The organism is Vibrio sp. Y51_MX_L26 (assembly GCF_024181935.1).
GTDB classification, from domain to species: domain Bacteria; phylum Pseudomonadota; class Gammaproteobacteria; order Enterobacterales; family Vibrionaceae; genus Vibrio; species Vibrio diabolicus.
Window position 1 is genome coordinate 88,615 of record NZ_JAMZAS010000003.1, and the last position, 115,343, is coordinate 203,957.

The 115,343-nt window shown below is 45.4% G+C and carries 91 protein-coding genes and 4 tRNA genes (1 of these 95 running past the window's edge); 58 read left to right on the plus strand and 37 right to left on the minus strand.

The genetic code is table 11. From position 1 onward, the window contains the following. Positions 1-20 precede the first annotated feature (20 nt). The 11 genes from NL645_RS09095 (at position 21) to luxS (ending at position 11,337) form a co-directional block, all read left to right on the plus strand. Positions 21-97, plus strand: a tRNA-Arg gene (locus NL645_RS09095). 52 nt (positions 98-149) lie between these two features. Next, positions 150-226, plus strand: a tRNA-Arg gene (locus tag NL645_RS09100). Between the two features lie 557 nt (positions 227-783). Then, positions 784-1,041, plus strand: coding sequence for an oxaloacetate decarboxylase subunit gamma (locus tag NL645_RS09105; RefSeq protein WP_114323628.1), 258 nt, complete (start codon positions 784-786; stop codon positions 1,039-1,041). Between the two features lie 31 nt (positions 1,042-1,072). Further along, complete coding sequence (oadA, locus tag NL645_RS09110; protein WP_109169452.1) at positions 1,073-2,857, plus strand: sodium-extruding oxaloacetate decarboxylase subunit alpha; 1,785 nt, start codon at positions 1,073-1,075, stop codon at positions 2,855-2,857. A 9-nt stretch (positions 2,858-2,866) separates the two neighbouring features. After that, on the plus strand, positions 2,867-3,997 hold the full coding sequence (locus tag NL645_RS09115) for a sodium ion-translocating decarboxylase subunit beta (protein WP_005396706.1): 1,131 nt from the start codon (positions 2,867-2,869) through the stop codon (positions 3,995-3,997). 123 nt (positions 3,998-4,120) lie between these two features. Then, positions 4,121-5,071, plus strand: coding sequence for an NADP-dependent oxidoreductase (locus NL645_RS09120; protein ID WP_012841414.1), 951 nt, complete (start codon positions 4,121-4,123; stop codon positions 5,069-5,071). Beyond that, complete coding sequence (locus tag NL645_RS09125; protein ID WP_005396704.1) at positions 5,065-5,526, plus strand: YqaA family protein; 462 nt, start codon at positions 5,065-5,067, stop codon at positions 5,524-5,526. The genes NL645_RS09120 and NL645_RS09125 overlap by 7 nt, the downstream gene beginning before the upstream one ends. Before the next feature lie 9 nt (positions 5,527-5,535). Beyond that, positions 5,536-8,379, plus strand: coding sequence for a pitrilysin family protein (locus NL645_RS09130; protein WP_150919419.1), 2,844 nt, complete (start codon positions 5,536-5,538; stop codon positions 8,377-8,379). A gap of 156 nt (positions 8,380-8,535) precedes the next feature. After that, a complete protein-coding gene (gshA, locus tag NL645_RS09135) occupies positions 8,536-10,104 on the plus strand; it encodes a glutamate--cysteine ligase (protein WP_253651603.1) in 1,569 nt (522 codons plus the stop codon). Positions 10,105-10,128: 24 nt separating this feature from the next. Beyond that, positions 10,129-10,734 carry a hypothetical protein gene (locus tag NL645_RS09140; protein WP_170891673.1) on the plus strand — a complete coding sequence of 202 codons (606 nt, stop codon included), beginning with the start codon at positions 10,129-10,131 and terminating at the stop codon, positions 10,732-10,734. Between the two features lie 84 nt (positions 10,735-10,818). Next, on the plus strand, positions 10,819-11,337 hold the full coding sequence (gene luxS, locus NL645_RS09145; protein ID WP_005396698.1) for an S-ribosylhomocysteine lyase: 519 nt from the start codon (positions 10,819-10,821) through the stop codon (positions 11,335-11,337). 114 nt (positions 11,338-11,451) lie between these two features. Here luxS and NL645_RS09150 read toward each other — a convergent pair whose 3' ends face one another. Continuing rightward, the gene (locus tag NL645_RS09150) at positions 11,452-12,720 is read right to left on the minus strand and encodes an HlyC/CorC family transporter (RefSeq protein WP_005396696.1); all 1,269 of its coding nucleotides are present in this window, start codon (positions 12,718-12,720) and stop codon (positions 11,452-11,454) included. A gap of 124 nt (positions 12,721-12,844) precedes the next feature. Then, complete coding sequence (locus NL645_RS09155; protein WP_005396694.1) at positions 12,845-13,639, minus strand: inner membrane protein YpjD; 795 nt, start codon at positions 13,637-13,639, stop codon at positions 12,845-12,847. Positions 13,640-13,863: 224 nt separating this feature from the next. On the opposite strand from NL645_RS09155, the gene ffh reads away from it, so the two are divergent. From ffh to rplS, 5 genes are all read left to right on the plus strand, one after another. Beyond that, complete coding sequence (ffh, locus tag NL645_RS09160; protein WP_005385423.1) at positions 13,864-15,246, plus strand: signal recognition particle protein; 1,383 nt, start codon at positions 13,864-13,866, stop codon at positions 15,244-15,246. 209 nt (positions 15,247-15,455) lie between these two features. Next, positions 15,456-15,704, plus strand: coding sequence for a 30S ribosomal protein S16 (gene rpsP / locus NL645_RS09165; RefSeq protein WP_005379962.1), 249 nt, complete (start codon positions 15,456-15,458; stop codon positions 15,702-15,704). Between the two features lie 29 nt (positions 15,705-15,733). Then, positions 15,734-16,282 carry a ribosome maturation factor RimM gene (rimM, locus tag NL645_RS09170; RefSeq protein WP_005379964.1) on the plus strand — a complete coding sequence of 183 codons (549 nt, stop codon included), beginning with the start codon at positions 15,734-15,736 and terminating at the stop codon, positions 16,280-16,282. Positions 16,283-16,309: 27 nt separating this feature from the next. Then, on the plus strand, positions 16,310-17,053 hold the full coding sequence (trmD, locus tag NL645_RS09175; protein ID WP_005425529.1) for a tRNA (guanosine(37)-N1)-methyltransferase TrmD: 744 nt from the start codon (positions 16,310-16,312) through the stop codon (positions 17,051-17,053). A 41-nt stretch (positions 17,054-17,094) separates the two neighbouring features. Then, positions 17,095-17,448 (plus strand): 50S ribosomal protein L19, encoded by a 354-nt coding sequence (rplS, locus tag NL645_RS09180; protein ID WP_005379971.1) that lies wholly within the window; start codon positions 17,095-17,097, stop codon positions 17,446-17,448. A gap of 496 nt (positions 17,449-17,944) precedes the next feature. Here rplS and yacG read toward each other — a convergent pair whose 3' ends face one another. From yacG to nadC, 8 genes are all read right to left on the minus strand, one after another. Continuing rightward, a complete protein-coding gene (gene yacG, locus NL645_RS09185; protein WP_005396692.1) occupies positions 17,945-18,139 on the minus strand; it encodes a DNA gyrase inhibitor YacG in 195 nt (64 codons plus the stop codon). A gap of 158 nt (positions 18,140-18,297) precedes the next feature. After that, on the minus strand, positions 18,298-19,038 hold the full coding sequence (gene zapD, locus NL645_RS09190) for a cell division protein ZapD (RefSeq protein ID WP_012841416.1): 741 nt from the start codon (positions 19,036-19,038) through the stop codon (positions 18,298-18,300). Between the two features lie 27 nt (positions 19,039-19,065). After that, positions 19,066-19,680 carry a dephospho-CoA kinase gene (gene coaE, locus NL645_RS09195; RefSeq protein ID WP_047008979.1) on the minus strand — a complete coding sequence of 205 codons (615 nt, stop codon included), beginning with the start codon at positions 19,678-19,680 and terminating at the stop codon, positions 19,066-19,068. After that, on the minus strand, positions 19,681-20,550 hold the full coding sequence (locus NL645_RS09200) for an A24 family peptidase (RefSeq protein WP_253651604.1): 870 nt from the start codon (positions 20,548-20,550) through the stop codon (positions 19,681-19,683). It abuts the gene before it with no gap. Between the two features lie 64 nt (positions 20,551-20,614). Further along, positions 20,615-21,838 (minus strand): type II secretion system F family protein, encoded by a 1,224-nt coding sequence (locus tag NL645_RS09205; RefSeq protein WP_253651605.1) that lies wholly within the window; start codon positions 21,836-21,838, stop codon positions 20,615-20,617. 23 nt (positions 21,839-21,861) lie between these two features. Continuing rightward, on the minus strand, positions 21,862-23,547 hold the full coding sequence (gene pilB, locus NL645_RS09210; RefSeq protein ID WP_253651606.1) for a type IV-A pilus assembly ATPase PilB: 1,686 nt from the start codon (positions 23,545-23,547) through the stop codon (positions 21,862-21,864). After that, positions 23,547-24,005, minus strand: a complete 459-nt coding sequence (locus NL645_RS09215) for a prepilin-type N-terminal cleavage/methylation domain-containing protein (RefSeq protein WP_151515108.1) — start codon at positions 24,003-24,005, stop codon at positions 23,547-23,549. Before NL645_RS09215 ends, pilB begins: the two co-directional genes overlap by 1 nt. Before the next feature lie 262 nt (positions 24,006-24,267). Then, positions 24,268-25,155 (minus strand): carboxylating nicotinate-nucleotide diphosphorylase, encoded by an 888-nt coding sequence (gene nadC / locus NL645_RS09220; RefSeq protein ID WP_253651607.1) that lies wholly within the window; start codon positions 25,153-25,155, stop codon positions 24,268-24,270. A gap of 92 nt (positions 25,156-25,247) precedes the next feature. Here nadC and ampD point away from each other — a divergent pair, with 92 nt between their 5' ends. From ampD to lpdA, 5 genes are all read left to right on the plus strand, one after another. Then, a complete protein-coding gene (gene ampD / locus NL645_RS09225; protein WP_012841421.1) occupies positions 25,248-25,799 on the plus strand; it encodes a 1,6-anhydro-N-acetylmuramyl-L-alanine amidase AmpD in 552 nt (183 codons plus the stop codon). A gap of 405 nt (positions 25,800-26,204) precedes the next feature. Continuing rightward, positions 26,205-26,972 (plus strand): pyruvate dehydrogenase complex transcriptional repressor PdhR, encoded by a 768-nt coding sequence (pdhR, locus tag NL645_RS09230; RefSeq protein ID WP_005396680.1) that lies wholly within the window; start codon positions 26,205-26,207, stop codon positions 26,970-26,972. Between the two features lie 48 nt (positions 26,973-27,020). After that, on the plus strand, positions 27,021-29,684 hold the full coding sequence (aceE, locus tag NL645_RS09235; RefSeq protein ID WP_005396679.1) for a pyruvate dehydrogenase (acetyl-transferring), homodimeric type: 2,664 nt from the start codon (positions 27,021-27,023) through the stop codon (positions 29,682-29,684). Positions 29,685-29,703: 19 nt separating this feature from the next. Continuing rightward, positions 29,704-31,596, plus strand: a complete 1,893-nt coding sequence (gene aceF, locus NL645_RS09240; protein WP_253651608.1) for a pyruvate dehydrogenase complex dihydrolipoyllysine-residue acetyltransferase — start codon at positions 29,704-29,706, stop codon at positions 31,594-31,596. A 267-nt stretch (positions 31,597-31,863) separates the two neighbouring features. Next, on the plus strand, positions 31,864-33,291 hold the full coding sequence (gene lpdA / locus NL645_RS09245; RefSeq protein ID WP_005379993.1) for a dihydrolipoyl dehydrogenase: 1,428 nt from the start codon (positions 31,864-31,866) through the stop codon (positions 33,289-33,291). A 145-nt stretch (positions 33,292-33,436) separates the two neighbouring features. On the opposite strand, the gene opaR is transcribed toward lpdA, so the two are convergent. After that, positions 33,437-34,051, minus strand: a complete 615-nt coding sequence (opaR, locus tag NL645_RS09250; protein WP_031780576.1) for a transcriptional regulator OpaR — start codon at positions 34,049-34,051, stop codon at positions 33,437-33,439. A 318-nt stretch (positions 34,052-34,369) separates the two neighbouring features. On the opposite strand from opaR, the gene hpt reads away from it, so the two are divergent. Next, on the plus strand, positions 34,370-34,900 hold the full coding sequence (gene hpt, locus NL645_RS09255; RefSeq protein WP_005379995.1) for a hypoxanthine phosphoribosyltransferase: 531 nt from the start codon (positions 34,370-34,372) through the stop codon (positions 34,898-34,900). 79 nt (positions 34,901-34,979) lie between these two features. Here hpt and can read toward each other — a convergent pair whose 3' ends face one another. Continuing rightward, positions 34,980-35,648, minus strand: coding sequence for a carbonate dehydratase (gene can, locus NL645_RS09260; RefSeq protein WP_005379996.1), 669 nt, complete (start codon positions 35,646-35,648; stop codon positions 34,980-34,982). 277 nt (positions 35,649-35,925) lie between these two features. Between can and NL645_RS09265 the strand changes: the two genes are divergently transcribed. The 4 genes from NL645_RS09265 to NL645_RS09280 all read left to right on the plus strand — a co-directional run bounded on the left by NL645_RS09265 (position 35,926) and on the right by NL645_RS09280 (position 40,593). Continuing rightward, positions 35,926-37,596 carry a SulP family inorganic anion transporter gene (locus NL645_RS09265; RefSeq protein WP_124008500.1) on the plus strand — a complete coding sequence of 557 codons (1,671 nt, stop codon included), beginning with the start codon at positions 35,926-35,928 and terminating at the stop codon, positions 37,594-37,596. A gap of 251 nt (positions 37,597-37,847) precedes the next feature. Next, complete coding sequence (locus tag NL645_RS09270; RefSeq protein WP_047008973.1) at positions 37,848-38,765, plus strand: ABC transporter ATP-binding protein; 918 nt, start codon at positions 37,848-37,850, stop codon at positions 38,763-38,765. Further along, positions 38,766-39,536 carry an ABC transporter permease gene (locus NL645_RS09275; protein WP_005396714.1) on the plus strand — a complete coding sequence of 257 codons (771 nt, stop codon included), beginning with the start codon at positions 38,766-38,768 and terminating at the stop codon, positions 39,534-39,536. A gap of 127 nt (positions 39,537-39,663) precedes the next feature. After that, complete coding sequence (locus NL645_RS09280; protein ID WP_253651609.1) at positions 39,664-40,593, plus strand: Kdo(2)-lipid IV(A) acyltransferase; 930 nt, start codon at positions 39,664-39,666, stop codon at positions 40,591-40,593. Between the two features lie 55 nt (positions 40,594-40,648). On the opposite strand, the gene panC is transcribed toward NL645_RS09280, so the two are convergent. From panC to sfsA, 7 genes are all read right to left on the minus strand, one after another. Beyond that, positions 40,649-41,554, minus strand: coding sequence for a pantoate--beta-alanine ligase (gene panC, locus NL645_RS09285; RefSeq protein ID WP_253651610.1), 906 nt, complete (start codon positions 41,552-41,554; stop codon positions 40,649-40,651). An 11-nt stretch (positions 41,555-41,565) separates the two neighbouring features. Next, the gene (gene panB / locus NL645_RS09290; RefSeq protein WP_005396718.1) at positions 41,566-42,360 is read right to left on the minus strand and encodes a 3-methyl-2-oxobutanoate hydroxymethyltransferase; all 795 of its coding nucleotides are present in this window, start codon (positions 42,358-42,360) and stop codon (positions 41,566-41,568) included. Positions 42,361-42,384: 24 nt separating this feature from the next. After that, on the minus strand, positions 42,385-42,870 hold the full coding sequence (folK, locus tag NL645_RS09295; RefSeq protein WP_048625962.1) for a 2-amino-4-hydroxy-6-hydroxymethyldihydropteridine diphosphokinase: 486 nt from the start codon (positions 42,868-42,870) through the stop codon (positions 42,385-42,387). Then, positions 42,867-44,234, minus strand: coding sequence for a polynucleotide adenylyltransferase PcnB (gene pcnB, locus NL645_RS09300; protein WP_253651611.1), 1,368 nt, complete (start codon positions 44,232-44,234; stop codon positions 42,867-42,869). Before pcnB ends, folK begins: the two co-directional genes overlap by 4 nt. Positions 44,235-44,335: 101 nt before the next feature. Further along, a complete protein-coding gene (gene gluQRS, locus NL645_RS09305; protein WP_046875072.1) occupies positions 44,336-45,199 on the minus strand; it encodes a tRNA glutamyl-Q(34) synthetase GluQRS in 864 nt (287 codons plus the stop codon). A 96-nt stretch (positions 45,200-45,295) separates the two neighbouring features. Further along, positions 45,296-45,742 (minus strand): RNA polymerase-binding protein DksA, encoded by a 447-nt coding sequence (gene dksA, locus NL645_RS09310; protein WP_005386584.1) that lies wholly within the window; start codon positions 45,740-45,742, stop codon positions 45,296-45,298. Positions 45,743-45,878: 136 nt separating this feature from the next. Continuing rightward, complete coding sequence (sfsA, locus tag NL645_RS09315) at positions 45,879-46,595, minus strand: DNA/RNA nuclease SfsA (protein WP_006743318.1); 717 nt, start codon at positions 46,593-46,595, stop codon at positions 45,879-45,881. Positions 46,596-46,661: 66 nt separating this feature from the next. On the opposite strand from sfsA, the gene hrpB reads away from it, so the two are divergent. From hrpB to NL645_RS09365, 10 genes are all read left to right on the plus strand, one after another. Continuing rightward, a complete protein-coding gene (gene hrpB, locus NL645_RS09320) occupies positions 46,662-49,130 on the plus strand; it encodes an ATP-dependent helicase HrpB (protein WP_253651612.1) in 2,469 nt (822 codons plus the stop codon). After that, complete coding sequence (gene mrcB, locus NL645_RS09325) at positions 49,123-51,495, plus strand: penicillin-binding protein 1B (protein ID WP_253651613.1); 2,373 nt, start codon at positions 49,123-49,125, stop codon at positions 51,493-51,495. The genes hrpB and mrcB overlap by 8 nt, the downstream gene beginning before the upstream one ends. Before the next feature lie 122 nt (positions 51,496-51,617). Further along, on the plus strand, positions 51,618-53,948 hold the full coding sequence (locus tag NL645_RS09330; RefSeq protein WP_152811627.1) for a patatin-like phospholipase family protein: 2,331 nt from the start codon (positions 51,618-51,620) through the stop codon (positions 53,946-53,948). 268 nt (positions 53,949-54,216) lie between these two features. Continuing rightward, positions 54,217-56,814: a bifunctional aconitate hydratase 2/2-methylisocitrate dehydratase gene (gene acnB / locus NL645_RS09335; protein WP_046875067.1), complete on the plus strand. Its 2,598-nt coding sequence runs from the start codon at positions 54,217-54,219 to the stop codon at positions 56,812-56,814. A gap of 99 nt (positions 56,815-56,913) precedes the next feature. Beyond that, a complete protein-coding gene (locus NL645_RS09340) occupies positions 56,914-57,282 on the plus strand; it encodes a YacL family protein (RefSeq protein WP_046875066.1) in 369 nt (122 codons plus the stop codon). A 188-nt stretch (positions 57,283-57,470) separates the two neighbouring features. Then, entirely contained in the window at positions 57,471-57,809 is a 339-nt protein-coding gene (locus tag NL645_RS09345; RefSeq protein WP_005396729.1) for a P-II family nitrogen regulator, read from the plus strand. A 27-nt stretch (positions 57,810-57,836) separates the two neighbouring features. After that, entirely contained in the window at positions 57,837-59,066 is a 1,230-nt protein-coding gene (locus tag NL645_RS09350) for an ammonium transporter (protein WP_046875065.1), read from the plus strand. Positions 59,067-59,218: 152 nt separating this feature from the next. After that, positions 59,219-60,232 carry a Fe(3+) ABC transporter substrate-binding protein gene (locus tag NL645_RS09355; RefSeq protein WP_005386566.1) on the plus strand — a complete coding sequence of 338 codons (1,014 nt, stop codon included), beginning with the start codon at positions 59,219-59,221 and terminating at the stop codon, positions 60,230-60,232. A 99-nt stretch (positions 60,233-60,331) separates the two neighbouring features. After that, positions 60,332-61,957 carry an iron ABC transporter permease gene (locus NL645_RS09360; RefSeq protein WP_253651614.1) on the plus strand — a complete coding sequence of 542 codons (1,626 nt, stop codon included), beginning with the start codon at positions 60,332-60,334 and terminating at the stop codon, positions 61,955-61,957. After that, complete coding sequence (locus NL645_RS09365; RefSeq protein ID WP_005396732.1) at positions 61,957-62,988, plus strand: ABC transporter ATP-binding protein; 1,032 nt, start codon at positions 61,957-61,959, stop codon at positions 62,986-62,988. Before NL645_RS09360 ends, NL645_RS09365 begins: the two co-directional genes overlap by 1 nt. 133 nt (positions 62,989-63,121) lie before the next feature. Here the strand turns inward: NL645_RS09365 and NL645_RS09370 are convergent, their stop codons facing one another. The 14 genes from NL645_RS09370 to hemL form a co-directional block, all read right to left on the minus strand. Beyond that, the gene (locus NL645_RS09370; protein ID WP_065645544.1) at positions 63,122-64,534 is read right to left on the minus strand and encodes a phosphoglucomutase/phosphomannomutase family protein; all 1,413 of its coding nucleotides are present in this window, start codon (positions 64,532-64,534) and stop codon (positions 63,122-63,124) included. A gap of 106 nt (positions 64,535-64,640) precedes the next feature. Next, positions 64,641-67,049, minus strand: a complete 2,409-nt coding sequence (locus tag NL645_RS09375) for a N,N'-diacetylchitobiose phosphorylase (protein ID WP_253651615.1) — start codon at positions 67,047-67,049, stop codon at positions 64,641-64,643. Between the two features lie 84 nt (positions 67,050-67,133). Further along, positions 67,134-69,053 carry a beta-N-acetylhexosaminidase gene (locus tag NL645_RS09380; RefSeq protein WP_253651616.1) on the minus strand — a complete coding sequence of 640 codons (1,920 nt, stop codon included), beginning with the start codon at positions 69,051-69,053 and terminating at the stop codon, positions 67,134-67,136. Positions 69,054-69,061: 8 nt separating this feature from the next. Beyond that, entirely contained in the window at positions 69,062-69,952 is an 891-nt protein-coding gene (locus NL645_RS09385) for an N-acetylglucosamine kinase (protein ID WP_140295412.1), read from the minus strand. Positions 69,953-69,954: 2 nt separating this feature from the next. Beyond that, positions 69,955-71,694 carry a glycoside hydrolase family 9 protein gene (locus NL645_RS09390; protein ID WP_253651617.1) on the minus strand — a complete coding sequence of 580 codons (1,740 nt, stop codon included), beginning with the start codon at positions 71,692-71,694 and terminating at the stop codon, positions 69,955-69,957. Positions 71,695-71,756: 62 nt separating this feature from the next. After that, positions 71,757-72,752 carry an ABC transporter ATP-binding protein gene (locus NL645_RS09395; protein ID WP_005394711.1) on the minus strand — a complete coding sequence of 332 codons (996 nt, stop codon included), beginning with the start codon at positions 72,750-72,752 and terminating at the stop codon, positions 71,757-71,759. A gap of 48 nt (positions 72,753-72,800) precedes the next feature. After that, positions 72,801-73,784, minus strand: a complete 984-nt coding sequence (locus NL645_RS09400) for an ABC transporter ATP-binding protein (RefSeq protein WP_005394709.1) — start codon at positions 73,782-73,784, stop codon at positions 72,801-72,803. Positions 73,785-73,786: 2 nt separating this feature from the next. After that, positions 73,787-74,812, minus strand: coding sequence for an ABC transporter permease (locus tag NL645_RS09405; RefSeq protein WP_005394707.1), 1,026 nt, complete (start codon positions 74,810-74,812; stop codon positions 73,787-73,789). A 2-nt stretch (positions 74,813-74,814) separates the two neighbouring features. Next, complete coding sequence (locus NL645_RS09410; RefSeq protein ID WP_005394705.1) at positions 74,815-75,801, minus strand: ABC transporter permease; 987 nt, start codon at positions 75,799-75,801, stop codon at positions 74,815-74,817. A gap of 170 nt (positions 75,802-75,971) precedes the next feature. Then, positions 75,972-77,654 (minus strand): ABC transporter substrate-binding protein, encoded by a 1,683-nt coding sequence (locus NL645_RS09415; protein WP_005394703.1) that lies wholly within the window; start codon positions 77,652-77,654, stop codon positions 75,972-75,974. A 735-nt stretch (positions 77,655-78,389) separates the two neighbouring features. After that, positions 78,390-81,776: a response regulator gene (locus NL645_RS09420; RefSeq protein WP_048625952.1), complete on the minus strand. Its 3,387-nt coding sequence runs from the start codon at positions 81,774-81,776 to the stop codon at positions 78,390-78,392. A gap of 226 nt (positions 81,777-82,002) precedes the next feature. Next, positions 82,003-83,028 carry a 16S rRNA (guanine(1207)-N(2))-methyltransferase RsmC gene (gene rsmC, locus NL645_RS09425; protein ID WP_005394693.1) on the minus strand — a complete coding sequence of 342 codons (1,026 nt, stop codon included), beginning with the start codon at positions 83,026-83,028 and terminating at the stop codon, positions 82,003-82,005. Between the two features lie 75 nt (positions 83,029-83,103). Continuing rightward, positions 83,104-84,189 carry an AI-2E family transporter gene (locus NL645_RS09430; RefSeq protein ID WP_048625951.1) on the minus strand — a complete coding sequence of 362 codons (1,086 nt, stop codon included), beginning with the start codon at positions 84,187-84,189 and terminating at the stop codon, positions 83,104-83,106. A gap of 346 nt (positions 84,190-84,535) precedes the next feature. Continuing rightward, positions 84,536-85,831: a glutamate-1-semialdehyde 2,1-aminomutase gene (hemL, locus tag NL645_RS09435; protein WP_012841437.1), complete on the minus strand. Its 1,296-nt coding sequence runs from the start codon at positions 85,829-85,831 to the stop codon at positions 84,536-84,538. A gap of 246 nt (positions 85,832-86,077) precedes the next feature. Between hemL and erpA the strand changes: the two genes are divergently transcribed. The 3 genes from erpA to vmeK all read left to right on the plus strand — a co-directional run bounded on the left by erpA (position 86,078) and on the right by vmeK (position 90,757). After that, the gene (gene erpA / locus NL645_RS09440; protein WP_005380031.1) at positions 86,078-86,419 is read left to right on the plus strand and encodes an iron-sulfur cluster insertion protein ErpA; all 342 of its coding nucleotides are present in this window, start codon (positions 86,078-86,080) and stop codon (positions 86,417-86,419) included. 105 nt (positions 86,420-86,524) lie between these two features. Next, entirely contained in the window at positions 86,525-87,643 is a 1,119-nt protein-coding gene (locus NL645_RS09445) for an efflux RND transporter periplasmic adaptor subunit (RefSeq protein WP_150919379.1), read from the plus strand. A 9-nt stretch (positions 87,644-87,652) separates the two neighbouring features. Beyond that, positions 87,653-90,757 carry a multidrug efflux RND transporter permease subunit VmeK gene (gene vmeK, locus NL645_RS09450; RefSeq protein ID WP_253651618.1) on the plus strand — a complete coding sequence of 1,035 codons (3,105 nt, stop codon included), beginning with the start codon at positions 87,653-87,655 and terminating at the stop codon, positions 90,755-90,757. A 64-nt stretch (positions 90,758-90,821) separates the two neighbouring features. Here the strand turns inward: vmeK and NL645_RS09455 are convergent, their stop codons facing one another. Continuing rightward, on the minus strand, positions 90,822-92,114 hold the full coding sequence (locus NL645_RS09455) for a peptidoglycan DD-metalloendopeptidase family protein (protein WP_065645536.1): 1,293 nt from the start codon (positions 92,112-92,114) through the stop codon (positions 90,822-90,824). Between the two features lie 130 nt (positions 92,115-92,244). Here NL645_RS09455 and tyrS point away from each other — a divergent pair, with 130 nt between their 5' ends. Both tyrS and NL645_RS09465 read left to right on the plus strand, forming a co-directional pair. After that, positions 92,245-93,432, plus strand: coding sequence for a tyrosine--tRNA ligase (tyrS, locus tag NL645_RS09460; RefSeq protein ID WP_065645535.1), 1,188 nt, complete (start codon positions 92,245-92,247; stop codon positions 93,430-93,432). Between the two features lie 418 nt (positions 93,433-93,850). Beyond that, the gene (locus tag NL645_RS09465; protein ID WP_012841442.1) at positions 93,851-94,696 is read left to right on the plus strand and encodes a magnesium transporter; all 846 of its coding nucleotides are present in this window, start codon (positions 93,851-93,853) and stop codon (positions 94,694-94,696) included. Here the strand turns inward: NL645_RS09465 and dacB are convergent. After that, on the minus strand, positions 94,675-96,096 hold the full coding sequence (dacB, locus tag NL645_RS09470) for a serine-type D-Ala-D-Ala carboxypeptidase (RefSeq protein WP_253651619.1): 1,422 nt from the start codon (positions 96,094-96,096) through the stop codon (positions 94,675-94,677). The two genes, NL645_RS09465 and dacB, sit on opposite strands and share 22 nt — an antisense overlap. A 186-nt stretch (positions 96,097-96,282) precedes the next feature. Then, a complete protein-coding gene (locus tag NL645_RS09475; protein ID WP_253651620.1) occupies positions 96,283-97,302 on the minus strand; it encodes a porin in 1,020 nt (339 codons plus the stop codon). A 545-nt stretch (positions 97,303-97,847) separates the two neighbouring features. On the opposite strand from NL645_RS09475, the gene greA reads away from it, so the two are divergent. After that, positions 97,848-98,321, plus strand: coding sequence for a transcription elongation factor GreA (greA, locus tag NL645_RS09480; RefSeq protein WP_005380065.1), 474 nt, complete (start codon positions 97,848-97,850; stop codon positions 98,319-98,321). 84 nt (positions 98,322-98,405) lie between these two features. Here the strand turns inward: greA and yhbY are convergent, their stop codons facing one another. After that, a complete protein-coding gene (yhbY, locus tag NL645_RS09485) occupies positions 98,406-98,702 on the minus strand; it encodes a ribosome assembly RNA-binding protein YhbY (protein WP_005380066.1) in 297 nt (98 codons plus the stop codon). A gap of 138 nt (positions 98,703-98,840) precedes the next feature. Between yhbY and rlmE the strand changes: the two genes are divergently transcribed. The 16 genes from rlmE to NL645_RS09565 form a co-directional block, all read left to right on the plus strand. Continuing rightward, positions 98,841-99,470 (plus strand): 23S rRNA (uridine(2552)-2'-O)-methyltransferase RlmE, encoded by a 630-nt coding sequence (gene rlmE, locus NL645_RS09490; protein ID WP_005388985.1) that lies wholly within the window; start codon positions 98,841-98,843, stop codon positions 99,468-99,470. Positions 99,471-99,578: 108 nt separating this feature from the next. Continuing rightward, complete coding sequence (gene ftsH / locus NL645_RS09495) at positions 99,579-101,552, plus strand: ATP-dependent zinc metalloprotease FtsH (RefSeq protein ID WP_048625946.1); 1,974 nt, start codon at positions 99,579-99,581, stop codon at positions 101,550-101,552. 52 nt (positions 101,553-101,604) lie between these two features. Further along, the gene (gene folP / locus NL645_RS09500) at positions 101,605-102,435 is read left to right on the plus strand and encodes a dihydropteroate synthase (RefSeq protein WP_150919625.1); all 831 of its coding nucleotides are present in this window, start codon (positions 101,605-101,607) and stop codon (positions 102,433-102,435) included. A 19-nt stretch (positions 102,436-102,454) separates the two neighbouring features. Beyond that, the gene (gene glmM, locus NL645_RS09505; protein ID WP_005394663.1) at positions 102,455-103,795 is read left to right on the plus strand and encodes a phosphoglucosamine mutase; all 1,341 of its coding nucleotides are present in this window, start codon (positions 102,455-102,457) and stop codon (positions 103,793-103,795) included. A 221-nt stretch (positions 103,796-104,016) separates the two neighbouring features. After that, complete coding sequence (gene secG, locus NL645_RS09510) at positions 104,017-104,355, plus strand: preprotein translocase subunit SecG (RefSeq protein ID WP_005380080.1); 339 nt, start codon at positions 104,017-104,019, stop codon at positions 104,353-104,355. Positions 104,356-104,371: 16 nt separating this feature from the next. Beyond that, positions 104,372-104,455, plus strand: a tRNA-Leu gene (locus tag NL645_RS09515). Between the two features lie 56 nt (positions 104,456-104,511). After that, positions 104,512-104,588: transfer RNA gene (locus NL645_RS09520), tRNA-Met, on the plus strand. A gap of 225 nt (positions 104,589-104,813) precedes the next feature. Further along, complete coding sequence (rimP, locus tag NL645_RS09525) at positions 104,814-105,269, plus strand: ribosome maturation factor RimP (protein WP_114323596.1); 456 nt, start codon at positions 104,814-104,816, stop codon at positions 105,267-105,269. A gap of 36 nt (positions 105,270-105,305) precedes the next feature. Then, the gene (gene nusA / locus NL645_RS09530) at positions 105,306-106,793 is read left to right on the plus strand and encodes a transcription termination factor NusA (protein WP_005380084.1); all 1,488 of its coding nucleotides are present in this window, start codon (positions 105,306-105,308) and stop codon (positions 106,791-106,793) included. A gap of 22 nt (positions 106,794-106,815) precedes the next feature. After that, a complete protein-coding gene (gene infB / locus NL645_RS09535; protein ID WP_253651621.1) occupies positions 106,816-109,524 on the plus strand; it encodes a translation initiation factor IF-2 in 2,709 nt (902 codons plus the stop codon). A 114-nt stretch (positions 109,525-109,638) separates the two neighbouring features. Further along, positions 109,639-110,034, plus strand: coding sequence for a 30S ribosome-binding factor RbfA (gene rbfA, locus NL645_RS09540; protein ID WP_005394657.1), 396 nt, complete (start codon positions 109,639-109,641; stop codon positions 110,032-110,034). Continuing rightward, positions 110,034-110,987 (plus strand): tRNA pseudouridine(55) synthase TruB, encoded by a 954-nt coding sequence (gene truB, locus NL645_RS09545; RefSeq protein WP_005394656.1) that lies wholly within the window; start codon positions 110,034-110,036, stop codon positions 110,985-110,987. Before rbfA ends, truB begins: the two co-directional genes overlap by 1 nt. A gap of 141 nt (positions 110,988-111,128) precedes the next feature. Next, complete coding sequence (gene rpsO, locus NL645_RS09550; protein ID WP_005380094.1) at positions 111,129-111,398, plus strand: 30S ribosomal protein S15; 270 nt, start codon at positions 111,129-111,131, stop codon at positions 111,396-111,398. Between the two features lie 292 nt (positions 111,399-111,690). Continuing rightward, complete coding sequence (gene pnp, locus NL645_RS09555; RefSeq protein WP_253651622.1) at positions 111,691-113,826, plus strand: polyribonucleotide nucleotidyltransferase; 2,136 nt, start codon at positions 111,691-111,693, stop codon at positions 113,824-113,826. Between the two features lie 179 nt (positions 113,827-114,005). Beyond that, the gene (gene nlpI, locus NL645_RS09560) at positions 114,006-114,926 is read left to right on the plus strand and encodes a lipoprotein NlpI (RefSeq protein WP_005394654.1); all 921 of its coding nucleotides are present in this window, start codon (positions 114,006-114,008) and stop codon (positions 114,924-114,926) included. Positions 114,927-115,025: 99 nt separating this feature from the next. Continuing rightward, positions 115,026-115,343, plus strand: partial view of a MarR family winged helix-turn-helix transcriptional regulator gene (locus NL645_RS09565; RefSeq protein ID WP_005394653.1) — the 5' portion only. It continues 105 nt past the right edge of the window; the window shows 318 of its 423 coding nt (coding positions 1-318); its start codon is at positions 115,026-115,028; its stop codon lies beyond the right edge, outside the window.

The window sequence follows — 115,343 nt, forward strand, 5'->3', positions numbered from 1 at the left end:
AAGTTGATATCGAAAACTGCGCGTCCTTAGCTCAGCTGGATAGAGTACCTGGCTACGAACCAGGCGGTCGGAGGTTCGAATCCTCCAGGACGCGCCACTTATTAAAGGGTATTGCCCTGATGTTGACGAAAGTTGATATCGAAAACTGCGCGTCCTTAGCTCAGCTGGATAGAGTACCTGGCTACGAACCAGGCGGTCGGAGGTTCGAATCCTCCAGGACGCGCCACTTACAAAAAAAGCCTCGCAATTGCGAGGCTTTTTTTGTATCTGGACATCAGGAACTATAGCCTAGAGTTGTTAGAGGCGAGGTCCTTCTTTTCCAAAAGCGAATATGTGCTTATCTAAGCAATTTGGAATAAAGTTTCTGCTGTAGTTTGTGAATCCATCCTTACTATCTCTCCTGTATATTGATTTCCGTTTCTTTCACTTCAATTGTTTAAATGTAACTTCTTTGTTTTTTATTTGTTTATTAATTGTTATTAAATGGCATCCTTTTGTTTTTATTAGCTTTTATGTGTAAATCTCGATTTGGTTTTGAAATCCAAATCGCAGTTTTTATTTATGTCCTCCTTTACTCTGTTCGTAAGGAGATAGCAGATTCGCAGTAATTATTTTGTCATGAACTGTGATCTGGGTAGTGAATAAATAATCATTTATCAGGATTATTACAAACCTTCCTTAAACAAAATTGACAAAATTTAACCAATCGAGATAATCCATTGGTCGGGATTTGACGCTATTAAAGTCCTGCACGTTGTCAGGATGACAAAGAAAGGAAGCAACATGACTAATATAGGAAGCCTGCTAGTAGATGCGGCCACCCTGATGCTAACGGGGATGGCGGTCGTATTTATTTTCCTCACTATTCTTGTTTATCTCGTTCGGCTACTGTCGAAATTGGTACCAGAAGAAGTACCAGAGCCGATCGCAGCACCAAAAACAAATACTAATATTCAATCAACCTCTTCAGCTGTTAGTCCACAAGTAGTGGCGGCGATCTCGGCTGCGATTCATAAACATCGCGCCTCATTCGCGAAGTAGCCGAACCAGGATTAAAAAGGAGTTTAAGAGCATGTCTAAACCACTAGCTATTACAGATGTGGTCCTTCGTGATGCCCATCAATCACTATTTGCTACGCGTATGCGTATTGAGGATATGCTGCCTATCGCAGCTGAGTTGGATAAGGTTGGTTACTGGTCTCTAGAGACTTGGGGTGGCGCAACGTTTGATTCTTGTATTCGATTCTTAGGGGAAGACCCTTGGGAGCGTTTACGTGAACTAAAAAAAGCGATGCCTAATACACCAATGCAAATGCTACTGCGTGGTCAAAACCTTTTAGGATACCGCCATTATGCCGACGACGTAGTAGAGAAGTTCGTTGAACGCGCGCATGCTAACGGTATGGACGTGTTCCGTATCTTTGATGCAATGAATGACGTGCGAAACTTCCAGAAGGCCGTTAAAGCAACGGTCGATGTTGGCGCACATGCTCAAGGTACGCTGTCTTACACAACAAGCCCTGTGCATAACGCAGACACTTGGGTTGACTTGGCAAAACGCCTAGAGGATTTAGGTTGTCATTCACTGTGTATTAAAGATATGTCTGGCTTACTTAAGCCTTATGAAGCGGAAGAGCTTATTACGCGTATCAAAGCGTCTTGTGATGTGCCATTAGCACTTCATTGTCACGCGACGACAGGCTTGTCTACTGCGACAGCGGTAAAAGCAGTTGAAGCTGGTATTGATATTCTCGATACAGCGATTTCTTCAATGAGTTGTACCTATGGTCATACACCGACTGAAACGGTAGTCGCGATGCTAGAAGGAACCGAGCGAGATACGAATTTGAAGCTCGAGCAACTAGAACCTATCGCCGCGTATTTCCGTGAAGTACGTAAGAAGTACGCGAAGTGGGAAGGTCAGTTGAAAGGTGTAGACTCTCGCATCCTGATTGCTCAAGTGCCTGGCGGCATGCTGACTAACATGGAAGGCCAGTTGAAAGAACAGGGCGCGGCGGATCGCATTGATGAAGTATTAGAAGAGATCCCTCGTGTTCGCGAAGATCTTGGTTTCATTCCATTGGTGACTCCAACTTCGCAGATCGTCGGAACGCAAGCGGTGATTAACGTGCTTACTGGCGAACGCTATAAGAGTATTACTAAGGAAACCGCTGGTCTATTGAAAGGCGAATACGGTCAAGCGCCAGCCGAGTTAAATGCAGAGCTGCAAGCTAAAGTACTTGATGGCAAAGAGCCTATTACTTGTCGTCCTGCCGATTTGCTTGAGCCTGAAATGGAGACGCTTACTGTTGATCTGATGGAGAAAGCGAAATCAGAAGGTATTAAGCTAGCAAGTGAGCGTGTTGATGATGTACTTACTTATGCGCTTTTCCCTCAAGTTGGTCTCAAGTTCCTTAAGAATCGTGACAACCCAGAAGCATTTGAACCTGCACCAACGCTAGAAGCCGCGAAGCCTGCCGTACCTGCGGCGCAACCAGCAACTGGCGGCGTAGAAACTTATAGCGTACGTGTTGACGGACAGGTGTATGAGGTGGAAGTTGGTCCTCAAGGCGAGCTAACCTCTGTCGCTCCTTCTGCGGCGCCTGCAAAATCGACGGCACCTAGCGCACCTTCTAGCGCTTCTGCTGAAGCGGTGCCTGCTCCTCTTGCCGGTAACATCTTTAAAGTGAATGTTCAGCCTGGCGCTGAAGTGGCTGAAGGCGATGTACTACTGATTCTTGAAGCAATGAAGATGGAAACAGAAGTGCGTGCGGCGCGTGGTGGTGTGGTTCAAGAGTTGAACGTTAAAGAAGGCGATGCTGTCACAGTAGGTGCGCCTCTGTTGAGCCTGGCGTAAGGGAGTATCATGGACGGATTGTTAACCCTTTGGGCAGAAACAGGGATCGCTAACTTCGAGTTCGGCCAAATCTGTATGATGCTGGTTGGTTGTACCTTGCTGTTTTTGGCAATCAAAAAAGGCTTTGAACCTTTACTGTTATTGCCGATTGGTTTTGGTGCTATCTTGGCGAATATTCCAAATGCTGGCTTTACTGAGCCTGGCGGCTTGCTCTACTACGTTTACTACATTGGGATTGAATCGGGTGTGTTCCCGTTGTTGATCTTCATGGGTGTGGGTGCGATGACCGACTTTGGTGCTTTGATCGCAAACCCAAAAACGTTGTGGCTAGGTGCGGCAGCTCAGTTTGGTATTTTTGCGACGCTGTTTGGCGCTATTTTGCTCAACTATGTACCTGGCATGGAGTTCTCCATGGCGGATGCATCGTCTATCGCTATCATCGGTGGTGCGGATGGCCCAACGGCGATTTTCTTAGCAAGTAAGTTATCACCAGATTTGCTTGGTGCGATTGCTGTAGCCGCGTATAGCTACATGGCTTTAGTGCCAATCATTCAGCCGCCAATCATGAAGGCGCTAACCACTAAGGAAGAACGTGAGATTCAAATGGCGCAACTGCGTCACGTGGGTAAATGGGAAAAGGTATTGTTCCCGATGGCAGTATTACTCATGACGATTCTTTTCCTACCTTCAGCAACGCCTCTTGTCGGTATGTTCTGTCTTGGTAACTTAATGCGTGAAGCGGGTGTGGTCGATCGTCTATCGAAAACCGCACAAAATGAGCTGATCAACATCGTGACGATCTTCTTGGGCTTAGGGGTTGGCTCGAAGCTGCAAGCGGATCAATTCCTGAACTTAGAAACATTAGGCATTCTAGGTCTTGGTGCGGTTGCGTTTAGTATTGGTACGGGTGCTGGTGTGCTAATGGCTAAGTTGCTTAACAAGTTCTCGAAAGAAGACATCAACCCACTTATCGGTGCGGCTGGCGTTTCTGCGGTACCAATGGCCGCGCGTGTGGTGAACAAAGTCGGCTTACAAGCTAACCCGCAAAACTTCTTGTTGATGCATGCGATGGGACCAAACGTTGCAGGTGTATTGGGATCAGCGGTTGCCGCTGGTATCTTGCTAGCACTTGTCGGCTAGTCATTACCGAAAATGGAATGATCAACCAATTTACAAAATCACGATTAACTTCGGTTAACAAAATGGTTTATAGTCAAAGGGATGCTTTCGCATCCCTTTTTGTTTTCTTGCAGGGAATGGTTTATGGAACACAAACAGATCGTTATCACTGAATTTGGTGATGCCAACGTACTCGCGATTCAACATGCTTCTACACCATCACCACAGCCTGGTGAAGTCTTAGTAAAAGTCGCTTTTTCAGGCGTAAATCCTATTGATGTTAAAACTCGAGCCGGACTCGGTTGGGCAGCTGCGCAGAACAAGGATAATTTACCTTGGGTACCAGGTTACGACATCTCAGGAAAAGTCGTGTCCTGTGGAGACGGGGCGTCGCGTTTTAATGATGGTGATGAGGTGGCTGGATTTATCGGTTTCCCAGTCCGAGGCGGTGGGTACAGTCAGTACATATGTGTTCCAGAAGCTGAGTTAAGTCATGTTCCCAGTTCAGTTACTTTGGAGGCTGCAGCAGCATTACCGTTGGCTGGCCAAACTGCGGCACAAGCACTCAGCAAAGCCAATGTGACAGAAAACGATCGCGTACTTATCCTCGCTGGAGCCGGTGGCGTTGGACACCTAGCGGTACAAATCGCGGTCGCGACTAAAGCGGAAGTCTTTACAACCTGCAGTGAACGAAATTTAGACTACCTGGCTACCCTTGGCGCTCACGCAGTGAACTATCAATTTGCACCAGTGTCAGAACGTGTTGAAGACGTTGATGTTTTGATTGATTTAGTAGGTGGAGATGCCGCGTTAGATGCGCTTAAATGCCTGAAAGACGGTGCGAGAGTCATAACCGTTCCAACCATCACGGCTGAGCTGATTTGTGAAAAAGCCAAACTCCTAGGCTTTGAGGCTAACGGCATGTTGGTTGAGCCAGATCCAGCGCAATTAGATACCTTGTTGTACATGGTTGGCGTTGGTTTACTGAAGACTGAAATTCAACAGGTTTATCCGATGAGTGATGTGATTGCTGCTCACCAGCAAGTTGAATCAGGAAGAACCAGAGGCAAGGTGTTGCTTGATATGACATGCTAGAAGCATTTAATACGAGCTTTGAAAGTTTAGCGCTTTGGTTTTCAGATTCAGCATTATGGGTGCTTTTCATGACCGGTTTTCTCAGTGCCACTTTGTTACCTGGTGGTTCTGAGGCGGGCTTAGTTGCCACTCTCTCATTAAATCAATATTCCGTTTCGTCAATTATTATGGTCGCCACTATCGGCAATACGCTTGGTGGCTTAACAAATTATTGGCTTGGCTTGTGGATTCCCAACAAAGCGCAAGAAGAAAAGCACGGTCATACCGCATTAAAGTGGCTGTCAAAGTATGGCTATTGGGGATTGTTTTTTAGCTGGTTACCTGTGATTGGAGACCCGCTGTGTTTAGCCGCAGGGTGGCTGAGAATGAAGTTTCTGCCTTGCGTGATTTTAATATTTTTAGGAAAGGCTGCTAGGTATAGCTTACTTGCGGCCATCTATCTCGGATTATTTTAAGGAAAGTACATGAAGATGTTTTGGGTTGGCGCGTGTTCACTTTTGGTGATCACGGGCTGTGCATCAAATACGCCAGTTTCATCACTGCCGAAAGGGGTAACTTTCGTCGAGTCATCGAAAGCGGAAGAAGGCAAAGTTAAGATTCCATACCAAAAGTATAAACTCGATAATGGTTTAACGGTGATCTTAGCTCCTGAAGATTCCGACCCATTGGTCCATGTGGATGTGACTTACCATGTTGGTTCGGCTCGTGAAGAGGTGGGTAAGTCTGGTTTTGCGCATTTCTTTGAGCACATGATGTTCCAAGGTTCAGAGAACGTTGGTGACCAAGAGCACTTCAGAATCATCACAGAGGCTGGAGGTACGTTAAATGGTACGACAAACCGTGATCGTACTAACTACTTTGAAACTGTCCCGGCTAACCAGCTAGAGAAAATGCTGTGGTTAGAGTCTGACCGTATGGGCTTTTTGCTGGATGCGGTTTCTCAACGCAAATTTGAAATTCAGCGTTCTACTGTAAAAAATGAGCGAGCTCAGCGTTACGATAATCGTCCTTATGGCTTAATTTGGGAGCGTATGTCTGAAGCGCTATATCCTGAAGGTCATCCGTATTCGTGGCAAACTATTGGTTATGTTGAAGATCTTGACCGTGTTGATGTGAACGATCTCAAAGCGTTTTTCTTACGTTGGTATGGCCCAAACAATGCGACTATCACGATCGGTGGGGACTTAGACGTTGAACAAACTCTTGAGTGGGTAAATAAGTACTTCGGTTCGATTCCTCGTGGGCCAGAGGTTGAAAATGCGCCGAAACAACCTGCAAAGCTGCAAGAAGACAAATACATCACGCTAGAAGATCGCATTCAACAACCGATGGTGATGATCGCGTGGCCAACAACTTACAACGGCGAAGAAAGCCAAGCGTCTCTCGATACGCTATCTGAAGTGCTAGGTGGCGGTACAAACAGCGTGCTCTACCAAGACTTAGTCAAGACTCAAAAAGCCGTCGATGCGGGCTCATTCCATGACTGTGCAGAACTGGCGTGTAACTTTTACGTTTATGCAATGGGTGACTCTGGGGACAAAGGCGACCTATCAAAACTGTACGACGAGCTTTTACAGTCACTCAATCAGTTTGCTGAAAAAGGCGTGACAGAAGATCGCCTTGAGCAGTTAAAGGGTAAGGCGGAAGCGGATGCTATTTTTGCGCTAGAAAGCGTTAAAGGTAAAGTAACGCAGTTGGCATCCAACGAGACATTCTTCGGCGATCCTGATCGTCTTGAGCAACAGCTTGAGCAGATCCGCGCAGTGACGCCAGCATCGGTAGAAAAAGCGTATACGGATTTTATCCAAGGTAAGAACAAAGTGACCCTAAGCGTGGTACCAAAAGGAAAAACTGACCTTGTCGTAAAACCAGCGACCTTTGTGACGCCAAAGCGTACGCTACCAGAATACGAGAAGATCACTGATGATCAATTGGCGTATCGTCGTGCGACCGATAACTTCGATCGCTCTGTGCAACCGCCTGTAGGGGAGCCAGTGAAAGCGACGATGCCTGAGTTGTACGAGCTTCATTTTAATAATGGCTCGGAGTTGCTTGGCGCGGTTAGCGATGAAACACCAACGGTCATGATGCAGTTTAGTTTACCTGCGGGAACACGTTTTGTTGAAAAGGGCAAAGAAGGTCTTGCCCAATTGACCGCCGCGATGTTGCAAGAAGGCACAACGAAACGTAGTGTCGAAGAGATTCAAGCTGAGCTCGATAAACTAGGTAGTGTCATCTCCGTGAATGCAACAGGCTACACAACAAACATCAGCGTTTCTGCTTTAGAAAAGAACTTAGAGCCGACGTTGAAAATTGTCGAAGAGATGTTGCTGTCTCCTGCATTCAAGCAAGCAGACTTTGAGCGTGTGAAGATGCAAGCGCTAGAAGGTCTTGTGTATGAGCACCAAAATCCAAGCTGGATGGCATCACAAGCGACTCGCCAGGTGCTTTATGGGGACTCTGTCTTTGCTCGACCAAAAGACGGCACGCAAGCAGGTGTTAGTGCACTAACGTTGGATGATGTCCGTGAATTCTACTCGAAGCATTACACGCCACAAAGTGCGCAAATCGTCGTTGTTGGTGACATTGATCAACAGGAAATTGAACAGCAACTGACGTTCTGGAAAAACTGGCAGGATGAAGCTGCGCCATTGTATGCACCGCAAAGCATCGCTGCATTAGGTGAGCAAAAGATCCATCTTGTTGATAAACCAGGTGCACCACAAAGTGTGGTCATGATGGTTCGTCAGGGTATGCCTTACGATGCAACGGGCGATTTTTACCTAAGCCAACTGGCAAACTTCAACTTAGCTGGAAACTTCAATAGCCGCATTAACCAAAACCTACGTGAAGACAAGGGTTACACATACGGCGCTTACGGCTACTTCTCTGGAAATCCAGAAACTGGCTCGGTTGTTTTCACCGCGCAAGTACGAGCGGATGCAACGGTTGCTTCTATCATTGAGATGGAAAATGAGCTAAATGAATACTCGCAGTCAGGAATTACTGATGAAGAGATGAAATTTATGCGTCAAGCGGTCGGTCAAAAAGATGCACTGAAATATGAAACGCCAACACAAAAAGCGGAACTTATCAGTGATATTCTTAAGTACAACCTCGATCAAGATTACTTGCAGCAAAGAAACGCTATCGTAGAAAAAGTCGATAAGCAGACTTTGAATGCACTGGCTCAAAAGTGGTTTGATCCAAATGACTATCAAATTATCGTCGTTGGTGATGCTAAATCACTGCGTCCTCAATTAGAAAAGTTGGGGAAAGACGTAGAAGAGCTTGAAATCATTCGATAGAGTACACATTTAATAGCGGAGAAACGTTTCTCCGCTATTCATCTAGATAAGCGACTTTTCGTGGGTTATTTATCTAGATGCATTAAATATCAATAACTTAGCTTACGCTTGTCCTTTGTGATAAGTGTCCTGCTCCCAATATAAGCGAACCTCATTTTGACTGATTTTGCTGCGCGACTAAAAAAAGTTGCATCAAACCCCGAAGTATTTAAGCAGTTTGGACGCGGTGTTGAGCGAGAAACTTTGCGCTATCGTCAGGATGGACATCTAGCAACAACACCTCATCCAGAGGGGTTAGGCTCAGCGTTCACAAACCAATGGATCACGACTGATTTTTCTGAATCATTGTTAGAGTTCATTACTCCTGTGTCACATGAAATTCCAGAACTGATGGCACAACTGAAAGATATCCATCACTTCACGCAGACAAAAATGGGTGAAGAAAAGATGTGGCCTCTTTCTATGCCATGTTATGTTGGCTCGGAAGAGGATATTCAGCTTGCTCAGTACGGCTCTTCGAATGCAGCAAAAATGAAAACCCTGTACCGAGAAGGTCTAAAACGCCGCTATGGCAGCCTGATGCAAATCATTTCAGGTGTGCATTTTAACTTCTCGTTCCCTGAGACATTTTGGGATGCGCTATTCGGCGAGCAAGATGAACAAGCCCGCCAAGATGCTAAGTCTGATGCCTACTTTGCGCTGATCCGTAACTACTACCGTTTTGGTTGGATGATTCCGTATTTCTTCGGCGCATCGCCAGCGTTATGCGGCTCTTTTATTCAAGGTCGTGAAACCGATCTGCCATTCGAGAAAATTGGCGGCACTTTGTATTTGCCGAAATCGACGTCTTTGCGTTTGAGCGATCTGGGCTACACCAATAGTGCGCAAAGTGTACTGAAAATTGGCTTTAACAGCATTGATCAGTATCTGGATGGTTTGAGCGATGCGATTCGTCACCCATCAGAAGAGTTTGCGAAAATAGGCGTCAAAGTGGACGGTGAATACCGCCAGCTTAATTCCAATATTTTACAAATTGAGAACGAGCTATACGCTCCAATTCGCCCGAAACGCGTGTCGAAAAGTGGTGAGAAACCTTCAGATGCGTTACGACGCGGTGGGGTCGAGTACATTGAAGTTCGCTCTCTAGACGTTAACCCATTCAGCGCAGTGGGGTTGGATGAAGAGCAAGTACGATTCCTTGATCTCTTCCTGACTTGGGCGGCCTTGTCAGACTCGGATCCAATGGACAACTGTGAATTAGAGTGTTGGCGCGACAACTGGAACAAAGTCATTGTTTCTGGTCGTGAAAAAGGGCTAATGCTGCAAATTGGTTGCCAAGGTGAACGTCTATCTCTGCAAGATTGGGCGCATCGAGTTTTTGTCGAGCTGCGTCAGATAGCACAGCAAATGGATATGGCTGCTGGTGGCAGTGCATACCAAGATGTGTGTAATAAACTCGAGACATGGGTTGATAACCCAGAACTAACGATTTCAGGTCAACTATTAGAGCTGACGAAAGAGCTTGGTGGGTTAGGTAAAGTCGGCTGTGCGCTTGGCATGAAGTACCGCGAGGAAAATCTAGCTCACGGTTATCAGTACTACTCGCAAGATACGATGGAAACGGAAGTGGCGTCGTCAGTAGAAAAGCAAAAGCAAGCGGAACAAAGTGACACGCTATCTTTTGATGATTTTTTGGAAGATTACTTTGCTTATCTGAAGCAGTAGTGAATAGGTAAAGGTTGGGTGGGATTGAACATTAAACCGTTAGTAGTATCGGTACTCGGAAGCATGTTACTTGCAGGTTGTGCCACGGCACCGCCAAAGCAGCAGAATAATTTATGTGAGATATTTCGAGAGAAATCCGGCTGGTATGATGATGCCAAAGATATGGAAGAAAAGTGGGGAACTCCCATTCATGTCGCTATGGCTATTATTAAACAAGAAAGCAGCTTTCGGCACGATGCGAAACCACCCAAAGACTATTTATTGGGATTTATCCCTTGGGGACGAGTCAGCAGTGCGTATGGTTACGCTCAAGCTCAAGATCCTGCTTGGGAAGATTTCCAAGATGCGACGGGTCAGGGCGGTTCTCGTACCAACTTTGATGATTCAATGATGTTTGTCGGTTGGTATACTCACGAAACGAGGCGCCAACTAGGGATTTCGTTATGGGACCCATACAGTCAATATCTGGCTTATCATGAAGGTCGAGGTGGGTACAAGCGAGGTACTTATAAGCGAAAGCCCAGTTTGCTCAAAGTCGCTCGACGTGTTGAACAAACTGCAAAAACTTATGGCTGGCAGCTGAAGCAATGTCGTCAGGAATTAGAAGACAACAGCAGCTGGTTCTTTTAACCCACAGCCTGTTTATGTGCTGAAGGGATGAATGACATTTATCCAGTACCGAGAGGTATTGGAGTTACAATCAGGAGAGATGTAATGCCTTTACTCGATAGTTTTACCGTGGACCACACTCGCATGAATGCACCAGCAGTGCGAGTGGCGAAGACCATGCAGACCCCAAAAGGGGACACGATTACTGTCTTCGATTTACGCTTTACCGCGCCAAACAAAGACATCCTTTCTGAAAAAGGTATTCATACGCTAGAGCACCTTTATGCAGGCTTTATGCGCAATCATCTTAACAGCGATTCTGTTGAGATCATCGATATTTCGCCTATGGGTTGCCGCACGGGCTTTTACATGAGTCTGATTGGCACTCCATCAGAGCAGCAAGTAGCGGATGCTTGGATTGCGGCCATGGAAGACGTACTAAAGGTAGAAAGCCAGAACAAGATCCCTGAACTCAACGAATACCAATGTGGCACGGCAGCGATGCACTCTTTAGAAGAAGCACAACAGATCGCCAAGAGCATTTTGGATGCTGGTGTATCGGTGAACAAAAATGATGAACTGGCTTTGCCTGAATCGATGCTAAAAGAGCTGCGTATCGACTAGTTGCTAAAAACTTATCAAGAAGCATATTTATCCAGAACTAAAAAGAGCCTGACATGATCAGGCTCTTTTATTTTTTATCGTTGAGTTTTTCTCATCGTGAGTTGTAAATAGAGGCTATTTTTTCTTTTTAGGATAAACACGAACGAGCTTGATGCGGTTTTCTTCAATCTCAACAAGCTCCATTGGATGACCAGCCACTCTCACGCTTAAATGGCTCTCTGGAATGTCTTCTAGGTGCTCCAAAATAAGACCGTTTAACGTTCTTGGGCCATCCGTTGGTAAGTCCCATTTCAGGCCTTTGTTGATATCTCGGATATTGGTGCTGCCTTCAATGAGGAAGCTTCCGTCACCTTGAGGACTGATTTCATCAGAAAGGCTTGGAGAAATCGAGGTCGTGAACTCGCCAATGATCTCTTCCAGAATATCTTCCAATGTCACCAAGCCAATAATGTCGCCATACTCATCAACAATCAGACCAATACGCTGTTTGTTGCGTTGGAACTTTAACATTTGCACGTTCAGTGGCGTACCTTCCGGGATGTAATAGACTTCATCCGCAGCACGTAATAGCGTCTCTTTATTGAACTCGTTTTTTTCCAGCATCAGGCGGTAAGCTTCACGCAGGCGCAGCATGCCAACCACTTCATCAATTTGGTCACGATAAAAAACAATGCGTCCATGTGGTGAGTGGGTAAGCTGACGAACGATGGATTTCCAGTCATCATTAATATCGATACCGGTAATCTCATTGCGTGGCACCATGATGTCGTTCACAGTGACGTGCTCAAGATCCAAAATAGATACCAACATGTCTTGGTGTCGGCGAGGGATCAATCCGCCAGCTTCGTTTACTACGGTACGCAGCTCATCGGAACTAAGATGGTCTTCTACTGAGTGATCGGCTTTTACGCCAAGTAAACGAATAAAGCCATTCGTAATAAAGTTAACAAGCATCACTAAAGGCGACAGTAACTTCATCAGTATGGTCAATAATATACTGCTCGCGTAGGACACACGTTCAGGATAAAGCGCTGCAATTGTTTTAGGGGTAACCTCGGCAAAAACCAATACAACCATAGTTAGTGCACCGGTTGCGATAGCGACACCTAAATCACCATACAAACGCATACCAATAATGGTCGCGATGGCGGACGCGAGAATATTAACGAGGTTGTTGCCGATAAGAATAAGACCAATCAAACGATCTGGACGGTCTAATAGCCTTTCGACTCGCTTAGCGCCTTTATGCCCATTTTTGGCTAAGTGCTTTAAGCGATAACGGTTCAGAGACATCATCCCTGTTTCTGAGCCGGAAAAGTAACCTGATATGACGATAAGACACGCGAGTAGCGCAAACAAGATACCCGTAGAGATGTCGTCCAAAACGTTGCTGTTCCTTGTAAGTATTGGGTTATATAACGGTTGAGTAAGTCCGTTAAGTCAAAGGGTTAAGGCGTACTGTATTTTATCTAGCCTAAAATATAAAGGATAGGAGCCCTAGAGCTCCTTAATTCAAGATGATTTCTTTCACAAAGCGACTGCCAAAATACGCCAGAGTTAACAGCGTTGCCCCTGCGACAGCGAACCAAGTAACTTTTCTACCACGCCAACCTTTTTGATAATGACCCCAAAGCAGTATTGAGTACACAATCCAAGCGATGAAAGAAAGAATGCCTTTATGCGCTTTACCTTGAGCAAACATATCCTGCACAAAGACAAAGCCAGTAATGAGCGTACCAGTTAACAATAAGTTACCGATCAAAATGATTTTGAATAGCTGACGCTCTACCATTAATAAAGGCGGCAGGTTTGGGTTAATCGCCAAAGATTTTTTTGTTTTCAGTTTGTGATCTAACCAAGCCAGCTGAAGTGCGTAGAGTGCACCGATAGTTAAAGTTGCGTATGAGAACAGCGCAAAAGAAATGTGAATGAGTAGCTTAGGGTCATTCTCTAGGTGCTTGATAAACGTGCTTGGCAAAAATGTGGCAGCAGATAAATTGATGGCAGCAAAGCTATAAACGACAGGCAATAAAAACCACAACCGATTTTTCAACATAGCAAGGCTCATGACCAGAGAAATAATAAAACTGATCAAAGAGGCTACGTTTAGAATACTAAGGTTTTGACCTGAACCATCAAAAATCAGATCACTCAAAATCCACGCATGAAAAACAAGCGCACAGGCAGCACTAGCAAACACTGTTTTTGCTTTGATTCCTGACTGCTGTGAGAGTCCGGGTATGATGGTCGCAATCGCCAAAACATAAAGTATGGCGGCCGCGATGGCTATTAAGCTATCCATGAATCCTAAATATTATTGTGCACAATGAGGAAATTATACCTTGCATTACACTTTGGGGCTACGTTATATCCGACATCAATCGTGAGAGATGAGATATTGAAATTAATAAGTTACCGCACCATATAGAAATAGAGACAAGAATAGAGCAGCGGTACGGGTATGACTCAGACCTTGGCTAATGTATACTCACACTAATTAATCGCCATTTTAGCGAAGAGACAAAGATGTTTGAGAATTTAACGGATCGATTATCCAAAACGCTGAAAAATATCAGTGGCAAAGGTCGTCTGACCGAAGACAACATTAAAGAGACCCTACGTGAAGTACGAATGGCCTTACTTGAAGCTGACGTTGCGCTTCCGGTTGTTCGTGAATTTGTTAACCGCGTTAAAGAAAAAGCGGTAGGTGTAGAAGTTTCTAAATCTCTGACTCCTGGTCAGGAATTTATCAAGATCGTTCAAACAGAACTTGAAGCCGTAATGGGTGAGTCGAATGAGGCGCTAAACCTTGCCGCTCAACCACCTGCTGTGCTTCTTATGGCGGGTCTACAAGGTGCGGGTAAAACCACATCGGTAGGTAAGCTATCTAAGCTTTTAAAAGAACGTGACAAGAAGAAAGTCTTGGTTGTGTCTGCCGACGTTTACCGCCCTGCGGCAATCAAGCAGCTTGAAACGCTGGCATCAGACATCGGTGTTGACTTCTTCCCATCATCACCAGACCAGAAGCCTATTGATATCGCCAATGCAGCGATTGACCATGCGAAGAAAAAATTCTACGACGTATTGATTGTCGATACCGCAGGTCGCTTGGCGATTGATGAAGAGATGATGGGGGAGATCAAAGATCTTCACGCAGCTATCAACCCAGTAGAAACGCTATTTGTTGTTGACGCTATGACGGGGCAAGACGCAGCAAATACAGCAAAAGCCTTTGGCGATGCGCTACCTCTTACCGGTGTAGTTCTAACTAAAGTTGATGGTGATGCTCGTGGTGGTGCGGCACTGTCAGTACGCCATGTAACGGGCAAACCAATCAAATTCTTGGGTGTCGGTGAAAAAACTGACGCGCTAGAACCGTTCCATCCAGATCGTGTTGCTTCACGTATTCTTGGTATGGGTGACGTTCTGTCTTTAATTGAAGACCTACAACGCAACGTTGACCAAGAAAAAGCAGAAAAGCTGGCGAAGAAGTTCAAAGAGAAGAAAGGTTTCGACCTTGAAGATTTCCGTGAACAGCTAGGCCAGATGCAAAACATGGGCGGCATGATGGGCATGATGGATAAGCTTCCTGGCATGTCTCAGCTACCAGACAATGTGAAAGACAAAGTCGATGACAAGATGTTCAAGCAGATGGAAGCGATCATCAGCTCCATGACAATGAAAGAACGTCAACGCCCAGAGATTATCAAAGGCTCACGCAAGAAACGTATTGCGGCTGGTTCTGGTGTGCAAGTTCAAGACGTAAACCGCTTACTAAAACAGTTCACCCAAATGCAGAAGATGATGAAAAAGATGCAAAAAGGTGGCATGAAAGGCATGATGCGCAACATGCAAGGCATGATGGGCGGCATGGGTGGAGGCGGTGGCTTCAACCCATTTGGTCGTTAATTAATCGATCACGCATAGATTCAGGGTGTTAGGTACGTCACAAACTTTAAATTCAATTTATGTTGGCGAAAAAGTAACTAAACTCCTTGCATTGCTCCGGGAGAAGAGTAAAATTCCGGAGCTTTATTTTGGCACGAGACCCCAAACTATTTAATTTCTTGAATGGTTTTTGGGGTTAATTTTATTTTTGAGAAAGCAAAGAGGACGACATGGTAACCATTCGTTTGGCACGTCACGGCGCTAAAAAGCGTCCATTTTATCAAATCGTAGTAGCGGACAGCCGCAACGCTGCAACTGGCCGTTTCATCGAGAAAGTTGGTTTCTTTAACCCAACTGCTAAAGGTCAAGAAGAAGGTCTACGTCTAGACCTAGACCGCGTTAACCACTGGGTTGGTCAAGGCGCGTCTGTATCTGACCGCGTTGCTAAGCTAGTTAAAGACGCTCAAAAAGCGGCTTAATTTTTTACTTGAAAAGTAGAAACTAGTTTATGTCGATGAAAGGTAAAGAAACAATGAGCAACGAAAAGATTGTTGTAGGCAAGTTTGGTGCTACTTACGGCATTCGAGGTTGGCTTAAGGTTTTTTCCTACACAGACAATGCTGAAAGCATTTTCGATTACAGCCCTTGGTACATTAACCAAAAGGGTAAGTGGGTTGAGTACAAAGTAGAAAGCTGGAAGCGCCATAACAAAGGTATGGTGGCTAAGCTGGAAGGCATGGATGTTCGTGAAGACGCGCATCTAATGACGAACTTTGAAATTGCTATTGACCCTGCGGTACTTCCTGAATTGTCAGAAGATGAGTTCTACTGGCGCGAATTGTTTGGGATGCAAGTTGTAACCACTAAAGGTTACGATCTAGGTGTCGTTACTGACATGCTAGAAACTGGCTCAAACGATGTTCTGGTTGTTAAAGCAAATCTTAAAGATGCTTTCGGGCAGAAGGAACGATTAATCCCGTTCCTTGAAGAGCAAGTGATCATTAATGTTGATCGCGAAGCTCAACGGATCGAAGTTGACTGGGATCCTGGATTCTAATCTCCAAAATTACAGAGCGAGATAAACATGTGGGTTGGCGTTATTAGCCTTTTTCCAGAAATGTTCCGTTCTGTTACTGATTTTGGAGTAACAGGTCAAGCGGTTAAAAAAGGTCTTTTGTCGATTGAGACTTGGAATCCTAGAGATTTTACTCACGACAAACATCGCACTGTCGATGACCGACCTTACGGTGGTGGCCCTGGTATGTTAATGATGGTTCAGCCTTTGCGCGATGCCATTCATACCGCGAAAGCAGCCTCACCGGGCAAGACGAAAGTCATCTACCTTTCTCCTCAAGGTCGCAAGCTAGACCAGAAAGGAGTGGAAGAACTGGCAACGAATGAGAACTTGCTTCTGATTTGTGGTCGTTATGAAGGGGTAGATGAGCGCATCATTCAATCTGAAGTCGACGAAGAATGGTCGATTGGTGATTTTGTGATGACGGGTGGTGAGATACCAGCCATGACGTTAATCGACTCTGTCTCTCGGTTTGTTCCGGGTGTACTAGGGGATTTCGCGTCAGCAGAAGAAGACTCTTTTGCAAATGGCTTGTTAGATTGCCCTCACTATACGCGTCCAGAAGTATTGGATGACAAAGAGGTACCAGCGGTACTGATGTCAGGCAATCACAAGGACATTCGTCAATGGCGACTAAAACAGTCGCTGGGCCGAACTTGGCTTAGAAGACCAGAGCTCCTGGAAAACCTAGCTCTGACTGACGAACAGGAACAATTACTTGCTGAGTTCATTAGTGAACATAACGCAAAGTAACCTAATTTATTTAGTATCAGTTTATTCTAGGAATTTAAAAAATGAGTAACATCATCAAAGCTCTTGAAGAAGAGCAAATGAAATCAGACCTACCTAAATTTGCACCAGGTGACACTGTTGTAGTTCAAGTTAAGGTAAAAGAAGGTGACCGTGAGCGTCTACAGGCTTTCGAAGGCGTTGTAATCGCAATCCGTAACCGTGGTCTACACTCTGCTTTCACTGTACGTAAAATCTCTAACGGTGAAGGTGTTGAGCGTACGTTCCAAACACACTCTCCAATCGTTGATAGCATCGAAGTTAAACGCCGTGGTGCAGTACGTCGTGCCAAGTTGTACTACCTACGTGAGCGTTCTGGTAAGTCTGCTCGTATCAAAGAGAAACTTGCTAAGAAGTAATGCTATAACTAGCGTTCTCATCTTAAACGGAGTCCTTTTAGGGCTCCGTTTTTTTATTTGTGTAATTAGCTTGCTCGTTTTCTTTTCATCCGACCTGTACTGCCGATGCTCATGCACTGGCATATACTCCGCGCCTCTGCCTTGCTCGAATAAAAATAGCTTTGCTAGATCATCAAAATAGTCAGAGTTGAAAAGAGGGGAATGAATACCGATTGCAGACCGCAATGGTTAAAATTCATCATTCTGGATAGCGAAGAAGTAGCGGGATTCAGAATCTACTAGCCGAAAGCACTAGTGTTTAAGTCGTCAACTTCAGAAGTGTCCTTGCTGTGAGTTGATTCCTGATGTCGCTATGGCTCCTCGGAATGACGGCAAATGATGGTCAAAGGTTACAGGACACCACGGTTAAAATTCGTCACTCTGGACAGCGACGAAAGAGCGTGATTTAGACTCCCCAAGAAGGAGCCTAGGATATTCCCTTACCCTAGGCCTCAATTTAATACTGGTCTTCAGACCAGCCATCACTGTCGGACATATCGGGGGCGCCTGGGATGGTGTTTTCTTCATCTGCCCATTCACCAAAATCAATCATTTGGCATTGTTTACTGCAGAAAGGGCGATGAGGACTTTGTTCTCCCCATTCTACGTCGGCGCCACATTGTGGGCATTGAACGATGGTAATTTTAGACATAGTTGAGCGTCCCATTACTAATTGGTGTTAAAGGGTAGTATACCTAAATGAATTCAAGATGGCTTATTCAACGCGCTATTGCTGCTACGAAATTTTATCCAATATAAGCGCAATAAAGCGTTGAATTTTAGATTGTGGGGGTGAGGCTTAGTGTCGCCTTAGCTGCACACAGCAAGTTCAAACTCAATATCTTGTGTGCACGCTTGACCGTTTTCAAACGACATAAACTTGATCGCAAAGCGGTTTTTATGGCCAGAAATCATAGGATAAACGCCATATTCCATTGGGATGTGAAGTCTTAGAATATTAGCTTCATCAGCGTCACTTTGGAAGAAACCCGCACGACCGATTTGAGCTTTAAAATGTCCGGTCTCTCTAGTGAGCTTTAACCATAGCGAAAGCGCATCAGATAAGGGCTTTAAGCTTACTTGCCACTGCTGTGCATCATGCTTTTTACGTTCAATGGGTAGGTGAAGCCAGTAATGTAACGCTGGCAAATCAAAACAGCATGAACCACCCGGTAGATTAAAGCGTTGTCGGATAGAGCTTAAGAAGCGATCTTCTTTTAGTGCTTGACCAAAACGCTCTGCACCCATCAGTTGGCTATGAACGACATCTATCTCTTGTAGTAGGGTATTTAATGCGTCTTGATCGACGCCATCAACATTTAGCCAATGGCGGTACGACAGTCGTTGCTTCTCTAAATCTTTGGCCAGTTCACTTTTCAGCTGGATCTGTTCGAAGATCTCAACCATATCGAATAACGCACGGAAAAACAGTTGGTACTGGTGATTTTCGCTAAACCCAGAGGCCAAGTGAGCCTGACGCAGCAGAGACTCCACTCTTAGATAAATACGAGTTTTCTCATTTAACGGATGTTCAAATTTGTGCGTGGTCATCGACATAAGCCTTTGTGAGTTTCGTTCCTATTTTCGCAGATTTTTCTTACACATGGCTAGGTACTTTTCGTGCAAATCTGTGATTTGAAGCAAAAGATCTGGGTCACTTGGATTATTCTTAACCACATCGTCTGCAAGCGCGAGTCTTTGCTCTCTTGATGCTTGAGAGGCAAGGATGGCGCGAGCTTGTTCTTCACTCACATTGTCTCGTTTCATCGTGCGAGATATCTGTGTATTCGGTTCTACATCGACGACAAGAACTCGATCACACAAACTGTCTAGCTTGTTTTCTACGAGCAACGGCACCACAAGTAACGCATACTCTGAGGTGACTTGCTGCAAATCTTCGATCATCTTTTCACGAATTATCGGGTGCAACAGTGCGTTGAGCCATGCTTTTTCATCTGAGTTTGAAAAGATTTTCTCTCTCAGCTTTGCGCGATCTAAAGTTTGGTCTTCACGAACGATATCGTGACCAAAATGTTCAATAATCGCGTTTAGGCCGGGAGTGCCTGGCTCGACAACTTCTCTTGCTACAATGTCGGCATCGACGATATCGATTTTAAATTGTTGTTTGAACAGATTCGCGACGGTTGTTTTACCGCTAGCGATACCACCTGTTAAACCAATAACCAAAGCCATTTACACTCCTAGAACTGAAGTAAAGTACCAGTTTAAAATCTGGTCGCCCCAAATTAAGCTTATCCAACCAGCAATTGCTAAGTAAGGACCGAAAGGAAAAGCTTTTTCAATTCCCTGTTTTTGCAAGCGTAGTTGAATGATGCCAAATACGATGCCAACCACAGAAGAAAGTAGAATGATCATCGGCAGTGACTGCCAGCCCAGCCAAGCCCCTAGTGCTGCTAGTAGTTTAAAATCACCATATCCCATTCCTTCTTTACCGGTAAGTAACTTAAAGCCCCAGTAAACGGACCAGAGACATAGGTAACCAGCAATAGCACCAATGACAGAATCTTGTAGAGTAACAGGACTTATTTCGACTAATGCTAAGGCAATGCCAGCCCAAGTTAATGGTAATGTTAATTGGTCAGGTAACAACATAGTATCGAGATCGATAAATGTTGTGGCGATTAAGATAAAAGTGAAAAAGAGTAGGGCAACGGTAAAGTAACTAAAACCAAAGTGGTAAGCGACAAAGCCTGAGCAGAACGCAGTGAGCAGTTCAATCAGTGGATAGCGTGCGCTAATGGCTGTCTGACAGTTGTGGCATTTGCCTTTTAAAAGCAGCCAGCTAATCACAGGGATGTTGTCTCGAATACGTATCGGCGTTGCGCACTTCTGACAGGAGGAGCGTGGGACGCTCAAGGTCAGCACTTCTTTAGGAGGTTCTATTTTGTATTCGGGAAATGACTCGGCACATTCGCGTCGCCATTCTAGTTCCATGATTTTAGGTAGTCGATAAATAACCACATTGAGGAAGCTACCCACGATCAGACCGAAGATGGTGGCAAACACAACGAATAGCCAAGGGTAGTACTGGAATACTTCCATATTTGTCTCTTGAGCGATGAGTGAAATCAGCAAGATGCTGTTTTAAAGGAGTTAACAGCTCATTCTAGCCCAATACACTCATTAAGTTAAAGATTGGCAAGTACATTGCTGTCACTAATCCGCCAACAACGATGCCTAAAAAAACGATAATTAGCGGCTCTAGGATTTTACTAAGGTTGTCGACGGTGTTGTCGACTTCAAACTCGTAGATCGTTGCAACTTTATTGAGCATGTCGTCAAGTCGACCAGATTCTTCACCGATCATAACCATTTGTAACACTAATTCAGGGAACACATTACAGTTACGCATGGCAACATACATTGGCATACCTGCGGCGGTATCACGGTAAACTTCTTCTATGGCGAGTTGATAGTGTAAGTTTCCTGAGGTTTTTGATGTGGTTTTTAAACTGGTTAGAATTGGAATACCCGCTGTAAAGCTTGTGGCGAGTGTTCGACTAAATTTGGCGATAGCGGCTTTTGATAATACAGGGCCCAGAACAGGAAATTTAAGCACAGAGCGGTTGAGCATTAAGCGAAAAGAATCTGAACGCTTAGAGAGGACTCTCGCCGAGATGAATAAACTAATGGAGCCTAGTGCGATAAACGGACTCCAGTTTTTTGTCCAGGCGGAAAGATCTAATACTTGCCTGGTAAACCAAGGTAAGTCAGCACCAAAACCAACAAACATTTTTTCAAACTCGGGAATGACTTTGGTGAGCATGATAAACGACACGCCTAACGCTACTAGCACTACCATCGCTGGGTAAATCAGTGCTTTGATCACTTTCGCACGGAGTTGTTCATTTTTTTCTCGGTAGGTGGCTAAGCGCTCGAATACTTCTGCTAAGTTACCGGATTGCTCACCTGTGGCGATAAGGTCGGTATAGAGTGGGTCAAAGTGTTCACTTGCAGTGCGCATGGCTTTTGACATGGGCGTCCCCGCTTCAACGGCGCGTGTCACACTCATCAAAATGGATTTCATCTCTGCTTTTTTGTGATTTTCTGATACCAATTTTAAAGCCTGAACTAAGGGTACACCGGTTATCAACATCGTCGAAATTTGACGGGTAAACACCGTGATGTCTCTGCCTTTCACGCGATGGCTGAGTTTAGTGAGAAACGAGATACTGCTTTTCTTTAACTTCTTGATCTTGATGTGTTGTGCGTCTAGACGCTCGCGTACTTCAATTTCTGTCATCGCGAGGGTTTGTCCAGACGTCTTTTTGCCTGAACTGTTGATGCCTTTCCAGCGGAAGTTTTTTAGTTGTGGTGTAGTGGTTTTCATAGAGGTGACTGCTGATTAAAGGATTAAAAATAAAGTACGCGCTGTAGTTCACTAAAACTTGTGATCCCTTGTTTGAGTTTTTCTATGCCCGACATTTGTAACGTGCTCATACCATTTGCGATGGCGAGTTTTTCTAGTTCATGCACTGATGCGCCTTTTATAAGCGCTTCGGAAAGAAATTCATCAAAGCGCATCACTTCATAAATCCCCGTTCGGCCGGAATAACCATGGGTACACTCATTGCATCCATCGGGATTGGCTTTAAAAATGTTGTCGCTTGTTTGAATTCCGAGATGTTGTAGCTGAACGGTAAGCTCTTGTGATTGTTTGCAGTGTGAGCACAGTTTACGGGCCAAGCGCTGGGCAATAATCAAACTAAGAGAGGAGGCCAAGTTAAAGCTTTCTACGCCCATGTTTGATAAACGAATAACCGTTTCAGCCGCAGAATTGGTATGTAAGGTTGAAAGTACTAAGTGACCGGTTTGCGATGCTTTTATGGCTATTTCCGCAGTGTCTAAGTCACGAATCTCACCGACCATTACTACATCGGGGTCTTGACGTAAGAAAGAGCGCAGGGCTTCGGCAAAACCAAAACCAATCTTAGGCTGAACTTGAACTTGGTTAATGCCCGATAAGTTAATTTCTACTGGGTCTTCTGCCGTGGAAATGTTGATTTCTGGTTTATTGAGAATACTCAGCCCAGTGTACAGAGAAACGGTTTTACCGCTCCCGGTTGGGCCTGTCATCAGAATCATGCCTTGTGGGCGACGCAGCGCATCCAAGTACAATTTTTTTTGTTGTTCGCTATAACCAAGCTTGTCGATATCCAGTGACGCAGAGCTGCTGTCGAGCAGTCGTAGTACAATTTTCTCTCCGAATAGAGTAGGTAGCGTGGATACACGCATATCAATTGCGGTGTCTTGATTCAACTTGAGCTTAATACGCCCGTCTTGTGGTAAACGTCGCTCTGCAATATCAAGCTTAGAGAGGATTTTGATACGAGCGGATAAGCGGCGACTTAAGTGGCTTGGTGGCTGCTGTGTTTCAATTAAGATGCCATCACAGCGTAGGCGCACGCGGTACATCTTTTCATAAGGCTCAAAGTGGATATCGGATGCGCCTTTGCGCACAGCGTCCAGCAGAATTTGGTTTATGTAACGGCTGACGGGTGACTCGTCTTGGCTCAAGTCTTCAATGTTGTCGATTTCATCTGCGCCCACATCAACCAGGTTGGCTAACTCTTCTTGGTTGATCTCTTTTAACCCGGACTTCTCATGACTCAATGAACGACCATATAAGCGTCGAATTGCCGCGCTGAGTTGACGAAAATCCGCCAACACCATTTCAATCTGTAAACCAGTGGCAAAGCGAAAATCGTCTTCTGCTTGTTGGTTCGTGGGGTCGGCAACGGCGAGTAATAACGTTGAAGTCGTACGGTGGAGTGGGAGTGCGTTATGCCGTGTGATTAATTCCCTAAGGCCAAGTTGCTGACAAAGCGAAGCGTACTCGTACTGAGATAACTCGGGCTGATTTAATCCAAAAATAGAATTTAAATGTTCAGTGAGTTCGCGTGATGTAAATAACCCTGAACTGAGCAAAGCCTCCGGCATCGAAATGCCAGAAGCTTTGACTTGCTCTATTAACGATTCTTCTTGGGAAAATGTTAGTAACCCGGCCTGGCGAAGAACCGTGGAGAGATTGGTTAGCATTAGTTACCAGAACAATCAATGCTGCGCCCAGGGGTTGTACAACCAGTACCAGCAAGTGTCCACTGAACAACGCCGCTACCAATATTCGGTGTTAACGTTAGTGTTAGCTCGGTACCTGCGCCATCAACACCTGTAGTGGTCATGGCAATAACGCCATCGTTCACAGTTAATTGGTCCACATAAGCAATGGTCGCACCAGCGTCATTTGCTGCAATTGCTGCTGGGATGTCATTGGCGGCGTTGTTGCAACCGTTAAGCTGGCCACGCTCTTGAGCACACATGGCAATGGCTGTTTTAAAGCCACTGATCCCTGCTGCTGCGCCCGCAACACGAGTTCGTTGTGTGTAGTCTGAGTAGGCAGGCACGGCAAATGCAGCCAAAATACCGATAATCGCCACCACAATCATCAATTCAATCAGGGTGAAACCCTGTTGTTTTTTATGTTTACTGTTTTTCATTTTTAACCCTTTCTTAAAAATTAATAATGCTCTTGCATTAGCGAAAGATTATGGAGAGTTAAGGTGGGTTGAAAATGGGGAAGGGATGGGCTCTCGAGTGAGATAAAACTCTTTGGTGAAAAGTTGCATATCGCATGCAGAGTTTTGCGAGTAGTACTATTTTTTGAGTGGATAAAAAGAAAGGGCCAATTGGCCCTTTTTAATGATGAATCACTCACAACTAACTGAGTTAGTTAAAGTAATTGAGATTGTGTTTCTTTTATTATTTGAAGCGCATCGAAAGATCCATCGCTTTTAGATGCTTAGTCAACGCGCCTACCGAAATGTAATCGACACCGGTTTCTGCGTATTCTGCGATGGTCTCTAGCGTAATGTTCCCTGAGTTCTCTAAAGCGGCACGACCTGCGTTAATCGCTACGGCTTCACGCATCATTTCTTTCGTGAAGTTATCTAGCATGATGATGTTGGCACCGGCGTCTATCGCTTGTTTCAACTCTTCTAAGCTTTCCGTTTCTACTTCTACTGGCTTGCCTGGGTTAAGCTCTTTCGCTTTTTGGATGGCTTGAGTGATGCCACCACAAGCAATAATGTGGTTTTCTTTAATAAGGTAAGCATCGAACACGCCGATGCGATGGTTAAAGCCACCACCACACGTCACGGCGTATTTTAGTGCGCTACGCAGACCAGGAATGGTTTTACGTGTGTCTAGTAGACGACACTCAGTATGCGCGATTTTTTCAGCGTACTCTGCGGTAACTGTTGCGCAGCCAGACAGCGTTTGGATGAAGTTCATTGCGTTACGCTCACCAGTCAACAAGTCACGAGCAGGGCCTGTCAGCGTGCAAAGGGTTTGGTTAGGTTCGACTTTATCGCCGTCCTTTACGTGCCATTCAATACTGACCTTACCACCGAGCTGCTTAAAAACTTCATCAGCCCATGCTTGACCACAGAACACACCATGCTCACGAGTAATAATCGTTGCGGTATTAACCGCCTCGGCAGGGATCAAAGATGCAGTAATGTCGTTATCTGCGTCGACATTGCCACCTAGATCTTCTTTTAAGGTATCAGCGACAGAGCGAGTGATCTCTAAAGGGAGTTGTTGTTTAAGGTATTCTAGGCGTTCTTGAATGTTGTGTGTGTTCTTCATCGCAAATCTTGTCTTGAAAGGGAGATGGCAACGAATGATACTCTCCGGTGTCAATAATTTCAGCAGTTAATTTGCAAAGTAGAGAGGTTGATATGCGCCCAATTATCGAGAATGGCTGGCTGACACAGGCAAAGCATGTTCCGTCACCATTTTTTGATGCTCGCTCTGATATAAACGACATCTCTCTGCTGGTGGTACACAACATCAGTTTGCCTCCTGGGCAGTTTGGTGGACCATATATAGAGGACTTCTTCACTGGCAAGCTAGACCCAAACGCACATCCATTTTTTGAAGTTATTCACAAAATGGGCGTTTCTGCACATTGCTTGATTAAGAGAAACGGCGAGGTTGTTCAATTTGTTTCTTTTCTCGATAGAGCATGGCATGCCGGTCAATCCAGTTTCGCGGGCAGGGAGCGTTGTAATGACTATTCCATTGGTATCGAGCTTGAAGGGACAGAATTTACTGCCTACACAGATGCGCAATATCAATCACTTGCAGAGATCACTGAGGTGATTATGCAGTCTTATCCCCACATCACCCTGCCACGAATTACCGGTCATCAATATATTGCGCCCTTGAGAAAAAGCGATCCTGGTCTAAGCTTTGATTGGGTGAAATATAGACAGCTTATACAGCGTTGATTTGTAGCGAAAGTGTAAATTCAAAAAAGCGAAATAAATAAGGCATACGATCAGGTATGCCTTTTTTTGATACCAGAAATATTAATGATTGTTAAAAGTTAACTACATTTTTACGCTCGTATACGCCGTTTTGGTGAAGAAATAGACTGATAATTTTGTCATTTTCTGTATTTCTTTTCCAAAATTGCTAGCACGTCGACTTCCCATTTGTATGCTTTATGTAATTGGTCATACCAATTCTATTGCTGTTTTAACAGTCGATTGTTATCAGAGTGTTGGAAGTAAGCTCGTTCTATGATTTAGGTCAATTTTCGGCTGGACAGTGGCGTTTTAATTATGTTAATTTCTGCACCAACTTAAAATTGGTATTACCAATTACCTGCAAGAGTAGAAGAACAATAAATTATGGCTTATCAAAGGATTCGTCAGCCAAAACTCTCTGATGTTATAGAACAAGAGTTAGAAAGGTTGATAGTGGAAGGAACATTGTCTCCGGGGCAACAACTGCCTCCAGAGCGTGAACTGGCAAGACAGTTCGATGTGTCTCGTCCTTCAGTCCGAGAAGCCATTCAACGCTTAGAAGCGAAGCGTTTGTTGACTCGTCGCCAAGGTGGCGGAACATTCGTAAGTGAGAATATCTGGAAGAGCTTTTCAGATCCCTTGTTGAATTTGTTGTCTAGTCATTCTGAAACCCAGCTTGATGTGCTTGAGTCTCGTCATGCAATGGAAGGAATTTCAGCTTACTTTGCAGCTTTACGTGGTACCGAAGAAGATTTTGCGCGTATTCAAGGTTGCCTTGAGCGCATTAGCCAAGAGCAAGCAAACAACGATATCGAAGCTGAATCTGCGGAAGTGATGCAATTTTTGATCGCTTTGACAGAAGCCGCGCACAACGTGGTTTTGTTGCACATTGTTCGAAGCTTAGCACCTTTGCTTGAGCAAAATATTCTACAAAATTTTAAATTACTACGTCGCCGCCCAGAAGCGGTCGAGAAAGTCAGTAAACACCGAGCCAATATCGTGGATGCGATTGTTTCTGGTCAGCCTGAAAAGGCGCGAGAAATGTCCCACTCGCACTTGGCTTACATCGAAGAAACATTGTTGGATTTGACTCGAGAAGAGTCTCGACGAGAGCGTTCTCTACGTCGAATTCAGCAGGGTAATGACTCGTAAGAGCGTTACTTAAATAAGTAGATCCAACCAACAGAAGGATAGATCGCCATGTCTGATATGAAGCATGACGTAGATGCACTGGAAACTCAAGAATGGCTACAAGCGCTTGAGTCAGTTGTACGTGAAGAAGGTCTAGAGCGTGCTCAATTCCTATTAGAGCAAGTTCTAGATAAAGCACGTCTAGACGGTGTTGATATGCCAACAGGTATCACAACTAACTACATCAACACGATTCCTGCAGACCAAGAACCAGCATACCCAGGTGACACAACACTTGAGCGTCGTATTCGCTCAATTATTCGTTGGAACGCTATCATGATCGTTCTACGTGCATCTAAGAAAGACCTAGAGCTAGGCGGCCACATGGCGTCTTTCCAGTCTTCTGCTGCGTTCTACGAGACATGTTTCAACCACTTCTTCCGTGCGCCAAACGAGAAGGACGGTGGCGACCTAGTTTACTACCAAGGTCACATTTCACCAGGTATCTACTCACGTGCATTCGTTGAAGGTCGTCTAACTGAAGAGCAGCTAGACAACTTCCGTCAAGAAGTAGACGGCAAAGGTATTCCTTCATACCCGCACCCTAAACTGATGCCTGAATTCTGGCAGTTCCCGACAGTATCGATGGGCCTAGGTCCAATCGCTTCTATCTACCAAGCTCGTTTCCTTAAGTACCTAGAAGGCCGTGGTCTTAAAGATACTTCAGAGCAGCGCGTTTACGCGTTCCTAGGTGACGGTGAGATGGATGAGCCAGAATCACGTGGTGCTATCTCTTTCGCTGCGCGTGAGAAACTAGACAACCTATGTTTCCTAATCAACTGTAACCTACAGCGTCTAGATGGCCCTGTAATGGGTAACGGTAAGATCATTCAAGAACTTGAAGGTCTGTTCAAAGGTGCTGGTTGGAACGTAGTGAAGGTAATCTGGGGTAACAACTGGGATTCACTACTAGCTAAAGATACTTCTGGTAAGCTTCTACAGCTTATGAACGAAACGATCGATGGCGACTACCAAACATTCAAATCTAAAGATGGCGCGTACGTACGTGAGCACTTCTTTGGTAAATATCCAGAGACAGCGGCACTTGTTGCTGACATGACTGATGACGAAATCTTCGCACTTAAGCGTGGTGGTCACGAGTCTTCTAAGCTATACGCGGCATACAAAAACGCGGCAGAAACTAAAGGTCGTCCAACAGTAATCCTAGCTAAGACTGTTAAAGGTTACGGCATGGGTGAAGCGGCTGAAGGTAAGAACATCGCGCACCAAGTTAAGAAGATGGACATGACTCACGTACTACACCTACGTGATCGTCTAGGTCTTCAAGACATCCTAACTGACGAAGCTGTGAAAGAACTTCCGTACCTGAAACTTGAAGAAGGTTCAAAAGAGTACGAATACCTACACGCTCGTCGTAAAGCGCTACACGGCTACACACCACAGCGTCTACCAAAATTCACTCAAGAATTCATCGTTCCTGAGCTAGAAGAATTCAAGCCACTACTAGAAGAACAGAAGCGTGATATCTCTTCTACTATGGCATTCGTACGTGCACTAAACGTTCTACTTAAGAACAAGAACATTGGTAAGAACATCGTTCCTATCATTGCTGACGAAGCGCGTACATTCGGTATGGAAGGTCTGTTCCGTCAAATCGGTATCTACAACCCGCACGGTCAAACTTACACACCAGAAGACCGTGGCGTTGTCTCTTACTACAAAGAAGCGACTTCAGGTCAGGTTCTACAAGAAGGTATCAACGAGCTAGGTGCTATGTCTTCATGGGTTGCTGCTGCGACTTCATACTCGACAAACGACCTACCAATGATTCCGTTCTACATCTACTACTCAATGTTCGGCTTCCAACGTGTTGGCGACATGGCGTGGATGGCTGGTGACCAACAAGCACGTGGTTTCCTACTAGGTGCAACTGCGGGTCGTACAACGTTGAACGGTGAAGGTCTACAGCACGAAGACGGCCACTCGCACATTTTGGCGGGTACGGTTCCTAACTGTATTTCTTACGACCCAACATTCGCGTACGAAGTAGCTGTAATCATGCAAGACGGTATCCGTCGCATGTACGGTCCAGAACAAGAAAACGTGTTCTACTACCTAACGCTAATGAACGAAAACTACGCAATGCCAGCAATGCCAGAAGGCGCTGAAGAAGGCATCCGTAAAGGTATCTACAAGCTAGAAACTTACACGGGCGACAAAGCGAAAGTTCAGCTGATGAGCTCTGGTACTATCATGAATGAAGTACGTAAAGCAGCTCAAATCCTAAGCGAAGATTACGGTGTTGCTTCTGATGTTTACTCTGTAACGTCATTCAACGAACTAACTCGCGATGGCCAAGATGCAGAGCGTTTCAACATGCTTCACCCAGAAGCGGAAGCGAAAGTACCTTACATCCAAACAGTAATGGGTACTGAGCCTGCTATCGCAGCAACTGACTACATGAAGAACTACGCAGAGCAGGTTCGTGCATACATTCCTGCTGAGTCTTTCAAAGTTCTTGGTACTGATGGCTTCGGTCGTTCAGACAGCCGTGAAAACCTACGTCGTCACTTCGAAGTGAACGCAGGTTACGTAGTAGTAGCAGCGCTAACTGAACTAGCGAAACGTGGCGAAGTTGAGAAATCTGTAGTTGCAGAAGCAATTAAGAAATTCGACATCGACACAGAGAAAACAAACCCGCTATACGCTTAATTAAGAAGGTAGATAAGAAATGGCAATCGAAATTAATGTACCAGACATCGGTGCGGATGAGGTTGAAGTTACTGAGATTCTTGTAAGCGTTGGCGACAAGGTTGAAGAAGAGCAGTCTCTGATCACAGTTGAAGGCGATAAAGCTTCTATGGAAGTTCCTGCTTCTCAAGCGGGTATCGTTAAAGAAATCAAAGTTGCAGAAGGCGACAAGGTTTCTACTGGTTCTCTAATCATGATTTTCGAAGCCGAGGGTGCAGCTGACGCTGCACCTGCTCCTGCGGCAGAAGCAGCTCCAGCAGCAGCTCCAGCTCCAGCAGCAGCGGCAGAACTAAAAGAAGTTCACGTACCAGACATCGGTGGTGATGAAGTAGAAGTTACTGAAATCATGGTTGCCGTTGGCGACAGCATCGAAGAAGAGCAATCTCTTCTAACTGTTGAAGGCGACAAAGCTTCTATGGAAGTTCCAGCGCCATTCGCAGGGACTCTAAAAGAGATCAAAGTTGCAGCTGGCGATAAAGTATCGACTGGCTCACTTATCATGGTATTCGAAACAGCAGGTTCAGGCGCTCCAGCAGCACCAGCGGCAGCTGAAGCTCCTGCGGTAGCAGCTCCAGCAGCGTCTGCGGCAAAAGAAGTGAACGTTCCAGATATCGGCGGCGACGAAGTTGAAGTTACTGAGATCATGGTTGCAGTTGGCGACACAGTGGAAGAAGAGCAATCTCTAATCACTGTTGAAGGTGACAAAGCTTCTATGGAAGTTCCTGCACCATTTGCTGGTACGGTTAAAGAAATCAAGATTGCAGCTGGCGACAAGGTGTCTACTGGCTCACTAATCATGGTATTCGAAGTGGCGGGCGCAGCACCTGCTCCTGCAGCAGCTCCAGCTCAAGCGGCAGCACCTGCAGCTCCGGCTCCTAAAGCAGAAGCTCCAGCGGCAGCAGCTCCAGCAGCGACTGGCGATTTCAAAGAAAACGATGAGTACGCTCACGCGTCTCCAGTTGTTCGTCGTCTAGCGCGTGAATTTGGCGTTAACCTTTCTAAGGTTAAAGGTTCTGGTCGTAAGAGCCGTATCCTAAAAGAAGACGTTCAAGCTTACGTGAAAGATGCACTTAAGCGTCTTGAGTCTGGCGCAGGTGCAGCAGCATCTGGTAAAGGCGACGGCGCGGCTCTTGGTCTACTACCATGGCCAAAAGTGGACTTCAGCAAGTTTGGTGAGACAGAAGTTCAACCGCTATCTCGCATTAAGAAGATCTCTGGTGCAAACCTACACCGTAACTGGGTAATGATCCCGCACGTTACACAGTGGGATAACGCAGACATCACGGCTCTTGAAGCATTCCGTAAAGAGCAAAACGCGATTGAAGCGAAGAAAGACACTGGCATGAAGATCACGCCACTTGTGTTCATCATGAAAGCGGTAGCTAAAGCGCTTGAAGCGTTCCCAGCGTTCAACTCTTCTCTATCAGAAGACGGAGAGAGCCTAATTCTGAAGAAATACGTGAATGTTGGTATCGCGGTAGATACACCAAACGGTCTAGTTGTTCCTGTATTTAAAGACGTGAACAAGAAAGGCATCTACGAGCTATCTGAAGAGCTAATGGCGGTTTCTAAGAAAGCACGTGCAGGTAAGCTAACTGCTGCTGACATGCAAGGTGGCTGTTTCACTATCTCTAGCCTAGGTGGTATCGGCGGTACGGCGTTTACTCCAATCGTAAACGCGCCAGAAGTTGGTATCCTAGGTGTGTCTAAGTCAGAAATGAAACCGGTATGGAACGGTAAAGAGTTTGAACCGCGTCTACAACTTCCACTGTCTCTATCATACGACCACCGTGTGATCGATGGTGCTGAAGGTGCGCGCTTCATCACTTACCTAAACTCATGTCTATCTGACATTCGTCGTCTAGTTCTGTAATAGAAATTAGATGAATGAGAGGCGGCAACTTAGCCGCCTCTGCTAATCATAATTACCGACAATTTGGTTATCAGCCTTGCTTCGTTCAGGGTTTTCACAATCGAATTGTTGTCTAGCTCACAGGCTAAATTGATTTACTTTTCACACCATTAACATCTCTGTAAACTGTTAGCGGTCTGAAAATAACTGTTTAAAACAAATCTCTCTTAAACATAAAAAATCGATACCCACTCAGCCTGTTAGGGATAATGACTACAAGAGGTCAAAATGAGCAAAGAAATTAAAGCCCAAGTTGTTGTACTTGGTTCTGGTCCTGCTGGTTACTCCGCTGCATTCCGTTGTGCGGACTTAGGTCTTGAAACTGTACTAGTTGAACGTTACAGCACGCTTGGCGGTGTATGTCTGAACGTGGGTTGTATCCCATCTAAAGCACTGCTTCACGTTTCTAAAGTAATTGAAGAAGCGAAAGCGATGGCTGACCACGGCGTTGTATTCGGTGAGCCTCAAACAGACATCAGCAAAATCCGCATCTGGAAAGAAAAAGTTGTTAACCAACTAACTGGCGGCCTAAGCGGCATGGCTAAGATGCGTAACGTTACAGTAGTTAACGGTTACGGTAAGTTCACTGGCCCTAACTCTATCCTTGTAGAAGGCGAAGGTGAGCCAACAGTTGTTAACTTTGACAACGCAATCGTTGCGGCTGGTTCTCGTCCAATCAAACTGCCATTTATCCCGCATGAAGACCCACGTATTTGGGACTCTACTGACGCTCTTGAACTAAAAGAAGTGCCAGAAAAACTGCTTATCATGGGTGGTGGTATCATCGGTCTAGAAATGGGTACGGTTTACCACTCTCTAGGTTCTAAAGTTGAAGTTGTTGAAATGTTTGACCAGGTAATTCCTGCAGCAGACAAAGATATCGTGAAAGTATTTACTAAGCGTATCAAAGACAAGTTCAAGCTAATGCTAGAAACGAAAGTAACAGCAGTTGAAGCAAAAGAAGACGGTATCTACGTTTCAATGGAAGGCAAGAAAGCGCCAGCTGAAGCTGAGCGTTACGATGCGGTTCTAGTTGCTATCGGTCGTGTACCAAATGGTAAGCTAATCGACGGTGAAAAAGCGGGTCTAGAAATTGACGAGCGTGGCTTCATCAACGTTGATAAGCAAATGCGTACTAACGTTCCTCACATCTTCGCGATCGGTGATATCGTTGGTCAACCAATGCTTGCTCACAAAGGTGTGCATGAAGGTCACGTAGCTGCTGAAGTTATCTCTGGTAAGAAGCACTACTTCGACCCTAAAGTTATCCCTTCAATTGCGTACACTGAGCCAGAAGTAGCTTGGGTTGGTAAGACTGAAAAAGAAGCGAAAGAAGAAGGCATCAAGTACGAAGTGGCGACATTCCCATGGGCAGCATCAGGTCGTGCAATCGCATCTGACTGTGCAGACGGTATGACTAAGCTAATCTTCGACAAAGAAACTCACCGCGTAATCGGTGGTGCTATCGTTGGTACTAACGGTGGTGAACTACTTGGTGAAATTGGCCTTGCAATTGAGATGGGCTGTGATGCAGAAGATATCGCTCTGACTATCCACGCTCACCCAACTCTACACGAGTCTGTAGGTCTAGCTGCTGAAGTATTTGAAGGTTCAATCACTGACCTGCCAAACAAAAAAGCAGTTAAGAAGAAGTAAGCTTTTTCTGACTGAATGATAGAAACCGCTGCATTGCAGCGGTTTTTTTATGTTTGTTAGGTAGGAATATAAACGTGTGCTCGGATGACAGCAGACAATAAAAAGCCCACCAAACGGTGGGCTGACATATATTGCGAGTTAAGCTTTAGTGTTCACGGTTGTAAATGCAAAGCATGTCTAAGTATGAACTAACAAGGTGCTTAAGTTCCGCTTCACTTTTTGCTCGGTTCGCTTGGACAAACAGTGAGTAACAAATACCGTGGAACAAGTTTGCCAAGTGTTCTGAATCGTGCTGGTCACACACTTCGCCACGTTCAATCGCTTTAATGAACATGTTTTGTACCAGCAACTGGTTAGTACGGTTAGTTGAAACAAACAATGGCCATACTTCATCACGTGTTGAAGCGCTCCACTCGAACCAAACTTTTAGCCAGTGACAATCTTGGCTGACAAGCTCGATCATCGCATTAGTAATATTGGCGATGTTTTCACGTGCGTGTAAGTCTAAGTCAATGTTATCCGATAGGAAGTTCGAGAACTGACGTACGACGTGGTTGAGTACTTCATCCACCAAGTCTTCACGAGTCGGGAAGTAGTTAAAAACGGTCGCCACAGAAACTTGAGCAATTTCTGCGATATCTGCATGACCACCACGACCGATGCCGCGGCGCGCAAACACTTCCAATGCGATTTCCATTAACTGTTGCTTACGCTTAATCGGGGAAAGCCTAGTTCTAGGTCTCTTTGCAATTGAGTCCATATCCATTTTCCTTGCCATTTGAGTTGATATTGGGGGTAACCCCCTAATTGATTATTTTAATAGTTGCTTAAAGCAGTGATGAGTGTAATGGTGCATATCAACAAGGTCAACATCTGTAGAACGATTTATATACAGTAATGTCATTATTATTGATAAAATTAGCTATGAACTTTATAAAACTAAGACCTTCTTCCAAGATTTTTTGGCAACAGGATGTGACTTTCAACCCAATGAACGTGGTGATACACTACACGCCGTAAGATTAGGTGATCGTTTGCGTGCGACTTACCTCAACCCACAAATTAGATTGAGCACAGTATGAAACATACAATAGAAGTCATGATTTCTGAGCAAGAAGTTCAGGAACGAGTTCGTGAATTAGGCAAACAAATTACAGAGCGTTATCAAGGTAGTGAAGATCTTGTGTTGGTAGGCTTATTGCGTGGCTCATTTGTATTTATGGCAGACTTGGCACGTGCTATCGAACTGACTCACCAAGTTGATTTTATGACTGCGTCAAGCTACGGCAACACAATGGAAAGTTCACGTGACGTTCGTATCTTGAAAGATTTGGATGATGACATCAAAGGCAAAGACATTTTGCTTGTTGAAGACATCATTGATACTGGTAACACACTAAATAAAATCCGTGAGATTCTTTCGCTGCGTGAACCGAAGTCTATCGCGATTTGTACACTCCTAGATAAGCCATCTCGTCGTGAAGTGAATGTTCCTGTGGATTGGATTGGTTTCGAAATCCCAGATGAGTTTGTCGTTGGTGTGGGTATTGATTACGCGCAGAAATACCGCCACTTACCATACATCGGTAAAGTTGTACCTCAAGAATAATCATTGAGAGCAGCATTAAAAATACAAAAAAAAACGCCCATATAAGATGGGCGTTTTTTGTTCAACTTTTAGATGTAGCTTAGCGACAAAGCAGCTTATTGTCTGTATTTAGAATCGTCGAAAGGGCTTTCTGATAAGACGCTTCTACGGTTTCCTTAGAGTTAGAACGAATGCCTAAGTACTCTAAACGACCATCTTCAATTCCGTATACCACGCCATGAATTTCAACATCTTGCCCACGCTCCCAAGCGTTTTGCAGGATGGTTGAGTTACCCAAGTTGTACACTTGCTCTGCGACATTAAGCTCGCCTAGTTTATCTGCTCGATCTTGCTGCGGCATTTGATCTAGGTAAGTGCGGTGTTTGAAATAGATATCTCTGATATGTAACAGCCAATTATTAATAAGACCTAGCTTAGGGTTATCAATGGCAGCGTTTACGCCACCACAGCCATAGTGTCCACAGACAATGATGTGCTTAACCTTAAGAACGTCTACGGCGTATTGAACGACGGACAGACAGTTGAGATCAGTATGGATGACTTGGTTTGCAACATTCCGATGAACGAATAGTTCACCCGAGTATAGTCCGGTTAGTCGCTCGGCAGGGACACGGCTATCAGAACAGCCAATCCAAAGAAAATCGGGCTTTTGACCCTCTGCGAGTTTTGCGAAGTATTCAGGTCGATCAGATTTGATCTCTTGAGACCATTTTGAATTGTTTTCAAATAACTGTTTAATTTCCGGCATCTTGCAAACTACTTCCCTTAAAAGACAAAAGCGCTGCCGCTTATATGAACATGCAAGCGATCAGTGTTGTAACTATACACAATGTTACAATTTCGATCCCGTTAAATATTCGTCAGACAGGACTCATCTGACTAGTTTTCATCAATAAAAACGTAAAATTAGGCCTAATTATTTGTGGTGTGAATTTAGCCTTAATCTATTTATGGTTTAAATTTTCGCCTGGCTCGTTAAAGTAATGACATTTTACTTTTTAAAATTGAATGCAGGGAAATCAGCAGTGTTCGGTAGTCGTTTTGAAGATATTAATTTCAAAGGGGATGTATTTGGCGGGGTAACCACGGCGATTATCTCTCTTCCTTTGGCGTTAGCGTTCGGTGTTGCATCCGGTGCAGGGGCAGAAGCAGGCCTCTGGGGCGCAATAATGGTCGGTCTGTTTGCTTCATTGTTTGGTGGTTCTAATACGTTAATATCAGAACCAACAGGGCCAATGACGGTAATCATGACCGCTGTGTTAACCAGTATGATGGCGAAGTATCCAGAAACGGGCATGGCCATGACCTTCACGGTTGTTATGATGGCTGGCGCGTTCCAAATCCTATTAGGGACGTTAAAACTGGGTAAATACGTTACCTTGATGCCTTATAGCGTGATTTCGGGCTTTATGTCAGGGATTGGCGTGATTCTTATCATTTTGCAGCTATCACCTTTGATGGGGCATGCTGCTCCTTCTGGAGGAGTGCTCGGAACATTATCTGCTTTGCCGGAGACCATTTCTAACCTCAAGTTCAGTGAACTGTTTTTAGGTCTACTGACTTTGGGGATTCTCTTTTTCTTCCCTAAGCAATATCGAAAATATATACCAGCGCAACTCGTGGCGTTGGTTGCGGTGACTTTATTGTCTGTGATGTTCTTCGATACGGAAGACATTCGTCGTATCGGTGAAATCCCGGCAGGATTGCCTTCTCTCGTTGCTCCTCATATTGATCCAGATATGTTTGTTGAGATGGTTATTGATGCGTTGGTGCTCGGCACCTTAGGTTGTATCGACACTTTGTTAACGGCGGTTATCGGTGACTCCTTGACTCGTAAAGAGCACGACTCAGACAAAGAACTGCGAGGCCAAGGTCTTGCCAACATGATCTCAGGCTTGTTTGGTGCACTACCTGGCGCGGGCGCAACGATGGGCACGGTGACTAACATTCAAGTTGGGGCTCGTTCGCCATTGTCCGGTGTGATTCGTGCACTTATGCTTGCATTGGTCGTATTGGTTGCGGGTGGATTAACGGAGCCGATCCCAATGGCTGTGTTGGCTGGCATTGCAGTATATGTCGGCTTTAACATTTTGGATTGGAGTTTTATTCAACGAGCACACAAGGTTAGCTTTTCCGGAATGGCGGTAATGTATGGCGTTATGTTGCTCACAGTGTTCGTTGATCTTATCGTTGCCGTGGGCTTGGGCGTCTTTATTTCCAACATTATTATCATTGAGCGTCTGAGCCGAGAGCAGGCGAGACAAGTGAAAGCGATCAGCGACGCGGATGAAGACGATGTGCCGCTAACTGACAGCGAGCGTGGCTTGCTTGATCGCGCCAATGGCAAAGTACTGTTCTTTTATCTTTCGGGCCCAATGATCTTCAGTGTTTCTAAGGCAATTTCACGCCAGCATTCCAGTATTTCGGATTATGATGTGATGATTCTCGATCTTACCGATGTACCTATGATTGATGTTACTGTCGGTTTAGCGTTAGAAAACGCGATTAAAGATGCGCTCGATGCTAATTGTGCCGTGTATTTGTTGTGTCCAAATGAGCGTACGCGAGAACAGCTAGAAAAGTTCCACGTTATTGATCTTGTCCCGAATGACAATATGTACCAATTCCGTTATGAAGCATTAAATGCGGCGGTAGCACATGTCGAGGCGGACCAGTATCAGCGTATAACGGCGTAATCACTCTGATCGTTAAAACGCAACAGCGCTCTGTTGCGTTTTTTATTCCCTAACTTTTCCTTACTTGCAGATAACCTTTACGTTGATAGGGACTATATTTCCAATATTATCGAAAGGTTTAATTGTAATCATCGTTATTCAACGATAAACTGATGGACCTCCAGTACAATACCCAAGGCGATTTCGTAGTAAACCGCTGATAAACATCGAGTCGGTATTAGTAATCACAAACAAACGGCAATCACGACCTTATGTACGCATTAGAAATTGAACAGCTGCGCAAGACGTATGCAGGTGGCTTTGAGGCGTTAAAAGGTATTAGTCTCCAAGTGAAAAAGGGTGACTTCTACGCGCTTCTGGGTCCCAATGGTGCAGGAAAATCGACCACGATCGGCATCATCTCTTCCTTAGTGAACAAAACTTCTGGGACGACGAAAGTTTTCGGTTATGACATTGATACCGACCTTGAGTTGGCCAAACAGAATTTAGGCTTGGTGCCACAAGAGTTCAACTTCAATCAGTTTGAAACTGTTGAACAAATCGTGATGCAGCAAGCGGGCTATTACGGTGTGTCTAAAGTATTAGCCAAAGAACGAGCTGAAAAGTACCTGAAAAAACTCGATTTATGGGAAAAACGTAAAGAGCGTGCCCGTAATTTATCTGGCGGGATGAAGCGCCGTTTGATGATCGCCCGAGCTTTGATGCACGAGCCGCAGTTGCTCATTTTGGATGAACCAACGGCTGGGGTGGACATTGAACTACGCCGCTCAATGTGGGAATTTCTGAAAGAGATCAACCAAGAGCAAGGGATTACGATTATTTTGACGACGCACTACCTAGAAGAAGCGGAGATGCTGTGTCGAAATATCGGCATTATTAACCGAGGTGAGTTGATCGAAAACACCACCATGAAGGCGTTGCTAGGTAAGTTAAGCGTCGAGACATTTATCCTAGACATTGAATCTGAAGGTGAGGTGCCTGAGCTTGAAGGCGTCAATCGACAAAGTATTGTTGATGGCTCTTTAGAGATAGAGCTAGATAAAAGCCAAGGATTGAATTCAGTGTTCAGTCAGTTAACAGAGCATGGTATTAGAGTTCTTTCAATGCGTAACAAAGCCAACCGACTGGAAGAGTTGTTTGTTAGCATTGTAAGAGAAGGGAGTAAGTAAATGTACGGTTTATATTGGACGGCATTTCGTAGCTTGCTGAGCAAAGAGATCACCCGTTTTACGCGCATTTGGGTGCAAACTTTAGTTCCGCCTGCAATCACAATGACACTGTATTTCATCATTTTCGGTAATCTTATTGGCTCTCGAATCGGTGAGATGAGCGGCTTTAGTTACATGGAGTACATAGTTCCAGGTTTGATCATGATGTCGGTGATCACCAATTCATACTCGAATGTGGCGTCTTCGTTCTTTAGTGCAAAACTACAGAAGAACATTGAAGAACTGCTGGTGGCACCAGTGCCAAATTACGTGATCATTGCTGGCTACGTAATGGGCGGTGTGACTCGAGGTTTGTTAGTAGGCGCTATTGTTACCTGTGTGTCTCTATTGTTTGTGGATCTGCAAGTTGAACACTGGGGCATTATTGTTGCGACCGTCTTCATGACATCCGTTGTATTTGCTCTAGGCGGACTGATCAATGCGGTCTATGCAAAAACGTTTGATGATATTTCGATCATTCCTACATTTGTGTTGACTCCGTTAACCTACTTGGGTGGTGTTTTTTATTCCATCAGCTTACTGCCTGAATTTTGGCAAGGTGTCTCTAAGATTAACCCAATCGTCTACATGGTGAATGCGTTCCGTTATGGTTTTTTAGGCGTATCGGATGTGGGTATTGTCACCTCATTCAGTGTGCTTGCGGTGTTTGTGATAGCGCTGTATGCCGTTGCTCATTACTTAGTAACGAAAGGTATTGGGCTAAGAAGCTAAGACTCTCCCACACAACAAAGAGCAGCGAATCATGCTGCTCTTTGGCATGCATAACAATACACTCCCATACAATCTTTCGGTTTTTATCATGTTAGGTTTCAATCATTTGTAATAAATGAGTGATCCTATGAATATTGTCCCGCCGCCGCCTTTCTCCTATCAGTTACTTAAGCCCAAGTATTGGTCTGTTTGGCTAGCATTTGGCTCTCTAGCGGTCATTGTAAATCTACTCCCTTACGTGGTGTTGAAAGTTTTAGGTAGAGGCATCGGTTGTATTGCGATGCATGTAATGAAGCGCCGACACAAGATCGCTCTGCGTAATCTCCAGCTGTGTTTCCCTGATTTTACGGATTGGCAATGTAAGGACGTAGTACGAAAAAACTTTCAATATACGGGAATGGCGATCATCGAAACGGGCATAGCCTGGTTTTGGCCAGATTGGCGGATACGTCGGATAACCGCTATTGTTGGGAAAGATCGTTTACTCGCTGAGGAAAAGAATGGGCGTGGTGTGTTGGTGGTGTGCAGTCACCATTTAAACTTAGAGATAACCGCTTGTATTTTTAGCCAGTTTGCCAAAGGTTACGGTGTGTATCGCCCAAATTCGAATCCTGCTTATGAGTTTATTCAACATCGAGGCCGAACTCGTTTTGGGCATCAAATGATTGATCGAAAAGACGTGAAATCAATGCTCAAAGTTCTGAAAAATGGTCATCGACTTTGGTATTTGCCCGACCATGATTATGGCGTCAACCATTCTGTTTTTGCGCCGTTCTTTGCTGTTGAACAAGCCGCGAGTACTTTGGGCTCTAGTGTGCTTATAGACGCAACAAAGTGTGCGGTCATATCTGGCGTCACAGTGAGCAAGAATCACCATTACACGTTATATATTGGAAAAGATATCAGTGAGCGTTTCGAGAGGCGTAATGCGATTAAAGCGGCAAGTATCTTGAACCAAGAGCTTGAGAAAATGATAAAACGTGATATTCCAGCGTGGATGTGGCTGCACAAGCGGTTTAAAACACGCCCTGAAGGGTTAGATTGCGTCTATACGTAGAACATAAAAAAGGTCGACTAAGAGTCGACCTTTTTACGTCTTGATGGCTCAGTGCTTACTCTGCGCTCTCTGAGTTTGTATTACTAGACTCTGCTTCTTCCTTCGCTTCGACAACCATATCTACCGTTTGGTTATCGATAAGACGAGCTTTGCCTAAGAACGCAGACATCAGAATGACGGCTTGTGTCGTTTCTGGCGTGATCACTTGTAAAGTACGAGCATCACGAATGAAGATCTCATCAGGATGCAAACCAGCAGCTCGCAGTTGGTCGCTCGCATCTTCGATGATCGATGCGTAGTCATCACGGCCGCCACGAATGGCACTACTGATCCAACGCATTGTACGAGCAAGTACTGGCGCACGCTGGCGCTCATCCAGCGTGAGTAAGCCATTGCGAGAGCTCATAGCTAACCCGTCCATTTCACGTACGGTTGGTACACCGATGATTTCAATGTCCATTGCTAGGTCATCAACCATCTTGCGGATAACAGCAAGTTGTTGGAAGTCCTTCTCGCCGAAGCACGCGACATCCGGTTGTACGATGTTAAACAGCTTATTCACAATCGTCGTCACGCCACGGAAATGACCTGGTCGAGACGCGCCTTCGAGAATTGTTGATAGGCCAGGGACATCGACGAAGGTTTGCTTATCCAGACCTTCTGGGTAGATAACTTCTGGTGTTGGCGTAAATACCACATCGACCCCTTCAGAGGTTAACTTGCTTAAGTCTTCCTCTAGCGTGCGTGGGTAATTATTTAAATCGTCTGCACGATCAAACTGCATCGGATTAACAAAGATGCTTACGACAACGATATCAGCGTATTCGCGTGCTTTACGCACTAAAGTTAAGTGACCTTCGTGAAGGTTGCCCATGGTTGGGACAAACGCAATTTTACGACCTTCACGTTTAAAGGTTTTAAGGTGTTCACGAACTGCTGAGATTTCCGCAAAAGTATGCATGCATTTATCCTCTAGGCAATGGTATGAGCGTCGTCTGGGAATACACCGTTGGCTACATCTTCAATGTATTTAGCAACGGCTTTGCGCATATCACCTGTTTCAGCAAGAAAGTTTTTGGAGAATTTCGGCATGTAGTTGGCAGAGATACCGAACATATCATGCATCACGAGAATTTGACCATCTGTCACGTTACCAGCTCCAATACCGATAACAGGCACGTCGAGCACTTGCGTAATACGCTCAGCAAGCTCAGCAGGCACGCACTCTAGTAAGACGATTTGAGCGCCTGCTTCTTGCAGTGCTAACGCATCTTTCACCATGCGGTCCGCTTTTTCTTGATCGCGACCTTGGACTTTGTAACCACCAAAAATATTCACGGCTTGAGGAGTTAAACCAAGGTGAGCACAAACTGGAACCGAGCGTTCAGTGAGCATTTTTACAGTGTCTACTAGCCAGTCACCACCTTCAATTTTCACCATATTGGCACCCGCACGCATCAGTGTAGCCGCATTTTCGCAAGCTTGCTCTGGCGTGGTGTAGCTCATGAATGGCATGTCAGCCATCAACAAACAATTTGGGCTACCTGCGCGTACGCAACGAGTATGGTAAGCGATATCATCGACCGTTACTGGCAGAGTATCGTTGTGACCTTGCAAAACCATACCTAGAGAATCACCAACAAGAAGTACTGGCATTTCTTGGCTTTCAAACAGTTGGGCAAAGCTCGCATCATAAGCGGTTGAAGTAGCAAATTTACGACCTTCTTGCTTCCACTTGATTAGGTCGTTGATGGTCATTTTTTTCATGGTTTTATCCTTACTAGGAGTTGGCTATGACTGCCAGATACTGAGGCCGTTTCTATCTACTTGTTCCAGTAGTTCAGAGACCTCGGTCCCATCGGGGAGTTGTAAACTTGGTGCAATTTCCGCAAGAGGGTAGAGTACGAATTCACGCTCTTTCATTCCATAATGAGGAACGATCAGCCTCTCGGAATTAATCACCTCATTGCCATAAAGAACAATGTCGAGGTCCAAGGTTCTTGGTCCCCAACGTTCGTCTTTACGGACACGCCCTTGTTCTTGCTCAATGGCTTGCGTGCAATCGAGCAACTCAAGAGGCGTCAAACTGGTGTTAATCGACACAACCGCATTGATGTAATCCGGTTGGTTTTGTGGTCCCATTGGCGTGCTGCTGTATAGCGAAGAAGCCTGAACAAACTCTGATTTAGGCAGCGTTTTTAACGCTTCAATCGCTTGCTTCGCTTGGCTGACAGGATCAGCCAAGTTACTGCCTACCGCAATGTACGCTGTGATCATGACTTAGGCTTACTCTTTTTCTTGCGATAGGTTTTACGGCGGCGCTGACCACTCTTCGGTGATTGACCGTCTAGGTCGGCAGCCATTGCTTGACGCATTTCTCGGCCTGCATTTTGGAAAGTTTCCCACCACTTGGCAAGCTTCTGAGTGTCACCACCTTCAATTTCACCGCGCATTTCAAGAAAATCAAAGCCAGCTCTAAATTTATTGAGCTCCATCAGGCGGAATGCACGTTTACCGTTGCGTCGTGGAAGACGAAGCTGTAACTGCCAAATCTCGCGAATGGTTGCGGTGTGGCGTCTTGGGATGGCAATTGTACGAACTTGCTCATCAAGAATGATGTTACTCGCTTCCATAATGGCGTCGTAATGGCCTAGGTTGCGCTCTTCCATCAGCTCATCGGCTTTCGCACACAGTGGATACCACAGCATTGCAGCAAACATAAATGCTGGGTTGATGCGTTTCCCATCTTCGATGCGCATGTCAGTAGAATCCAACACGAGATCCAACATCTGCTCAGTGTGAGAGGAGTAATCTTCTGTAAAGTGCGCTGCAATCGTCGGGAATAGTTGCTGGAATAGGTTGTACTCACGCAGTAGGTGGTAGGTTTCTAAGCCATGACCGGATTGCAATAATTTGAGTGACTCTTCAAAAAGACGCGCTGACGGAATGTCACCGAGCAACGGTGCCATGTGTTCGATTGGCGCTGCGGTGTCTTCTTCAATATCAAAGTCTAGTTTTACCGCGAAACGAACCGCACGCAGCATGCGCACTGGGTCTTCACGATAGCGTGTTTCTGGATCACCAATCAGTCGAATTAGGCGATCTTCTAAATCTTCAATACCACGTGCGTAGTCGTGAATCGAGTAATCCGCGATGTTGTAGTACATCGAGTTAATCGTGAAATCACGGCGCTCAGCATCTTCATCGATGGTGCCGTAGACATTGTCCCGCAGCAGCATTCCTTCTTTCGATTGCTGAGAGATGCTCTTATTCTTTTGCTCTTGGTGGTGACCACGGAATGTCGCAACCTCAATGATGTCTCGGCCAAACATAATGTGAGCCAAGCGGAAGCGGCGACCAATCAAACGGCAGTTACGAAATAGCTGTTTGATCTGTTCCGGCGTTGCGTTGGTCGCAATGTCAAAATCTTTTGGTTTCTGTCCAAGCAGTAAGTCTCGAACCCCGCCACCCACAAGAAAAGCATCGAAACCAGCACCATTTAGGCGGTACAGTACCTTCAGTGCATTATCACTGATCTGCTTACGCGAAATGTTGTGCTCTTCACGAGTTATTACATTGAGAGCGAGCTCTGGAATAGTGGCAGGTTCGCTTGGTGTATAGTCGTTTGTATTCATGTACATCTGGCAATAACTGGGTTTAGTCCAATCTTGCTTTGGTTAGTTTTTGCGCCTCTAGGGCCTAATTTGCGGCTAATGATAGCCTACACAATGCCATTTGAGAATCACGGTGTGATCTCGATCTCTGTTGGAAGCTGTTCCAAGCGCCAGTTTTCGCAGCCCCAACGAAGAATCTCTTCTATGTTGGCCGCTTTTATGGCTTCCGGTATCTCGAAGCCCAAAAATGTCATGGCGCGTAATAGAGTAGGCTTTGGTGTCTCTATATCAATAGCCGTCGCGTGATTTTGTTTCGACAGTTTATTGCCGTTGTTGTCCATCGCCAATGGTAAATGCAAGTAGCTGACTTCAGGCTGCCCAAGTATCTGGTACAGACTGATTTGACGCCCTGTTGGCTCGATTAAGTCTGCACCACGCACGACTTCGGTGACGCCTTGGTCGATGTCGTCCAATACTACCGCAAGATTATAAGCAAATAATCCATCTCGACGTTTAATAATGAAATCTTCATTAACGAGTTGCTCTGGAATCTTAATTGTTCCACGCTTCTGATCGAAGAAATGAGCGACAGGCTTGGTCATTTTTAGGCGAATCGCGCCGTCTTTCAAGTTTTTATCGCGGCAAGTGCCAGGATAAAACCCGCCATGCTCTTTAATTTGCTTTCGAGTACATTGGCAATAATAGGCCTCACCATTTTCGAGCCATGTGTTTATTTGGGCTTGGTAAAGGTCATGACGTTCACTCTGGTATACCACCTCTCCATCCCAATGCAGCTGGTAGGCTTTGAGCGCATCTAGGATTAGTTGCGCCGCACCTGGCATTTCTCTTGGTGGGTCCAAGTCCTCAATACGTACTAACCAGGTTCCGTTGTGTGCTTTCGCTTGAAAATAGCTGCCAAGAGCGGCAATCAGTGAACCAAAATGTAAAGGACCAGAAGGAGATGGGGCGAATCGACCTACATAGCGTGTCATGCGTGTATCTCGAATTTAGTAAACAAATGGGATGCAAAGGTAGTCAAAACAAAAAGGGAGCCTGAGCTCCCTTCAATAATCATAATGCTTGGTTGATTAACCTTGCATTTGCTTCTCTTTGATTTCTGCAAGTGTTTTACAGTCAATACATAGGTCAGCGGTTGGACGTGCTTCAAGACGGCGAACGCCAATCTCTACGCCACAAGACTCACAGAAGCCAAAATCGTCTTCTTTGATTTTATCCAAAGTCTTTTCAATCTTCTTGATCAAACGGCGTTCGCGGTCGCGGTTACGCAGTTCTAGGCTGAACTCTTCCTCTTGAGAGGCGCGGTCAACTGGATCTGGGAAGTTTGCTGCTTCGTCCTGCATGTGGTGAACGGTACGATCCACTTCAGCTCTCAGCTGGTCGCGCCAAGCTGTTAAGATTTTCGTAAAGTGTTCAACCTGCTCTGGTGACATGTACTCTTCACCAGGTTTTTCCTGATATGGCTCCACGCCGGCAATGGCTAGGATGCCTATCGTTTTCTTCTTTGATTCTGGCATACAGCATCTCCTACTTACACCTAGTCAACTGCTACGCAGTCAATTTAAGGCGGGTATCTATAGCAAAAAGAGGCGGTGCAAGCAAATACTGAATCGCAAAGTTATCGTCAATGTGAAGACGACATCATTTTTTCTCTTAATTGATAAAATCAATAGCGGAAATCAGCTTCATTCCAGTATCGCTCAGTTCAGCTTTGTAGCAGAGAACTTCCACTCCAGCGTCTTGTGCTTGTTTGAGTAATAGTGAATATTTCGCGTCTATATGGTGCGCCGCGGATACTTTTTCAATACCTGAATGTAAAACAGTGAATAAAAGTATGGCTCTACTTCCATTTTGTGCCATTTCTGTGAGCTCTCTCAGGTGCTTTTGTCCCCGAGTCGTGACCGCATCTGGGAAGTATCCTTGTCCAGTAGAGTCGGTCTCATCAAGAAGAGTGACGCTTTTCACTTCTATATAGCACTTTGGCTTGTTGTCTGCGCTGAGCAAGATATCAATTCGGCTATTTTCATTACCGTATTTCACCTCAGTTTGAAGTGTGTCATAACCACAAAGCTCTGAAATGACATTATTTTCAATAGCCTCAACGGCTAATTGGTTGGCGCGCGCGGTATTGATACAAATGCGGTGGCCTTGTTCGGTTTCACTCAACTCCCAACTATTGGGATATTTTCGTTTCGGGTTGTCGGAAGTGGAAAACCAAACTTTGTTTCCGGGTGTCGCACAACCTGTCATAGCGCCAGTGTTTGCGCAGTGGATAGTACGAACTTCACCGGTATCGAGTTCGATATCGGCAAGAAAGCGTTTATAGCGTTTGAGTAGAGTGGCGGACTCTAAAGCGGGTGTGAAATGCATTTGCTTATTTAGACAAAAATTTTTTTATGTACAATGTTGCCACCATTACACCACAAGGTATTTCCTTTGTCACAATTGCCGATTGAAGCCGTGATGCCTGAGTTGCTGACGGCGGTCAAAAATCAACATCAAGTGATCTTAAAAGCGGCGCCTGGTGCCGGTAAGTCGACTTACTTCCCTTTGCAATTACTCTTAAATCATTCGGTTGCTGGCAAAATCATCATGCTCGAACCAAGACGACTCGCGGCGCGTAACATTGCCCGTTATCTTGCTGAGCAATTGGGAGAACAAGTTGGTCAACGCGTGGGTTATCGAGTTCGCGGCGAGGCAAAGGTAAGTTCTGCAACGCAGTTGGAGATCGTGACTGAAGGGATCATGACTAGGATGATTCAAACTGACCCTGAACTGGATGGTGTTGATCTGCTGATCTTTGATGAGTTTCATGAACGCAGCATTCATGCCGATACCGCTTTGGCATTCAGTTTAGAAGTTCAAGAGGCATTGCGAGACGATCTCAAGCTGGTGGTAATGTCGGCAACGCTTGATCAACAAGCCTTACTGTCGTTGTTGCCGGAAGCCAGTTACATTGAATCAGAAGGACGCAGTTTCGACGTAGAAATGCGTTACCAACCGTTAGGTGTGAATGATCATTTACCTACGAGTATGGCAAAAACAATAGAAAGTCTTATGAACAAAGAGTCCGGCTCTTTGTTGGCTTTCCTACCGGGCGTTGGGGCCATTAAACAAGTCGAAGAACGTTTATCTCATTTGGCGGATGATATTGAAGTGTGTCCGCTTTATGGGCAACTGAGCTTTACTGAGCAACAAAAAGCCATCACGCCGGCAGAACACGGCAAGCGTAAAGTCGTACTCGCGACCAACATCGCAGAAACTTCACTGACGATTGAAGGCATTCGCCTTGTGGTTGATTCTGGGTTAGAGCGTATTGCCCGGTTTGATTTGAAAAACGGTTTAACACGCTTAGAGCAAACACGCATTGCACAGTCTTCAGCGATTCAGCGTGCAGGACGAGCGGGACGAATAGAAGAGGGCATTTGCGTTCGCCTCTATTCTGAAAGCCAGTTCAAGCAACAGCCGCAGGTTTCTCAACCCGAAATTTTGCATTCCGATCTATCGAGCTTAGTCATGGAGCTGGCCTTTTGGGGAGCGAGTGATATCCACGCTCTCAAGTGGCTTGATGTTCCCGCTAATGCGTCATTGGAACAAGCGAAGCAGCTATTGGTGTCATTGGGACTACTGACGGAAAAAGGGCAATTAACGTCCGAAGGAAAACAGGCGCATGAACTAGGCGTTGAGCCTCGTGCCGCTGCGATGCTAATTAAAGCGCAATCTTACAGTGATAAGATGTTAAATGCTGCTTTGGCGGCGGTCGCACTGATTGAAGAGCCAGAGAGAAACGTTACCAATATCGCTCATAGCTTGCATCGTTGGCTTGTTGGTACTCATCCAAAAAAGTCGCTGTTGTTCAAGCGTGCTCAATCTCTAGCGTACAAATTGGATACGGTATTTGACCTGAAAGGCGTGGATGAAGAAGCATTACCGCTGGTGTTAAGTTTGGCATTTCCAGATCGCATTGCGCAGCAGCGCACAAATCAATTTGGGCGATTTACTTTGGCTAATGGTCATGGTGCAGAATGTCGTCAGGAAGACATGCTAGGTGGCTGTGAGTATTTGGTTGCCGTTGACTTAATGCGTTCTCATTCTAACTCCAGTCAAATTCATTCGGCATGTGAATTGGATGTTAATATATTGCGAGCGACCTTTGAAGCGCTATTTTCGTCTGAAGAAGTTGTAGACTGGGATGAAAAAAGAGGGCGTCTAATGGCTGAGCGACAAACAAAACTCGGTCAGCTGGTGGTTGAACGCGAGCCTTTGCCAAGCCCTGGCAAAGAAAAAATGACACAAGCTTTACTCACGTATGTCCGCCGCCAGGGCTTACAGAGTCTAAACTGGACACCGGCAGCGGAGAGCTTGTTGGCTCGGATTCGTTGTGCGGTGGAATGGTTACCCGAGCAATCATGGCCAATGTTTGATGAAGCCAGTTTGTTGGATTCATTAGAAGAGTGGTTAGAGCCGTACATGACGTCCGTCAGTTCGGTTAACAATTTGAGCAAGATAAACTTGGTCGAAGCGCTGAACGCTCGATTAGGTTGGCCACTCAATCAACAACTGGATGAATGGTTACCAGAGCATTACCAACTGCCTACAGGTTCAAAGAAGCGTATCCGTTACCAGTATGGCCATGAGCCGAAACTATCGGTGCGTATGCAAGAGGTATTTGGTGAGAGTGGCTCTCCTACGGTAGCACTTGGTCGTAAGCGTTTGGTGCTTGAACTGCTTTCGCCGGCACAACGTCCGCTGCAAGTGACGTCTGACTTGGCGGCTTTCTGGAACGGAAGCTATAAAGACGTTCAAAAAGAGATGAAAGGGCGCTACCCAAAACACGTTTGGCCAGATGACCCTGCCAATCATGTAGCAACTACGAAAACAAAAAGACAATTGAATAATGACTAACAGCAAGAAGCCTAGCGCGAAAAAAGCGCCAGCGAAGAAAAGTACAACCAATAAAGGAACGACAAAACCGACTCGACGCACACCGAGTAAAAAGCCGACTAACAAGAAACGTTCGTGGCTGAAAGTTTTGTGGTCATTTAGCTGGAAAGCCGGTGTTGCGCTTGCCGCTGTTTTGCTGTTTGTGGGTATTTATTTAGATAGTGTTGTGAAAGAGCGCTTTGAAGGCCAGCTGTTTGAACTGCCAACGGTGGTTTATGCTCGCATCTTGAACTTAAATCCGGGTGAAAATATCACTATTCAAGAACTGCGTAACGAGCTGGATGTACTGAATTACCGTAAGGTAAGTCAGCCTCGCTATCCTGGTGAGTACTCTTCTTCTTCCACTCGTATTGAGCTGATCCGTCGTCCATTTGAATTTGCCGATGGTCCTGAACCGGATCGTCACGTGATGCTCCATTTTTCAGATTCTGGCTTACAGCGTATTCAGTCTTTAGAGTCCCGAGGCGATCTTGGTTACTTACGCTTAGAGCCTAAGATGTTGGGGATGCTGGAGAAAGATCAAGATGAGCAGCGTCTATTCTTGCGTCGTGATCAGTTCCCGGAAATTTTAGTTGATGCACTGCTTGCGACCGAAGACCGGGATTTTTATCAACACGATGGGGTGTCTCCACTCGCGATTGCACGAGCAATGGTTGCAAACATTAAAGCGGGTCGTACTGTTCAAGGTGGTAGTACGCTAACTCAGCAGTTGGCGAAAAACCTTTTTTTGACCCGTGATAAAACGCTGTGGCGCAAAGTTAGAGAAGCGTATATCGCGTTAATTTTGGATTACCGTTACAGCAAAGATCGTATTTTGGAAGCCTACCTTAACGAAGTGTATCTAGGGCAAAGTGGTGGTGAAGCGATCCACGGGTTTGGCTTGGCATCGCGTTATTACTTTGGACAACCGATCCAAGAGCTGCGAATCGATCAACTGGCGATGTTAGTTGGGATGGTAAAAGGACCGTCTTACTACAACCCAATTCGTTACCCCGAGCGCACGAAAGAGCGCCGCGATCTTGTATTACGTTTGTTGATGCAGCAAAACATGCTGACTTCAGAGCAGTATGAGCAAGCCGTCAGTCGTTCGCTTGATACGCAGAGCAAACCACGTATCGCGAGCCGTCAGCCCGCTTATTTCCAGCAATTGAGCATTGAATTGAAAGAAAAAGTGGGGGAGCGATTTAAAGCGGAAACCGGACTGCGCGTGTTTACGTCTCTGGATCCGGTATCGCAAAGCAAAATGGAGCAAGCCATCGCGAAAAAGATCCCGGAGCTAGCTAAACGAGGCGGTAAAGAATTAGAAGCCGCAGCAGTTGCGGTTGATCGTCATAGTGGTGAAATCCGTGCCATGGTTGGCGGTAAACGTGTTGGTTATGAAGGTTTTAACCGCGCGCTCAATGCCAGTCGTCCAATTGGTTCTCTAGTTAAACCAGCGATTTACTTGACGGCTCTAGAACAACCGGAAAAATATAACCTAGGCACGACGCTGCACGACACGCCGCTAAGCCTGAAAAGCAGTAAAGGTAATGTATGGACACCGCGTAACTACGACCGAAAATACCGTGGTGATGTGCCACTCTACATTGCTTTAGCGAAGTCACTCAACGTGCCAACGGTGCGCTTAGGCATGGCGCTTGGTATCCCAGAAGTATCCGATACTTTAGAGCGTTTGGGCGTCAACAAAGACGAAATCCGCCCAGTGCCTTCGATGTTTTTGGGCTCGTTTTCTTTGACGCCGTTTGAAGTCGCGCAGATGTATCAGACACTGACGAACTCAGGCAAACGTGCGAAACTGACCGCTCTGCGTTCAGTGATGGATATGGAAGGTAATGTGCTGTATCAATCCTTGCCTCGTTCATCAAGAGCCGTGGATGAGCAAGCAGCATGGCTAACGACCTACGCGATGAAACAGGGGGTTGCTCAAGGTACAGGCCGCTTCTTACAAAGCCAGTTTGGTTGGGCTGCACTGGCAGGAAAAACGGGTACCAGTAACGATAACCGCGATAGCTGGTTTGTCGGTGTTGATGGCCGTGAAGTGACGACAATTTGGCTAGGCCGCGACGATAACAAACCGGTTCATCTAACGGGATCGAGCGGTGCATTACGAGTGTACGCAGAGTATTTGAAGCAACGCATTCCTGAGCGTTTAGAGCTTCCATGGCCAAGAGAGATCACCACGTTAGGATTTAAGCCGACATCAGATGGTGGTTTAGAAATGAACTGTCGTAGTGATTACAAACTGCCAGTTTGGGATAAAACGGGTCAAATAAAGCAGCAGTGTGAGAAGAAATCAAACTGGCTTAACAGCTTATTTGATTGGTAGCATCGCCAAATCAACAACATTAGCTTGTCTCTCTGGTCAATTCTTAGTACATATTAGGGCGTGTTAGTGCGGTGCTGCTAGCACGCCCTACTTGATAAGAAATTCAACAAAGGAAGAAGTGAATGTTCAAAAAGCTGTTATCAAGCCCGTCGACTCGCCATTTCGCGCTTTGGGTTAGTGCCTTTTTGATCACCACTCCTTCAGTTTCCCTCGCCAACTCTCTAGCAAAAACGGATGACGTGGAGCCTCGTCCAAAGGTGGCAGTTGTGCTCGCCGGTGGCGGAGCAAAAGGCGCTGCGCATATCGGCGTCCTCAAAGCGTTAGAAGAGATGCAGATCCCGGTCGATATCGTAACGGGCACCAGTATGGGCGCTTATGTTGGTGGCCTCTATGCAACGGGGATGAGCGCTGATGAAATTGAAAGTTTTATCTACACCGTCGATTGGAGCAGTGGTTATCGAGATCGTGTCGACCGTAGTCAACGCCGAGTTCGTGATAAAGAGTATGAAGACCGCTATCAAATTAACACTGACCTCGGCTTAAGATTTGGTGAGGTTCGTGCCCCAACGGGTGTCGTGCAAGGCCAGAACATGTTGCGCGTATTGCGTGAGACTACAGGGAACTTAGGGCGATTCGATTCTTTTGATGATCTTGCCATTCCTTATCGCTCTGTGGCGACAGATATTCTTGCGCTAGAGGAAGTGGTTCTTGGCAATGGCTACCTCGTGGACGCCATGATGGCCAGTATGTCTGTACCAGGAGCGCTCCCTCCCTATAAGCTCAATGGCCATATGCTTGTCGATGGTGGCGTGGTCAATAACATGCCTGTCGATGTGGCTCGCGCCATGGGGGCAGATGTTGTTATTGCTGTTGATATTAGCACCGACTACAAAACCGAAGATGAGTTTACCGGGCTGTTTACTGTAGCGGATCAACTTTCTAATTACCTAGTCCGTCGCAGTACGCAACAGCAAGTGGACGAGCTTGAACCACAAGATATTTATATTCGTCCCAATGTAGGCACCATGGAAACGGTCGAGTTCGACAAAATGCCTTGGGCTTTTCAAGCGGGCTACGATATTACCAAGCAGCTTGAAGATAAGCTGCAAGGTCTAAGTTTATCGAACGCAGAATACCAAAAGTACATTGATCACAAGCAAGAGGTACGTAAGACGCTGGTTTACGGTGATAAACGCATTGTTGATGACATTGTGATAGTGAATAACACCCACTACAGTGATGTATTACTTACTAACCGTATTCAATTGAAAACAGGTCGTCGTATTCCAACGGCTGAAATAGAAAAAGCCGTTGAAAATCTCTATGCGCTGGATCGTTTTGAGTTAATCACTTATCACTTTGAAGATGTTGATGGTAAGACATTGTTGGTTTTTGATGTTAACGAAAAGTCGTGGGGGCCGAATTACGTTAACTTTCGATTTTTTCTTGAAGATGACTTCGATACGGATAGCCAATACGGCATCGGTATGTCGACCAATTTTACTAATTTAAACTCGCATGGTGCAGAGTTGGCGTTCAACGTAGAAATGGGCACGGATAAGCTGATAGAAGCTGAGTTGTATTCGCCTGTTTTATCTAGTCAAACGCTTTTTGTTGCTGGCCGTGTTGGATACAGCAGTGAAGATAGAAACTTACCTTTTAGCGAATTTGAAAATCCGGACCTCAGCTCAGTTAACGACTTCTTACCCGTTTCCTATAATGACTTTGCTTCTGAACTGGCGATTGGCATTCAACCTACGTTATGGCAAGAGTTGCGCCTTGGTGCTCGTTACTCTACAGGAGATATTGAGCTGTCTACCTTGGCCTCGGCAGGGCAGCTAGACTTCGAGCGCAAAGGTATATTTGCGAGCTATCGACTCGATACGCTTGATGATTTTGCATTTCCTACTCGCGGACTGCTGGTCGATCTTGAATATTTCGTATCTCATGACAAGAGTCCGGAAGGCATCACTCTGCTCGACACGGAAAAGATGATTGAAGATACCGTGTATGAAATCTCCGCGCGATTCAAAGGTGCGGTCAGTCATCAGCGTCATACTTTAGTCGGACATGCAGAATATAGTTTTGTAGAAAGTAAAAATTCATCGGTTCCACTTGATCCGAGAGAGTTAGGCGGCTTTTTAAACCTATCTGGTATCCCAAGAAATAGCTTGATTGGACAGAACCTGTTTTTTAGTAGCTTGGTGTACCGATACAAATGGTTCGACAATGACTTTGGACTATTTGAAGCGCCAGTCTACCTAGGTGCATCAGTGGAATACGGTGGAGTGTGGTCAGATAATGATCTGAAGCTGAATGAAGCGCCGCTTTACAATGCTGGCTCTATTTTCTTTGGTGTTGACTCACCAATCGGGCCAATTATGTTGGCTTATGGTCGTACTGAGCAGGATATGGATGCTGTGTATTTGATCGTAGGAACGTCGTTTAATTAACCGGGTATAAGAAAGCAAAAACTTGGCATATTTGGTCAAAATTAGCAGAACTTTAGTCGTAAGTTGCTATGTTGGTCAAAATGATAAGATTTTAATTTAAGGTTAAATTTGCTATTATTTTGCCCACAGTTTGGCCTCTACGGCGCTGTTTCTCAATCATAATTGAATGAAAACAAGGGCAATGGAGAGCCAAGTTTCCAAGGATGTTCACTCCTTTACTTTAACAATAGTAATAATAGAGGAGGAACCGCAATGAGAGGAAAAAGTCGTGCTTGAAGCCTACCGTAAACACGTCGAAGAGCGTGCTGCTGAAGGAGTTGTTCCTAAACCGCTAGACGCAGAACAAGTTGCTGGACTTGTAGAACTTCTGAAAAATCCCCCGCAAGGTGAAGAAGAGTTCATTCTTGACCTACTTGAAAACCGCATCCCACCAGGTGTTGATGAAGCCGCTTATGTTAAAGCGGGTTTCCTAACCGCTGTAGCAACAGGTGAAGTTAAATCACCACTTGTGAGCCGTGAAAAAGCGGCTGAACTGCTAGGCACTATGCAAGGTGGTTACAACATCGCACCGCTCGTTGAGCTATTGGATGACGAAGCACTGGCAGAGATTGCTGTAGAAGCACTGTCTCATACACTTCTGATGTTTGATGCTTTCTATGATGTAGAAGAGAAAGCAAAAGCAGGCAATGCGCATGCACAGAAAGTACTTCAGTCATGGGCTGATGCTGAGTGGTTCCTTTCTAAGCCTAAGCTTGAAGAAAAAGTCACTCTAACTGTATTTAAAGTAACAGGTGAAACGAACACGGATGACCTTTCACCTGCACCTGATGCTTGGTCTCGTCCTGATATCCCAGTGCACGCACTTGCGATGCTGAAGAACGAGCGTGAAGGCATCAATCCTGATCAACCGGGCAATATTGGTCCGATCAAGCAAATTGAAGAATTGAAAGAAAAAGGTCACCAATTGGTTTACGTTGGTGATGTTGTTGGTACTGGTTCTTCACGTAAATCTGCAACCAACTCAGTACTTTGGTTCATGGGAGATGATATCCCTTACGTTCCAAACAAACGTGCTGGTGGTTACGTGCTTGGTGGTAAAATTGCACCTATCTTCTTCAACACAATGGAAGATGCGGGCGCACTACCAATTGAAGTCGACGTGACTAAGCTCAACATGGGCGATGTTATCGATGTTTACCCATATGAAGGTAAAGTTTGTAATCACGAAACAGGTGAAGTTTTAGCTGAGTTCTCGCTGAAAACGGAAGTACTGATTGATGAAGTTCGTGCTGGTGGTCGTATCCCATTGATCATCGGTCGTGGTTTGACAGACAAAGCGCGTCAATCGCTAGGTCTTGAGCCTTCGGATGTATTCCGTAAACCTGGTGAAATCGCAGATTCTGGCAAGGGTTACACGCTTGCACAGAAAATGGTTGGTAAAGCGTGTGGCGTAGAAGGCATTCGCCCTGGTACCTACTGTGAGCCGAAGATGACGACAGTAGGTTCGCAAGATACTACCGGCCCTATGACTCGTGATGAACTTAAAGACTTGGCGTGTTTGGGCTTCTCTGCTGACCTTGTCATGCAGTCTTTCTGTCACACCTCTGCGTATCCAAAACCAGTAGACGTAAACACGCACCACACACTTCCGGACTTTATCATGAACCGCGGTGGCGTATCTCTTCGCCCAGGTGACGGTATTATCCACTCATGGCTAAACCGTATGCTACTGCCGGATACAGTCGGTACGGGTGGTGACTCACATACTCGTTTCCCGCTAGGTATTTCATTCCCAGCAGGTTCGGGGTTGGTTGCCTTTGCAGCTGCGACAGGCGTTATGCCACTAGATATGCCTGAGTCAATCTTGGTTCGCTTTAAAGGTGAAATGCAACCGGGTATCACACTGCGTGACCTTGTTCATGCCATCCCTTACTACGCGATTCAGCAAGGTCTACTAACAGTAGAGAAAGCGGGCAAGATCAACGAATTCTCTGGTCGTATCCTTGAGATTGAAGGCCTAGAAACGCTAACTGTTGAGCAAGCATTTGAGCTGTCTGATGCTTCTGCTGAGCGTTCGGCGGCAGGTTGTACTGTGAAACTGTCGCAAGAGTCGATCGAAGAGTACCTAAACTCTAACATCGTGATGCTGAAGTGGATGATCTCTGAAGGTTACGGTGACCGCCGTACTATCGAGCGTCGTATTACAGCGATGGAAGAGTGGCTAGCAAATCCTGAGCTGATGCAAGCGGATAAAGACGCTGAATACGCACATATTATTGAAATCGATATGGCTGAAATCAATGAGCCAGTACTATGTGCACCGAATGATCCGGATGACGCTCGCTTGTTGTCTGAAGTACAAGGCACAGCGATTGATGAAGTGTTCATCGGTTCTTGTATGACGAATATCGGTCACTTCCGCGCTGCTGGTAAGCTGCTAGATAAGTTCAACGGACAGCTTGCAACTCGTCTATGGATCGCTCCGCCAACGAAGATGGACAAGGATCAGCTAACGGAAGAGGGTTATTACGGTATCTTTGGCCGTGCTGGGGTTCGAATCGAAACACCAGGATGTTCACTGTGTATGGGTAACCAAGCGCGTGTTGCAGACAAATCAACAGTGATGTCTACCTCAACGCGTAACTTCCCGAACCGTCTAGGTACTGGTGCGAATGTTTACCTGTCGTCTGCGGAACTAGCTGCCGTAGGTGCAATCCTTGGTAAGATTCCAACTAAAGAAGAGTACTTGGAGTATGCGAAGCAAATTGATGCAACCGCTACAGATACTTACCGCTACTTGAACTTCCATAAAATGGATCAGTACACCAAGAAAGCGGATGAAGTGATCTTCCAAGAGCCTGCATAAGTTTAACTGCACAATTAAAAAGCACCTCAAACGAGGTGCTTTTTTTATGGGCGCAATTCGCTATACTCCGCACCAAATTGATACGAAAAGGCAATCTCGATGGAATTTGAATTCATCCGTAACACGTTGATGGGCGAGTACTACGTAAAATGCAGCATGGGGCATGAGATTGTTGGGCGCTGGCTACAAGAAGAAATTGGCAAAGATCCTATGAAGATTGCTCAGGTTGAAAAGCTAATTGAGCAGTCATTTTCAGCGCCTTCTCAAGAGCATAACCTAACAGGTACAGAAATTAGCTTGATGATTCAGGGCGATGAAGTCCTAGTGCAAGAAAACGCATTGGCCCATGACCATGATGTTGAGATGGAAAGTGAACTCGATTTCTACAATGCAGAAAGTACAGCAAGCTGTGGAATAGAGGACTTCATGATTCTTATCGAGCGATGGAAAGACTTTTTGAACATTTAGTGCACAGTTTTGGGTAACTTTCCTTCTGTTGCTTTAAATTTGTGAAAAGGGCGCACCGATATGGTGCGCCCTTTTTGTTTATAGATATGTAAATTGACGTTAGTTTTTATTATTCAATGACTTAAAAACTTGGCACGTAGATTGGATTATTAGAAGTGTTTCAGGATGAAAGCTTCGGAGAGAATTGAATGAAAATAATCAATGCCATTATTAAGCCGTTTAAATTAGACGATGTGCGAGAAGCATTGGCTAACGTCGGTATCGAAGGGATGACGGTATCAGAAGTTAAAGGGTTTGGTCGTCAAAAAGGCCACACGGAACTGTATCGCGGCGCTGAGTATCAGGTCGATTTCCTACCAAAAGTGAAAATTGAAATCGCTACTCACGCGGATAATGTTGAGCGAGTGGTTGAAGCGATTACAAAAGCTGCGCAAACAGGAAAGATTGGTGACGGTAAAATTTTTGTCTACGACCTGAACCAAGCGGTGCGTATACGAACGGGCGAAATGGACGCAGAAGCACTTTAAGAATTCAAGGGATTGGAGAAACTTATTATGGAATTAACAACAACAGTAACCGAGTTACGTTACGCACTTGACACCTTTTTCTTCCTCATTTCCGGTGCGTTGGTAATGTGGATGGCAGCTGGTTTTGCGATGCTAGAGGCTGGTCTTGTGCGCTCTAAGAACACAACAGAAATTCTTACGAAGAACATCTGTTTGTACGCAATTGCATGCACGATGTTTCTGATCGTTGGTTACAACATCATGTATGTCGACAACGGAGAAGGAGGCTGGTTACCTTCATTTGGTGCGTTGATTGGTACCCAAGGAGAAGGGGCTGATCACTCTCTAGAATCTGACTTCTTCTTCCAAGTCGTCTTCGTTGCAACGGCAATGTCCGTCGTTTCTGGTGCGGTGGCTGAACGTATGAAGCTTTGGTCTTTCTTGGTTTTCTCTGCAATTTTGACCGCATTTATCTACCCAATGGAAGGTTATTGGACATGGGGCGGTGGCTTCCTAGCAGAAGCTGGATTTAGCGACTTTGCAGGTTCAGGTATCGTACATATGGCTGGTGCTTCTGCAGCTCTTGCTGGTGTATTGCTTCTTGGTGCTCGCAAAGGTAAATATGGCAAAAACGGTGAAATCTACCCGATTCCAGGTTCAAACATGCCTTTGGCAACACTAGGTACTTTCATCCTTTGGTTTGGTTGGTTTGGGTTTAACGGTGGTTCTCAGTTGATGGTTTCAGACTTTGAGAACGCAACAGCGGTAGGTCAGATCTTCCTAAACACCAACGCAGCTGCTGCTGCAGGTGCTATTGCGGCGCTATTTGTATGTAAAACAACTTGGGGCAAAGCGGACTTAACGATGATTCTCAATGGTGCGCTAGCTGGCTTGGTTGCCATCACTGCAGATCCTCTATCACCATCGCCATTATATGCAGTTGCTATCGGTGCAGTATCTGGCGCGCTAGTCGTATTCAGCATCATTGGCCTAGATAAACTGAAAATTGATGACCCAGTCGGTGCGATTTCAGTGCACGGTGTTTGTGGCTTCTTTGGTTTGATGGTCGTACCACTAAGTAACGGCGATGCTACATTCGGTGCACAGCTTTTAGGTGCTGTCGTTATCTTTGCTTGGGTATTTGGTGCCAGTCTAGTGGTGTGGGCTATCTTGAAAGCAACCGTTGGAATTCGCGTCACGGAAGATGAAGAAATGGAAGGTATGGACATGCATGATTGTGGCGTCGGTGCGTACCCAGAATTTGTCACTGTGAAGTAATCAATAGCCTGTAATAAATAGTTACACTCTCAACATTAAAAAACCTGCTCCGATGAGCAGGTTTTTTAATATTTGTCATTGTCTTCTTATTGAACATACATATAATAACGCAACTGATAAACGTTATCATTAGCATGGTAAAGGATTAAACAATGAAAAAACTGCTAACTCTTTCAGCATTAACTTGCGCAACCTTAGCTCCAACAGCAATGGCTGCTGAAGAAGTGAACGTCTACTCTTACCGTCAACCTTTCCTAGTTGAACCTATGTTCAACGAGTTCACTAAAGAAACTGGCATCAAAGTAAACGTAAAATTTGCTAAAAAAGGCTTAGCAGAAAAGCTAGCTCAAGAAGGCGAGTACAGCCCAGCTGACGTTATCCTTACGACAGACATCAGTCGTCTAGCTGAACTGACAAACAAAGGTTTAGTTCAGAAAGTAGATAGCAAAATCATTGAAGAAAACGTACCAGCTCAATACCAAGATAAAGAGAATGAGTGGTTTGCCCTAACTCTACGCTCTCGTAGTGTTTACTCTTCACGTGATCGCGTAGGTAAACTAGGCGCAGATTTCAACTATGCAGATCTAGCTAAGCCAGAGTTCAAAGGTAAAATTTGTACTCGTAGCGGTAAGCACCCGTACAACGTTTCTCTAGTTTCAGCAATGATTGCTCACAATGGCGAAGCAGAAACCAAAGAGTGGTTGGAAGGCGTGAAAGCAAACCTTGCTCGCAAACCACAAGGCAACGATCGTGCACAAGTTAAAGCGATCAAAGAAGGTCTATGTGATGTTTCTCTAGGTAACAGCTACTACCTAGGTAAAATGGTTAATGACAAAGAGCAAAAAGCTTGGGCAGATGCAGTTTACATCAACTTCCCTAACCAAGAGACTACAGGTACTCACGTAAACATCTCTGGTATGGCGATGGCGAAGTACTCTCCAAACAAAGACAATGCTGTGAAGCTAATGGAATTCCTAACGGGTGACAAAGCGCAGCAGATGTACGCAGAAGTTAACTACGAGTACCCTGTTAAAGAAGGCGTGAAGCGTTCTGAACTTGTGGAATCTTGGGGTGACTTTAAAGCAGACAAGCTTTCTCTAGACGATATTGCAGCCAACCACGAAGCGGCAATTAAGCTATTAGACGAAGTGAAATTTGACCTTTAATTCCTTGTGGGGGTATAACAGTACCCCCATTTGATTAAAGGATATGAGATGTATTTGCAACAGCATTTGTATTTCATACAGCCTTGCAGTAATTAGGCGATGAAAGATAAACACTCTTTATGGAAAACCAGTAGTGGGGTAATAACTCTGTTACTGGTTTTGCCGATCTTAGCGATCTTCTACACCGCAATTGGTGAAACGGATGATTTGTTTGCCCATTTAATGGCGACAGTCATGCCGACTTATATTTTTAACACGGTTGCGCTCACTATTGGCGTAATGGTGTTGTCCTTAATTCTTGGTATACCAAGCGCTTGGATAATGGCCATGTGTAAACTGCCGACCGAAAAATGGTTGCAGTGGGCATTGGTGCTACCTCTTGCGATGCCAGGTTATATCATTGGTTATATTTTTACTGATTGGTTTGATTTTGCAGGGCCGATTCAGATCTTTTTGCGTGATGTAACCGGATGGGGACCTGGCGAGTATTGGTTCCCTGATATTCGCACCTTGCCTGGCGCGACCTTTGTGTTGGCTTTAGTGCTGTACCCTTATGTGTATTTGCTGTGTCGAGCTGCATTTATGGAGCAAAATGTCTCTTTGTTGCAAAGCGCGCGTTTGCTCAAATGCTCTCCATGGGAAAGCTTTTGGCGCATCTCGATGCCATTAGTGCGACCTTCTATCGCTGTGGGTTTGTCGCTGGTCGCAATGGAGACTATCGGTGACTTTGGTACTGTAAGTTACTTCGCTGTGAATACGTTAACCACAGCGGTCTACGATACTTGGTTGGGGTACTCTAATCTTAATGCTGCAGCCAAGATTTCTGCCATGATGCTCGTCATTGTAGTACTGCTTCTCAGTGCCGAACGCTACAGTCGTCGTAAACAAAAGCTTTTTCAAAGCCAATTTAACAGTCACGAAGATTTTCGTTATGAGTTGACGGGCTGGAAAAAGTGGACCGCGCTGGTTTGGTGTTGGGGCTTGGTTTCGGTCGCGTTTATTTTGCCATTACTACAGCTGATTGATTATGCGATAACTTACTTTGCGCAGAGTTGGACCCCCGAGTTTCGTGAATACGCATGGAATAGTTTGGTCGTGTCGGTTATTGCCGCCATTATTGGTGTTGCTGTCGCACTGATCGTTAACTTTACCCATCGCGTCAATGGCAAGCGCGAAAGCTTGGCATTTATGCGTCTTTCTTCGATGGGGTATGCAGTGCCAGGAACCGTATTAGCGATTGGTGTGATGGTCGCAGTACTGTTTATGGATCACCGCGTCAACGACCTTGCTAAAGCCATGGAATGGGGAAGACCGGGACTTATTTTTTCTGGCTCCATGTTCGCCCTGGTTTTTGCCATGGTTGTGCGCTTTTCAGCGGTGGCGATTGGTAGTATCGAAAGTAATTTAAATAAAATTTCGCCTTCGTTAGATATGGCGTCTCGCACCATGGGTTGTAAGCCTAATGCCATGCTGTGGCGTGTGCACTTTCCGCTGGTTAAACGTGGTGCACTGATTGCGGCTCTGTTAGTGTTTATCGAGTCGATGAAAGAGCTCAATGCGGCTCTATTACTTCGTCCATTTAACTTTGAAACACTAGCCACATACGTTTATAACTTCGCCTCGGATGAGCATTTAGAATTGGCCGCTTTGCCTGCGGTTCTGTTGGTTCTTGTTGGGTTGATCCCGCTTGTTGTTGTTAACCGTTCACTGGAGCGAAATCACTGATGAGCTGCGCATTATCAATTAAAAACCTAACTTGCCAATATGATGATCAAACCGTACTCGAATCATTATCTCTTGAGGTGGAACAAGGGCAAATTGTCTGTTTACTAGGTGCAAGTGGTTGCGGAAAAACAACACTATTAAAAGCCGTTGCAGGGCTATTGCCATTAACGTCAGGCGAAATGAGCTTAAATTGCGTCACGATTGATGATGGGGAGAACTGGTTGCCACCAGAACAGCGTAATATCGGGATGATTTTCCAAGATTATGCGCTTTTTCCTCACCTGACGGTGGAGCAAAATATTGCCTTTGGCTTAAAGCATTACTCGACAAAAGAGAAAAATGGCAAAGTTCAAGAGATGCTCGAGCTCGTGCATTTGCAAGGCTATGGCGATCGTTATCCACATCAGTTGTCTGGTGGACAGCAGCAGCGTGTTGCGATTGCTCGCTCATTAGCTTACAGCCCAGACTTATTGTTGCTAGATGAGCCGTTCTCTAATATTGATACGCAAGTTCGCCATGAGCTGATAAGTGAGATCCGTAAGATTTTTAAGGCGCAAGGCGTGACTGCCATTTTTGTTACGCATAGCCGTGAAGAGGCTTTTGCCTTCGCTGATAAAATGGCAGTGATGAACAATGGTGTTATCGAGCAATATGGCACGGCATCTGAGCTTTACTACCAGCCTTCAAGTAAGTTTGTTGCGGATTTCTTAGGTGGTGGTAGCTATCTGGCCGCTAAACGAGTTTCGGATTCAGAATATGAAACCCACTTGGGTGTGGTTGAAGCCACAGCCCAACAAGAGATCCCAGTGCAGTCTGAATGCTCTTTGTTGCTAAGGCCGCAACATGTACAAATTCAATCCGATGAAGAGAGCTCAGTAACGGTGCTGGAGCAGCACTTTATGGGTGACCATTGCCGTTACGTGATTGATGCGAATGGCGACCGTTTGTTGGCTACAGCATCGCAGGCATTAAATATTGGTGAGTCTGTTGCAGTGAAAATTGAAACGCAGGGCGTGCTGGCATTCGCATAATTACTATTCTCTTATGTCTTCCTACACAATAAAAAAGCCCGGCAGTGATGCCGGGCAAGTATTCTTCCCCTTAGCGACAGCTTGAATTACATGACAAGCTTATCCGAAGTGCTCGAAGCGGGCACAAGGTCAGTTATAAAGATAAGAAGTCTTTAAACTGTTGAAGAACACGTTCCGCAGTGTCCTTATCGTGCATTTCTGCAAAAATACGTAGTAACGGCTCAGTACCAGAGAAGCGTGCGATGATCCAACCGCCGTTCTTGAAGTAGACTTTCGCACCATCTTCATAGCTGACTTTTTCGATTTCAAACTCAAACTCAGGCAACTGCTTTTCAATATAAATTTTGTTGAACAGTACCTCTTTTTGCGCCGGTTTGAACTTGCAATCACCTTCTGCCATGTACGCGTAGCCGTACTTGCCATAGATTTCATCCAGTAGCTCAGACAGTTTCTTGCCTGTTACTGAAATCATTTCCACCAATAGGCTTGATGCGAATACGCCGTCTTTACCTTTGATGTGGCCGCGAATGGTTAGGCCGCCAGAGCTTTCCCCACCAATCAGTGAGTCATCCGCTTCCATTTGAGAACTGATGTGCTTAAAGCCTACTGGTACCTCAAAGCATTTTTCACCATGGTCTTCAGCAATTTTATCGAGAAGATGAGTCGTCGCGATGTTACGTACCACGGAACCTGTCCAACCTTTGTACTCCAATAAGTAATAATAAAGTAGAATCAGGACTTCATTCGGATGAATGAAGTTACCTTTTTCGTCAATAATACCAAGACGGTCCGCATCGCCATCGGTACCGATGCCAATATCGTAACCTTGCTCTTTTACTAGGTGCATCAAACGGTAGAGTGTTGCAGCACTTGGCGAAGGCATTAACCCACCGAAGTCTGGGTTTTTTCCATCGTTAATCACATCAACGTCACAGCGGCCGTTGATTAATACGGTTTGCAGCGCATTTTTTGCGACACCGAACATTGGGTCAATCAAAACGCGTAGGTTGGCTTTTTTGATCGACTCAATATCAATAAAGTTAATGATCGAATCTACGAATTCGTTCATCGGGTTGATTATTTGAATCAGCTTATCTTCAACCGCTTGTTCAAAATCGACACTTTTTACATCTTGTGCAATGAGCGTATCGATTTGTGATTCGATTTTTTGGGTGATGATTTCATCTGCATCACGACCGCCTTCAATGAAGACTTTAATGCCGTTGTAATCGGCCGGGTTGTGCGATGCCGTAATACATGCAGAGTAAGCGCAGCCCATTTCCTTCGCTTTAAACATTACGATTGGCGTTGGAACAAACTTATCGATAAAGCTAACGACGATGTCGTTTGCTGCTAAAACTTCGGCAAACCAACGGCCAGCTTTGTCAGACAGAAAACGTCGGTCATAGCCAATGACAAAGCCGCGATCAGCAACAGATTCGTTATTCGTAATGTTTGCGACTGCCTGAGCCACCAAACGTACATTATCTTTGGTGAATTCTTCACCGATGAATGCGCGCCAACCGCCTGTACCAAATTTGATCATGATTCGAACCTCAATAAGGGCGGCAATACACCGCGCCTTAAAATTTTGCTAGCGAACCCAATGCACAAGCTAAAAAGCAAAAGTGCATTGGGACGTTTTGAAGCGATTAACCTAGTGTTACGATCACTTCGTTGACGGAACCTTCCGCTTGAACTGGTACTGATGCGCCAGTGATAGCTTCGCCGTTCAGAGTGATAGATTTCACGCCTTTGCTGACTGAGTCAGGGTTCACCACTTTGATGTTGTAAGTCGCGCCTAGCCACTGACGAGTCACTTCAAACCCTGGCCAGTTTGTTGGGATACATGGGTCGATAGTCAGACCATCAAAGCCTGTACGTACACCAAGGATAAAGTTGGTTACGGCGAAGTAAGCCCAACCAGATGTACCTGTTAACCATGGGTGGTTTGCACGACCGTGGTCTTGGTGGTCACGACCCATGATGAACTGTACGTACGAGTAAGGTTCTGCAATACGTTTTTCGATGATGTCGTTCTGGTTGTATGGGTTTAGTGCATCGTAGAACTTCATTGCACGGTCACCACGACCTAATTTAGCCTCAGCTACCCAAGCCCATGGGTTTGGATGTGAGAAGATTGCCCCGTTTTCTTTTACGCCTTGGTAAACGCGAGTCACAAAGCCGATGTCATCGTTTGGTGTTGCGAATGATGGTGAATTTAGGTGAAGTCCGTATTCAGAGAACAGGTTCTCGTCGACTGCGTCCATTGCCTTTTCACCGCGCTCTTGAGAAACCGCGCCAGACAGAACCGCTAGCGTGTTTGACTCAAGGTGTACACGACCTTCTTTTTGCTGCGCAGTACCGATCTTGTCGCCATTTTTCGTTAGACCACGGATATACCAGCCGCCTTCTTCGTCCCAAAGGTGTGTTTCACACGCTTCACGCACGTTTGCCGCCATCTCGGTGTACTTCTCAACGTCAGCGTCTTTGCCTAGGTATTTTGCAAGGTCGATAAACTCTTGTAGCGCCCAGAAGTGTAGGAACGACACCATTGAAGATTCACCACCTCCTAGGTTTAGACAGTCGTTCCAGTCTGCACGTAGACCTTTACAGATGCCCGTTTGACCCACGTATTCAGCTGAGAAGTCTAGCGCAGCTTTCATGTGGTCATACACGGTTGCATCACCGCCATCCGCGTAAGGAATCACTTCGTCGAAGAAGCTGTGCTCACCGGTTTCCATCACGTATTTACAGATGGTTGGTACTAGCCATAGGTGATCATCAGAGCAAGTGTCTTCAATACCGTGGATCTTATCTTCATCGGACGGAGTAGGAACAACTGTTGGAGACTTAGATGGTTTAACATCTGCTTTTTCAGGATCGAACCAATCAGGATCGAATAGGTGTAGGCCGTAACCCGCTTTTACTTGACCACGCAGTAGGTCAACGATACGTTTGCGCGTCATTGCTGGGTTAGCGTGAGGAACTGAGATTGCATCTTGCGCTGTATCGCGGTAACCAAGACCAGTACGACCACCCACCTCAATGAACGAAGCAAAACGAGACCACACCACACAAGTTTCTGCTTGGTACAGTGTCCAAGCATTGATCATGGTGTCTAGACCTTCGTTTGGTGATTTCACTTGGAACTTGCCACAACGCTCATCCCAGTGTGCTTTGATACCCGCAAATGCATTGTCGACTTCTGCAAGGTCTTGGTACTTAGCACGCAGACGTTCACCGTTACCTTTGCCGATACCCAGAATGTAAGCAAAGCGAACTTCTTCACCTGGTTGGATAGTAAATTGCTTGTGCAGAGAGCCACAGTGGTTGTAACACGTTTGTGCGGTGTTAAAACACTTACCTTGTTCTACTGCTAGTGGGTTTGCTTCGTCGCGGTATAGACCTAGGAAGCTATCACGTTGACCGTCGTATGAATCTGGATCAAACGTTGACGCTAGGTAGTAGAAGCCTTCGAAATCGTTCGTGTTGTAGTACAGGTCGTATTCAATCACGCCTTCGTTGTATGACGTACCAGCAGAGTAGAGAGACATCTGGTGGTTTTGGTTATCAGATTGAATGTGGCTGAACGAGAACTCGACAAATGAGAATGCGCTGATCGTACGCGGTTTGTCAGAGGTGTTCTTGATGACCACATCCCAAATTTCTGCATCTTCGCCTTTTGGTACAAAGAGCGTTTTGGTTGCGCTAATGCCGCTGTATTCACACTTGAATTTAGAGTACGACAAACCATGACGAACTTCGTAGTTCGCTTCGTCTAGGCTTTTGGCAACTGGTTGCCAAGAGATTGACCAGTAATCACCCGTCTCATCATCACGTAGGTAAACGTAGTGTCCTGGGCGATCGAATGTCGCGTTTGGACGGAATTTAGTAACACGGTTGTATTCTGGAGAGTTGTAGAACGAGTAGCCACCCGCGTTGTGCGAGATAACGGTACAGAATTTTTCTGTACCTAGGTAGTTGGTCCAAGGAGCAGGTACATCAGGGCGAGTAATGACGTATTCACGATTCTCGTTATCGAAATAGCCGTATTTCATTTGTGTATTTCCTTTTTACAAAGCTGCATCTGCAGCCAAAATTTAAAAACTCTTCAAGCGTGATGCTTCTACATCAGCTCTGTATTACTTCCACGGTTTACGGTAATTCACTCCCTGCAAATCAAGCAGCGATAGGTGTCCTTTCAAGCGTGATAAATAGTCGGTCCAGTCTCGGTGTTGTTTGTCTGTCCAACATGCTTCTGCCATTGCGGTTAAGCGCGGGAAGACCATGTAGTCCATACGAGACTGGTTGTTGATGATTTCACACCACAATGCTGTTTGAATGCCCCAAATGCGTTTACGTATTGGATCGTCGGTTGGCACTTCAGCGAGTGGTTCATAGTTGTAAGCTTTTTCTAGCGGCAACGGGTTCGCCCAATCCACGCCCGGTTCTTCTGGTGCGTAATCTTGGGTCATATCTAGGTAGGTGGTTTGTGCAGGTTGTAGCACCACATCGAAACCTTGGCGCGCGCAGTTCAACGCCGCTTCTTCGCTTAACCACGAATAGATCACTGTGTCTTTGCTGACTTTGTCGCCATGCTGTGCTTCTTCCCAACCCAGCATGCGCTTGCCAAGTTTGCGCAGTTTGTCTTCGGCATGACGCAAGAAGTGCCCTTGTAACTCTTTGTAGTCGCTGTAACCTTGTTGCTCCATTAGTGCTTGGCACGCAGGGCTTTTTGACCATACGCCGTTAGGTACTTCATCCGCACCGATATGAACATAAGGCGCAGGGAACAGCGCGGAGACTTCTTCCAACACTTTGTCGATAAACTCATAACTTCCCGGAAGAGCAGGGTTAATAACGTTGTCGTTGTAATGCTGAATACTGCGGTATTCGGTGGTATCTTCAGTTTCTACCAATAGGTGTGGTAACGACTTGATGGCAGCTCGGCAGTGGCCTGGTACATCGATTTCAGGGATAACCGTGATGCCTCGTTTTGAAGCAAAGGCAACCACGTCTTTGATGTCTTCTTGAGTGTAAAAACCACCATAGCGTTCTGATAGGTGCGTGTATTGAGGCTCTATCGTTTCATCAGGGCCACGCCATGCGCCAATATCGGTTAGTTGAGGCAGTGATTTGATTTCAATTCGCCAACCTTCATCATCGGTCAAATGCCAATGGAACGTATTGAACTTGTAGTGGGCTAATTGGTTGATCAAGCGTTTGACTTGCTCAACGGAGTGAAAATGACGTGCGCAGTCCAGCATCATTCCACGATAACGAAAACGCGGTCTGTCTTTGATTGAACAGCAAACCACTTCCATGGAATTCGGTTGATCGCCAACTTTGATCAGTTGCAATAACGTTGCACAAGCATGGGTAAAGCCAGACGAAGATCCTGCTTCAATTTTGATCGACTCTTCTGCTGCCTTCAGTTTGTAAGCGCCTTCATCCAAGGTTGGGTTGCCTTTGAAGATGATCTGACTGCCATTGTTTGATGCGAACTCAAATTGATGAATGCGCTTAAGCTCTTCAAGTAACCATTCTTTGGCTGAATTGGCTAGGTTTGAATAAACCGCAACGCCAGCTTGATGATTAAAGCTAAAGCAGTGATCACTGACCTCTATATGGTTTGGTTTTGGCAATAAAGGCTGCGCATGCGTCAAGCTGGAAGGGATCTCACTACGTTCACGGTACGGTGAAGCCAATACGATCGGCGTGACATCGACTTGAGCTCGCTGAAGGTTGCCGTTGACTTCAAAGTTGACCAAGGCTTCATTGAATCCATCAGAATAGTAACGGAATGGGTTCGAACCAATACTGAACTCGCAGTAAAAATGATGGTTAGCTGCCAGCACCAACCCTTCTGGTTTGAGGGTGCAGTAGCTGCCAATTTGCTTGAGCTGACCATTCGAAATACTATCCGGCAGAATGTAGCGATCAAAAGCAAAAATCAGGCTCCAATTGTGGAGATCTTGATCGCTCAAGTTATGGAAAGTCAGTCCGAAACGGCAGTTTTGCTTTTGTTCTGATAGGACGACGAGATCAACACGATATTCCATATCTACTCCTACGCCGCACTGAGCGAGTAAAGGTTATGTTCAGGTTTACCTGCAAACATAATTGCGCCTTCAATCGCGTCAAACTGTGGCTCAACAACCCATTGCTGAACTGGTGGCGAAAGCCAACGTAAAATACGTTCAGCAATGCTGCCCATTAAACAAATACGTGTTGCGCCGCGCTTGTTTAATGCCACGAGAAACATTTCTATATCAGCTGCAGTTTGCTTCAGCATCTCAATTGCTAGTGCATCACCTTGTTCTGCATGTTGGAAAATTGCAGGAGAAAACTGGCCATAATCACGAGGAAGCGCTTGTTTAGACCAAGCCACCACGTTATCAACGTCATTTTCGAAATGCGCCATGACGTGTTGTGCTAGAGGCGTTTTCTCTCTGATGCCATCTTCTGCTAACAAAACTTGTTGAACTAGGCGAAGCCCCATCACTGCGCCGCCACCTTGATCCGAAATCGGGAATTCACGACCACCGACAACGTGCTGCTCCAATCCTTTAAGATAGATGCCACAAGAGCCCGTTCCTGCGATCATGATTGCGCCATCTTCGCCATTGTGTGCACCAACGCACGCGCCGTAAGCATCTGTATTAAGAGTCATACTGGCAAACGGATGAGGAAGAGACATAAAGGCTTGCCAAGATGCTTTGTGCTCAGCACCTGCAAGGGCTAAGCCGACATGCATCGATGTAAAATCTTGTTGTGTCAGGCCACCTTGTTCGGCAGCCGAAGAGATGGATTCAAGAATCGAAGCCATTGCAACTTCAGCGCCTAGCATGATGTTGGCGCTGCCGCTTTTGGCCTCGCCAAGAAAATTACCTTGTGAATCTTTAATCCTGGCTCGACATGACGTGCCGCCACCATCGATACCAACAAAATACATCCCCATGATTATTGTTCCTTAATATTTTTAGAGGTTGCCAACTGAGAAATATGCTGAGCTTGACTCATTATCGCGAGTAAGTACCAAGCGCCATGCGGGATCCATTGTTCGCCCCAGCGCCAGTTTTGTAACATGTCGTCTTTTTGTGCTGGTGGGTTAAATGCGATGTCTTCCTCGTCTTCAAAGCCGCCAGTGATTCCGTTACACACACCGCCTTTAGCGTTGAAGAAACCATATTGAGGAAGGTAATCAGGGTTGTTACGACCGTGGCCATCAAGCATGCACATGTCGTATGGGTTTAAGCCTACAATCCAGTTCAATGCATCTTGAGCAAACACGAAAAGTTGTTGCTGTATTTCTTGCGACGCTATATGCGGTTGAGCAAGATACGCCATGGTCGCGAGTGAGCCCAATCGAGCATTCTCGCCTTGCCACCAATAGCCGGATTCATTGTTGTGTGCGACAAAAAATGCATCGCGTTTTGACTCATTTACGCCTTTAACATACTGGCGAGGGTAACCGAATGGGTTGGTCACTTTATTGGATATTTTGATCTCAAACTCACACGCTCGGTTAACGATGCGTTTTACCGATTCTGTCTGTACGGAGTCGTCTTCAATTGCTAGGTATTCGCACAGGGCAATAACGGGTAGACCTGCTTCGGCAGCGTGAAAGTATGGACGACTGCCGTCTTGGTTTGCTGACCAAAAGTGTTGAATCTGTTCGTCGCTCATTTGGCGGGCAACTAAGCGTTGTGCCCACAAACGGCTCTCTTCCAAGTAGCGAGTTTCTTTGGTGGCTTTAAACAGTTCTACACTAGCTAGTAGCGCACAGTATTCGTCGATAATGTTTTCTTCACCATCATTGAGGTACTGCGTATTGTGCTCTTTTAAGTGCCAGTAACCATTTTCAGCAGCGTTGCGGTATTTCTGTTGATCGTATTCGCCGTGAACACCTAAACGCGACGCCGCGGCCAGCGCTGCGATGGCGACACCGCCACCTTGTCGAAAGCCTGCTTGGTAGTCATCAAATTTGTGACCAAGTTGCGTTTCGTAGGCACAGATTTCTCGTTGCGCAGTATCTTTGCTCCACTTATCAAAGACTGTCATGTAGAAGAAGCCTTTTTCGTTTTGCATACGAACAAGGAAGTCTGCACCGAACAGGGCTTCTTCAATAAGACGTGTACGTGTGAAGGCTGCAATGTCTTCGCTTCCTTCAAGCAATGAAAGTCCTTTTAGGATGTTCCAAACCACCATTGGGGTTTGTTGAGGGTTCAAATAATTAGCGTATGAAAGATGACTTAAATACTTGCTAACGTCTCCAGATGCGTCGTACCACCCTCCGTGTACATCAACCGTTTGGTTGGCGCTGAGCACTGGAACTTGTCGATCTTGTTGATCGAAAATTCCACCACAACGTTGTGATTTGAAGTAGTGGATCACATCCGACAAAGTTTGATCCAACAGAATATGTTCGCCAATGGTGAAAGAGGAAGAGCGCGTATCTTCCACTTGCAGGAAATAGTCGCCTGAATCTGTGAAAGGTGAAAAGTCGATGAGGTAGAAATAGCCCTGATGCCAGTTCGCCACTTTACCCTGTTCTTCAACCGCAAAAGTTGCCACGGTTTGCTCGGTAGTGGCACAAATCAATTGGGCAGTGTAAGAAGACAAGTGTGGTTGTTCGGTCTGGACAATGGCTTTCTTTGGGCCCAGATGTTCATAACCAATGTGGTTAGTCAGTAGCAGCATTCAATGTCTCCGGGAAACGATAAAACAGGAATGGGTCAGGCTGAACCTGACCCTCGTTATAATTAATCTTCAAATAAGTAACAGCGAACAAAGTGGTTCTCAGAAAGCTGAGTGACTCCTGGTAGTCGTTCGCGACATTTATCGGTTGCGTGTACGCAGCGTCCTGCAAATGGGCAGCCGACTGAATCCGGTGTCCAAAGTGGGATTTCCCCTTTGTTGCCTTTCAGCTTCTCGTGGATAGACTTCGATGGATCAGGCACAGCAGATACCAAGAGTTGCGTATATGGGTGCTGAGGATCGTGAATGATTTCCTCAGTATCCCCCCATTCAACCATGTGACCTACGTACATAACCGCGAGATCCTCAGCAATGTAGCGCGCCGTTGCGATGTCGTGAGTGATGTAAAGCAGAGACATTTGTTTCTCGAACTTCATCTCTTCCATCAAGTTCAAAACACCAGCACGAATTGACACGTCCAGCATTGATGTTGGCTCATCTGCCAATACCACTTCTGCACCTACAGCGATGTTACGAGCTAGGTTTACACGTTGACGCTGGCCGCCAGACAGCTGATGTGGGAACTTTTGCGCGGTTTCTTTTGGCGGAATCAGACCAACTTGTTCTAGTAGGTCATACACACGCTCTTCCAGTTCCTTTTTGTTGCCTGGTGCAATCTTTTTATGGATCAGCAACGGGCGAGCAATATGGTGAAAGATATTGTGTGTAGGGTTTAGTGAGCCAAATGGGTCCTGCCATACCATTTGTACGCCTTCACGATATGTCATCAAGTCATGTCGAGAGGTAATATCTTGGATATCACGACCTCTGTATTCGATTACACCCTCGGTAGGGGCGTACATTTTAGCTATCATTTTAGCGGTAGTAGATTTACCAGAGCCTGATTCACCTACTACTGACAAACCGCGGCTCTTGTACATCTTGAATGACACGTCGTTGATCGCGCGCATTTTTGACTGCTTGATTGAGTTACTATTTAAAGGGAAGTCCTTAACGACATGTTTACCCTCAATCAGCAGTTCGCCGAGTTGTTTGCTCATAATTCTCTCCAGTGTAATTTTGTTCTTAGCTAGCGTTATTTTTTGTTGTTAAACCTTAGCTTGAGCAATCGTGTCGCCGTATAAGTGGCAATTTGAAAAACGACCAGGTTCAATTTGACGCAGCTGAGTTGGTACTCGTGTACAAGCTTCGTGGACGCGGTCGCAGCGGGCTTGGAAGCGGCAGCCTTGAGGAATCTCTAATAGGTTCAAAGGGTTGCCTGGAATACCAGTTAATTTGGTTTTAGGACCAGTTAGTGGAGGGAAAGAGCTACCCAAACCTTTAGTGTAAGGGTGGTAAGGACTTTCCAGAATTTGCTTAGAAGGAGCGACTTCAATTAACTCACCGGAGTACATAATGCCGATTCGATCCGAGAACTCGACCATGAGTGACAAGTCGTGGGTAATGAAAAGGATCGAGAAGCCGAACTCTTCTTTTAGTGCATAGATCTTTTGTAAGATTTCACGCTGAACCACAACATCGAGTGCCGTCGTTGGCTCATCCATGATGATCATTTTTGGGTTGAGAGCCAGAGCAATCGCAATGACTAAGCGCTGGCGCATACCACCAGAAAATTGGTGTGGGTAGTCATTCAAGCGGCTTGGATGAATATCAACGATTTCCAACAATCCTTCGGCGCGCTTTTTCGCTTGTTCACGTGTCATGTTGGTGTGGCGCATGATGACATCGCAAAACTGCTCTTCCATCGTAAGCACCGGATTTAATGCGTTCATAGCACTTTGGAACACCATCGACATCTCGCTCCAGCGGAATGATTGCATACGTTCATCGCTGTACTTGATGATGTCTTCTCCGTTGAAGATGACCTCACCACCAGTGATGAATGCTGGCGGCTTATGAAGACGCATGAGCGAGAAAGCAACCGTGGATTTACCACAGCCAGATTCACCAGCCAGGCCAAAGACTTCACCTGGCGCAATGTCAAAGCTAACGTTGTTACAGGCGCGGACATCGCCCGCATCTGTGATGTAATCTACGCATAGGTTACGGATAGAAATTAGTGGTGCAGTCATGATTATTTATCTCCGCTCCATAGTGCATTTTGTGGTGCCATTTCAGGCGCGCGCTCTTTCTTGTCTTTCTCTGCCAGTTTCTTCCAGCGTTTCATGCCTTTGTGAGAACGAAGCTGTGGGTTAGCAATTTCATCAACGGCAAAGTTAAGTAGAGCAAGACCAGTCACCAAAAGAGTTAAGGCGATACAAGGTGCTAATACTTCCCACCATGCGCCAATCAACATCGCTGATGAGGTTTGCACGTTGTAGAGCATGATGCCCCAACTGATGGTGTTGGCATCGCCCAGGCCCAAGAACGAGATTACAGCCTCAGTATTGATAGCGAGCATTACTGAGCCGATGAAGCTTGCACCGACAATCGGGATTAGGTTTGGTAAAATTTCAACGAAGATGATGCGGAATGAAGATTCGCCCAATACTTCAGCGGCTTTCACAAACTCTTTCTCGCGTAGAGCCATGGTTTGAGAACGGACAACACGCGCGCCCCACGCCCAAGAGGTACCAGCGATAATCAAGGCAATGGTGAGTGGACCTGCTTCGCCAATAAAGGCTGCCAGTACAAAGAGCAATGGGTATTGAGGGATTACCAGCATGATGTTCATCGCTGCACTCAATATGTCATCCACTTTGCCGCCGAAGTAACCTGCCGAGATACCAATGACCGTTGCTAGGAAACATACGATGATGCCAGCACCAAAGCCGACACCCAGCGATACGCGAGCACCGTAAGCCACTTGTGACCAAATATCACGACCCATACGTGAAGTCCCCAGAACGTGATCAGCCTTTTTCGACATAATCAGCGTACGACGATCATCTGCTAGATTTTTAGCTACCCAGCCATCAGGATTATTTTGCGCTTGTTTTACGACAAAGCTAGGGTATTCGTGTGGATTACCGGTTCGCTTGTCTGGCGCATGTTTCGTAAGTAAAGGAGCTGCGATCGCAACGAATACGAATACGGTAACAATACCAAGACCGATTCGAGCGAATGAGTTACCTAAAATAAGTTTGAATAGTTCTTTCATGATTATTTGCCTCCCGTACGTAGGCGAGGGTCTAGAATCATGTACAGCATGTCAGCCATTAAGTTGAAGCACAGCATGAACATCGTCATGATAATTAACTGACCTTGAAGTACTTGGTAGTCACGAGCGTGAATTGCGTTAAGTAGCACGGTGCCTAAACCTGGGTAGTTGAAAATCATCTCGATGATCAATTGGCCACCAATGGCCATACCCAAAGACATAGATAGCGCGGTTACACTTGGAAGTAGCGCGTTACGTGCGGCGTAATTGAAGACGACACGGTTCTCGCTCAGCCCTTTGCCTTTCGCCATCGTGATGTAGTCTTCGGCGAGAAGGTTGATCATGTTGTTACGCATATTGACGAGGAAGCCGCCGATCTGAACGATGGTTGCACAGAATAGAGGGAGTACTGCGTGGTAACCCACGTTTTTGATGAACTCCCAGCTTGACCAATCAGGGATAGTACCTGGCGTGTAAGCATAGCCAGATGGGAACCATTTTAGGCCAATCGCAAAGGTAAACAGCGCTAACATTGCGATAACCATCTGTGGGATAGCTTGAATGATCAATGTACCAGGCGTTACGAATGCATCGTACTTACTACCACGCTTCCATGCGGCAAAAATACCGAGTACAGAAGCGATTGAGAAAGAAAGTACAACCGCAGTACCAGCTAGGAAGAGAGACCAGCCAAATGCACTACCTAGTAAAGAGTTAACTGAAAGAGGGTAGAACTGGATTGATGTACCTAGCTCCCAACTTAGAATGTTTTTAATGTACGAAAAGTACTGAATGTAAATCGGCCCATCAACGAAACCGAGCAGTTCTTTCATTGCTGCGATTCGTTCTGGCGTCACCTGTACAGAAGCGTTAGCAAACATCATGGTAACTGGGTCACCAGGCATTGCTCGCGGAATAATAAAGTTTAACGTCGCTGCAACTAAGAGCGCGACAAGATAGAACGACAAACGTCTTAAAAAATAACCCATAACTCACACCTTACTCACCCAGATTTTTTCCCTGTTTCTGGTTTCAGGTCGCTCCTAGCGAAATTTAGAGCGAAAAATCCCCTGACGACGAGCGCCACATATTGGTTTCGTTAACAAGGGATTTTTATAGGCGGCACACGGGATGTATGCCGCTTGAAATGAACTTCTACTTATTTAACTGGTTTTAGGTCCAGCACGTGAAGTAGACGCTCTGGGATACCTGCCCAAATGTTTGGACGGCCCTTAGGATTTTCTTCGTTCCACCAACCAGTGAAGCGAGTTGTGTTGTATTGATACATGTACGCGCCAGATAGCACAGGAATGGTTACTTGGTCCTGAGCAATGATCTTCTGGATACCATGAGCGATTTCTAGCTGTTCTTGCTTATCAGCGGTTTTGTAGAAGCTGTTAAGAAGACCGTCTAACTTATCGTTCTTGTAAAAGTGCATTGCAAAGCGAGGCATACCGTCACCAGACTGTAGCTTCGAGTTGTAGCCGCTGTCCCAGTACAAGTGTGGATCCGCACCGTGGAAGTAGTTGGTGTAAGCAACGTCGTATGTACCTTCTAGCATTGCTTGGTTGTATACCGAGAAATCTGGAGTACGAGCACGTGCTTTAATGCCGACTTCTGCTAGTTGCTCAACAGCTAGTTGTACAGTGTTGTTAAAGTCAGTCCAACCGTTTGGCGATTGAATGAGAAGCTCGAAAGACTTGCCAGATGGTGTATCTACAAAGCCATCTTTGTTTACATCTTTGAAGCCTGCTTTAGCAAGAAGCTTTTTCGCACCTTCGGCGTTGTATGTGTTGTAACCTTTGTACTTGTTGTGCGTCTCTTCGTCAGACCAAGCTTCGAATGCGTAGCCTAGACCTGAAGCGAAGTCATTTACTGTACCGCCACCGTAGAATGCAATGTCGATAATCGTTTGACGGTCTAGCGCCATAGAGAACGCACGACGGAAGTCAACGTTAGTAAGTGCTTCGTTTTTCGCCGCGTCTGGGTTTTTGAAGTTCACTACAAACGCTTGAGTACCCGCTGGTGGGTACCAGTAGTGGTGATTCGGACTTGCTGCAGCGTAAGTGCGGTCGATGTCTGGTACGAATGAAGACGTCCAGTCCATTTCGCCGTTAACGATTTTGCCCAAGAATTGGTCGTTGTTCGCGATTTGTGGCACTCGTAGACAGTCTACATCTAGGTTATCAGCATCCCAGTAATTCGGGTTCTCACACTGAATGTATAGTTGCGGTGTAAAAGTGTCGATTTCGGTAAATGGACCACTACCTACTGGATTTTCGTTTGTGAATGTTGCTGGATCTTTCACTTTGCTCCATACGTGCTTAGGTACAACTGGTACTTTCGCAATTTCGTAAGGAACGTTTGAGTTTGCTTCGCTTAGACGGAATTTAACTTTGTAGTCGTTAACTTTCTCTACGCCAGTAACCCAAGAGTTGATACCAGACTGGTCTAGCTCTGGCTTCTCTTTAACTAGGTTGAAAGAATAAACTACGTCATCAGCGGTAAACGCTTTGCCGTCAGACCATTTTACGCCCTTACGAATATCGAAGGTCACGCTCATTAGGTCATCAGCCATGGTAAAGTTTTCTGCTAGACGAAATACTGGCGTGTTACCGTGCATTTCGTTAAAAACAACGAGCGGCTCGTAAATAAAGTCGGTTGTTGTGTGCAGGTTAGTTGCACCCAAGAAAGGGTTAAAGTTACGAACGAAAGTTGTAAACTCTTTAGGGTGGATAGTCAGTTCACTGCGTTCAGCCGCAGTAGCTACCGATGCAAAACCTGTAGTAGCCGTTGCAATAATTGCTGTTGCTAGTGCTGTTTTTTTAATATTGGCAAGCATAGCTGTTCCTTACTATTTGCTTTCATTTCACTAAATGGAATTGAATGTCATCAATTGATAAACACTCTCCAAGACCTACCTCTTGTTTATGCATTACTCATTACAACATTGAGTTTCGCCAAGAGTGGCCTGTAGGCCTTAGGCAGGAGTAAGAAAACACCTTATCCATAAAATAATCAAACTCGATTCTCGTTAAAAACGTTAAAATATCGTCACTCTCCGTTATAAACGTTATTTTGGCTAATTTTGACTAGAGATAGACCAAAAAATAAACGTTGATATGCGTCGCAGTTTATATCCTTATTAATAGTGAGTGTTAGTGATTGCTAACCTACAATCTATTTAAAATAAAAGCCTTCTGATTCTCTTCCTGGTTCGGAGATCTCGCTCACATGCAGAAAATGTGTTAATTAATTAGCTAAAAATTAATCTGCCGTTCTGTTGTGATTGAGTTCGCAATCTCTGTCAATTGTTGGTTAAAAACCGTTTGTTATCTGAAAAATAGTCTCTTTTATCGACAGTTTTCTCTCATTTATTGCTCTTTTTTTATTGTGAAAATGAAGTGTTTTATTCGCTTGACTCAACCTAGTTTGGGTTGGTTATATCGATAGAAGCGTATGTTTGGAATTCCTAACATGGACAACTTTGTCCAGAGGCTTATTCCTCTTTAGAGAAAGAGAAGGGCTGGATAATAAAAAGCCCAGCGTATGCGCTGGGCTAGTTTTTTGATAGGTATTAGCTGGTCAACAGTCGCTGTAGTTTATCTCGTTGAGCTTCGATGTATGCACGCTCAGGACTCTGTTCTTTACAGTGTTCAAGGATGAATTCTATTGAGCTCAACACCGTTCTCCAACGTGGCGTTTTCGGCAGAGTTTCTATACGCATGTATTTATCCAAAGTGCGTGTTTGCAGAGTGCTACGGTCAAGATAAACGCGCCATAAGCCACTTTGTTCGGCAAATGCGAATTTACTTTCACCAGTGACTGACTCCCAATACTCTAAGGCGTGTGTCATTGCGTCGACCAGAATTTCTCGCATTAGCTCTTGTTTGTCTTTTTTGTTACCAAGCGCTTTGTCTGCAAGCCGTGTAAACTCTCCACCGAGTTCTTTCAGCTTCTGCAGCTGGTCTTTATCGCCATCAAAAGCATAACTTGAAAGCACCTCTACTGCGGTTTCTAGGTTGTGTATGCGAGCGGCATTGGCTCCTCCGCCAACATTAAAGATATACATGACATCTAAGCCTGAGCCTTCAGGTAGTTTAAGAATGTCTGCTTCGATGTTTTGACGAATATCTTCAATATAGATATCAATCTTGCCACAGTAATGAGGTTGTTTGACGGTCAGATACTTAGGTGCAATCAACTCATCGGCAGATGAACGTTTTAATTGTTCTAAGTTACGCTTGAATAGCTTGCAAGCAGCTTCATTAGCAAACCGGATACGTTTATCTTCACGCAAACAGATAATCGCTTCAGGAGCCGATTCCAGTTGTTCCAACAATCGCCCTTGAGTTTCTAATAAGCTTGCCTCTACAGCCGCTCGTTGGCGAAGTTCAGATTCAAGTATCTTATTCTCCATGTGGCGCATTTCAGCTTGGCTTGCCGTTAAGTGCGCTTGGATGCGCGCAGCTAGCTCTTGTTTATTGAATGGCTTAGATAAATAGTCGTTGGCTCCTGCTTCAAAGCCTCGTACACGATCTTCTGTTTGACTAAGCGCGGTTAGCATAATGATAGGTAGCTCGGCATGGTCATAAGTTTCACGTAATTCACTGCAGACTTGATAGCCGCTCATGCCTGGCATCATGATATCCAATAACAGGAGTTCCGGTTTTTCCTGCTCAACGAGTGCTAATGTTTCTGGTCCATCAGAGACGGTACGTACGCGATAGCCCTCTAAACGTAAGAAACTCTCAAGCACACGCAGGTTTACTGGCTCATCGTCAGCGACATACAGTAACGGGCCGTCTGGATTCTCTGGCAGTGATAAGTCTTCATTGTTCTCTACATCGATTTCAGGAATCTGGAAGTGTCCGTGCGCTGCAAGGGTTTGAGTTGTTTGGATCTCTTCTTCACTGGCAAGTGGTAACGTGAAACTGAAGGTGGTGCCGACCATAGGCTGGCTGCTGACGTATAACGAGCCACCCATCAACTCAATCAATTGACGGCTAATCGAAAGCCCGAGCCCCGCACCTTGACGATAGCGACTTGCGTCTTGTCCCGCTTGGATAAGTGGTTCGAAAATATGTTCAAGATGTTCTGCGGGAATACCTTGCCCAGTATCCACAACTTGCACACGAACATGATCATCAACCACATTGGCGGAGATAACGATTTTACCTTCTGAGGTGTACTTAATCGCATTACCGATCAGGTTATATAACACTTGTTCAAGGCGTTGAGGATCGGCAGACACCGCTTTCAAATCCGCTGGTACTTGGTTGATGATACGGATGGTTTTATTTCCGAGTAAATGGCTGGAAAGCTCTAGTACCAGTCGCGTTGCACTGGCTAAACTCACCGCTGACTTCTGGATATCCATGCTTCCGTAACGCATTTTATGATAATCCAATAAGTCATCAACAAGGTTTGCGAGACGTTGCCCACTTTTAATGATGATATCAAGCTGATATTTTTGGCTAGCAGGAATAGCACCGTTAGCGCCGGACGCTAAAGTCTCAGCGATTCCGACCATGCCGTGCAATGGTGTGCGGAGTTCATGAGAAGTGGTGGCTAAGAACTCATCTTTAAGTTTGTCGGCCAATTGCAGTTCATCATTTTGTTTTTGAATGATCTGTATGTTGCTCTCGAGCTCTTCATTTTGCTTCTTAATGGTTTGAATTTTCTCTCGAATAGAGCGTTGCATTCGTTCAAAACTCAGCGCAAGACGGCCAATTTCATCTTTGCGAACCGTATTAAAGGTGGTGTCATCAAGATCTCCGGCAGACACTTTTTCGGCAGCCCAAGTTAACTTCAGCAACGGAGAAGTAATAAAGTTTGATAAATAATGGGAAGCGATTACCACTAGAATGATGGCGATCAGCATGGCGATAACAAACAGTTTTTCTAGTTGATGAATACGAGCGAAAGCTTCGTTTTCTGGTAATTGCACGACGAGTGCCCAAATAACACCACGCGTTTCAATCGGTGCATAAGCAGCGATGATCTCTTCACCTAAACCGTTCGTGTAAGTGCCGACGCCAAATGCACCAGAGAGTGCTTTATCGATCACTTCTAAGCTGTTCTTAATGTCATCTTGCTTGGTGTTAATTGTGCGAGGTTGGTGATCATTTCCAACCAGTAAGGTGTTAATGGATGACTCTCGGTTGGCGTCTGCGGCTAACTTCGTGATGCCATTATTTGGTAAGCGGAACATAGCATAGCTGTGTAGGTAGCCTTGCTGAACAATTGGAGCACCTAACCAAGCGACTTGTTTACCACCTTCCAGTTCGAAATCAGACACAATCACAGGGGTGTAGTCTTCATTCACCTTACGGCGTTCAGTGACGTCATCAGCTAGACGCTTGAAGGTTTTGCCAAGTGCTGAGTCTTTGTAGGGGCCTGATAATAAGTTTGTTCCGTAGTTATCGTCTTTGTTGATCGAATAGGTGACATTACCGTTGATATCGACCAGCAAAATATCATTAAAATCAGAGCGCTTGAGGAGCTCCAAGTAGGCCCAGTGGTAACGTTTATGTAAGAGTCGGTAACGTTCACTTCCGACATAGTTGGAAGACTCGGGTAACGTTGACGTTTTGATTTGATCTCCGCTGCCTTCAATGTAGCGCTGTTGGGCATTTTTACGGGATTCTTCAATGTCATTACCTAAACGACTAAAAGCATTGACGAGACCGTAGAATCGACCACCACTGGCGTAAGCCAGTTCAGAGCGCACAAAGCCCATGACTTCGGTTTCCCGCGCCTCAAAGTAGTCGATAATTTGCTGTTGTTTTGTATCTCGAACAGACAACAAGTGTGAGGTGCTTTGTTCTTGCAGATCTTTACTGTGGGACTGTAGGAAAAAGATCGCAGTAATGGTAAGAGGTGTGATACTGAGCACCAGAAATGCGGTCATCAGTGTACTCTGAAGGCGCTTAAATTTCTGTTTTTTGTAGAATTTAAACATGGATAAGATTACAACTCATAAAGGGCAGTTCTAAAATGTACTTCGCTGCCGAGGTTCTCGTTAAAAACGGATAAGAAGTTCAACTAGATAGAATTAACAAAATTAACGAGTTTTTTTTCTTTGACAAGAAAGTTAGTTGTAAAGCGTGCAGGGTGACGCAGTTTTTCTTATGAGTGTTGAGTTTTTGAGAAAAAATCGCGCAGGTTTGTACCTGCGCGAGGGAAGATTATGACTTTTTCGCGTAGTAGATAGAAAACTTATTGGTCTTATTTAGCGTCTCGCAATTATTAAACGCTCGCTCAATAATTGGTGGATATTTTAAGAAGCTATTCGCGACAATGATCATTTCACCATGGTTATCGAGATACTTTGGAGCCTGACCCAAGAGTGTTTCTGCTGCGTTGTAGTTCGTATCTAAACCACTGTGGAAAGGTGGGTTACTGATGATAAAACGATAATCGTCGGCAGTGTCTGAGTAAATATCAGAGGCGAATACATGGCCGGTTAATCCATTGGCTTTTAGTGTGGCTTGACTCGATGTGATGGCATACGCGTTAATGTCACACATCTCAATCGCAATTTCTGGATTGGCTTTTGCCATGAAAGCACCTAACACCCCAGCACCACATCCAAAGTCGAGGACTTTACCTGATAGAGTAGGTAAGGTTTCGAGTAATAGGCGGCTACCTAAATCGAATTCGCCATGACTGAATACTCCAGGCAAACTCTTAACAGTCAGTGATTGCTCACCAAGTGTGACCGTATAGGTTTTAAACCAGTCTGCTTGATTGAACGGCTTTGGTTCATTGAGGCAAGTGCCCCAGTAAAATGAACAACGACGAGCGGAATCGTATTTATTGACCGGGCCATACTCTTTGAACATCTTCTCGATGCTTTTAACACCTGAGCGGTTTTCGCCAACCACTACAATTTCAGTGTTCACGCCTAGTTTCGCCATCAACATCGCCAGAAGGTATTCGGCTTCGGCTTTGGCTTTAGGCCAGTACAAAAGCACCATGTCTGCTTGTGTCTCAGTATTAAACTCAGAACCAAAATGGCTTTTAACCTTGTTATGAGTGCGAATTTGACGGTAGAAGCTGTAGTTTGAAGTGAAGACTTCCACAGATTCACAGTGTTTGGTCAGTTCAAGTGGAAAGAGATCTTCGACTTCACCTGCAACTAAAACATGTTTTCCGTTGAAGTACTCGAGCTGACGCTGAGCTATTTGGCTAGGAGCGATATAAGCAGACATAAATTGGGTTCATCAGAAATAATTGGGGCAGATTTTCGCACAATCTGCCCCAAGCTTGAAGTGATTAAGCTGTGACTAGCTGTTGTCTTGCTGGTTGAGGAAGTCTTTGAATTCTTCTTCGTAGATATTAAACAGTACCATTGTCACGGCAAAAATCAGTGGACCGTAAATCAGGCCGATCAATCCAAATAGATGCAGACCACCCAGTAACGAGAAGAAAATCATTAGGGTATTCATGCCTGCGCTGCCTTGCATTAGCAGCGGACGCAATAGGTTATCAATAGAACCAACGACGACCACACTCCACACCGTCAAGAAGATAGCCCAAGTCATATCGCCTGTTAAGAACAAGTACGCCGCTGCAGGAATCCAGATTAGTGCGGTTCCGACCACAGGGATGAATGATGCAAAGCCCATCATCGTTCCCCAGAATAACCCCGGGAAACCAGCGAGCCACATACCGATACCGCCAGCCAGACCTTGAGCAATCGCTGTCATGAATGAGCCCATCACGGCTGATTTAGAAACTTGCTCTATCTCTGTCAATATGCGGTCTTCTTGGCTACGTGAGAGTGGCAGAATATGACGAATCGCAGAGATAATTTTGTCGTGGTCACGAAGCAGAAAAAACAGCACAAACAGCATCAGGAAGAAGTTCATTAGGAAGTTGGTGGCGTCTCCTAAAATTTTGGCGCTGATAGCAACTAGGTTAGAGCCAAACGATGTGGCAAATTGACCAATTTTTTCCGCAATGGCTTTTGGCTCGATTTTATCGAAAGGTAAGTACTCATTAACTATAGCTAAACCTTTGATAACGAAAGGATGTTGGAATATATCTTGGATGCCGCCATTAGTGACCCAGTTGTACGTATTTTGTGAAAAAACAGAGCCTTGTTGAACAATGGCTGCAAATACAAATAGCAGTGGGATAACGATAATAAACGTCAAGACGACACATGACAGCAGCGCGGCCATATTGGGGTGCTTGGGAATTTTCCGCTCAAACCATTCGTGTACCGGAAACATGAGCAAAGAAATGATAAAAGCCATCACAATGGAATTGATGTATGGCTCAACCAATAAGTAGCAAGCAAAAGCAGCGGCGAGTAAAGCGACCATTAGCACTCGGTGACTCGACGTTATTTTTACATTATTTGGCATGAGATTAGTCCAACTTACAGGTGACGTTTACGGTTTTCGCCTTCAAAGATGGCGTTGAACCTTTATTACTTTGCACTCTTAACTCTTTCAACCTTATGACAATGCCGAATTAGAGCAGAGCAATATACCTTGTTATAATGACCACAAATCAGTCGGTTATCAATCAAGAGATGAACTATGGGTTGTTGCAACGGTGATAAAAAGTGTCAAACCGAGAAAAAAGCCAAACGAATACCGTGGTTTGGCATTGTTATTGGTGTTTTAGCAGTATTGGTTATATTGAATTGGCAATAAAAAAGGACCGTGATGGTCCTTTTTTAAATTAGTTATCGCAGCTTTTAAGCGATTATTTTGCTTCTTCTGCAAGAGTTGCAAAACAGCGGTCAGCCGCTTCTAGCGTGGCATCGATTTCTTTTGAACCGTGAGCAAGGGAAGTAAAGCTCGCTTCGAACGCTGAAGGCGCTAGGTAGACACCGTGTTTGAGCATTAAGTGGAAGAAGCGCTTGAAGCGTTCCACATCGCACTTCGTTACGTCTTCGTAGCAAGTCACTTTTTCTTGGTCAGTGAAGAAGAAGCCGAACATGCCGCCCACTTGGTTCACAACCAGAGGAATACCGTGTTTTTCTGCTAGAGACTTAAAGCCATCTGCTAGTTGTTTGGTTTTTGAAGCTAGGCGTTTTTCGTTGCCTTCTTCTTTTAGAAGGTTCAAACATGCATAGCCTGCAGCCATTGCGACAGGGTTGCCAGAAAGCGTACCCGCTTGGTAAACCGGACCCGTTGGCGCAACGTATTGCATTACTTCTTTACGACCTCCGAAAGCACCCACTGGCATACCACCACCGATCACTTTACCTAGTGTCGTTAGGTCTGGCTTGATGTTGTAGTGCGCTTGTGCGCCACCAAGTGCCACGCGGAAGCCTGTCATTACTTCATCAAAAATCAGTAGCGCGCCTTCTTGATCACAGATTTCACGTAGACCTTCGTGGAAACCTTCCACTGGTGGGATACAGTTCATGTTGCCTGCAACTGGCTCAACGATGATACAAGCGATTTCGCCTTTGTTAGCAGCGAATAGCTCGCGTACAGAATCTAGGTCGTTGAATGTTGCTGTTAGCGTGTGCTTAGCAAAATCTGCAGGAACGCCAGGAGAGCTTGGTTGACCAAGGGTCAGTGCACCAGAGCCCGCTTTTACTAGTAAGCTGTCTGCGTGACCATGGTAACAACCTTCAAACTTCATGATCTTGTCGCGACCAGTGAAGCCACGTGCAAGGCGAATCGCGCTCATAGTCGCTTCTGTACCAGAACTTACCATGCGGATTTGCTCCATTGATGGAACAAGTTCAGAAACTAACTCTGCCATCGCGATTTCAAGTTCAGTTGGTGCGCCGAAGCTAAGGCCGCGTTGCGCTGCGTCAATGACGGCTTCGCGGATAACCGCGTGGTTGTGGCCAAGAATCATTGGACCCCAAGAGCCAACGTAATCAATGTACGCTTTACCATCGGCATCAAAAATCAGTGGACCGTCTGCTCGTTCGATAAATAGCGGAGAGCCGCCAACGCCGTTGAATGCACGAACTGGTGAATTGACACCGCCAGGGATGGTTTGCTGAGCTTTTTGATACAGCTCTGATGATTTGGTCATGGGGTTATCCTCTTTTGATTGCTCGGACCAAGTGGAGCGCATTGTACCTAGCTATAATCAAGTTAGAAACGTTTTGCTTAATTTATGTGTTGTTTCGCAGTGTAATCTTATATATCCGCATCTGTTATAAAGAATCGGCGGTGAATACTTGAACGAGTTTGTCAGGTATTGGATAATCGTCTCAATTAGCACAAATTTGACGTCTTGCTTCAGGCTTGACGCATTACACGAGTGAGAGAGGTCTTCGTGAGCGAAGTAAACGTACCATTATCTTTTTCTGACGCAGCAGCATCTCGCGTTAAAGCATTGATTGCTGAAGAAGAAAACCCAGCATTGAAACTGCGCGTATACATTACTGGTGGCGGCTGTAGCGGCTTCCAATACGGCTTTACTTTTGATGAAAATGTAAACGAAGGCGATACGACAATCGTAAACAGTGGTGTAACACTGGTTGTAGACCCTATGAGTCTGCAATATCTCGTTGGCGGCATTGTTGACTACACAGAAGGGTTAGAAGGAGCGCGCTTCTTTGTAAACAACCCAAATGCAACGACAACATGTGGTTGTGGTGCATCGTTTAGTGTGTAATTAACACCAATCAGGCAGCCAGTGGCTGCCTGAACTTTACGTAGAAGGATGTCACGTAAAGTCGCTCTCGCAGAATATGCAGAGAAATAATAAAAAGGACTTTATATGTCTGGATCGTCTTTCGGACGTCGCATTGTCGAGCGCCCGTGGCTAGTATCTCTTATCCTCATATTGCTTCTTGTTGCATGGCTGGCAATAGGTCAACTGAAAGCACAAGATGATAATCTCAATTCTTCGTCCTCTTCAACGAACACCACGCCACTTGCAAAGGTGATGTTCGACACCTTTATTGCTGAACCCACAAGTAAAACCATCGAACTGTATGGACGGACTGCCCCCAATCGTCAAGCGCGCCTTGGCGCTGAAGTCGCGGGTAAAATAGTCAGCCTCACTATAGAAAAAGGTCAAACAGTCAAGCAGGGGCAAGTGATCGCAAGCATCGACAAGCGCGATCTTGGTATTCAGCTCAAGCGGGCTCAGGCGATGCTGTTGGTTAAAGAGAAAGAGTTTAATGCAGCTAAATCGCTAAAAAGTCGCGGACTACAGGGCGAAGTTGCGTTTGCGACAGCACAAGCGGCATTGGTGGATGCTCGAGCGAATTTGAGCAACGTGCAAACGGCATTAAGAAATACCGAGGTGAAAGCACCATTCGATGGCATTGTTGATCACCACTTTGTTGAGTTAGGCGACTTTGTAGGGATTGGCGATCCTATTGCGACGGTCATTGATTTGGACACTTTGGTGATTGAAGCTGATGTCAGTGAGCGGCATATACAATACCTTAAGGAAGGTCTACAAGCCGATGTAAGAACCATTAACCAACAGCATTATCAAGGTCGGGTACGCTACATTGGGCGTGTTTCTTCTGCTTCTACTAACACCTTTCCAATTGAAATCGAAATTGATAACCAAGACGCAAGAATTCCGGCCGGTATGAGCGCTGAAGTACAGTTGCCGTTGAGTGAAGTGTTAGCGGTAAAGATTACGGCTGCAATGCTAGCACTCGATGAAGAAGGTAATTTAGGCGTTAAAACACTGCGTAATGAGCATGTTGAATTTGTTCCGATTCAGCTCGTTAAGGCCGAGGATGATGGTGTTTGGCTCTCTGGGTTAGGAGAGCGAGCCGATATTATCGTACTGGGGCAAGGGTTTGTACGCGATGGCGATCAAGTACTGGCCAACAAAGTTGATGACGTAGTTGTTGAAGCGGCTAGTGAGCAGTAAGGAGCACCTATGTACACTCTGATTGATGCTGCGTTATCTCGCGCTCGCACTATGCTGACATTATTGGTGATGATCTTAATTGCCGGTGTCATTACTTACGTCACGATCCCCAAGGAATCGAGCCCTGATATTACCATTCCTATTATCTACGTTTCCGTTGGACATCAAGGCATTTCTCCCGTCGATGCCGAGCGTTTATTAGTTCGGCCAATAGAGCAAGAGTTGCGCTCTATTGAAGGCGTAAAAGAGATGACCTCTGTAGCATCAGAAGGTCATGCTTCGGTGACGCTGGAATTTAGTGTTGGAGTGGATCTTGATAAAGCGATGGCAGATGTCCGAGACGCCGTTGACCTTGCGAAGCCAAAATTACCAGAGGACAGTGATGAGCCAACGGTAAATGAAGTCACGTTTGCATCTGAAGAGCCTGTTTTGACTGTTGTTCTATATGGCACCGTACCAGAGCGGACCATTGTACAGATTGCCAGAACGCTACGTGATCGTTTGGAGAGTTTCCGTCAGGTTCTTGAGGTTGAAATCGCAGGGGATCGTGAAGACATCGTGGAGATAGTTGTCGATCCGCTATTGATGGAAAGCTACGGTCTCGATCAAGCGGATATCTATAATTTAATCGCCTTGAATAACCGGGTTGTGGCAGCGGGGTTTGTCGATACTGGGTATGGACGCTTTTCGGTAAAAGTCCCATCGGTTTTTGATTCACTGAAAGATGTGCTTGAACTACCGATCAAGGTGAATGGCAAAGAGGTGATCACTTTTGGCGATGTGGCGACAGTACGACGTGCATTTCGCGACCCTGAAAGTTTTGCTCGTTTAGATGGTGAATCTGCCATCGTTTTGGACGTAAAAAAACGGGCAGGGGAAAACATCATTGAAACGGTTGAGCTGGTCAAAGAAGTACTGGCTCAGGGTCAGAAGCGCGCCGAGTGGCCCGACAATTTGCAAGTCAAATACACTTGGGATCAATCCGACGATGTCAAATTGATGCTCAGTGATCTACAAAACAATATCTTATCCGCAATTATCCTCGTAGTGATCGTGATTATTGCCATATTGGGGGTTAGGACCGCGCTTCTCGTAGGGATTTCTATTCCGGGATCGTTCTTGACTGGGTTGTTGGTGTTATCGGTATTTGGGCTTACGGTCAATATCGTCGTACTGTTTGCTTTAATTATGGCGGTGGGCATGTTGGTGGATGGTGCCATTGTGGTGACAGAGTTTGCGGATAGGCGCATGCAAGAGGGTACACCTCGTAAAGAAGCCTATCGAGATGCAGCAAAGCGAATGGCCTGGCCTATTACCGCATCCACAGCAACCACATTGGCTGCGTTTGCTCCGTTACTTTTCTGGCCAGACATTACTGGTGAGTTCATGAAGTACTTACCACTTACTTTAATTGCTACTTTGGCCGCTTCGCTGATGATGGCTCTACTGTTCGTTCCTGTCATCGGTGGGATCATTGGCAAGCCTCAAGTAGTCAATCAGAAAGCTCAGCGAGAAATGGTTGAGCTGCATAACGGCAACTTTGAAAAAGCGACAGGCATTACCAAGCTTTATTACCAGACTCTGTCGGTAGCGATTCGTCATCCATGGAAAGTCTTACTCAGCGCGATACTGCTAGCGGCAGGTGTCGGCTTCACTTACAACAAAGCTGGCTTGGGTGCAGAGTTTTTCCCTGAAGTGGACCCTGCCTTTTTTACCGTTAAAGTTCGTTCTTATGGTGACCTGTCTATTCACGAAAAAGATGTTGTTATGCGCGAAATCGAGAAGGTGATGCTCGGTCATGACGAGTTTGAAAGTGTCTACACGCGCACGGGGTCGAGCGATAATGGGGACGAGATTGGCCAGATTCAAATAACTCCTGTGGACTGGCAGTATCGACGCAAAGTGAAAACCATTATTGAGGAACTAAAAGAGACCACAGATCGCTTTTATGGTGTTGAACTTGAATATAAATTCCCGGACGCAGGACCGCCTGTCGAGCATGATCTCGTGATTGAAGTGTCATCACGAAACTTGAGTGTTAGTGCGTTAGATGAAGCGGCCAAACAAGTCCGACACTGGGCTGATGGTAATCCTGCACTGACCAATTTGAGTGATACCACTAATAAGGAAGGGATTGATTGGCAAATTGATATCCAGCGAGATGACGCTTCTCGCTTTGCAGCGGATGCTACCTTAGTCGGGAATACCGTCCAGTTTGTTACGAACGGTTTGAAAATAGGCGATTATTTGCCCGATGATGCGGATGAAGAAGTCGATATTTTGGTGCGCTATCCACAAGATAAGCGCGATATTGGTCGATTTGACCAACTGAGAGTGAAAACGGCAGCTGGTTTGGTGCCAATCACGAACTTTGCTCAAATTAAGCCAGATCATAAGCAAGATACCATTCGTCGTGTAGACGGCCATCGAGTTATCAATATCAAAGCAGATATGGTGGAAGGTTACAATTTGGCGCTTGAGCTACCGAAGATTGCCGTTGGAATGGAACAGCTCGACTTACCGGAAGGCATTGAATATAAGATTCGGGGTCAAAATGAAGAGCAGGAAAACTCATCAGCATTCTTACAAAATGCTTTTATTGTCGCGCTTGGTGTGATGGCTCTGATTTTAATTACGCAGTTTAATCGCTTTTATCAAGCTTTCTTAATCCTCAGTGCTGTGTTGTTTTCTACCGTTGGGGTCTTTGCTGGATTGCTTATTTTCCAAAAGCCATTTGGCATCATCATGTCGGGAATAGGGGTGATTGCGCTTGCAGGTATTGTTGTGAATAACAACATCGTATTAATCGATACTTATAATCAGATGCGTAAACGTGGCTTAGATAAATCTGAGGCTATTTTGCGCACAGGTGTGCAGCGTTTAAGACCCGTTTTACTCACGACGGTGACCACCATATTAGGCTTATTGCCAATGGTGTTAGAAATGAACATCGACTTAGTTAACCAGAAAGTGGAGTTTGGCGCACCAAGCACTCAATGGTGGTCTCAGCTTGCGACTGCTGTCGCGGGTGGTTTGGCGTTTGCGACTTTGCTAACGTTAGTTCTGACACCGTGTTTGCTTATGCTCGGGAGAGAGCATCACTCCGAAAAGTAAGCTTCATCGTGATGATATTAAAGAAACAAAAAGGGCAGCTGAGCTGCCCTTTTCAATACCTGGCTTACTTCATTGCTAGCAGTTTGCTGTAGCGCTCAAGTTTGTCCATGCTAATTTTCGCGTTTGCCATGAAAGTTTGTCTCGCTTTTCCTGTTAGGGATTTAGATTGTGGCAAATTCACCGTGCGCGGGTTTTTATGGACACCATTCACAAGGAACTCATAGTGCAGGTGAGGGCCTGTTACACGACCTGTTCCGCCAAGCGTACCAATGGTTTGGCCTTGTTTAACGCGTTGACCAGCTCGTACCGTACGTTTGGTTAAGTGCAGGTACTTGGTAATGTAAGTATTGCTATGTTTAATGAAAACGTAGTTACCATTAAATTTGTTGTAAGACGATTTTTGAACGACACCATCACCAGCCGCCCAAATCGGGGTGCCTACAGGTGCTGCATAATCTGTGCCTCTGTGAGGACGAACGCGTCCCGTTACAGGGTGTAAGCGGCGTGGGTTGAAGTTAGACGAAACTCGACGGAAATCCAACGGTGCGCGCAAGAACGCCTTTTTCATTGCTCGTCCATTTTCGTCATAATACTTGCCACTTTTCTGATCCAGTATTGCGGTGAAAGTATCGCCTTGGTTTTTAAATATCGCAGCAATGATTTTTCCGCGTCCAATCACTTCACCTTCTACCACTTCCTCTTGGTAAAGCACTCGGAAGCTGTCGTTCTTACGAATATCTAAAGCAAAGTCGATATCCCAGCCAAATATGCCGGCCAGTTCCATGATTTGGTTGCCATTTAATCCCGAAGAGATTCCCGCATTCCAAAAGTTTGATTTGATGGTGGCTTCAGCGTAGTTGTACTGGAAGTCGACTTCTTTTTTATCGACTTCTGAGACGTATTTGCCGTCTTTTAACGTGATACGAAAAGTTTCGAATGCGCTTAATGTTCTTCTTAACTGTACTAAGTCGTTGTTTTCATCAAAACCGAATTGCAATCGATCGCCAGGTCGAAGCCGGGTTAATTGCTTTTCCACTTCTTTGTCTGATGAGACAAGCTCATGCAATAGGCGGGCAGAAAGCCCCACGCGACTAAACAAGATGGCGGCACTCTCACCATTTTTCACTTTGTACGTTTCCCAACGCAGTACAGCGGAGGACGCTGGAGACGAACTGTTTAGTGCACTGAGTTCTAGGGAAACTGGCACAGGATAATGTTGACCAACTTTTAATCGGCTCTGCTGCGGGTCTAGGTCTTGCGGATCAGGTAAAAAGAAGAGCGCGAAGATAATCAGCGCACTAAAAAAACCGATCAATACTTTGTGCAAGAGTGGAAGTCGGACAAAAATCGAATGCATGAGGTACTTGATTGCTAAATTAAACGGAAAAATTGACAACTACCTAGTCTAACGTGTTTCAAAATGCATCGCTATTCAAGTAATATGTTCAGCTATTATATTTTTGCCAAATCTGTGGGAGTGAACAAGAATGGCGAGCATTGAAGCTGCACTAGCCGAGATTAAGCGCGGTGTTGAAGAGCTGATTCCAGAAGAAGAGCTTATCGCAAAACTAAAAGAAGACCGTCCTCTACGTATTAAATTGGGTGCGGATCCTACGGCTCCAGATATTCACCTAGGTCATACGGTTATTTTCAATAAGCTTCGCTTGTTCCAAGAGCTAGGTCATGAGGTGACGTTCCTAATTGGTGACTTCACTGCAATGGTTGGTGACCCAACAGGTAAAAACACAACACGTCCACCGCTAAGCCGCGAAGACGTATTGCGTAATGCAGAAACTTACAAAGAGCAGGTATTCAAAATTTTAGACCCTGCAAAAACTAAGATTCAGTTCAACTCTGAGTGGTTATCTGAGCTTGGTGCAGAAGGTATGATTCGTCTTGCTGCAAACCAAACCGTTGCTCGTATGCTAGAACGTGATGACTTTAAAAAGCGTTACGCGGGTGGTCAGCCAATTGCTATTCATGAGTTCATGTACCCACTTCTACAAGGTTGGGACTCAGTAGCAATGGAAACTGACGTTGAGCTTGGTGGTACTGACCAGAAGTTCAACCTGCTAATGGGGCGTGAACTGCAAAAGTCTCACGGTCAAAAACCACAGGTTGTACTGATGATGCCTCTTCTAGTGGGCCTTGATGGCGAGAAGAAGATGTCTAAGTCAGCAAATAACTACATCGGTATCAGCGAAGCGCCAAGCGAAATGTTTGGTAAAATCATGTCTATTTCTGATGACCTAATGTGGAGCTACTACGAGCTGCTATCTTTCCGTCCTCTGGAAGAGATTGCTCAATTCAAAGCTGATGTAGAAGCGGGCAAAAACCCTCGTGACATCAAAGTATTGCTAGCAAAAGAAATTATTGCTCGTTTCCACAGTGAAGCTGATGCAGATGCGGCAGAGCAAGAATTCGTAAACCGTTTTGCGAAGAACCAAATTCCTGATGAAATGCCAGAATTTGATTTTGATGCAGGTCGCCCAGTGAGCAATCTGTTGAAAGAGGCTGGCTTATGCCCATCATCGTCAGATGCGATGCGTATGGTTAAGCAGGGCGCTGTGAAGATAGATGGTGAAAAAATTGCGGACAGCAAATTTGCTCCAGCAGCGGGTACTTACGTGTTCCAAGTAGGCAAACGTAAATTTGCACGTATTACTATTCAGTAATCAATAATCGCTGCAAATGAAAGCGCCTGATGGGCGCTTTTTTTGTATAAAAATTTAGCGAAAAAGACAAAGTAAAACTTCCAAACATGTTTAACTTTGCTACTATACTCTCGCTGCCAATAATGGCAGCGTTATCGGAGATTTACATGAACAATACCGACCATCCTCCCAGTCGTTGGGTGAGTAAGAGCAAGGGAGCGAAATAACCCGCTTCGGTATTGGCGATCTCCGCCTTACCTAAGTGGTGAGGCATCTTTTCTAATTTTCTTCTCGTTATTTCCTTCATACATTCTGAATAGACAGTGCGTCCGCATTGGTTTTCTCTGTGCATCTTAATTGTTGTGTGACTTTAAGTATGCAAGAGTGACTTTGCGTGCCTTGTCGATGGTCGTTACCAATGCCAATCGGGAGATTCGCCATGACGGTAATGAACAACACTTTTATTGAAACAACACCAAACTTTTCTGAAGTAGAAATTGGTGCAGCTCGCAATGCATTTTTGCAGTATGAGCAAGAGCAACAAGTCCATTTGCTTACGATCATGCCGATCGATGAGGCGGTAGGTATTTTGCAGCATTGCTCTGTCGGTTATGTGAATAGTCTTATTGCTCAACTTGAGCAAGCAGGCCATGACAAACGCGCACGTCATTATGCTCACCAATTGGGTTTGCATATGTCTGAAGTTGATACACCTGATGGTTATTTATCGACTAGTGTTTTGGGGCACGTGAAGCAGCGTATTGGGTGGATCATTGCACTGGCCCTTTTAGGGATTGTGTCGGGTTTGATCATTGCTCAGTATGAGGACACCCTTAGCCAGCTCGTTTTGCTTGCGGTGTACATGCCTGTGATCGCTGCGGCTGGTGGTAATACAGGAACACAAGCTGCAACTTTGGTGATTCGTGCTCTTGCAACTGGGGAGCTAAAGAAACGCCAATGGCTAGAAGTTTTGTGGAAAGAGAGCCGCGTTGCTCTATTTATTGCGTTAGCTATAGCTATCGTGATGATTGGACGCATTATGTTATTTAGTGCCGGTCAATCAACTGGGGGCTTTGAACTTACCGATATCGCATTGGCAATAGCGGTTGCGTTATTCATCCAAGTAACGATTTCTACAACATTAGGTGGGCTGCTACCAATTATTGCACGAGCTTGCAAGATGGACCCAGCGGTATTGGTGAGTCCAGTGCTTGCATCTATCGTCGATATCTCAGGGATGTGGATATACTTTAATGTGGTGAACTATTTCTTGGGTATCGCCTGACTAAAGTTCACAATATCATTGTAAAAAAGCTGCTCAAAATGTGTAATAGGGGCGATGACAGGTTTGTTATCGTCCCTTTTTTCTGGGAAGTAGTCTGAAACAAACTGAACAAAAACGGTATTAGGTTGACCATTTTTATCCAAGCCATATCCGGCCATGTTGTAAGTTCCGTAGAGGGAGCCGCTTTTGGCGATCAATTGTCCTTTAATTGGCAACTTTCGCATACTTTGTCGGTACTTTAGTGTGCCTGACTCACCTGACTTCGGCATGATGGCGATCAGTTTAAGCTCGTCTTCGTGCTGCCAAATATAACGAAGAATTTCCGCCATTTTGGTGGCGGAGATACGATTGTTTCGCGAAAGTCCTGAGCCGTCTTCTAGGCGCGCATTACGAATATCAATACCAGTGTTGGCGAAAATGATCTGCTTGATCGCCTCTGTACCGTTGGCAAAGCTACCTGACTGAACAAAAAACGTAGCGCCAAGTGTTTTGGTTAATGTATCTGCAATCAAGTTATCAGAGTTTTTAAGCATCTCTTCCAGAATGTCTGGTAATGCTTCTGATTGATGCATGGCGATTAGCTTGCGCTGTTTTTCCGGAGCCGAGCCGATCCTAATCTTTCCTGACAACTCAATATTGAGCTGCTTAAGCAAAGCTGCCAATCTATGGCTGGTATAAAGTTCGGGATCTTGAACGGCAAATTTAAGTGGCAATGGTTTCTCCCTCTCAACTAAGCATCCAGTTAGTTTGTAGTTGTTATCAGGGTTTGCGACTAAGCCTAAATCGCAATGACGACTTTTCTTAATGGTTTTAGAAACGGTCTCGACAGTACTTGTGACACGAATAGGTTGATGCTCAGGTACGTAGACTCGAGTCCCACCGTCTTTTTGCGTATAGATAGAAGCCTGCACACAGTTGTTATTGAGTGTGATGGTCGATGCCGGAGCGCTGTAGCAAACTCCCAAGATATCCCACGGCCAGCCCACTGCACGGTTGTAACCAGTGAATGCGCTGTTATCGAGCCATAAGTCACCGTCAATACGCTTTAAGCCATTTTTCTTGGCTAGGGTAAGAAGTGATTTTAAATCGTTGGTTTGGAGCGTTGGATCGCCGACAAAGTAAATCACTGCGTCTGAGCTCGACGCTTCTAGTTTGGTTCGAAAGCGGAAGTTATCACCCAGCTCTAACTTTGCCGCTAATGCTGTGACGATTTTTAATGTACTGGCTGGTGGGAATAATTGTTCGGTAGGATGAACACCGTCAAGTTCAGCATTCTCACTGAGTTTTTCCGCGACTAAACTGATGCGAGAGCCTTCCGGCAACACTTCTTGATGAGGGTACGCTTGTGAAAAAGCAGAAAGTAATGAAGAGAATATGAGCAAGGGCCAACGTAAACGCATAATGATACTTTCTAAGGTGAGTTATGTGATTGAGTATACGCAAGTCCTTTCAATATGCTAGGTAACTAAAGAAATGCTTTATATGTCATCAGGAATGAGACATGAGAGAAAGGCGCGCGGCTTAAAATGGAGTATAAAAAATGCCCGCTTGAAGCGGGCATTCGATATTCTAATCAAAGACCGGAATTAGAAGTCGTAACGTAGACCTAGAGCTAGCTCGTCTTCAGCATCGATCTTGTTCGCAACTGTCTTACCGCTAGTTGAGCCGAACTTATCGCCAGCGTCAATTAGGTTGAAGTTGTAAGAAACGTAACCGCGGAAGTTAGGTTTGAAGTAGTAAGAAGCATCAACAGCGAAGTTGTTTGCAGAAGTTTCATTGTCAGTTTCTGCATTGTTGTACGTCGTTGTGAATACTGTTTGACCTAGCGTGTAAGCACCCGCTAATTCGTAACCAGTGTAATCAACAGTGTTACGGTTGTTTGAGTCTTCCATTTTCTCGCCGTCAGTGAATACACCAGCGAAGTAAAGATCAGACATTGTGTAAGATGCAGCTAGCATGTACTCGTTAGCTTCGTCTTGATCTGCGTAACCAGCACCTAGCTCAAGACCAGTGTCAGCTAGAGCGTAGATTGCAGATAGAGAGTAACCGTCTTGTTTGTTGTCGTAGTACTCACCAGTGTTTTTGTTTTCCATACGATCAGCGAAGCGGTAGCTTGCTTTAACACTTAGGTTTTCGAATTGACCTTTGTAAGCCATCATGTTGTCTGTACGGTCTGCTACAGCTAGTTTGTCTGCTGCAGAGTTACCGTGGTAAGCCATGATATCTGTGAAGTCAGTGATAACGCCTAGTGCACCTTCAGTTTTACCGTATGCGAACTCACCGTAAGCACCGCCAAGACCAGCGTAAGCAAGACGAGTTTCTAGATCGCTCTTGTCGTCGCCGTCTACAGTACCGTTTTGAGCAGTCTCAAATTCACCTTCCCAGAAACCAACACCGTATAGGTTGTCATTGATCTCTTGTTTACCAAGGAAGTTTAGACGGATGCGAGATTTGTCTTGAGCGTCGCCATCTTTCATAGATAGACGTGCTTCAGCACGGCCGCCCATTTCTAGAGAAGTGCCGTCTTGGTTGTAAAGTTCAGCTGCGTTTACGCCAGTTGCCATAGCTGCTGCAGATACAGAAAGAGCAATTAGAGTCTTTTTCATCTTATTTGTCCTAGTTAGCTGTCCATAATCATTGTTGTATGGGGGAGAGGTAATCTCTCACAAGTTGTTGGTCTATAATCGGCCAATGAGCGGTATAATTCGCCCTTGTAAGCCTTTGATCTAACAACTCGCTGGACATGTTTTACTGCTAAAGTTTCCGTATGAGTTAGTAAAATGATATAAATCGTATCGATGAACACTGTTCGATTGGTCTGGTTTTTGATTTAACTTTTTGTTTTAAATGGGATTTTGTGGATATAACATTCGTCTGACATTGATTAGTTTTTATCTTTTTTGATGTTTTTTGTGTAATGAACAGTGTTGTTTTTCAACAAATTGCGACAGTGATGCACTCTAGAATCGTTCTAAAAGTGACTTATATCATTATGCCGAAAGGGCATAGTCTTACAGCGTTTCGAATTAAGATGATTTCGTCCGGGAGTTTGTTTACACTAAATGAAATACATCTTTAAGCGCACTACCCAGCCCTATGGCAGGGTGGGCTTTTTTTTGTCCAAAGACCCATTTGGGCTTGAGGTTATAAAATGGAAAAAGTTCCAATGACACTACGTGGCGAGCAAAAGCTACGTGCAGAACTCGATCGTCTACTTAAACTACGTCCTCAAATTTCAGAGGCAATCGCTGAAGCTCGTGAGTTAGGTGATTTAAAAGAGAACGCAGAATATCACGCCGCTCGAGAAGAGCAGGGTATCTGTGAAGCACAAATCCGTGACATTGAATACAAACTGTCAGTTGCTCAAGTAATTGATGTAACGAAGATGGAGAACACGGGTAAAGTTATTTTTGGTTCAACCGTAACCTTGATTGACATCGACACCGAAGAAGAAAAAACATACCAAATTGTTGGTGATGACGAAGCAGACATTAAAGCTGGCCGTATTTCAGTAAGCTCACCAATTGCTCGTGGCTTGATCGGTAAGATGGAAGGCGATGAGGTTGCTATTCAAACTCCGGGTGGCGCGAAAGACTTCGAAATCGATCGAGTAGAATACATCTAAGTCGTTGAGAGTAATTTTGTTACTCCAATAAAACGCAAAAAGGTCGCCAATGGCGACCTTTTTTCTTCAGCAACGTAAGTAGAATTACTTACGAGGGATTTCGATTTTACGCTCTTCAGACTGGCGGTACAGCACAAGCACTTTACCAATAGTCTGAACTTTTTCTGCGCCCGTCTCACGTACGATAGCGTCGATGATTAGCTGTTTTGTTTCACGATCTTCTGAAGCAACTTTTACTTTGATCAGTTCGTGATGGTTAAGAGCGATTTCAATTTCTGCTAGCACGGCTTCTGTAAGTCCATTTGCGCCCATTAGCACGACAGGTTTTAAACTGTGAGCTAGGCCTTTAAGGTGCTGCTTTTGTTTGGTGCTTAGGTTCATTACGCGGCCAATTTTCTTTAAAATAAGGGTTGAAAAAAGCTATTTTAACGCCATCTATTGCTGAAGACTATAATTTATTGAGTAATAGGTAGCGCCTATTAAAACAATAGCTCCAATTTGCGCCTTGTTGGGATTAAAATGAGTAAACAAAAACATTCGGCTAGTTCTGGTCGTTGGTTGAAAGAACACTTTGATGATAAATACGCGAATGAGGCTCGTAAAAAAGGCTATCGCTCACGTGCTTATTTCAAGATCGATGAGATTCAAACGAAAGATAAATTGTTAAAGCCTGGGATGACAGTCGTCGATTTGGGTGCGGCTCCGGGCGGGTGGTCTCAATATGCTGCTAAGATAGTAGGAGACAGTGGTCAGATCATTGCGTGTGATTTGCTTCCTATGGACCCGATTGCGGGTGTCAGCTTTTTACAAGGCGACTTTCGCGATGATGCTGTATTGGAAGCTTTGCTAGAAAGAATCCAACCTTCAATGGTAGACGTAGTAATGTCTGACATGGCACCTAATATTGCGGGAAATAACTCTGTTGACCAACCTCGTGCTATGTATTTAGTTGAATTGGCTTTAGATATGTGTCGACAAGTTCTAGCGCCTAATGGTAGCTTTGTCGTAAAGGTTTTCCAGGGGGAAGGCTTCGATCAGTATGTGAAAGAAGTCCGAGACATGTTTAAAGCCGTAAAAATTAGAAAACCAGACTCATCGCGAGCTCGCTCTCGAGAAGTCTTTGTTGTAGCCACTGGTTACAAAGGTTAACCATTTTGCTCTCTTGAGAGCGTGTTAACACTATAGCTACAGTGAATGAACTGTAGTACCCTACCTTTAATTACAATTAGTTATCGAGAGGCTTACACCTTGAGTGACATGGCAAAAAATTTAATTCTGTGGCTTGTTATCGCCGTCGTATTGATGTCGGTATTCCAGAGCTTTGGCCCTGGAGAAAGCAATGGCAGAACCGTGGATTACACCACGTTTGTACAGGAAGTTGGCCAAGGCCAGATTCAAGAAGCAACTTTTAAAGACGGTGAAATTAGCTTTGTTCGTCGTGGCGGCGGTGCCAAAATGGTCACTTACATGCCAGTGTATGACCAAAAGCTTCTAGATGACCTAATTAACCAAAACGTGAAAGTACAGGGCACGCCTCCAGAAGAGCAGAGCTTGCTTGGTACTATTTTCATTTCTTGGTTCCCAATGATCTTACTGATTGGTGTATGGATTTTCTTCATGCGTCAAATGCAGGGCGGCGGCGGTAAAGGCGCCATGTCTTTTGGTAAGAGTAAAGCTCGAATGATGAGCGAAGAGCAAATCAAGACCACCTTTGCTGACGTTGCAGGTTGTGACGAAGCAAAAGAAGACGTGAAAGAGCTGGTGGACTACTTGCGTGATCCAAGCCGCTTCCAAAAACTGGGCGGTAAGATTCCTACTGGTGTGTTAATGGTAGGTCCTCCCGGCACTGGTAAAACGCTTTTAGCGAAAGCCATTGCTGGTGAAGCAAAAGTACCGTTTTTTACCATCTCGGGTTCAGATTTTGTAGAAATGTTTGTGGGTGTCGGTGCATCTCGTGTACGTGACATGTTCGAACAAGCTAAGAAAGCAGCGCCTTGTATTATCTTCATCGATGAAATCGATGCGGTAGGTCGTCAGCGTGGTGCTGGTGTTGGTGGTGGTCACGATGAACGTGAGCAAACACTAAACCAAATGCTAGTAGAGATGGATGGTTTCGAAGGTAACGAAGGTATCATCGTAATCGCTGCAACTAACCGTCCAGACGTTCTTGACCCAGCGTTGCTACGTCCTGGTCGTTTTGACCGCCAAGTAGTGGTTGGATTGCCAGATGTACGTGGTCGTGAGCAGATTCTAAAAGTACACATGCGTAAAGTCCCTCTAGCAGGTGACGTAGAGCCTTCTCTAATCGCTCGTGGTACACCAGGCTTCTCTGGTGCTGATTTAGCAAACCTAGTCAACGAAGCGGCGCTATTTGCTGCGCGTGGTAACAAGCGTAACGTTTCTATGGTTGAATTCGAATTAGCGAAAGACAAAATCATGATGGGTGCCGAGCGCCGTTCAATGGTGATGTCTGAAGAGACAAAAGAGTCAACGGCTTATCACGAAGCAGGTCACGCAATTGTTGGTCGTTTAGTACCTGAGCACGATCCAGTGTACAAGGTGTCGATCATTCCACGCGGTCGCGCGTTGGGTGTGACTATGTACCTACCAGAGCAAGACCGTGTCAGCATGTCTCGCCAGCACCTAGAGTCTATGATCTCTAGCTTGTACGGTGGTCGCCTAGCAGAAGAACTTATCTACGGTGCTGATAAAGTCTCAACAGGCGCGTCAAACGATATTGAACGTGCAACTGATATTGCTCGTAAGATGGTTACTCAATGGGGTTTCTCTGAAAAGCTTGGTCCTCTACTGTATGCAGAAGATGAAGGTGAGGTGTTCCTTGGTCGTAGCGTGACTCAGACTAAGCATGTATCTGACGATACGGCGAAACTGATTGATGATGAAGTTCGTCAAATCATTGACCGCAACTATGACCGTGCGAAGAAGATTCTTCAAGAAAACATGGATATCATGCATGCGATGAAAGATGCGCTGATGAAGTATGAAACCATTGATGCTCGTCAAATTGATGATTTAATGGAGCGCAAAGCTGAAATTCGTGAGCCTGCGGGTTGGAGTGATAACTCAACTGGCAAACCTGAAGACAGCGAGAAGCCTCAAGCAAAGCCAGAAGTTAAAGAAGAAGCAACGGACGCTGCGAAAGATGCAGAAAAGTCTAGCTCTCCAGAAGCGACTTCTAGCGAAGCGCCTGAAAAGAAAGACTCTGAATAAAGAGTGTTGATAATAATAAACCCCGAGTTATCTCGGGGTTTTTGTGTTTATGATGATGATTACAGCAAATAACAAATCTTTAGATCTTTCCCGTCCACATGTTATGGCCATTCTAAATGTGACTCCGGATTCCTTTTCCGATGGTGGTAAATACAACTCGATTGAACTCGCCCTTGCTCAAGTTGATAAAATGATAAAGGCTGGTGTAAGCATTGTTGATGTTGGTGGGGAGTCGACAAGGCCTGGCGCGCCAGATGTGTCTCTAGAAGAAGAACTTCGACGTGTTGTCCCAGTAATCAAGGCCATTCGTGAAAAGTACGATGTGTGGATTTCGGTCGATACCAGTAAAGCGGAAGTTATGCGTCAAGCAATTGATGCTGGGGCTGACTTGATCAATGACATTCGATCTTTGCAAGAGCCTGGTGCTCTCGAAGTCGCAGCAGAAGCAAAGCTTCCAATTTGTCTGATGCATATGAAAGGTCAACCTAGAACCATGCAAGTTGCACCTCATTATGATGATGTGATGAGCGACGTATCAGCCTTTCTAGAAGAACGTATCGCGGCATGTGAAGCAGCAGGGATTGATAAATCTCAACTGATTCTCGATCCTGGATTTGGCTTTGGCAAAACGATAGAACACAATTATCATATGCTCGCTCATCTTGAAAAGTTTCATGAATTCGGCCTGCCAATTTTGGCTGGCATGTCTCGTAAGTCAATGATTTTTAAGTTGTTGGATAAGCCAGCGGCTGAATGTACAAATGCGAGTGTCGTTTGCGCTACGATTGCAGCAATGAAAGGCGCGCAGATCATTCGTGTGCATGACTTTGAAGAGACAATCGAAGCAATGAAAGTTGTTGAGATGACGAAAAGCAATATTTAAAAATAATAAAGGAAAGTTTATGTCGAATAAAAGACGTTACTTTGGTACTGACGGTGTGCGCGGTAAAGTAGGACAATACCCAATCACTCCGGACTTCGTACTTAAGCTTGGCTGGGCTGCTGGTCGTGTACTAGCAAAACAAGGCACAAAGAAAGTTATTATAGGTAAAGATACGCGTATCTCCGGTTATATGCTTGAATCTGCATTAGAAGCAGGCCTTGCTGCAGCGGGACTTAAAGCAACATTTACTGGTCCAATGCCAACCCCAGCAGTGGCATATTTAACTCAAACTTTCCGCGCAGAGGCGGGGATTGTGATTTCTGCATCGCATAACCCATATTACGACAACGGCATTAAATTCTTTTCTTCTGAAGGTACTAAGCTACCTGACGATATCGAGTTGGCGATTGAAGCTGAGCTGGATAAAGACATTGAATGCGTTGAGTCTGCAGAACTTGGTAAAGCCACTCGTCTAAATGATGCTGCTGGCCGTTACATCGAATTCTGTAAGAGTACTTTCCCATCTGAATTGAGTCTTGCAAACTTTAAAATCGTAGTAGATTGTGCGCACGGTGCAACGTACCACATTGCTCCAAATGTCTTCAAAGAGCTTGGCGCAGAAGTTATTGCAATGGGCGTAGAGCCTAACGGCATCAACATTAATGAAGAAGTGGGCGCAACAGATGTTCGTGCGCTTCAAAAGCGTGTCGTTGAAGAGCAAGCGCACCTTGGTTTAGCATTTGATGGTGATGGTGACCGTATCATTATGGTCGACCACCTTGGCAACAAAGTCGATGGCGACCAAATTGCTTACATTATTGCTCGTGATGCTCTTCGTCGTGGCGAGCTAAAGGGTGGTGTAGTTGGTACGTTGATGACTAACTTGGGCATGGAAAATGGCTTAAAGCAGCTAGGCATTCCATTCGTTCGTGCCGCTGTTGGTGACCGTTATGTCATGGAACAACTGCTAGAAAAAGGCTGGAAAATTGGTGCTGAAAACTCAGGCCATGTGATCTTATTAGATAAAGTCACCACGGGCGATGCGATTGTTGCAGCACTGCAAGTGCTTGCTTCTGTAGTTGGCAGCGATATGTCTTTGCATGAGCTATCGCAAGGCATGACGTTGTATCCTCAGGTTCTAGAAAATGTCCGCTTTGCAGGGGAAAGTAATCCTCTTGAAGCTCAAGCAGTACTAAACGCCGTCGCCGAAGTAGAAGCTACGCTGGGTGATAAAGGACGTGTATTGCTGCGTAAATCTGGCACAGAGCCTTTGATTCGCGTTATGGTGGAAGGTGAGGATGGCGAGTTAGTTCAAAGCTCTGCATTGAAAATTGCCGAAGCTGTAAAAGCAAGTTGTTAATCATTGCGTTAAAGTGTGCAGTGTATGAAAAGGGCATCTTTTGCCCTTTTTTTGAGCGCTTAGCGCATTGGCATTGATTTTTTACTAATTTTCCCTTGTCAGCGTTACCGGCTTTCGCTAGTATTGCTCCGCCTCCCGTTAGGAGGTCGCTAGCCTTGTTCAATTATGATTTATTCTCTTGAACGGCGCTGGCTCAACAATTTGGAACATAGGTGGAAAAAATGTTTTCAGTTCTACTTGTGATTTACCTGTTGGCAGCGCTTGGTGTGATTGGCCTTGTGTTGATTCAACAAGGTAAAGGCGCAGATATGGGAGCCTCGTTCGGTGCTGGTGCTTCAAACACAGTGTTTGGTGCTGGCGGCTCAGGTAATTTCTTAACCCGAACAACTGCTATTTTAGCAACCGTATTCTTTATCGTTAGCTTGTTGCTTGGTCGTATGTCTACGCACCAGACTGAATCACAATGGGTAGACCCAACATTAGGTCAACCAGTTGTTGAACAAGTTAAGGATGCAGCGAGTGAAGTTCCAGCCCCTGCGGGTGATGAAATTCCTCAATAAGCTGTAAGGTTTTGATGCCGAGATGGTGAAATTGGTAGACACGCTAGCATGAGGTGCTAGTGCCTTAGGTGTGAGGGTTCGAGTCCCTCTCTCGGCACCATGTATTTACAAACTTGTAAATCACTTGTTTGCGAGTATAATGCTCAGCAAGTCGGACGCGGGGTGGAGCAGCTTGGTAGCTCGTCGGGCTCATAACCCGAAGGTCGTCGGTTCAAATCCGGCCCCCGCAACCAATCTCTTTCTTTAAGAAGAAATCGTAGATTGGCAAGTTTGCGTAGTGCTAACCACACTACGAGTTAAGAGAAGCATTTGTTGGCTATTCTTAACGTATCAGGGTCCAGCAGCATAAAACCCCGACTATCGGGGTTTTTTGTTATCTGAGCTTTTTGAAATAGCTCAGAGACTGCTTGGTTTTTTGATTGGGCTCTGAGCCCTTTTTTTGTTTCTGGAGTGGTTAAATGACTGGTTTAGAAAGACAACTTACTGAAATGCTTGAAGCACCAGTAGAGGCATCAGGCTATGAGTTGGTTGGATTAGAATTCATTCGTGCAGGCGCGCACTCAACGTTACGCATCTACATTGACCATGAAAATGGTATTAACGTGGACGACTGTGCAGAAGTTAGCCACCAAGTTAGTGCGGTTTTAGACGTTGAAGATCCAATTTCTGTTGCTTACAGCCTAGAAGTGTCTTCTCCAGGTTTAGAAAGACCACTTTTTAAAGCAGCACATTACGAGCAATTTATTGGTCACGAGGTCAGCATCGTATTGAAAATGGCTGTAGCAAACCGTCGTAAGTGGAAAGGTATTATCCACGGCGTTGATGGCGAAACAGTGGCAATTACTGTAGACGGTCAGCAAGAAGAGTTTGCTCTAAGTAACATTTCCAAAGCTAACCTGATCCCTAAATTTTAGTTCCCTAAAAAAGTTTAAGCTTAGAGGCTAAATACAATGAGTAAAGAAATTTTAGCGGTAGCAGAAGCGGTATCGAACGAAAAAGCGGTACCTCGTGAGCGTATCTTTGAGGCTCTTGAGATTGCTCTAGCAACTTCTACAAAGAAAAAATATGAAATCGAAATCGACGTACGTGTTGCCATTGACCGTAAAACTGGTGAGTTTGTGACTTACCGTCGTTGGTTAGTTGTTGATGATGTTGAGAACCCTACAAAAGAGATCTCACTAGAAGCAGCACAGTACGAAGATGACTCAATCGAGCTTGGCGACTACGTAGAAGACGAAATCGAATCAGTAACGTTTGACCGTATTACGACTCAAACGGCTAAGCAAGTTATCGTACAAAAAGTTCGTGAAGCTGAACGTGCACAAATCGTTGAGCAGTTCATCGACAATGAAGGTGATCTAATCACTGGCGTTGTGAAAAAAGTAAACCGCGACACAATCGTACTTGACCTTGGTAACAACGCTGAAGCGGTAATCCTACGTGATGACCAACTTCCTCGTGAAAACTTCCGTCCAGGCGACCGCGTTCGTGGTCTTCTTTACAAAGTCGCGCCAGAAGCACGTGGTTTCCAACTGTTCATCACTCGTTCTAAGCCTGAAATGCTGGCAGAACTATTCCGTGTTGAAGTGCCTGAAATCGCTGAAGATATTATCGAGTTGAAAGGCGCGGCACGTGATCCTGGTTCTCGTGCTAAGATCGCTGTCAAAACAAATGACAAACGTATCGACCCTGTAGGTGCGTGTGTTGGTATGCGTGGTGCACGTGTACAAGCTGTTTCTGGCGAACTTGGTGGTGAGCGTATCGATATTGTGCTTTGGGATGATAACCCAGCTCAATTCGTTATCAACGCAATGGCGCCAGCTGATGTTGCTTCTATCATCGTTGATGAGGATGCACACTCAATGGACATCGCAGTTGAAGCTGACAACCTAGCGCAAGCTATCGGTCGTAACGGTCAAAACGTGCGTCTAGCATCTCAGCTAACAGGTTGGGAACTGAATGTTATGACAGTTGCTGATCTTCAGAAGAAACACGCTGAAGAATCACAAGCATCTATTGAAAACTTCATGAAGTACCTAGATATTGAAGAAGACTTCGCTCAACTTCTTGTTGAAGAGGGTTTCTCAACGCTAGAAGAAATCGCATACGTGCCAGTTAACGAGCTACTAGAAATCGATGGTTTGAATGAAGAACTAATCGAAGAGCTTCGTGGACGTGCAAAAGATGCACTAACGACGATCGCACTAGCACAAGAAGAGTCTTTTGAAGGTCTAGAACCAGCTGAAGATCTGCTTGCACTTGAAGGTCTTGAGCGTGAGATGGCATTTAAATTGGCAGCGAAAGGTGTAGCGACACTGGAAGATCTTGCTGACCAAGGTATTGACGATTTAGAAGGTATCGAAGGCCTGACCGAAGAACGTGCAGGTGAGCTAATTATGGCCGCACGTAACATCTGTTGGTTCGGCGAAGAAGCATAATTTTCGGCAAGGAGGAAGCGGCATGACACAATTAACAGTTAAAGCACTGAGTGATGAGATTGGTACGCCAGTCGACCGCTTGATTGAACAACTTGCTGACGCTGGCATTAAAAAGGCGAGCTCTGACAATGTTACTGATGAAGAGAAGCAGAAGCTTCTCTCTCATCTAAAGAAAGAACACGGTGATAAATCAGGTGATTCAGAGCCGACTCGCCTTACGCTTCAGCGTAAAACTCGTAGTACACTTAGTGTGAACGCGGGTGGTGGTAAGAGTAAGAATGTTCAGGTTGAGGTGCGCAAAAAACGTACATACGTGAAGCGCAGCACAATTGAAGATGAAGCGAAACGTGAAGCTGAAGAAGCAGCACAACGTGAAGCAGAAGAAGCAGCAAAACGTGCAGCAGAAGAAGCTGCAAAACGTGAAGTTGAAGAAGCTGCAAAACGTGAAGCTGAAGAAGCTGCAAAACGTGAAGCTGAAGAAAAAGCGAAACGTGAAGCTGAAGAAAAAGCGAAGCGAGACGTAGATACGAATGCACAACGTAATGCTGAAGAAAAAGCAAAGCGTGATGCTGAAGAGAAAATTAAGCAAGAAGCAGCGCGAAAAGAGGCCGACGAGCTTAAACGTCGTCAGGAAGAAGAAGCTAAGCGTAAGGCTGAAGAGGAAAGTCAGCGCAAGCTTGAAGAAGCTCGCGAATTGGCTGAAAAGAATAAAGAGCGTTGGTCTGCTGCAGAAGAGAAAAAGGGTGATATGGAAGATACAGATTACCATGTAACGACTTCACAATACGCACGTGAAGCCGAAGATGAAGCAGATCGCAAAGTAGAGAGCGGTCGTCGTAAGAAGAAAAAAGCTTCAGGTAAAGACGACCAAGCTCGCGGTGGCCGTAACAACCAACGTGGCGGTAGAGGTCGTAAAGGCAAACTTGCTAAACCGACTTCAATGCAGCATGGCTTTGATAAGTCAGCAACGGTTGCTAAGCAAGACGTTGTAATTGGCGAAACGATCGTTCTATCAGAACTTGCTAACAAGATGTCGGTTAAAGCGACAGAAGTTATCAAAGTAATGATGAAGATGGGCGCTATGGCGACTATCAACCAAGTGATCGACCAAGAAACAGCACAACTTGTTGCTGAAGAAATGGGCCATAAGGTAGTTCTTCGTAAAGAGAACGAACTGGAAGAAGCGGTACTATCTGACCGTGACACTAACGCGGAAGCAGTTCCACGTGCTCCAGTTGTTACTATCATGGGTCACGTTGACCACGGTAAAACGTCAACACTTGACTACATCCGTCGCACACACGTTGCTTCTGGCGAAGCGGGTGGTATTACTCAGCACATTGGTGCGTACCACGTTGAAACAGACAACGGCATGATCACGTTCCTTGATACTCCTGGACACGCAGCGTTTACTGCAATGCGTGCTCGTGGTGCTCAAGCAACAGATATCGTTGTTCTTGTAGTTGCAGCAGACGATGGCGTAATGCCACAAACAGTAGAAGCGATTCAGCACGCGAAAGCGGCAGGCGTTCCTCTAATTGTTGCTGTGAACAAGATCGATAAAGAAGACGCGAACCCAGATAACGTTAAGAACGAGCTTGCTCAATACGACGTTATTCCTGAAGAGTGGGGCGGTGAGAACATGTTCGTTCACATCTCTGCTAAACAGGGTACAAACATCGATGGTCTTCTAGAAGCAATCCTTCTTCAGTCTGAAGTTCTTGAACTTACAGCTGTAGCTGAAGGCATGGCATCTGGTGTTGTTGTTGAATCTCGCCTAGATAAAGGTCGTGGTCCAGTTGCAACAGTACTTGTTCAATCAGGTACACTAAACAAAGGCGACATCGTTCTTTGTGGTCAAGAATACGGCCGTGTTCGTGCAATGCGTGATGAGCTAGGTAAAGAAATTACTTCGGCTGGCCCATCTATCCCTGTAGAGATCCTAGGTCTTTCAGGTGTACCATCTTCAGGTGATGAAGCAACAGTAGTTCGTGACGAGCGTAAAGCGCGTGAAGTAGCTAACTACCGTGCTGGTAAGTTCCGTGAAGTGAAACTTGCTCGTCAGCAGAAATCTAAACTAGAGAACATGTTCTCTAACATGACTGCTGGTGAAGTTGCTGAACTTAACGTTGTACTTAAAGCAGACGTTCAAGGTTCTGTAGAAGCAATCGCAGACTCACTAGTTAAGCTATCTACTGACGAAGTTAAAGTGAACATCGTTGGTTCTGGTGTTGGTGGTATTACGGAAACTGACGTAGTACTAGCGGAAGCTTCAAACGCAATCATCCTTGGCTTTAACGTTCGTGCAGATGCTTCTGCTCGCCGTGCTGTAGAAGCCGCAGCTGTTGACTTACGTTACTACTCAATCATTTACCAATTGATTGACGAAGTTAAACAGGCAATGGGCGGTATGCTTGCTCCAGAATTCAAGCAAGAGATCATTGGTCTTGCTGAAGTTCGTGACGTGTTTAAGTCACCGAAACTGGGCGCTATCGCTGGTTGTATGGTTACAGAAGGTGTGATCAAGCGTAACAACCCAATCCGTGTACTACGTGATAACGTTGTTATTTACGAAGGTGAACTAGAGTCACTACGTCGTTTCAAAGATGACGTTCAAGAAGTTAAGAATGGCTACGAATGTGGTATCGGCGTTAAGAACTACAATGATGTTCGCGTTGGTGACCAAATCGAAGTCTTCGAAATCGTTGAAATTAAACGTACTCTAGACTAATTGACTAAAATTACTAATATTGTCTTTGAAAGATAAGTAGTAATTGGTTGTTGAATACACCATGGGGGGCTGGCTTTGACCAACCCCCCATTCTTTCTATATAAGAGTAAAGATATGTCAAAAGAATTTAGCCGCACGCAGCGCGTTGCACAGCAGCTGCAAAAAGAACTAGCGATGATCCTTCAACGTGAAGTTCGTGACTCACGCCTTGGCATGGTAACGATCTCAGACGTAGAAGTTTCTCGTGACCTTGCTTACGCAAAAGTATTTGTAACCTTCCTATGTGTGGGTGAGCAAACACCAGAATCATGTCTAGCTGCACTACGCGAGCACGAAGTGCACATTCGCATGATGTTAGGTAAGCGCATTCGCCTACGTCTAACGCCAGAAATCCGCTTCCATTATGACAATACGCTTGTTGAAGGTATGCGTATGTCTAACCTAGTGTCTGAAGTGGTAAGCTCAGACAAGAAAAAGCAAAAAGATTCTGGTCGTGAGGACGAAGAATAATGGCTCGTCGTCGTAAAGGTCGTCCAATTAATGGCGTTATACTGTTGGATAAACCAACAGGTATCTCTTCCAATGATGCACTGCAAAAAGTAAAGCGAATCTACTTTGCTGAGAAAGCAGGCCACACTGGTGCCTTGGACCCATTAGCGACAGGCATGCTGCCAATTTGCTTGGGTGAGGCGACGAAGTTTTCTCAGTTTCTTCTAGATTCTGATAAACGCTACCGTGTGATCGCAAAGCTTGGTGAACGTACCAACACGTCTGACTCGGATGGTGAAGTCGTAGAGACACGTCCAATCGATGTTACGTTAGACAAGCTAGAAGCGTGCATTGAGAAGTTCCGTGGCGAATCTGATCAAGTACCTTCCATGTTTTCAGCGTTGAAATATCAAGGGAAACCCTTGTATGAATACGCTCGCAAAGGCATCGAAGTTCCGCGTGAATCTCGTAAGATCACGGTATACGAGATTGTTCTTCACCGTTTTGAAGGCGATGAAGTCGAGATGGAAGTTCATTGCTCAAAAGGCACCTACATTCGTACCATCGTGGATGACCTAGGCGAAATGTTAGGTTGTGGTGCGCACGTAACTATGCTTCGACGCACTGGTGTTGCGAAATACCCTTACGAGAAGATGGTGACACTTGAGCAACTGAATGAGTTACTAGAGCAAGCACACCGTGAAGAACGCGCTCCTCGAGAACTACTGGACCCATTGCTGTTACCAATGGATACAGCGGTAGAAGACTTACCAGAAGTCAACTTAGTGCCTGAACTGGCGGATATGGTTCAGCATGGGCAACCTGTTCAAGTATTTGGTGCGCCTACCGAAGGCTCACTTCGCCTTACCATGGGTGAAGAGCGTTTGTTTATTGGCGTTGGCGAAATGAACGAAGATGGCAAAATCGCTCCTAAGCGATTGGTCGTGTTCCGAGATGACGTCGCATCCAAGTAAATGATTGAAAATACCGACCTGAGTGTCGGTATTTTTATATTGCACGAGATAGGAAATTTCCCTATAATCCGCGCTTCGCGTAGCGGCTGAATCAGAGATTGGCTGCTACAACTTTAAACCTACTCTTATTAGGAGAGAATTATGTCTCTGAATGCAGAAACTAAAGCAGCAATCGTTGCAGAATACGCACAAGGCGAAGGCGACACTGGTTCACCAGAAGTTCAAGTAGCTCTACTTACAGCTTCTATCAACCACCTACAAGGTCACTTCAAAGCGCACAAAGGCGATCACCACAGCCGTCGTGGTCTTCTACGCATGGTTTCTCGTCGTCGTAAGCTTCTAGATTACCTAAAAGGTAAAAACCTAGCTCGCTACCAAGACCTAATCAAACGTCTAGGCCTACGTCGCTAATCAGCGACTGCATAGCAGTTTGTCTAAAAAGGGGCTTTATGCCCCTTTTTTGTTGCCTAAATTTAGCCAAATTAGACTTATGCCGTTATAATACTGGCGGCTAAACCTCGTAAGAGGTTTTCTCAAAAGCTCATAGCATTACAGTCAACCACGTCGACCAAAAGGTCGCGACTATTCAAAAGGAATTTCCGAGTTTCTTTTTACTAGTCGCGATTCGTAATGTCTTGAGTGTCAATTAACACATCTAAGATTTCTTTAAGCACTAAAGGAAGATTAGAAACAAGGAATAACAATGTTCGAAAAACCAGTTGTTAAAACGTTCCAGTACGGTAACCACACAGTTACTTTAGAAACTGGCGTTATTGCACGTCAAGCTACAGCAGCAGTTATGGTCACAATGGATGATACGTCTGTATTCGTATCTGTTGTAGGTAAAAAAGAAGCCGTTGCAGGTCAAGACTTCTTCCCACTAACGGTTAACTACCAAGAGCGTACTTACGCTGCGGGTAAAATCCCAGGCGGTTTCTTCAAGCGTGAAGGTCGTCCTTCTGAAGGCGAAACGCTAACAGCTCGTCTAATCGACCGTCCAATCCGTCCGCTATTCCCAGACGCGTTTAAAAACGAAGTTCAGGTTATCGCGACAGTAATGTCTGTAAACCCAGATGTTCAGCCAGATATCGTTACAATGATCGGTACTTCTGCTGCTCTTGCTATCTCTGGCATTCCATTCAACGGCCCTATCGGTGCGGCGCGTGTTGGTCATATCGATGGTCAGCTTGTACTTAACCCTAGCCAAACTGAACTAGAAGCTTCTAAGCTTGATCTTGTTGTTGCTGGTACAGAATCAGCCGTACTGATGGTTGAATCAGAAGCGGACAACCTAACTGAAGAAGAAATGCTAGCAGCGGTTGTTTACGGTCATGATCAACAACAAGTTGCTATCAAAGCTATCAACGAATTCAAAGCAGAAGTAGCAACTCCTGCTTGGGATTGGGTTGCTCCTGAAGAAAACACAGCACTTAAAGATAAGATTGCTGAGCTAGCAGAAGCGAAGCTTGTTGAGGCTTACAAAATCACTGAGAAGATGGCTCGTTACGACCGTATCAATGAGATCGCTGCGGAAGTAAATGAAGTTCTTCTTGCTGAAGATCCTGAAGCGGATACAAAAGAAATTCACACTATCTTCCATGATCTAGAGAAAACAGTCGTACGTCGTAGCATCATCGCGGGTAACCCTCGTATTGATGGCCGTGAAAAAGACATGGTTCGTGCACTAGATGTACGCACTGGTGTTCTTCCTCGCACACACGGTAGCGCACTATTCACTCGTGGTGAAACTCAGGCTATCGTGACGGCAACTCTAGGTACTCAGCGTGATGCTCAAATCATTGATGAGCTAACAGGCGAGCGTAAAGATCACTTCCTACTGCACTACAACTTCCCTCCATACTGTGTAGGTGAGACTGGTTTTGTAGGTTCTCCTAAGCGTCGTGAAATCGGCCACGGTAAACTGGCTAAACGTGGTATCGCAGCAGTAATGCCATCAGTAGATGAGTTCCCATACACAGTACGTGTTGTATCGGAAATCACTGAATCTAACGGTTCATCTTCAATGGCTTCTGTATGTGGTACGTCTCTTGCGCTTATGGACGCAGGTGTGCCAATCAAGTCTTCTGTTGCGGGTATCGCAATGGGCCTTGTTAAAGAAGGCGACGACTTCGTTGTTCTTTCTGACATCCTTGGTGACGAAGACCATCTAGGTGATATGGACTTTAAAGTAGCAGGTACTAACACTGGTATCACTGCTCTTCAAATGGACATCAAGATCGAAGGCATCACTAAAGAAATCATGCAAATTGCGCTTAACCAAGCTCAAGGCGCACGTAAGCACATCCTATCTGTAATGGATGAAGCAATCTCTGGTGCCCGTGAAGACATCTCTGAATTTGCTCCTCGTATTCACACGATGAAGATCAGCGCAGAGAAGATCAAAGACGTTATCGGTAAAGGTGGTGCAGTTATCCGTGCTCTAACTGAAGAGACTGGTACAACTATTGAAATCGAAGACGACGGTACTATCAAGATTGCTGCAACTGAAGGCACTGCTGCGAAAGAAGCTATCCGCCGTATCGAAGAGATCACTGCTGAAGTTGAAGTTGGCCGTATCTACACGGGTAAAGTTGCACGTCTAGCTGACTTCGGTGCATTCGTAACGGTTCTTCCAGGCAAAGATGGTCTCGTACACATTTCTCAAATCGCCGAAAAACGTGTTGAGAAAGTGTCTGACTACCTAGCTGAAGGCCAAGAAGTTCAAGTTAAAGTTCTTGAAATCGACCGCCAAGGCCGTGTACGTCTAAGCATGAAAGAAGCGGTAGAAAAGCCAGCTGAAGAAGCTGCTGCTGAAGCACCAGCTGCGAAAGACGAGTAAGACAAAATGAGACTTTCAGCCTTTTATTAGATTAAGGGCCTGAAAGCATGTTATAAAAGGGGAGCATTTTCGCTCCCCTTTTTTTGGTTTATTTCGACGCATTAACCTCAAACAAGGTTATCGCCTATATTGCATTAAGAGAAATAAATTTTGAGCGGTCCAAACAGGAGTATCAATTAGTGAAATGGTTTCAAACCGCAAGTTTATGTGTTGCTATCGCGCTGACCGGTTGTGCAAATACTTCTCAGCAATCAGCACAAAAGTGGCTATATCCACCGATGGCGGTGCCACTTCAGCCTAGCGTTCAACAAGAAGTACAAATCGCGCGTTTATCGCAGTTGCTACAACGTCCTGATCTCAGTGATGAAGTACGCGCTAAAATGCATTATGAGCGCGGTAGCTACTACGATAGCGTTGGTTTGCGTGATCTTGCCCGTTTGGACTTTAACCAGTCTTTGCAGTTGAATCCTGCTCAACCGGATATCTTCAATCTTTTGGGGGTGTATTTCACCCAAGTGGGGGAGTTTGACGCGGCTTATGAAGCGTTTGACTCGACCATAGAGTTGGCTCCGGATAATACCTATGCTGAGCGCAACCGTGCGATTGCACTATATTATGGTGGCCGAATCGATCTCGCTTTAGAAGATATGACCAAGCACTATCAAGAAATGCCAACGGATCCTTTTCGTTCATTATGGCTGTACATCATCGAAGCTGAGCAAAATCCAGAGCAAGCAAAAGCCAATCTTCAACAGCGTTATTTACGAGATCGTAGTGAAGAGTGGGGATGGGTTCTTGTTGCCATCATGCTGCGAGACGTCTCGGACGAAGACGCGCTTAAAGCCATTATGGATGGAACGAGAGAGAACTATCGCCTAGCTGAACGATTAACGGAAACGTATTTCTACCTTGGAAAGCGTAATCAGCTTGAAGGTGACATCGCAAGTGCCATCTCACTTTATAAGCTCGCGATTTCGTTCAACGTTTATGATTATGTTGAGCACCGGTATTCCTTCTTGGAACTGGCACAAATCTACGATCAATTACAGCAAGATAGATTAGCCAAGCTAAAGGCCGCTAAGAAGCAGGAAATGGAATGATTTAGAGCCGCTCGATGAGAGCGGCTTTTTTTATGATTGAACTTGATGAGTGACTCATTTAAAATAGTTAGCCTTGCTAACTAAGTGGTGGTGGATTTTATGGCACTAGAAGAAAGCTTGATTGATTTAGAGCGTTTTTGCGCCAAAGCTTGGCGTGTTTATGCCAAAGAAGATCCGTTATCACATCTAAGCTTTAATGAGTTCGATTATTTACGTGTGATTCAGGTTTACCCTGAGGGTGTACGAATAACCGATCTTGCAGAAGAGTTGCAAGTGACTAAGCCTTCCGCATCGACAATGGTTGTTCGTTTGGAAAAAAAGGGTTTGGTGAAACGCATCGCATGTAATGAGGATGCCCGTGCTAAGCGTGTATTGCTGACAGAAGAAGTCGCAGAAAAAATGTCTTTGGAGCAGGTG

Coding starts and splice junctions, on each gene's coding strand:
- NL645_RS09380 (WP_253651616.1), bottom strand. CDS start 69,053: ATGGAATATCGTGTTGATCTCGTCGTCCTATCAGAACAAAAGCAAAAC.
- NL645_RS09475 (WP_253651620.1), bottom strand. CDS start 97,302: ATGAAAAAGACTCTAATTGCTCTTTCTGTATCTGCAGCAGCTATGGCA.
- gluQRS (WP_046875072.1), bottom strand. CDS start 45,199: ATGACACGCTATGTAGGTCGATTCGCCCCATCTCCTTCTGGTCCTTTA.
- hemL (WP_012841437.1), bottom strand. CDS start 85,831: ATGACCAAATCATCAGAGCTGTATCAAAAAGCTCAGCAAACCATCCCT.
- rpsP (WP_005379962.1), top strand. CDS start 15,456: ATGGTAACCATTCGTTTGGCACGTCACGGCGCTAAAAAGCGTCCATTT.
- NL645_RS09275 (WP_005396714.1), top strand. CDS start 38,766: ATGTACGGTTTATATTGGACGGCATTTCGTAGCTTGCTGAGCAAAGAG.
- rimP (WP_114323596.1), top strand. CDS start 104,814: ATGACTGGTTTAGAAAGACAACTTACTGAAATGCTTGAAGCACCAGTA.
- rlmE (WP_005388985.1), top strand. CDS start 98,841: ATGAGTAAACAAAAACATTCGGCTAGTTCTGGTCGTTGGTTGAAAGAA.
- NL645_RS09120 (WP_012841414.1), top strand. CDS start 4,121: ATGGAACACAAACAGATCGTTATCACTGAATTTGGTGATGCCAACGTA.
- ffh (WP_005385423.1), top strand. CDS start 13,864: ATGTTTGAGAATTTAACGGATCGATTATCCAAAACGCTGAAAAATATC.
- NL645_RS09375 (WP_253651615.1), bottom strand. CDS start 67,049: ATGAAATACGGCTATTTCGATAACGAGAATCGTGAATACGTCATTACT.
- nadC (WP_253651607.1), bottom strand. CDS start 25,155: ATGAAGAACACACACAACATTCAAGAACGCCTAGAATACCTTAAACAA.
- NL645_RS09410 (WP_005394705.1), bottom strand. CDS start 75,801: ATGGGTTATTTTTTAAGACGTTTGTCGTTCTATCTTGTCGCGCTCTTA.
- NL645_RS09445 (WP_150919379.1), top strand. CDS start 86,525: ATGTCTGGATCGTCTTTCGGACGTCGCATTGTCGAGCGCCCGTGGCTA.
- NL645_RS09215 (WP_151515108.1), bottom strand. CDS start 24,005: ATGAAAAACAGTAAACATAAAAAACAACAGGGTTTCACCCTGATTGAA.
- NL645_RS09420 (WP_048625952.1), bottom strand. CDS start 81,776: ATGTTTAAATTCTACAAAAAACAGAAATTTAAGCGCCTTCAGAGTACA.
- NL645_RS09155 (WP_005396694.1), bottom strand. CDS start 13,639: ATGGATAGCTTAATAGCCATCGCGGCCGCCATACTTTATGTTTTGGCG.
- NL645_RS09360 (WP_253651614.1), top strand. CDS start 60,332: ATGAAAGATAAACACTCTTTATGGAAAACCAGTAGTGGGGTAATAACT.
- aceE (WP_005396679.1), top strand. CDS start 27,021: ATGTCTGATATGAAGCATGACGTAGATGCACTGGAAACTCAAGAATGG.
- NL645_RS09395 (WP_005394711.1), bottom strand. CDS start 72,752: ATGAGCAAACAACTCGGCGAACTGCTGATTGAGGGTAAACATGTCGTT.
- pnp (WP_253651622.1), top strand. CDS start 111,691: ATGTTCGAAAAACCAGTTGTTAAAACGTTCCAGTACGGTAACCACACA.
- NL645_RS09370 (WP_065645544.1), bottom strand. CDS start 64,534: ATGATCAAATTTGGTACAGGCGGTTGGCGCGCATTCATCGGTGAAGAA.
- panB (WP_005396718.1), bottom strand. CDS start 42,360: ATGAAAAAAATGACCATCAACGACCTAATCAAGTGGAAGCAAGAAGGT.
- truB (WP_005394656.1), top strand. CDS start 110,034: ATGGCTCGTCGTCGTAAAGGTCGTCCAATTAATGGCGTTATACTGTTG.
- glmM (WP_005394663.1), top strand. CDS start 102,455: ATGTCGAATAAAAGACGTTACTTTGGTACTGACGGTGTGCGCGGTAAA.
- NL645_RS09400 (WP_005394709.1), bottom strand. CDS start 73,784: ATGACTGCACCACTAATTTCTATCCGTAACCTATGCGTAGATTACATC.
- NL645_RS09415 (WP_005394703.1), bottom strand. CDS start 77,654: ATGCTTGCCAATATTAAAAAAACAGCACTAGCAACAGCAATTATTGCA.
- mrcB (WP_253651613.1), top strand. CDS start 49,123: ATGACTAACAGCAAGAAGCCTAGCGCGAAAAAAGCGCCAGCGAAGAAA.
- dksA (WP_005386584.1), bottom strand. CDS start 45,742: ATGCCAGAATCAAAGAAGAAAACGATAGGCATCCTAGCCATTGCCGGC.
- coaE (WP_047008979.1), bottom strand. CDS start 19,680: ATGGCTTTGGTTATTGGTTTAACAGGTGGTATCGCTAGCGGTAAAACA.
- pdhR (WP_005396680.1), top strand. CDS start 26,205: ATGGCTTATCAAAGGATTCGTCAGCCAAAACTCTCTGATGTTATAGAA.
- ftsH (WP_048625946.1), top strand. CDS start 99,579: ATGGCAAAAAATTTAATTCTGTGGCTTGTTATCGCCGTCGTATTGATG.
- NL645_RS09130 (WP_150919419.1), top strand. CDS start 5,536: ATGAAGATGTTTTGGGTTGGCGCGTGTTCACTTTTGGTGATCACGGGC.
- hpt (WP_005379995.1), top strand. CDS start 34,370: ATGAAACATACAATAGAAGTCATGATTTCTGAGCAAGAAGTTCAGGAA.
- NL645_RS09270 (WP_047008973.1), top strand. CDS start 37,848: ATGTACGCATTAGAAATTGAACAGCTGCGCAAGACGTATGCAGGTGGC.
- NL645_RS09115 (WP_005396706.1), top strand. CDS start 2,867: ATGGACGGATTGTTAACCCTTTGGGCAGAAACAGGGATCGCTAACTTC.
- NL645_RS09405 (WP_005394707.1), bottom strand. CDS start 74,812: ATGAAAGAACTATTCAAACTTATTTTAGGTAACTCATTCGCTCGAATC.
- NL645_RS09105 (WP_114323628.1), top strand. CDS start 784: ATGACTAATATAGGAAGCCTGCTAGTAGATGCGGCCACCCTGATGCTA.
- rpsO (WP_005380094.1), top strand. CDS start 111,129: ATGTCTCTGAATGCAGAAACTAAAGCAGCAATCGTTGCAGAATACGCA.
- vmeK (WP_253651618.1), top strand. CDS start 87,653: ATGTACACTCTGATTGATGCTGCGTTATCTCGCGCTCGCACTATGCTG.
- greA (WP_005380065.1), top strand. CDS start 97,848: ATGGAAAAAGTTCCAATGACACTACGTGGCGAGCAAAAGCTACGTGCA.
- yacG (WP_005396692.1), bottom strand. CDS start 18,139: ATGTCTAAAATTACCATCGTTCAATGCCCACAATGTGGCGCCGACGTA.
- NL645_RS09365 (WP_005396732.1), top strand. CDS start 61,957: ATGAGCTGCGCATTATCAATTAAAAACCTAACTTGCCAATATGATGAT.
- NL645_RS09355 (WP_005386566.1), top strand. CDS start 59,219: ATGAAAAAACTGCTAACTCTTTCAGCATTAACTTGCGCAACCTTAGCT.
- NL645_RS09125 (WP_005396704.1), top strand. CDS start 5,065: ATGCTAGAAGCATTTAATACGAGCTTTGAAAGTTTAGCGCTTTGGTTT.
- NL645_RS09430 (WP_048625951.1), bottom strand. CDS start 84,189: ATGCCAAATAATGTAAAAATAACGTCGAGTCACCGAGTGCTAATGGTC.
- pilB (WP_253651606.1), bottom strand. CDS start 23,547: ATGCTAACCAATCTCTCCACGGTTCTTCGCCAGGCCGGGTTACTAACA.
- sfsA (WP_006743318.1), bottom strand. CDS start 46,595: ATGCATTTCACACCCGCTTTAGAGTCCGCCACTCTACTCAAACGCTAT.
- aceF (WP_253651608.1), top strand. CDS start 29,704: ATGGCAATCGAAATTAATGTACCAGACATCGGTGCGGATGAGGTTGAA.
- panC (WP_253651610.1), bottom strand. CDS start 41,554: ATGCATACTTTTGCGGAAATCTCAGCAGTTCGTGAACACCTTAAAACC.
- folP (WP_150919625.1), top strand. CDS start 101,605: ATGATGATTACAGCAAATAACAAATCTTTAGATCTTTCCCGTCCACAT.
- folK (WP_048625962.1), bottom strand. CDS start 42,870: ATGATCACAGCGTACATTGCGGTAGGCAGTAACTTGGCTGATCCTGTC.
- NL645_RS09330 (WP_152811627.1), top strand. CDS start 51,618: ATGTTCAAAAAGCTGTTATCAAGCCCGTCGACTCGCCATTTCGCGCTT.
- rplS (WP_005379971.1), top strand. CDS start 17,095: ATGAGTAACATCATCAAAGCTCTTGAAGAAGAGCAAATGAAATCAGAC.
- NL645_RS09390 (WP_253651617.1), bottom strand. CDS start 71,694: ATGCTGCTACTGACTAACCACATTGGTTATGAACATCTGGGCCCAAAG.
- NL645_RS09350 (WP_046875065.1), top strand. CDS start 57,837: ATGGAATTAACAACAACAGTAACCGAGTTACGTTACGCACTTGACACC.
- pcnB (WP_253651611.1), bottom strand. CDS start 44,234: ATGTACATGAATACAAACGACTATACACCAAGCGAACCTGCCACTATT.
- secG (WP_005380080.1), top strand. CDS start 104,017: ATGTTTTCAGTTCTACTTGTGATTTACCTGTTGGCAGCGCTTGGTGTG.
- can (WP_005379996.1), bottom strand. CDS start 35,648: ATGCCGGAAATTAAACAGTTATTTGAAAACAATTCAAAATGGTCTCAA.
- zapD (WP_012841416.1), bottom strand. CDS start 19,038: ATGACCACGCACAAATTTGAACATCCGTTAAATGAGAAAACTCGTATT.
- NL645_RS09280 (WP_253651609.1), top strand. CDS start 39,664: ATGAATATTGTCCCGCCGCCGCCTTTCTCCTATCAGTTACTTAAGCCC.
- nusA (WP_005380084.1), top strand. CDS start 105,306: ATGAGTAAAGAAATTTTAGCGGTAGCAGAAGCGGTATCGAACGAAAAA.
- dacB (WP_253651619.1), bottom strand. CDS start 96,096: ATGCGTTTACGTTGGCCCTTGCTCATATTCTCTTCATTACTTTCTGCT.
- NL645_RS09200 (WP_253651604.1), bottom strand. CDS start 20,550: ATGGAAGTATTCCAGTACTACCCTTGGCTATTCGTTGTGTTTGCCACC.
- NL645_RS09455 (WP_065645536.1), bottom strand. CDS start 92,114: ATGCATTCGATTTTTGTCCGACTTCCACTCTTGCACAAAGTATTGATC.
- yhbY (WP_005380066.1), bottom strand. CDS start 98,702: ATGAACCTAAGCACCAAACAAAAGCAGCACCTTAAAGGCCTAGCTCAC.
- NL645_RS09205 (WP_253651605.1), bottom strand. CDS start 21,838: ATGAAAACCACTACACCACAACTAAAAAACTTCCGCTGGAAAGGCATC.
- rsmC (WP_005394693.1), bottom strand. CDS start 83,028: ATGTCTGCTTATATCGCTCCTAGCCAAATAGCTCAGCGTCAGCTCGAG.
- luxS (WP_005396698.1), top strand. CDS start 10,819: ATGCCTTTACTCGATAGTTTTACCGTGGACCACACTCGCATGAATGCA.
- rimM (WP_005379964.1), top strand. CDS start 15,734: ATGTCGATGAAAGGTAAAGAAACAATGAGCAACGAAAAGATTGTTGTA.
- rbfA (WP_005394657.1), top strand. CDS start 109,639: ATGTCAAAAGAATTTAGCCGCACGCAGCGCGTTGCACAGCAGCTGCAA.
- oadA (WP_109169452.1), top strand. CDS start 1,073: ATGTCTAAACCACTAGCTATTACAGATGTGGTCCTTCGTGATGCCCAT.
- NL645_RS09340 (WP_046875066.1), top strand. CDS start 56,914: ATGGAATTTGAATTCATCCGTAACACGTTGATGGGCGAGTACTACGTA.
- lpdA (WP_005379993.1), top strand. CDS start 31,864: ATGAGCAAAGAAATTAAAGCCCAAGTTGTTGTACTTGGTTCTGGTCCT.
- trmD (WP_005425529.1), top strand. CDS start 16,310: ATGTGGGTTGGCGTTATTAGCCTTTTTCCAGAAATGTTCCGTTCTGTT.
- opaR (WP_031780576.1), bottom strand. CDS start 34,051: ATGGACTCAATTGCAAAGAGACCTAGAACTAGGCTTTCCCCGATTAAG.
- infB (WP_253651621.1), top strand. CDS start 106,816: ATGACACAATTAACAGTTAAAGCACTGAGTGATGAGATTGGTACGCCA.
- ampD (WP_012841421.1), top strand. CDS start 25,248: ATGCGCCCAATTATCGAGAATGGCTGGCTGACACAGGCAAAGCATGTT.
- NL645_RS09385 (WP_140295412.1), bottom strand. CDS start 69,952: ATGGGGATGTATTTTGTTGGTATCGATGGTGGCGGCACGTCATGTCGA.
- NL645_RS09345 (WP_005396729.1), top strand. CDS start 57,471: ATGAAAATAATCAATGCCATTATTAAGCCGTTTAAATTAGACGATGTG.
- tyrS (WP_065645535.1), top strand. CDS start 92,245: ATGGCGAGCATTGAAGCTGCACTAGCCGAGATTAAGCGCGGTGTTGAA.
- NL645_RS09465 (WP_012841442.1), top strand. CDS start 93,851: ATGACGGTAATGAACAACACTTTTATTGAAACAACACCAAACTTTTCT.